This is a genomic window from Pseudomonas sp. YJ42 (genome assembly GCF_047225135.1).
Taxonomy (GTDB): domain Bacteria; phylum Pseudomonadota; class Gammaproteobacteria; order Pseudomonadales; family Pseudomonadaceae; genus Stutzerimonas; species Stutzerimonas stutzeri_E.
The window spans coordinates 4291472-4402378 of the sequence record NZ_CP178378.1; the positions used below are offsets into that span (position 1 = coordinate 4291472).

Here is a 110907-nt window from a genome sequence, read left to right on the forward strand (position 1 = left end):
TCCGATAACCATGCCGAACGGTTTCATCGGCGTGAACGGTACACCCACCGATTGTGTTCATCTGGGTATCAACGGACTGCTGGACGAAGCGCCCGATATGGTGGTTTCCGGCATCAACATGGGTGCCAATCTGGGCGACGACGTGCTGTATTCCGGCACCGTGGCAGCGGCCATCGAGGGGCGCTTCACCGGCCAACCCGCGTTCGCGTTTTCGTTGGTGTCCCGGCTGCCCGACAACCTGCCGACCGCCGCCTATGTCGCGCGCAAGCTAGTCGAGCACCAACAGACGCTCGATCTGCCGCCGCGTACCGTGCTCAGCGTCAACGTGCCTAACCTGCCGCTCGATCACATCCGTGGCATCCAGCTGACCCGGCTCGGCCATCGTCGCCGCGCCAAGCCTCCGGTCAAGCAGGCGAACCCGCGAGGTAAGGACGGCTATTGGATTTCGGTCGCCGGTGACGTCGAAGACGGCGGACCGGGTACCGATTTCCATGCGGTGATGCAGGGCTACGTTTCGATCACCCCGCTACAGCTCGACCGGACCTTCCACGAGGCGTTCAAGGGACTCGATAACTGGCTGGAGGGTGTACTGTGAACCACCGCGGACCAGACAACCTGCTGCGCCACGGCACGGGCATGACCTCGCAACGCACCCGTGACCGCCTGATTCAACGGCTTTACGAGGAAGGCCTATCGGACGCGCGCGTTCTCGAAGTCATCCGACGCACACCGCGCCATCTTTTCGTCGATGAAGCCCTGTCCCATCGCGCCTATGAAGATACCGCGCTGCCCATCGGCCACAACCAGACGATTTCGCAGCCATTCATGGTCGCCCGCATGAGTGAACTGTTGCTGGCCAACGGACCACTGGACAAGGTACTGGAGATCGGCACCGGTTCCGGTTACCAGACAGCCGTGTTGGCGCAACTGGTCGAGCGGGTTTTCTCAGTCGAGCGCATCCAGGCGCTGCAAGATCGGGCAAAAGAGCGTCTGGTCGAACTCAAGTTGCGCAACGTGGTCTTTCGCTGGGGTGATGGTTGGGAAGGCTGGCCTGCATTGGCGCCCTACAACGGCATCATCGTTACCGCGGCGGCAGCCGATGTGCCACAGGCCCTGCTCGATCAACTGGCTCCCGGCGGGCGGCTGGTGATACCGGTCGGGGTTGGCGAAGTCCAGCAATTGATGCTGATCATTCGAGAGGAAGACGGTTTTTCCCGCCACCTGCTGGACACCGTGCGCTTCGTGCCGCTGCTCAATGGACCTGTAGTTTGATCTCAGCGGAAGGAAGCATGAAAAACGCGTTGATGTTGTACGCCAAGGGCATGGCCATGGGCGCGGCGGATGTGGTTCCGGGCGTGTCGGGCGGAACAGTAGCCTTCATCACAGGTATCTACGACGAATTGCTGCGTTCCATCGGTGCTGTGCCCAATGCGCTCGGCCCATTGCTGCGTGGTCGCATCAGCGAAGCGTGGCGTATCGCCAACGCGAGTTTTCTGCTGGTGCTGTTCGCCGGCATCCTAACCAGCGTGCTCAGCTTGGCCAAGCTGATCACCTATCTGCTGGAGCATCATCCGATTCCGGTCTGGTCGTTTTTCTTCGGTCTGATTCTGGTTTCGGTGCATCTGGTCAGCAAAGAAATCCAAAGACGCAGCGTGTCACGTCTGGTCAGCCTGTGCGCAGGGATCGGCTTTGCCTACTGGATTACCGTCGCGGCACCCATGCAATGGAGCGCGAGCAGCATCAGTCTGTTCTTTGCCGGCGCCATCGCCATTTGCGCGATGATCCTGCCAGGTATTTCCGGTAGCTTCATCCTGGTACTACTTGGGCTATACCCAGTCATTCTAGGGGCCGTCAAGGCTTTGGACCTGGGAGTCATGCTGACCTTCGCGGCGGGATGTCTTGTCGGCCTGCTGAGTTTCGCCCGCTTGCTGAGCTGGGTGTTGTTGCGTTGGCGGGATCTCACCCTGGCGTTCCTGACCGGGTTGATGCTCGGCTCGCTGAACAAGGTATGGCCGTGGAAGGAAACCTTGACCTGGCGCCTGGATTCCCATGGTCAGCGGGTGCCACTAGTCGAGCAGAACTTGCTGCCCGGTACTTATGGCGAGCTGACCGGACAGGATCCGCAGCTGTTGCTGGCCGTACTGTTGGCGGTGGCTGGCGTTGCCCTCGTGCTCGGACTCGAGTGGTTCGCCGGACGGCGTCAGCCACTGGCGGAAACGGTCTGAACAGTCTTGTCGATCAAAGGGAGCGAGCAGTGAAGCTCACAGCCACCATGCGGTGGATAAGCACTTCGTCCATCCGTTGCGCACTTGCCGCCATCGTGGCGGCTACCTTGCTTGCCGGGTGTGCCAGCTCACCTTCGGGTGGCGTGCATGTCGTGGATCGTAATAGTCGCGATCGTGTGACCAGTGGCCAGTATGTCGTCCAGCGCGGCGATACACTGTGGTCGATCGCCTTTCGCTTTGGCTGGGATTGGCGCGATCTGGCACGGGTCAACGGCATCAGTCCGCCTCATGTCATTTATCCGGGACAGACGATTCGTTTCAGTGGGCAGGCACCACGGACCGTAGCCACCCGTCCGGCTCCTCCTGCGCCAAGTTCTAAGCCTGTGGTGGTCGCGACACCGGTCCCGACGCCACCGCCTTTGACCCGGCCCAGCGTGCCGGCGCCCAAAACGCCCGTGGCGACCACACCGGTCACTCCTGTAACCCGCTCCGCAAGTGGCTGGGCCTGGCCTGCGGGCGGTACTGTAATAGGCCGGTTTTCCTCAAACGGCAGTTTGAATAAAGGCATTGATATCGCCGGGGAATTAGGACAGCCTGTTTTAGCTGCTTCTGATGGGGCTGTTGTGTACGCCGGTAGTGGTTTACGGGGTTACGGCGAACTTGTGATCATCAAGCACAGCGATACCTATGTAAGTGCCTACGGTCATAACCGCAGGCTGCTGGTTCAGGAGGGTCAACAAGTCAAGGCTGGGCAAAGAATTGCCGAGATGGGATCGACTGGAACCGACCGGGTGAAGCTGCATTTCGAGATTCGCCGCCAAGGCAAACCCGTAGATCCTCTGCAATACCTACCCAAGCGCTGATTTGTATTATTTTCCTGTTCCGGCACTAGGAGGGGCTTGAGCGTTACCAGGGAGTGCGTGTCGCCCGAGCCTGTTGTCGAACTCAGAACAGGAAAACAATAATGGCTCTCAAAAAAGAAGTGCCGGAGTTTGACGTAGACGATGCCGTTCTACTCATGGAACCTTCCGCGGAGGTCGAACCGATCGGTGACCTGCCTCGCGTCGGTTCAGCTGGCACCCGATCCAAGACCGCAACTGTCAAGCAACACAAGTTCATCGATTACACCCGGGCGCTCGACGCCACTCAGCTGTACCTCAACGAAATCGGATTTTCTCCTCTCCTGACTCCCGAACAGGAAGTGCATTACGCACGCCTCGCGCAAAAGGGCGATCCGGCGGGGCGCAAGCGCATGATCGAAAGCAATCTGCGATTGGTGGTGAAGATTGCTCGGCGCTACGTGAACCGGGGGTTGTCATTGCTGGATCTGGTCGAGGAGGGCAACCTTGGGCTGATTCGGGCTGTCGAGAAATTCGATCCCGAGCGTGGTTTCCGTTTCTCCACCTACGCCACTTGGTGGATTCGACAGACCATCGAGCGGGCGATCATGAACCAGACCCGCACCATTCGCCTGCCGATACATGTGGTCAAGGAACTGAACGTCTATCTGCGCGCCGCCCGTGAGCTGACCCAGAAGCTCGATCACGAACCCAGCCCGGAGGAGATCGCCAATCTGCTCGAAAAGCCGGTTGCAGAGGTTAAACGGATGCTGGGGCTCAATGAACGTGTGACTTCGGTGGATGTATCGCTAGGGCCAGACACGGACAAGACGTTGCTTGACACACTGACCGACGACCGGCCGAGTGATCCTTGCGATCTGCTGCTCGACGATGACCTGTCAGAGAGCATCGACCAGTGGTTGTCCGATCTGACCGAGAAGCAGCGTGAAGTGGTAATCCGCCGCTTCGGTTTGCGTGGTCATGAGAGCTGCACTTTAGAGGAAGTTGGCCAGGAAATCGGCTTGACCCGTGAGCGGGTACGGCAGATCCAGGTCGAGGCACTCAAACGCTTGCGTGAAATTCTCGAGCGTAACGGCCTTTCGAGCGAATCCCTGTTCCGTTAACGCCCCCGTACTACCCCTTGCCGAGCGGCAAGGGGTGCATTCTTCTCACCCCTCACCCCTCACCCCTCACTCCTCACTCCTCACCCGTTATGGACACTTTGCCATGGCGCTTTTGAATGCGGAGGTGGAGGCGAGTCAATCGATAGGGTTAACCCTCGCTCCGCCGTCTTTCCGTTGAAGCTTCTCGGTATGTAAGCATTCGCTTACAAGATGTGTAAGCAATGCCCGAAAAAGCATCCAAGACGATCGCCTTTGAGAAAATTTAAACAGCTATGTGTATGATTCATAAAGAATTTTACAACTAGTAAAATAAAGACCCAATTGCCATCATGCATTTTTCCGAGTTGCTGTTGTCGTCCAAAGCCTTAATATCGCACCCGTACTTAAGGACAAGTACAGCCGGCAAGGATGTCGGTCTGGAACAGCCGCTGGATGCGGTTTCATCAGGACGATGAGTAGGAAAAAAGGGAAGTAGGGAAGGAGGCGGGCGGGGCTTAAACCCCGCCCCTTTTTTTTGCCTACGATTTGGCGGTGCCGGTTTGTCGAACGACTGGTCTCTTGAGAGGCCTAACGTGGGTGACACAACTCAGAGGAATTCACCATGAACGGCAACGACCCGAACGAACCTACCCAGCCCGGGCAAGACCAGGAAGACCAGATCAAACGCCGCCCAGACGAGGCTGATGAAGATCACCTGGACGAAGCACTGGAAGAAACCTTTCCAGCAAGCGATCCCATCTCCCCATAGGCTAGAACCGCCAGGGATTGCCCTTTCAGTTTCTCTCCTCAGCCAGTCGCTGAATTAGCGCGGGGAGCACCTGTTCGCGCAGCAGTGGGGCGAGATGTTCCTGTTGCTGTGCCTGCAGTTCAAGCCAGTCCAGTGCCTCGATCTCGGCCTGAACCCGTACCTTGTCTACCAGCCGACCGACGAAGACATCGGCCTGCACCCAGTGATCCGGCTCGTTGGCTGCACGCGCCTGGAAGTGGCCCAGCGACCGCAGCTGCGACGCTTCTATTGCTAGATCCAACTCCTCTCGAAGCTCACGTTTGAGTGCCTGCAACGGAATCTCCCTAGGTTCGATCTTGCCGCCAGGCAACATGAATAGGCGAGTGCCGCGTTTGCGTACGACCAGTACTCGACCGCTGTCATCGAGCAGACAGGCCGTAGCAATTTTCAGAACAGTGGAGGTCATGCGATCTCTCTCGTTATCGTGCCATAGGGCCATGAGCGTCTTGTTTCGGTTGTAACGATGTAGGCGGGAGGCTAATGCCTCGGGCAGTGTCGTGGCTTCGCTGAAGCCCAGATGTTGATAAAACGCCATTAGCTTGGGTTCACAGAACAGCCAGACAGGGCCTCCGCACTCGGCCAAGACCCGGGTCACTAAGCGTTTCGCCAGACCTTGGTCGCGCCGGCTGGGCGCGACCAGTAACCCAGTCAGCCAGTGGCCGTCATCCACGGGACTCAGGCATAGCCCTGCGACAATATCCGGATGCCCCGCAACCCAACAGCGGGCGCGGGCTGGCACCCGCATGTGGGTGCCGTGGGCTCGGTAGAACTTATTGAGCAGCGGGTGGCAGGCAATTGAAAGCTGACGCAGCTGGAGTTCGGACATGAGTGCTCCCTGACGACGCTGCGCATGGTAACCGATGCTTGCCGTAGGGGGTCTGCCAGCGCTCTACGGCTGGCTGAGGGGGGCGTTCGTTCCGTTCATCCGAAGTATGCAATTTTTCGCCGTTGCGCAGGTTCTTAAGCGAACAGCCCTCCAACAAGGACATAACAATATGTTGGATCTAGCGATAGTGGCGGCCTTCATTCTCTATGGTCTGGGTTCTGGCTTGCGCGCACGGGGTAAGGCGTCCCAAAGCCTCGACGAATATTTCCTTGCGGGTCGAACGATTAAAGGCTGGAAGGCGGGATTTTCCATGGCCGCGACCCAGTTCGCGGCCGATACGCCTCTGCTGGTAACCGGCCTGGTTGCTACCGCCGGCGTCTTTGCCCTTTGGCGCCTTTGGATCTACGGCCTCGCATTCCTGCTAATGGCATTCGTGTTTGCGGTGTGCTGGCGACGTGCCGGCGTATTGACCGATGCCGAGCTGACCCGCGTGCGATATAGCGGCAAGGGCGTCACGCCGCTGCGCCTGCTCAAGGCGATCTACTACGGTACGGTAATCAACTGCGTGGTGCTGGCGATGGTATTGGTAGCAGCCATCCGCATCGCCGAGGTATTTCTGCCTTGGCATCTTTGGCTGCCGGCAGGGCTCTACGAGCCCATTGTGAGTTTCGTTTCCAGTGCCGGGATTCAGCTTGGCGAGAGCATCACCGGACTGAGCCCGGCGATGATGAGCGCCAATAACCTGATATCTATTCTCCTGATTCTCTCGTTCACCGCCATGTATTCGATTACCGGTGGATTGCGGGCCGTGGTCCAGACGGATGTGATGCAGTTCAGCTTGGCCATGATAGGCACGTTGCTATATGCCTGGTTCGTCGTTGATGCTGCTGGTGGCCTAGGTGGGCTGACGGATCGCATTGTCGAGCTTTATGGCGCCGATCAGGCCAGCAAGATGTTGTCCTTCGCACCGCCCGCCGATGCAGGCGAGGCACTAATGCCGTTTTTGGTGATTGTCGGACTGCAATGGTTTTTTCAGATGAATTCCGACGGCACCGGCTATCTCGCGCAGCGAAGCATGGCGTGTCCGACTGACCGCGATGCGCGCATTGCCGGCCTGGTGTTCACCTGGTTGCAGATTTTTCTGCGCAGCCTGTTCTGGATGGCTATTGCGATCGGCCTGTTGGTGCTCTATCCGTTCACGCCGGGAGAAATGGCCGGCGACGGTTTCACCGCAGGGCGTGAAGCGCTTTTCGTGCAGGGTATCGAAGACCTGCTGCCGCCGGGTGTGCGCGGCTTGATGTTGGTTGGCCTGCTGGCTGCACTGGCCTCCACCGTCGATACGCATCTCAACTGGGGCGCCTCCTACTGGAGCAACGACGTTTATGGCGGTGTGTTTGCACCACATGTGCTGAAACGCAAGCCACGGGACCGCGAATTGGTGATCGTGGCGCGGTTGTCCAACGTGCTGATTCTGATCATCGCGATGATTATCATGGCGAATCTGGGCTCGATCCAGACTGCCTGGTTCATTTCGCTATTGTTCGGGGCGGGTATGGGGTCGGTATTGGTGCTGCGATGGCTCTGGGAGCGTATCAATCTCTATTCGGAACTGACCGCAATGGGCGTTTCGCTGATCACTGCGCCTTTGCTGCTTTACTATCTGGGTACTGATCCGGAGCGCGAGTGGGTGCGCCTCGGCATCATGGCGCTGGTCACCACGACCGCAGCCATCCTGGTCACCTTCGTCACGCCTGCGACTGACGATGCAACGCTCAAGCGCTTCTATCGCCGGGTGCGCCCGTTTGGTTTCTGGCAGCACGCGGCAATGCTCAACGGCGTAGCCGCAGCGGTGTCGGTCAAGGCGCTTGGTACGCGGCTATCAGCCGTTGCGATCACGGCAATTTCGCTATTCTCCTTATTGGTCGGTGTGGGTCGCTTGATGTTTCCTTCACCGGAGAGCAGTGCTTTGCTCGGCTGGGTATGTGTGGCGCTAGGCCTGTTGCTGATACCGGTATGGCTGCGTATTGCCATGGGGCGACAGTTCGACAGCGATCCGGAAGATGAACCATTGCCAGACGATTCGACGCAAGGTATTAGCGCTCGGGTTGACTAATATTGCCGTATGGTTTGCGTTATTAATCGTTTCGTTAGTTTCTGATTTGCTGTTTCGTTTGATGTGTGGAAGAGCACTTGGAACGGTCAGGTCGGTGTGGTTTTATAACTAGCGAAACGGATAATCGAAAATAAATATCGTTAATAATCAATAAATTGATAGACATACCTAAAATAAAGTGAACAGTTCATACATGCCCATGTCACTAACTATGCGCATCGCGCAATTGCGTATTCCGCCATAGCTAGAACAAGAGGTGTTGTCATGAACCGACTTTTCAAAACTTCCCTCCTGGTAGCCGCCATGTTTCCAGCGCTCGCCGTTGCCGCTCCGGTGGCAGGTGATCGCGAAGTTACCTTAAGCGGCGCGGGCAGTAGTGATAAGGACTTCGACGATACAGTGTTCTCCGTACAGGGTAGTTGGGGTACTTATCTGGATGAGGCTTCCATGTGGGGCATCCGGCAAACCGTAAATGCACGAGACTCAGAGGGAGAAAGTGTCCAGTTCGACGGCTCGACCCGTGTGTTTTACGACTATCACTTTGGCAGTGGCAAGACTCGTCCGTTTATCGGTGTGAGTGCCGGCGGCATCTACGGCGAAGAGGTTGACGAGACGTTCATGGGCGGGCCAGAGCTTGGCATCAAGTATTGGGTGCAGGATAAGACCTTCGTCACCGCAATGGCTGAATATCAATTCCTGTTCAAAAGTGGGAGCGATGCGCGCGATCGTTACGATGATGGCGCGTTCTTCTACAGCGTTGGTATTGGTTATAACTACTGAGGCCGACGAGTGCGATGCCCCTGTGGCATCGCACTCAGCCGTTCCATTACCTGCCTGGCGAGCGGTTTGATCAGTTCTCCGTCAGCATCTTCAAAAAGTTTTGCAAGGCCAATCCAGGTTCATCATCTTCCGAGGTGATCATTCGGATACCCCATTGGCTGAGAATTTCTTCCTGCACCGGATTGGGCTTGTGCGAGAAAACATATGAGATCGGTCGGACTCCAACAGTCTCATGCTCATTCCACATTTTCGATAGTTTGTAGAACAACAATCGGATATTGGTATCGGAGAGGCTGTAGCCGATAAACAGAACGGCTTTACTCAAGGTGTCGGCGCGTAATTTGATATCGAGTGGTGTTTCGAACTGCAACCGTTCGTAATAGCTTGTCTCATCCAGCACGATCGAGTCGTCATCATCGAAGTCGCCGTGAAACTTTACGATTTGCCGGACGCCGTCGCGGGCCTTTACCAAGTCACTTGCATTGGCGATCTTGATGTAACCGACGCCATGCGCATCGTGGGCGTTCTCGAGCCAGCGGTCGTAATTGGTTGTGTATATGGCCGGAAATCGGCCCTGAACGATCAGGCGGTGAATCTCAGAGTTGCGAATCTCGATGTTCTTATGCCATTCACGGTCCATCCAGCTGCGCAGCGGGCCGATGTTGCCTTTCTTGATCCGATAATATTCGGCGAGCGAGAGGAAGTTTCCATAGGTATCGAAAACGTCCGGGTCGTAATCAAGCTGTTGAGCGATTTCGTCTATCAGCTTTCGCCATGGCGGCAGCCCGATATTCGCTGATACGCCGGAACCTACGAAAAGGATCAGACGGTTATTCCGATACGCCTCCAACAGCTTCTGCATCGACTACCTCTCAGATCCCACGCAAATGAGTGATAAAGGCTTCCAATGCCTGCTTGCGCATGGACAAGTCGTTATGCACGCCACCCAATTCGGCGAAGGTGCAGGAATAGCCGTCCGGAACGAACACGTTGTCCCACTCGAAGCCTTCTTCTCCCGCCGGCTCACGGGAAATCCTGCCAGCGACCTCGCCCTTGAAAAAGTGCCGCTTGCGGCCGTCGCAGTAGCCGATCAGGGTGCGTGCCACCGCTGAGGGATCCTCCAGATTACCGATCAGTTCAGAGAAGCGCACCGCATGCAAACGGTCCCAGAACGTTTGGGTCAGCCCACCGGGAAAACCATTCAGGCTATTGATGAACAGACCGGAATGCTCTACGAAAACCGGCTTGCCTATCAGCTTGAAGGCTTGCAGCAGCTTATCGCTGACCAGCAGGTTCAGATCCTCGGTCTGCGTTTCAACGATGCGTACCGGAAAGTTGATGATCTCGACGCCGTTCTGCCTAAGAAACTCTCCTGTCTCGCGAATTTTCTGCTCGTTGACCGAAGCAAAGCGGATCTTCATGTCAGTTACCTGGCTGCGTTATGCGGAATCCGGATGCCGCAGGACGTGCGTCTTGCCCCACACAGGTATGACGCAGCGATATGCCCAGGGTTCGGCCTTCAGCCCGTCGGGTCGCTTGGGTATAGGCGGTGACTACTACGGATGCACTGGGCAACCTCGCCGCCCGGCTTGGAGAATGCGCTCTGCCGGCACTCGTAACTGCACCAGCAGATAGTCGGCAAAGTCCGCTGAATAGCCCTGCCTGGCAATGGCCTGGGCCATGCATTCGAGCCAGGCATCACGCTCGATTTCGCCTACCGTCCAACGCGTATGGAATTGCGGGATGCTGATGCTGCCGAATTTCTCCGCGTAACGGCGCGGCCCTCCCAGCCAGCCGCTGAGAAACGCCGCCAGCCGTTCGCGTGAATTGCTCAGGTCCTGCGGGTACAGGCGACGCACGCAATTGGCTGCTTCGGTTTCGTCCATGATTCGATAGAAATCGGCAACCAGCCTCTCGATGCCGGCCTCGCCGCCAGCGGCCTGGAATGAGGCGTCACCGACGCCAAACGGAACGATTGTATTCATAAGCTGACCTTGAAATGGAGGCTTTACCGCCGGGGATTGATCCAGAGCAATGGATGCGATTCCAGCAGTCAGATCCTGTTGGGTGTTGGTCTATGCTGTTTTCATTACTTGATGGAGGCCCACTATGCGCAACATTCTTCTAGCTTACGACGGTTCGGACAACGCCAAACGAGCACTGCAGTACATCATCGATTTCGCCACCGATGCGCCTAAGTCGCTCCAGGTGCATGTCTTGAATGTGCAGCAGGAGCCGGTGCTCTATGGTGAGTTCGTCACGGCGGATACGGTTGAAGAGCTGAACAAGAGTTTTCTCGACAAGTCGCGCCGTACCCTGACAGAAGCCGCTGCGGCGTTGCAGACGGCCGGGATCGCGCATCAGACCCACGCGATTCTGGGCAACGTGGCCGAGCAGGTGAACGATGCGGTGGAGCGGTTCGGATGCGACACCGTGGTGATGGGTACACGCGGCCTGGGCAGTTTTACCGGCATGCTGATGGGTTCGGTTGCCAACCGCGTGGTTCATGAGGTCTCGGTGCCGGTACTGCTGGTGAAGTGACCGGCGTTGAGATGCCGGATTGGGATCAGTCCGGTTTTTTCTTGAGTAGATCGCCCAGATTGGCGAAGGCCTTGAAGGTTTCCTTCGGACCCAGGTCGCTGCCCGGCCTGGCTTCGGCGTGATACTGATTGTCCGTATAGCGTGAGTGCTCGTTGTCGTGGCAATACAGGCAGAGCAGTTCCCAGTTCGAGCCATCTTCTGGGTTGTTGTCGTGGTTATGGTCCTTGTGGTGGACCGTCAACTCGCTCAGCCGCTTGCCGGAGAACTCCCTGGCACAGCGACCGCAGACCCAGGGGTACATCTTCAGTGCCTTTTCGCGATAGCCCTGTTCGCGTTGGGCGTAGGGCGTGTTCGGTTTGTTCGTGCTCATCGTTCGCTTCGTCCTGATTTGTTCCGCACCGGATCGCCTGTCACCCCGCTAGACCGACGTAGACATTCTGTACGTCATCATGGGCGTCGATAGCGTTGAGAAAGGCTTCGACTTCCTCAAGCTGAGCGTCGGTCAAGGTCGTGACCGGGTTCTTCGGACGATAGCCGAGCTGCGCCGATTGCACATTGAAGCCGTGTTCGGGCAGGGCGCGGCAGACCACATCCATATCGGCGACATCACTGATGAACAGCGTGGCACCGTCTTCGGCCGCTTCGAAATCCTGCGCGCCGGCTTCGATGGCGGCCAGCTCCGGATCGGCGTCCGCGGAGGCCGGTGCCGCTTCGATCATGCCGCAATGATCGAAGTCCCAGGCCACCGAGCCGGACGCGCCGAGCTGACCCTTGCGAAACAGCACGCGGATCTCGGCCACGGTGCGGTTGACGTTGTCGGTCAGGCACTCAACGATTAGCGGCACCTGATGTGGGGCGAAACCTTCATAGGTGGTGCGTTCGTAGTGGACGCTTTCGCCGAGCAGCCCTGCGCCTTTCTTGATCGCACGTTCCAGCGTTTCGCGCGGCATCGAGGCCTTCTTTGCCTGCTCGACCACCAGACGCAGGCGAGGATTCATGTCCGGGTCGGCGCCACTGCGCGCGGCAATCATGATTTCCTTCGACAGCTTGCCGAAGGTGCGACCCTTCGCGTTAGCTGCTGCTTCCTTATGTTTCGCTTTCCACTGTGCGCCCATGGTTACTCTCGTGATGTGTACGGATTGATGGTTTCGCCGTCAGGTATCAATTCTAGCCCTTGCAGGGCATGCAGGCACGGCCTGCGCGCAGTCTTCAAATGCCGTGGCATTCGGTTACCGGGGGCCACCGGATGGTGCCGACTGTATGGTCAATTTGCGCGCTTGCTGTATGTGTGCACGCGCATCGTGCTAAGGCTTTAATGAGGTCTTTGCCTGCGGAGAAGCTTGCCATGTCGCCCAAGGACCTGCTGCTGGCCCTGGTCGTGATCATCGTCTGGGGCATGAACTTCGTGGTGATCAAGATCGGCCTGGACGATATCCCGCCGATGTTGCTCGGGGCGCTGCGTTTCATGCTCGCAGCGTTTCCCGCCATTCTGTTCATCAAGCGACCGCAGATGCCGCTGCGCTGGTTGCTCGCCTACGGCGCGACCATATCGCTGGGGCAGTTCGCCTTCTTGTTCTCGGCCATGAAGGTCGGCATGCCGGCTGGGCTGGCTTCGCTGGTGCTGCAATCGCAAGCGTTCTTCACGCTGTTCTTCGCGGCATTGTTTCTCGGCGAGCGGCTGCGCGCCACCAACCTGATCGGACTGATGATCGCCGCAGGCGGCCTGGTGTTGATCGGTATGCAAGGCGACCGCAGCATGACCCTGGCGGGGTTCGTGCTGACCATCTGTGCGGCGTCGATGTGGGCGCTGGGCAACATCGTCACGCGCAAGGTCGGCAAGGTGAATCTGGTGGGGCTGGTGGTGTGGGGCAGCCTCATTCCCCCGATTCCGTTTTTCTTCCTGTCCTGGCTGCTGGAAGGTCCACAGGTGATAGAAAGCGCGCTGCGCGGGTTCGGGTTGAGCTCCATGCTGGTGCTGATTTACCTGGCCTTCGGCGCGACTATTCTTGGCTATAGCTTGTGGAGCCGGTTGCTGTCGCGATACCCGGCCAACACCGTGGCGCCGTTCTCGCTGCTGGTGCCGGTCGTCGGGCTGACCTCGGCGGCGCTGTTGCTGGACGAGCATCTGGGCCTGTTGCAGGCCATCGGCGCGTTACTGGTGATGCTGGGCCTGATGATCAACGTGGGCGGGGGCTGGCTGGCAGGCCGTCTGCGCACTGCATTCGGTGGCTCGCCGGCCTGACAGTAAAATGCCCCGCACCGGGAGCCGGGCGGGGCATTTTGGGGTCGATCAGCGGGCCGCGTGACTGCCTAGCAGAGGTGTCGCGCCGTTAGCTTTCTCTCGCTTGGCCAAACGCTTTTCCTGTGCGGTCTTCAGCGGCTTCTTTTTCGCATTCTTCTTTGTGTCCATACCTTTGCTCATGGTGTCGCCTCGCGGATAGATGGCTGGGTTGCGCGTCCCTGCATCGGTCTGCTCTGTGGTCTTTACACCTCGAAGAAATATGGAGAGGGGATCGAGACTACGCCTGATTGGTGGGGCTGGATAGCGACACTTTCTGTGCCGCGACCAGCCCCCTGCAGAGCAGGTGTCATCAGACCTTGAACCGACTTATCAACGTCTGAAGTTCGTTGCCCAGATGAGCCAGTTCGGCGGTGGAAGTGGCGGTTTCCTGGGCCGCTTCGGCGGACCGGTCGGCCACGTCGCGCACGCTGAGTACGCTGCGGTTGATCTCTTCGGCAACCGAGCTCTGCTGTTCGGCCGCCGTGGCGATCTGCAGGTTCATCGCCTGGATGACCGATACCGTCTCGGTGATTGACTGCAGCTCGTGGCCGACTTCCCTGGCCAGCGCGACGGTTTCCACGGCGAGGCGACTGCTGCTGTCCATCATGCCGGAAGCGTTACGTGCCCCTTTCTGCAACTTGCCGATGAGTTCTTCGATCTGCGCAGTCGACTGCTGCGTGCGCTGCGCCAGGCTGCGAACTTCGTCTGCGACCACGGCAAAGCCTCGGCCGGCCTCACCGGCGCGCGCGGCCTCGATGGCGGCATTGAGTGCCAGCAAGTTGGTTTGCTCGGCGATACCGTTGATGACGGTCAGCACGGTACTGATGCCATCGGTCTCTTGATTCAGTCGGGTCATCGCCGCGGCCGATAAATTGACCTCGCTGGATAGATGGTCGATCTGCGACAGCGCACGTTGCACCACGGCATTTCCCTTGGTTGCTTGCTCGTCCGCGCGCTTGGCTGCCCCTGATGCTTCTTCGGCATTGCGTGCCACTTCCTGCACCGTGGCGGTCATTTCATGCATGGCCGTGGCGACCTGATCGGTTTCCTGCCGCTGGCTGTTTACGCCCGCGCTGGTCTGCTCGGTCACGGTCGACAGTTGTTCGGAGGCGGTCGCCAGCTGCGTAGTGATGCCACCGATATGGCCGATCAACTGCTGCAGATTACGGCGTGTCTTGCTCATGGCCTCGAGCAGTCGGCCAAATTCGTCGTTACGATTCTCGATCTCCTGCCCGGTCATGTCGCCGGAGCCGATGCGCTCGGCGAGACGTACGGCCTGATCGAGTGGTCGAGTGATCTGGCGAACCATCAGCGCACTGATCAGCACACCGAACACAATAGCGAGCACGGTAATGGCCATCACTTGGAGCTTTTTCATGCGCGCATCTTCTGCGCGCATCTGCGTCTGGTTAGAGATGATCCCCTGAGCATGATCGTAAAGCGTGGCGAAAATCGCCTCCATGTCCTGGCGCGCCTGATGCTGTCGAGCAACGATCGGCGGTAGTTTTTTAACCAGTTCGACATATTCGTTGGCGCTCGCTTTGAGCGTTTTCAGACTTTCGGCTTGAGGACCGATCAGCTCGTCCTCCAGTGGCGCGATGGCAGCGTTAAGCGCTTTGAATTGCTCGTTCAGTGTCTGTAGCGCCGATTCGGACTCCTCCATCAGATAGCCTCGGACGGTGAAGCGCAGCAGGCGGTTCTGTTTCGACAATTCGGTGGTGAGCAGCGCGATGTTCGCGATATCGCCGCTCGGGTGCAGGACCGGGTTGCCGTGCACCCCGTTCCAACGACGTTCCAGATCGGCGATCAGCTTGTCGGTGGTGTTGCCGGTGTCGACCCAATTGGCCCGGGTCTGTTTCTTCAGATCACGCAACGCCGCCAGCTTGGAGAAGGCCTCTTGGTAACGGATTGCTTCGTTGGCAATGCTTTCCAAGTACCGCCGATCTTGCGGTTCGGAAAAGTCGGCTCTTTTCTGCTCGACCAGCTGGGTGATCTTCGCTACCGCGTCGGCTACGCGAGTGGCATAGATGGCATCGCCGCGTTCTTCGAAGCGCACCTGGGCATAGCGAATTTCATTGGCTTCGTTGAGCAGGCTTTCAGCGGTTTGCGCTTTGTCGCTACGTGAAATCAGTGCGTCCATGCTGAATACGCCGATGGTGGCGACGCAGATGGTCAGCAGCAGAACCGCGGCGAAGCCTAGAGCCAGCTTGGTGCTGACCTTGAGATTCTTCATTGTTATTTTTCCTCAGGCGGGCAGGTTGCCAATGGCAAAGTCGTATTATGACATCGGCTATTTTCACCTAAACTTAAACATGTTGTCAGACAACATTTTCGCCAGTATCGACTGTGCCCTGTTCTGTCGCTGCGGGAGCTGCCGCCGCCGGTACGCTCCGCCGGACGGCTGTGTTGACGTCTGATCGCTTGGTAAAGCTGACGGGCCGCGCTAGGCTCGCGGTTCCCACCTAAAGAACGAGCCTAGCCATGCCGGAGCCGGTGAATTTCAAGCACAAGATCTCCCGCCAGCGGCCCTACGGTCGGGTGGAATCGGGTCTGAAGGCGTCCGATGGCGATCTGTCGTTGGTGATCGATCAGCTTGAAAGCGACCGCGGACGCATCATCAACTCCGCTGCGGTGCGCAGGCTGCAACAAAAAACCCAGGTCTTTCCGCTGGAACGCAATGCGGCGGTGCGCAGCCGACTGACGCACTCGTTGGAAGTCCAGCAGACGGGACGTTTCATCGTCCGCACGCTGTACAAACAGCTCGGCAGCAAGGCTGGCGAGTATGGTCTCGATGGGCTCGAGGGGGCGCTGGAAAGCCTGGTGGAGATGGCTTGCCTGATGCACGATATCGGCAATCCACCCTTTGGGCACTTCGGTGAATTCGCTATCAGCGAATGGTTTGGCGGCAAGCTGGAAGGGCTGTTCGATGTAGCCGTCCCGGCGGAGCGGGGCGATGCAGCGCTACGCGCCCGGATGCTCGCCGACCTCAAGCAGTTCGAAGGCAACGCCCAGGCAATTCGACTCGTGGTCAGCCTGTTGCGGTTGAACCTCACCTATACCCAGACGGCCGGTTTGCTCAAATATGTCCGAGCGGCCTATGCGCCCAAGCCGGGGAAGGGCACGCCTGGCGCCTACCTGCACAAGAAGCCGGGCTTCTATCTATCCGAGGAACCGTTCATAAGCGATCTGCGAGCGTCGCTGGAACTGCAATCAGGCAGCCGTCATCCGATTGCGTACATCATGGAGGCGGCAGACGACATCGCCTATTGCCTGGCGGACATCGAGGACTCTGTGGAGAAGGGTATTTTCACTATCGAACAGCTGTCGCAACTGCTGTTGGCCAAGTTCGTCGAGCACGGTTCGCCAGACGAGCCGATCGCGACAACCGGGCGCAGTTTCCGCAGCATAGTCACCTACGCTCAGTCGCGTGCCGAGAAAGAGCCGATCAACAAGGTCGGCGAGTTTTTCATCTGGCTGCGAGTGAACATGGTCCATCCGCTCGTGCAGCATGCGGCTCAGCAGTTCATCGAGCATATCGAGGAGGTGTATCACGGCACTTTGGACCGTGCCCTGCTCGAAGACGCCAGCCTGGCCAACGCCATCGTGCAAACCTTCAAGGACGTGGCGATGGAGCGGGTCTTTTGCCATCGAGAGGTGGAGACCCTGCAGCTCCAGGGCTATCGAATCCTTCAAGGGTTGCTGGATACCTATGCACCATTGCTGCGCGTGGCCCCGGCAACCTTCCAGGCCCTGACCGAAAGCGGATGCCGCAGCGAGCCGCACCTGCAAATGCTCGCGCGGCGCTTGCCCAGTCAGCTGATCAAGGCTTATCACGAGGCGCTAAACGCGCATCCCACAGGTTCGCCGGATCAGCCGTTGTGGGAGTTCTATTATCGTTGCCGCATGCTGCAGGATTTCGTCAGCGGCATGACCGATCAACTCGCGCAGGACGAATTTCGCACCCTCTCCGCGCTCTAGTCCCACTTGCGCTGCGCAGTAAGCGCGCCTTCCTCTTGGATTTCTGCACTCGCACGCGACGCTGCTATGACCGGCCTGCGCCATATCGGCTCACAGAAGGCGTTTCGCTGGTACGGGGCTTGCAGTTGTTTGGTGCGCCTTTACTCCCGTCGCACCCAAATAGCGCGCGGTAAGGCGCAGCTTCAATGAGCGAGTCTCATAAATCGTTGAATAATAGAAAAAGATGCCCGAATTCAATGAGCCCTAGAGATCGCTTAACGGAGATGGTGGCGAGTTGCTAATCAGCTTGTGACGCATCATGGTGCGTGCGGCTGGGAAGGCTTGCTGTTTTGGTGCGTTTCACTCGGCAGGAATGCAGTTAATGGAAAACCCGAGTAGTGCGGTGGAGGTGCTGGTTCACGGCGCCAATACTCTTTTTATCCTCATGGGCGCCGTCATGGTGCTAGCCATGCACGCCGGCTTTGCCTTTCTCGAAGTCGGCACCGTGCGCCTGAAGAATCAGGTCAATGCCCTATCGAAAATCATTGCCGATTTTGCCGTGTCGACCCTGGCGTACTTCTTCATCGGTTATTGGATCGCCTATGGCGTGACCTTCATGGAGCCGGCCGACCAATTAGTCGTCGATAATGGCTATTCGCTGGTGAAGTTCTTCTTTCTTCTGACCTTTGCCGCCGCGATACCGGCGATCATTTCGGGCGGCATCGCCGAACGGGCTCGGTTCGGGCCGCAGCTGTGCGCGACGCTGCTGATCGTTGCGTTCATTTATCCGTTCTTCGAGGGGCTGATGTGGAACGGCAACTTCGGTCTGCAAAGCTGGCTGGAAGCACGTTTCGGCGCGCCGTTTCACGATTTCGCCGGCTCGGTGGTGGTGCATGGCATGGGCGGCTGGTTGGCGCTCGGCGCGGTCACTCTGCTAGGCCGGCGCAACGGCCGCTATCGCGATGGTCGACTGGTAGCCTTTGCGCCGTCCAATATTCCGTTCCTGGCGTTGGGCTCGTGGATTCTCATCGTCGGCTGGTTCGGCTTCAACGTAATGAGCGCGCAGACGCTCGAAGGCGTCAGCGGGTTGGTAGCGATCAATTCACTGATGGCGATGGTCGGTGGGACTGCGGCGGCGTGGGTCATCGGTCGCAACGATCCAGGCTTCCTGCATAACGGTCCTCTGGCCGGGCTGGTGGCGGTCTGTGCCGGGTCCGACGTGATGCACCCGGTCGGGGCGCTGATCACTGGGGTGGTCGCTGGGGTCTTGTTCGTATGGACCTTCACCGCAGCGCAGAACAAGTGGAAGATCGACGATGTGCTCGGCGTTTGGCCGTTGCACGGTTTGTGTGGTGTCTGGGGCGGGCTGGCCTGTGGTGTCTTCGGTCGACAGGCGTTGGGCGGGCTGGGCGGTGTCAGTATGGCCAGTCAATTACTGGGCTCGGCGTTGGGCGTGCTGGTTGCATTGGCTGGAGGGTTCCTCGTGTACGGCCTCCTCAGGGCGATCGTTGGGATACGCCTGAGCCAGGAAGAGGAGTACAACGGCGCAGATCTGTCCATTCACCGGATCGGCGCGCTGAGTCACGACTAACACCGCTGATCGAACGCCATGCAGCTGGCGCCGAGATGAGTCACCCTGACGCTCACGCATACCCAAGGGGCTTTCGGCGCTCTGGTTTCCTCGAACGAGCCGATTTGACTCAGCCTTTCGGGGTATCTGCCACCCCATAAGCTCGCATGAACAAGGCAACGCAGTCCCGTACGTGCTTATCCGCTTCGGCGGTATCGGGCAGCTCCGCGTAGCCAATCAGCAGACGGAAATGCGCGGCGCCCTTGATCAACGAGCAGAAGTGCTCGGCGGCGCGCATGGGGTCGTCCGTGTTCAACATGCCGCGCTGGTTGGCCTGGGTCAGTAGCTGCTCCAGATCCAATAGCAAGCGCTGCGGCCCTGCATCGAAGAACATCCGTGACAGAGCGGAATTCTGCGGCGCCATGGCGACCATGAGACGGTGCAGGCCAATGGATTCAGGGCTGTTGACCAACTCATGGAAGGCACGACCGATATCCAGCAGCACCTGCCTGATCGAGCAATCTTCCTCGAGCATGAACAGCTTGCGCGGCAAGCGCGTCTCGCAGGTGGTCTTCACCGCTTCGCCGAACAACGCCTCCTTGTCCTTGAAGTGGCTGTACAGGGTGAGCTTGGAGACGCCCGCTTCTGCGGCGATAGCGTCCATGCTGCTGCCCTCGTAGCCGTTACTGAGAAACAGCACCTGAGCGGCAGCGAGGATGGCTTCGCGTTTGGCGAGATCCTTCGGGCGGCCCGGGCCAGAGGGTACGGATGGGTTTTCTGTCATATCGGCTTTTTAATACTAGACTGGTGAGTTCGGTATTTTTACTATACCGGCCAGTATAAGTATTAAAACCCGCCTTGCGACAGAGAGAGATTCAACGTGTTCCGACATGCCTTGCCTTTCCTCGGTGTCATTGGTTTCGCCTTGCTGGCCGGATGCGGCAACGGCGAGCCCGAGCCGCTCTCGGCAAGACCGGTGATGGTGATTCAGCCGCAACCGGCCAGCGAAGCGTTCGAGAGCTATCCGGGCGAAGTGCACGCACGTTATGAGCCTGAACTGGCATTCCGAATCGCCGGCAAGGTGACCGAACGCATGGTCGAGGCGGGCGAGCGAGTGCGCAAGGACCAGCCTTTGGCCAAGCTCGATCCGCAGGACGTACGGCTGCAACTCGAGGGAATCCGTGCTCAGGTCGCGGCTGCGGAAGCCAACTTACGGGTCGCGCGAGCCGAACGTGAGCGCTACAAGACGCTGATGGATCGACAACTGGTCAGCCGTTCGCAATTCGACTCCTCCGAAAATGCCTATCGCTCGGCCCTGGCGCGCCTGCAGCAGGCCCGGGCAGAGTTCGATGTGGCGAACAATCAGGTCGACTACGCCATTCTGCGAGCCACTCACGAGGGCGTGATCGCGCAACGCCGGATCGAGGTCGGCCAAGTGGTCGCTGCCGGCCAGACGGCATTCGTGCTGGCCGCCGATGGCGAGCGCGAAGTGGCGATTAACCTGCCGGAGCAGGCTCTGGATCGTTATTCGGTCGGCCAGGCGGTTTCGGTGGAGATCTGGTCGCATCCGGGCAAGCACTACCCGGGCCGTATTCGCGAACTGTCACCGGCTGCCGACCAGCAGTCGCGTACCTACTCCGCACGTGTCGCGTTCGCGGATGCCGATGTACCCGCCGAGCTTGGTCAAAGCGCTCTGGTGTCAATCCATAGCAACGGCGAGGTGCCTCTTGCCGTGCCGCTTTCGGCTGTCACCGCCGAGCAGGGCAAGGCCTATGTCTGGCGAGTCAAGGATGACGCTACGCTGGAGCGGGTCACGGTGCAGACCGGTGCCTTCAGCGAAACGTCGGTGCCGATCCTCGGAGGCTTGCAAGCCGACGACTGGGTCGTGTTGGCCGGCGTGCAGATGCTCCACGAGAATCAGCCGGTGAGGGCGGTCGATCGAGACAACCGGCCGATCACACTGGCGGCTCAGGAGTGACGGGGATGCGCTTCAATCTTTCCGCTTGGGCGCTGGGCAATCGCCAGATCGTCATCTATCTGATGCTGTTGCTGGCAGTCGTAGGGGCGCTGTCGTACAGCAAACTCGGCCAGAGCGAAGATCCACCGTTCACTTTCAAGGCGATGGTCATCCAGACTCAGTGGCCCGGTGCGACCGCTGAGGAAGTTTCCCGCCAGGTCACTGAACGCATCGAGAAGAAACTGATGGAGACCGGCGAGTACGAGCGCATCGTCTCCTTCTCGCGGCCGGGCGAGTCCAATGTGACTTTCATGGCGCGTGATTCGCTGCGTTCCGAGCAGATCCCCGATCTCTGGTACCAGATCCGCAAGAAGGTTGGCGACATCCGCCATACGTTGCCGGCCGGCGTGCAGGGGCCGTTCTTCAATGACGAATTCGGCACCACCTTCGGCAACATCTACGCGCTGACCGGCAAAGGCTTCGACTATGCGGTGCTCAAGGATTACGCCGATCGCATCCAGCTGCAGCTGCAACGTGTGAAGAACGTCGGCAAGGTCGAGTTGATCGGCCTGCAAGACGAGAAAATCTGGATCGAACTGTCGAACGTCAAGCTGGCCACTCTCGGCCTTCCGCTGGAAGCGGTCAGGCAGGCACTGGAGGCCCAAAACACCGTCATGTCCGCCGGCTTCGTCGAAACCCCCAGCGATCGCGTTCAACTGCGCGTCACCGGTAACTTCGAGACGGTCAAGGAGATTCGAGACTTCCCTATCAGAGTCGCCGGTAGCACCTTCCGCATTGGTGACGTCGCGGACGTCTACCGCGGCTTCAACGATCCGCCGGCACCGCGCATGCGTTTCATGGCTGAGCCGGCGATTGGCCTCGCCGTCTCGATGAAACCCGGTGGCGACATTCTCATGTTGGGCGAGGCGCTGGAGGGCGGGTTTGCCCGGCTGCAGCAGGAACTGCCAGCCGGCATGGAGCTACGCAAGGTTTCCGACCAGCCAGCTGCCGTGAAGACCAGTGTCGGTGAGTTCGTGCGGGTGCTGATCGAGGCGCTGGCGATCGTGTTGCTGGTGAGTTTCTTTTCGCTCGGTGTACGCACAGGCCTGGTGGTCGCGCTGTCGATACCGCTGGTTCTGGCGATGACCTTCGCCGCCATGCAGTACCTCGACATCGGTCTACACAAGATTTCCCTGGGCGCGCTGGTTCTGGCGCTCGGGTTGCTGGTGGATGATGCGATCATCGCGGTCGAGATGATGGCCATCAAGATGGAACAGGGCTTCGATCGGCTCAAGGCCGCAAGTTACGCCTGGACCAGCACAGCCTTTCCGATGTTGACCGGTACCTTGATCACCGCGGCTGGCTTTCTGCCGATTGCCACGGCTCAATCGAGCACGGGTGAGTACACCCGCTCGATCTTCCAGGTGGTGACCATCGCTTTGGTGGCGTCCTGGATAGCGGCGGTGGTATTCGTCCCGCTATTGGGCGCGAAGCTGTTGCCGGATCTGGCCAAGCGCTATGCGGAGAAGCACGGTGGTGGCGAGGGCGGGCACGACCCCTATTCGACACCGGTCTATCAGCGGGTGCGGCGGGTCATCCGATTCTGCGTACAGCGACGCAAAACGGTGATCGTGCTGACCCTGCTGCTCTTCGTCGGTGCGATCGGCCTGTTCCGCGTGGTTCCGCAACAGTTCTTCCCTGCGTCGGGTCGTTTGGAGCTGATGGTCGACCTCAAGTTGACCGAAGGTGCTTCGCTCAAGGCCACCGAAGCCGAAGTGCACCGTCTCGAAGACATGCTCAAGGACCGCGCAGGGATCGATAATTACGTCGCCTATGTCGGCAATGGCTCGCCGCGTTTTTACCTGCCGCTCGATCAGCAATTACCTGCTACCAGCTTTGCCCAGATCGTGGTACTGGCGAAAAGCATCGAGGATCGCGAGGCCCTTCGCAGCTGGCTGATCGAGCGGCTGCGTGAGGATTTCCCAACCTTGCGCGGTCGCATCAGTCGTCTGGAAAACGGCCCTCCGGTAGGTTACCCGGTGCAGTTCCGAGTGACCGGCGAGCACATCGATGTGGTGCGCAAACTGGCGCGCCAGGTCGCGGCCAAGGTGCGTGAGAACCCCTACGTTGCCAACGTACACCTAGACTGGCAGGAGCCGAGCAAGGTGGTCTGGCTCAATGTTGATCAGGATCGTGCGCGCGCCCTCGGGGTGAGTACGGTCGAGCTGTCCAATTTCCTCAGGCGTACCTTCACTGGAACCACCGCCGGCCAGTTCCGCGAGGACAATGAGCTGATCGAGATCCAGCTACGCGGTACTGCGCGTGAACGTGAGACGCTCTCGATGCTACCGAGCCTGGCGATTCCCACTGACAGCGGGCGCAGCGTGCCGTTGTCGCAGGTCGCTACCTTGGAGTACGGCTTCGAGGAGGGCGTGATCTGGCATCGCAATCGTTTGCCGACGGTGACGGTGCGTGCCGATATCTACGGCGATCAGCAGCCGGCTTCGCTGGTGCAGCAGATCCAGCCGACGCTGAGCGAGATTCGCGACGCGCTACCCAGCGGCTACCTGCTCGAGGTAGGCGGCACCGTAGAGGACTCCAGTCGCGGCCAGGCTTCGGTCAATGCGGGTATGCCGTTGTTCGTGATTGTCGTGATCAGCCTGCTGATGCTTCAGCTCAAGAGCTTCTCGCGTTCGGCCATGGTGTTCCTCACCGCACCGCTGGGGCTGATCGGCGTGACCCTGTTCCTGCTGCTGTTCGGCAAGCCGTTCGGTTTCGTCGCCATGCTCGGCACCATCGCGCTGTCCGGAATGATCATGCGTAACTCGGTGATTCTGGTGGATCAGATCGAGCAGGATATCGGTGCCGGACAGGATCGTTTCAATGCCATTATCGACGCCACCGTACGCCGCTTCCGCCCTATCGTGCTGACTGCGCTGGCCTCGGTATTGGCAATGATTCCGCTGTCACGCAGCGTATTCTTCGGGCCGATGGCGGTGGCCATCATGGGTGGCTTGATTGTTGCGACTGCATTGACCCTGCTGTTCCTGCCAGCGCTCTACGCCGCTTGGTTCCGCGTCAAGGAAGAGCCTCAGGGGTAAGGTAGCCCTGCCTTAGATGCCGGCGGCCTGCAACAACTGCTCGGCCGCCGCTCTGGCCACCAGCGCCTGATCGCGTGGTCCCTCGATGTGCGCCATGCTCAGCGCACCTTCGATCAGAAATTGCAGTTGCCGTGCGAGTTGCTCCGGCTGCGGCGCGTCGAGCGCCTCCAGCAGACTGCGCAAGTGCATCTGAAACTCTGCCTTGTAAGCGGCCGAGCGCTGGTGAATCGGGTGTTCGCGGTCGTGATATTCGGCTGCGGCATTGATGAACAGACAGCCGCAGAATGCGCTCGGGCTGTGAATCATATTGTTCAACCCTTCGAACACCCCGAGCAGTGCCTTGCGGGGTGGCAGCCTGTCGCGCGCTTCGCGCAGGCGCTCGAACATTGGCTGCTGGCGCGCGTCGAGCACCGCCAGGATCAGCTCTTCCTTCGACTTGAAGTGCTTGTACAGCGTCATCTTGGCCACCCCCGACTCACTGAGAATCCGGTCGATTCCCGTGGCGTGGTAGCCCTCTGTGTAGAACAGCCGCTCGGCGGTGCTGAGCAGTAGGTCGCGCTTGTTCGTTGCCATGCAGGTCTCCTCGGGTGGCCATTATGCGGGAGTGGGTCTGTTCGCTCCAATTGCCAATCACGTGACATTTTACGCTTGCAGTGTACAGACAGGTCTGTCTATTATCCAGTCGTGCCTTACCAATCCTGGTCCCATGGAGCGACACGATGAAACTCTACGATCTGACTTTGTCCGGTAACTGCTACAAGGCGCGCCTGTTTATTAGCCTGATCGGCCAGTCGGCCGAGCTGGTGCCGGTGAATCTGCTGGAGGGCGAGCACAAGCAGGCTCCATTTCTCGCCCTCAATCCGCGCGGGCAGGTGCCGGTTCTGGAAGACGGCGATGACCGAGTGGTTGATTCACAGGCGATCCTCGTCTACCTGGCGCGCCGTTACGCCGACGAGGCCTGGTATTCACAGGACGCGCTGATCCAGGCGCGCATCGTGGGCTGGCTGAGTTTCGCGGCGAACGAGATGCATCATGGTCCGGCCACTGCTCGGGTAGGGCGGCTGTTTCGTCGGCCGATCGACGAAACGCTGACCGCCGCCCGTGCACTCGCCGCTATGCAGATCGTCGAACAGCAGCTCACCGAGCATGCCTGGTTGGCCGAAACCTCCGCGCCAACCATCGCCGATATCGCGGTGTATCCCTATGCCGCGCTGGCGGGTGAGGGCGGCATCGATCTCGTCCCGTATCCGGCAATACGTACCTGGTGTTCGCGCATTCGTGAGCTGCCGGGGTACATCGGCATGCCCGGTCTGGAATAGGGGATACCGCTATGAGCAGTCCCTTCCACGTCGGCGAGCAATCCGTTCAGACCCGCGCCGGCGTTCGCGAAAAAGCCGAGCAGATAGGCAGCCGGATGATCCGCTCGTTCATGCCGGACCAGCATCGGGAATTTTTCGCGCAGCTGCCGGCTGTGCTGGTGGCGGCAGTGGACAGCGATGGGCAGCCTCATGCATCGGTGCTCTGGGGCGCGGCCGGGTTCGCCTGGTCGCCGCATCCCGCCTTGCTTTGTGTCGGTGCCCGGCCGCAAATCGACGATCCGATCGCATCCTTGCTGCAGCCGCGTGCCGCGGTGGGGTTGCTCGGACTCGAGTGGCCGACACGCCGGCGCAACCGGATGAACGGGCGAATCGTCGAGAGCGACGAGCGGGGCTTCAGCGTTGCGGTCGCGCAATCGTTCGGCAATTGCCCGAAATACATACAGGCGCGTGATTGGCAGTCGACCCCACGTCTGCCGGGGTTAATGCTCGAAGGTCTCGGCCTGGATGAACAATGGCTGGGCCTGGTGCAGGCGGCGGACACCCTGTTCATCGCCACTCAGAGTTCGGATTCTCGGGGCGGTGGAGTAGATATCTCGCATCGTGGCGGCCCGACCGGTTTCGTCGAGATCGGCCAGGACGGTCGGCTCTGGATGCCGGACTACAGCGGCAATCGGCTGTTCAACACGCTTGGCAATTTGCAGCTCGAGCCGCGCTGTGGACTGCTGTTGATCGATTTCAGCAGCGGCGATCTGTTGCATGTACAGGCTCGTGCCGAGCTGATCTGGCCTGAACAATACCCAGCGTTGGGTATCAAGGCACCGCCTGGCGCGGAGCGCATGCTGGCATTGACGCCGGGGCGCTGGACGCTGAGGCGTTCGCGCCTGCCGCTGGCATTCACTGCACCCCAACGCTCACCCTTTCTTCCCGATGCAGGAGCGTGAGCCATGTGCCTGAGAATGGTTGGCTTGTCGTTGATATTGCTGTCTGGAATCGTGAACGCCGCGGAGCTGCGCTTTAGCCTGGTGCGTACCGCGCAGACCACGACCAGTAGCGAATACGCCTGGCGGGACGGCGGCTGGGTAGAACCACCGCCGGTCAACCACATTGCCGTGTTGATCGAGCACCGGGGTAGTCGATTGCTGTTCGGCACTGGGCTGGGTCGGCAGATCGACCAGCAATTGGACAGCGAAATACCCTGGCGGGAAAAGCGCTACAGTGCTGTACAGCCGGTGCGCGAGCAGCTCGATCGTGATCATCTGGTGGTTGACCGGGTCGTGCTGGGCTGTGCTCGTTGGGAGTACGCCTCGGGGTTGGCTGATTTCGCTGATCTGCCGGTGCTGGCGAGCTCCGAAAGCATTCATTACGCCCGTCACGCGACGCCGCCTGCGGTCCTTCCGACGCAATTTGCCCATGGCGTCAGGTGGCAGCCGCTGCACTTCGATCAGCGGCCGTTCTATGGGTTCGAGGAAAGCCTGGACCTGTTTGGCGACGAACGGCTGGTGCTGGTGAAACTGCCTGGACATGGCGCCCTGGGGTTGTTTCTTACTCTGGATGATGGACGGCGTTTCTTCTTCCGCGGGGACGCAGCGCTTGCTGAAAGCGACCCGAAGCCACTGCCTGCCGAGGTTGCGCAAATGCAGGACGTCCAACGGCAGGAGCAGCTCGGATTTTATCCGCGCTGGATAGAATGAATGGGCGTCGCCGGCCGTGCTGATTTCGCCTTCAGGCCGTGGGTTTGAGCCTCTCCGTTCGTCTGCTTGAGCACGCCGAACGAAGCGCCGCCAGCTAAGCTTAAGCCTGTGATTTCTCTAGGAAGCCAGGCCGAAAAGATGGGCGCAGTATGGCGGACCGATACGTCCCGGACGGGTGGCAGCAAACGCGCGTCATCCACCAGCAAACCGGGTAGAACACCTTCGCACGGAAGCCGTTTGGCGCGCCGCATGAGTCTGTTGCTGGGCGTTTCATTACTGGCCGGCGGTGGCTATGCCGCCTGGCATGAGATGCATACCTCGAAGCTGCAGGCGCTCTGGTTGAGCCGCTACGCGGAAAATCTGGACTATCGGGTCGAGCCCGGTGCGAGTACCAATATTCACTTTCCGGACGCAGGCCCATTCGACAGACGGTTGGGCTATTCGGCTTTGCCTGTATTCATCGAAAGATTGAGCGAGCGTGGGTTCGATATCCAACAGCAGGTGCGCTTCTCTCCCGCTTTGCAGCGTTACGCCAGCAATGGCTTTTTTGTGCCTTATCCGGAGAAATCCCAGGCCGGATTGACCATTGACGATTGCCGCGGCGAACCGCTGTATGCCAACAGCTACCCGCACCAGTATTACGAATCTTTCGAAGACGTGCCGCCAGTCATCGCGATGAGCCTGTTGTTCATCGAGGACCGCGGCTTGCTCAATGAGGGGCGGCCACGCGCCAATCCTGCTGTGGATTGGCCGCGTTTCACCATGGCCGCGGTGAGTCAGGTCGAGAAGAAGCTTGGCTTGTCGGTCCAGGCGGCTGGCGGCAGTACCCTGGCGACTCAGGTGGAAAAGTACCGCCATTCACCTGAAGGCCGTACCGGTGACGCCGAGGAAAAGATTCGGCAGATGATCTCCGCTAGCGTACGCACCTATCGCGAAGGCCAGCAGACCATGGCGACGAGGAAGCGCATCGTCCGCGATTATCTGAACAGCGTGCCACTCTCCGCGGCCTACGGGCACGGCGAAGTTCACGGTATCGCTGACGGTTTGCGCCTCTGGTATGGCGCGGACTTCGCCGAGGTCAACCGTCTGCTCGATTCGCGCCGTAACGCCGATTCCAGCTACGAAGCCCAAGGACTGGCGCTGCGCCAGGTGCTTTCGTTATTGATTGCCCAGCGGCGGCCGTCCTATTACCTGGGGGCGGGACGCGATGACCTGGCCGAGCTTACCGACAGCCATATCCGTCTCTTGGCCAATGGTGGCGTGATCGGTACACGGTTGCGCAATGCGGCGTTGCAGCAGAAGGTCGTGTTCCGCGACCTTCGAGTCGAACCGGGTATTCGTGAGGTGCCGCAAAGCAAAGGCATCACGGCGGCGCGCATGCGCCTGAGCAGCCTGCTCGGCGTTTCGCTGTACCAGTTGGATCGTCTGGACCTGGCCGCGACCACGCCGTTGCATGGTGAATTGCAGACACAGGTCAGTGAGTACCTGCATCGCTTGGCGCAGCCGGAGTTCGCCGGTGAAGTCGGCCTATTCGGCGAGCGCATGCTGTCGCCGGAGCGAACCGCTGACGTGCGTTACAGCTTTACCCTGTTCGAACGAGGCGAGCAGGGGTTTCGTGTGCGCGTGCAGACCGACAACACCAACCAGCCCTTCGATATCAACGAGGGCAGCAAGCTGGAGTTGGGTTCGACAGCCAAGTTGCGGGTGCTGACGACCTATCTCGAAGTCATCGCCGAGCTGCATGACCGTTACGCACAGAGCAAGGTCAGCGAACTGCGCCAGGCCGAGGCGGTCGATCCGCTGACGCGTTGGGCGCTCGGCTATCTGATCCAGCACGAGGATCGGAACCTGCCCGCGATGCTCGATGCGGCGCTGGAACGACGCTATTCGGCGAGCCCGAACGAGCGCTTTTTTACCGGGGCCGGAATGCACCGTTTCGGCAACTTCCGCCATGAGGACGACGGTCGCCTGCCGACCATGCGCGAGGCGTTGCAGGAATCGATCAACTTGCCATTCGTGCGTCTGATGCGGGATCTGGTCAGCTACAGCACCTATCAGACGTCCAACGGGGCCGAGCTGCTGAAAAGCGACGACAACCCGGAGCGGCGCGAGTATCTGAGGCGCTTTGCCGATCGCGAGGGCTCGGTGTTCTTGCAGCGGTTTTGGAAGAAATACCGCGGCAAGACCGCCGATGAGCGCATCGAAGCGCTTCTCGACGGCATGCGACCCACGCCGCCGCGTCTTGCCGCCGTGCATCGCTATCTGATGCCGGACGCCGACCGCTCGACGTTCGACCGCTTCCTCAAGAAGAACCTGCCGAACGTCGAGGTCAGCGACAAGTCGCTCGACTCGCTGTATACCCGTTACGGTCCGGGAGCCTACAGCCTGCCGGATCAGGGCTATATCGCCCGCGTGCATCCGCTGGATTTGTGGCTGCTGGGCTATCTGATCAAGCATCCCGACGCAGACATTTCGGAGGTGATTGCCGCCAGTACCGCCGAGCGCCAGGAAGTCTACGGTTGGCTGTTCCGCAGTCGTCACAAGAGTGCTCGCGACAGCCGTATCCGGATCATGCTGGAAGTGGAAGCCTTCACCGATATCCATCGCCGTTGGCAGCGCCTGGGTTATCCCTTCGATCATCTGGTGCCCTCGCTGGCCACGGCGTTGGGCAGCTCCGGCGATCGTCCGGCGGCACTGGCGGAACTGATGGGCATCATCGTCAACGATGGCGTACGGCTGCCCAGCGTGCGCATCGACAGCCTGCATTTCGCCAGCGACACGCCGTACGAGACCCGTTTCGGAATTAAGCCGGACGCAGGCGCTCGGGTGCTGCACAGCGAAGTGGCGGCGGCCTTGCGCGAGGCGTTGGCCAGCGTGGTCGAAGGCGGGACGGCGCGGCGTTTGCGTGGCAGTTTCGTGCAGGCTGATGGCGAGCCGTTGCGGGTCGGCGGTAAGACCGGAACGGGCGATAACCGCATTCAGACGGTCGGTTCCGGTGGGCGGCTGATCAGTTCGCTGGCGTTGAATCGCACGGCTACCTTCGTCTTCTTCCTTGGCCCGAATCACTTCGGCACCTTGACCGCCTATGTTCCCGGACGTGGTGCAGACAGCTTCCGCTTCACCTCTGCGCTACCGGTGCAGGTACTCAAAGGCATGGCGCCGATTCTTCAGCCGTACCTGCAGGTAGGGGCTCAGACGCAGTGTCAGCCGCCCGCCGGGCCGATCCAGCCCACGTTGACGGCCGGGATGGTATCGCGGCGCTGATTCATCGCTAGCTCTCGCGCAGTGTCAAGGATTGCCGGGCGCACCCCGCTCGGCGAGACTTGCCTGACAGCGCGTCCGGTGGCGGATGCGCGCAGGGATGAGGGCCGAGCATGAAACTGCCGATTTACCAGGTCGATGCATTCACCGATGAGCTGTTCAAAGGCAACTCCGCGGCAGTGGTGCCGCTGGAACAATGGTTGAGCGATGCGCAAATGCAGTCGATCGCCGTCGAGAATAATCTGTCGGAGACCGCCTTTCTGGTTCGTGAGCCGGACGGTGCGTTTCGCATTCGCTGGTTCTCACCCCTTACCGAAATCGATTTCTGCGGCCACGCGACCCTGGCCAGCGCCTTCGTGCTGCTCGGCCAAGGTATGGCAAAGGCGCCGCTGACCTTTCGTGCCGCTGCGGTGGGCGATGTCAGCGTTGCGCAGTTGGATGATGGCCGGCTGGAAATGAACTTCCCTAACCGCGAACCTGAGCGCGTCGATAGCCCACCGGCTGCCTTGGTCGAGGGGCTGGGCGTACCGCCGTACGCGGTCTTGCGAAACGGACAGGCCTGGTTCGCGGTATATGAGGATGAGGACCAGGTGCGTCAATTGACACCCAATCTCGCCCCGCTCAAGTCACTCGCGCCGTTGGATGTGGTGATCACCGCGCCAGGGCGTGAGCAAGATTTCGTCTCCCGGTATTTCTGGCCGGCCAACGGTGGCGATGAAGATCCGGTCACGGGCTCGATCCATGCCGGCCTCGCACCCTATTGGGCCGGGCGGCTGGGCAAATCGTCGCTGGTCGCGTTGCAAGCCTCGCGTCGCAGTGGCCTGCTGTACTGCCGGATCGAAGGGGAGCGGGTATTCGTGGCCGGGCGAGCGGTGCAGTACCTGCAAGGCACGATTGAAATCTAGCATTAAGGTATTTGCCGTCGAGGCATTCTCAGAACGACTTGATCATTCGTCCTAGCAATTCCATGGCCTTCTCGCTGCGTGCATCCCAGGGATGGCCATGGTTCAGTCGTGCGCAGTTCCTGAAGCGCTGTGTGGCTGAGAAGATCGGCCCGGGAGCCAGGCTGATGCCCTGGGCGAGCGCGAGCTGCAGCAGTTGCAGTGAGTCGACCTGCTCGGGAAATTCGAACCACAGAAAATAACCACCGCTGGGCCGGGTAACGCGTGTGCTGGCGGGAAAGTGTCGTGCGGCGGAGGCGAGCATCTCCCCCTGTTGGCGCTCCAGGGCATGGCGCAACTTGCGCAGATGCCGGTCATAGCCGCCGTGCTGCAAGTAGTCGGCAATGGCCGCTTGCGCCGGTACCGAGGGCGAGAGGGTGGTCATCAGTTTCAGCCGGCTGATTTGCTCTGCGTATCGGCCGCCTGCCACCCAGCCGATCCGGTAGCCCGGCGCGAGGCTCTTGGAAAACGAGCCGCAATGCATCACCAATCCTTCATGGTCGTGGCTTTTCACCGGTTTCGGCGGCTCGCGGGTGAAATACAGCTCGGCGTAGACATCGTCCTCGATCAACGGCACCTGATGATGCTGCAGCAGCTGATAGAGGCGCTGCTTTTTCTCCGTGCCCATGCTCGCGCCGAGCGGATTTTGCAGGCTACTCATGAACCAGCAGGCCTTGATCGGCAGATTGGTCAGGCTGCTTTCCAGCGCGTCCAGATCGATGCCGTCGCGAGGATGCACCGGAATTTCCACGGCTTTGAGCTTGAGCCGCTCCAGTACCTGCAAGGTGGCATAAAAGGCCGGCGCCTCAATGGCGACCAGATCGCCGGGGCCGGTGACGACCTGCAGGCAGAGGTTCAGTGCCTCCATGGCCCCGGTGGTGATCACCAGTTCGTCCATCGGCAGCATCACCCCGCTGACCATGTAGCGCAGGGCGATCTGCCGACGCAGATCGGAATTGCCGCTGGTCATTTCCGCCACCACCTCGCGAGCCGGCATCTCGCGTACGGTCTGCGCCATGGAGCGCGCCAGACGTTGCAGTGGGAACAGCTCGGGGCTGGGAAAGGCCGAACCGAAGGGCACGGTGTCGGGGTCGCGAAGCGAGGCCAGTACGGAGAACACTAGCTCGCTGACACCGACCTCCGTGGCTTCGCTCTGACGCGGGCTGATTTCGGGTTCGTGTAGCGGGCGCTTGATGTGCTCGCGAACGAAATAACCGGAGCGTGCCCGGGCCTGGATCAGGCCGCGATCCTCGAGCAGATAGTAAGCCTGGAATACGGTCGAAGGGCTGATACCGCAGGTACGGCTGGCATGACGCACCGAGGGCACCTTTTCCCCTGGCGTCAGCACCCCGGTCCGGATCAGCTCGGCGATTTCGTCGGCGAATTTCTCGTAGCGCTTCATCTTGTCCTGACTCACCCGTGGCGATGCTGGCTGACGATGTGGCCGAGTATCGCAGCTTGGGCCGTGTGGAGCTGTCATGGCCGTTTTACGGAACCCTGGGCGCGATGAAGGTGCTCGGCGCCGTTACCCGGCTTGCTGGCTCGCTGGCGTCGCTAACGGCGAAGTGCAGCTCACGGTGTGTGCTTTCTTCATTGTCGACCAGCGCCACGCTGACCGGCAGATCAACGATCTCCCCAGGTGCCAGGCTGACCTCGCGCGGGCCATGCAGCTCAAAAGGGCCTTCGCCGAGGGTGATCAGGTAGTCACGGCGTTGTTGGGTCTTGTTGATAACCTTGAGGCTGTACATGTTCTCAATCTGGCCTTGCATGTTTTCCCGATACAACGTGCGGTCCTTGGTCACGTCCAGCGAGAGCATTGGCCGCGCATCCAATGCCCAGACGAACGTTCCAACCATCAGCATCAAGGCGACGGCATAGCCGACCAGGCGCGGTCGTAGCAAGTGAGTTTTGCCACCTTCCAGGGCACGTTCGGAGGTATAGCGGACCAGGCCTCGAGCGTAGCCCATCTTGTCCATCACGCTGTCGCAGGCGTCGATGCAAGCGCCACAGCTGATGCAGTCGAGTTGCAGGCCGTCGCGGATGTCGATGCCGGTGGGGCAGACCTGCACGCACAAGGTGCAGTCGATGCAGTCGCCGAGGCCTTTGGCACGCGGGTCGCTGTCCTTGCGCCGCGCGCCGCGATGCTCACCGCGTGCGGCATCGTAGCACACCACCAGCGTGTCAGCGTCGAACATCACGCTCTGGAAACGCGAATAAGGGCACATGTGCAGGCACACTTTCTCGCGCAGCCAACCGGCATTGATATAGGTGGCGGCAGTGAAGAAGAACAACCAGAAGCCGGTGGTCGCGCTCAGTTGCAGGCTGAACAGGCCGCCCACCAGCTCGCGTACCGGAGTGAAGTAGCCGATGAAAGCAATTGCCGTGGCCAGACTCACCGCCAGCCAGACCGCGTGCTTGGCGCTGCGCCGCAAGAGCTTGCTGAGCGACCAGGGCGCGGCATCCAGTTTGATGCGCTGGCTGCGATCACCCTCGGTGATTTTCTCGGCCCACATGAACACCCAGGTCCAGATGCTCTGTGGGCAGGCGTAGCCACACCAGACGCGGCCGGCCAGCACGGTGATGAAGAACAGGCCGAATGCCGCGATGATCAGCAAGCCTGACAGCAGGATGAAATCCTGTGGCCAGAAGGTGGCTCCGAAGATATGAAACTGTTGTTTGCCCAGATCCCAGAGCACTGCCTGGCGTCCATCCCAGGTTAGCCATTGGGTGCCGAAATAGAGCAGAAACAGCAGTCCGCTGCCGACCAGGCGCAGATTGCGGAACAGGCCGCTGAAGCTGCGGGTGTGGATCGGGCCGCCCGCTTGTGCAGGCGTCAGGCGTATGGGCTTGCGCGGATCAACGGAGTCGATGATCGCGGCGGGGATTCGTTCGGTCATTGTGTCGCCCCTATCAGGCTAATCAGGCGGCGCTGATGATCGGACGCACATCGGGTGCATAACAGGCTCAGGTCGGGCGGAAAAATACGGATCAGATGATGAATCGATTCGAAGAATGACAGGCTTCGCGCGCCCTGTGTCGAGCGGAGAACCCCGCCATGAAGGGCGCAGGGACGCTGGAAACGCCGGTGAGTAAAAAGAATGAGCGGAGCCTGCGACCTCAGGTCACAGTGCGCACTGTGCCGCTGATCCGGCTTTTTCAAACCGATCTGCACCTGTTTCGTCGAGGCGCGGCCGGGTGATAGTCCAAACGGCGTTGCGAAAGCGTGCCGTGCGCCGCCGTTCCCGGCATCATCCCCGTTTCCCTTCTGTTGTTCATCGAGGACCCCAATGATTCTCAAAGGCCTGACCTGGCTGGTCGTACTGCAGCTGCTTGGCAGCGTCATCCACCTTTCGTTGTTGCCGGCGCTGCCCGGCCCGATCATCGGCATGGTGCTGCTGTTTTGCGTACTGCTTCTGCGACGGGGTATTCCGGAACCCTTGGAGAAAACCGCCGCGCTGTTGCTGCAGTACCTGCCATTACTGCTTATCGTGCCGGCGGCGGGAATCATGACCAGCAGCGATGCTCTGCTTGCCGACCTGCCCGCCATCGCGGCCGGGCTGGTTCTGTCGCTCGCGGTGACCGTGCCGTTCTGCGGCTGGCTGATGCAGGTGCTGATCAGGCGTATGGATAGCCGTCAGGAGGATCAGGCATGAGCGATGTCGACTGGCGCGGCGTCTGGGTAATGACGCTGGAGCACCCCCTGTTTTCCGTGGGGCTGACCCTCATCGCGTTCCAACTGGCGCTTGCGCTTTACCGGCGCAGTGGTTGGCTGGTGCTGCAGCCGGTCATGGTCGGCATGCTGCTGGTGGTCGGCACGCTCTATCTGTGCGGAATCGACTATGCGAGCTACCGGGCCGATGCCTCGATGATTGCCGTGCTGGTCGGCCCTGCGACTGTGGCGCTGGCGGTGCCGTTGTACCGGCATATACGGCGTATCCAGCAATTGTTCTGGCCGATCCTTATCACTTTGGTCAGCGGTGGAGTACTGGGCGTGGTCCTGACACTGATGATCGCCGGGGCGTTGGGAGCGGACTTCTCCGTACTGATGAGTTTGTCGCCCAAGGCCGCAACCATGCCGATCGCCATGCTGGTGGCCGAGCAGATTGGCGGCCTGGCTTCGCTAGCCGCGGTATTCGTGATGCTCACCGGTGTGATCGGAACGGCGCTGGCGCCGCTGCTGCTGGGCTGGGCCGGCGTCGATCACCCGGCGGCCCGTGGGTTGAGTTACGGCATCAATGCCCACGCCATTGGCACGGCGCGGGCGCTGGAAGAGGGTGACGAGTGCGGGGCGTTCGCCGCGTTGGGGATGAGCCTGCTGGGTATTCTTATCGCGCTGTTTCTGCCGCTGGCGCTCGGCTGAGCCTGCTGGCACCTCGGGCCCGTAACCCGATCGGTACTGCAGGTCTGTTGCAATGCTCCGTTGCGAACGCGCCGCCTGCGCCTAGGCTTAAGACTTTTCTGCAGGAGCGGTCCGATGTTCGAGCACTTCCAGCGCGGCGAATGCGACGTCAACGGTGTGAGGATCAACTATCGCAAGGGCGGCTCAGGTCCGCCGTTGCTGCTGCTGCACGGTTACCCGCAAACCCATGTTATTTGGCATGAGGTCGCTGACGAGCTGGCTGCGCGATTCACCGTGGTGGCTGCCGACATGCGAGGCTATGGCGACAGCAGCAAGCCCGACGGCGGCGAATATCACATTGCCTACAGCAAGCGCGAGATGGCCCGCGACCAAGTCGAGCTGATGGGCAAGCTGGGTTTTGAGCGCTTCGACATTCTGGCTCATGACCGCGGTGCGAGGGTCAGCCACCGTCTGGCGATGGACCATCCACAAGCGGTTCGGCGACTGATCCTGCTCGACATCGCACCGACCCTGGCGATGTACAGTCAGACCGACGAAACCTTTGCTCGGGCTTACTGGCACTGGTTCTTTCTGATTCGTCCAGCACCGTTGCCGGAAACGTTGCTCGAGGCTGATCCCGAACTGATCCTGCGCAGCGCCGTGGCCACCCGTGCCGACCATGTCCATCCATTCAGCGCGGCCTACGCCGAATATCTGCGCTGCATGAAGCTGCCCGGCACCATTCACGCCTTTTGCGAAGATTATCGGGCCAGCGCTGGCATCGATCTCGAGCATGACCGCGAGGACCGCGCCGCCGGCCGAATGATCCAGGCACCGTTGCTGGTGCTCTGGGGTTCGAGGGGCGTCATCCAGCGCTGTTTCGATCCGCTGAAGGAGTGGCGGGCAGTGGCGGTGGATGTAGAGGGCAGGGCGTTGCCGGCCGGTCATTACCTTCCAGAAGAAGTGCCTGAGTTGCTGCTGGAGGACGTACTGGGGTTTCTTGCCTGACGTCCCGCGGCGGTTATATCCGATTTATCGATTGATTCGTGCGGAATAATCTACCCAAGCACGCAGCAATCCAATGGAAGATCGGCTTGTTTACTGGCGCGTCATGTCGCCCCGGGTCGATGTGCGTCTGTGCCGCGACACTTTCCATCGGACAGGTTGCCGAATACCGGGGCGCGGCTGGCAGGCGTGTCTGGAAGACGACCCAGTCATGCTGAGCGTCCGGTAAGACGCAAAGAACCGGAACACCAACCAGGAAGAGGAAATACAGATGGCGAAGATTCTTGTGCTCTATCACTCGATGTACGGCCACATCGAAACCATGGCCAACGCCGTCGCCGAAGGCGCACGCCGCGTCGAGGGTGTCGAGGTGACCATCAAGCGCGTGCCGGAGACCATGCCGGCGGACGCCTTCAAGAACGCCGGCGGCAAGGTCGATCAGGCCGCGCCGGTCGCCAGCCCGGCCGAACTGCCCGATTACGATGCCATCATCTTCGGCACGCCAACCCGCTTCGGCAACATGTCCGGGCAGATGCGCAACTTCCTCGACCAGACCGGGGGCCTCTGGGCCAAGGGCGCGCTGCATGGCAAGGTGGCCAGCGTATTCACCTCCACCGGGACCGGTGGCGGGCAGGAGATGACCATCACCTCGACCTGGACCACGCTGGCGCACCACGGGATGATCATCGTGCCGACAGGCTACGGCATCGGCGAGTTCTTCGACATCTCCGCAGTCAACGGCGGCACGCCTTACGGGGCTTCGACCATCGCCGGCGGCGACGGCTCGCGTCAGCCGTCCCAGAAGGAGCTGACCATCGCCCGTTATCAGGGCGAGCTGGTCGCTCAGACCGCGGTCAAGCTGAAAGGCTGATCGCACGGCGCGGCGCCGGGCGATTCGGGACCGCCTGGCGCCGCTTCGATTTGTGGCGATTCATTCCGCGTTCAGCAGCAATCCATACATCAGTTCATCGACATAGCGGTCGTCACAGGCGCGTTTGTATGCCGCCCGCTGGACGCCTTCGAGAACGAATCCAATGCGTTCATAGAAGGCGATGGCGCGCGGATTGTCGGCTTCCACCGTGAGCTCTACGCGAGTGATGCCGGCTTTGCGCAGGTGGGCGAGGGCATCGCCCATCATCGCGCCGGCGATGCCGCTGCCCTGTGCTTCCGGTGCCACCGCCAGGGTTCCCAGATAAGCGACGTGCGCCGCGCGGCCAACGTGCCGTTGTGCTTTGTAGAACCCCTGCACCTGGCCAACCGCCTCGTAGACATAGAAACAGCCACTTTCGAACAATGGCTCGAAAACTTTGCCGAAATCCTCCCGAGGCATCGGGTCGAAGCCCAGAAACGGCACCACCGCTTCGTGCATGTAGATGTCATAGACCCGATCGAAATCGGTGGGGATTGCCAGTCGTCGCATCGTCGATATTCCTTGCGCTAGGGTAGCGGCGCGAACAGTGCTTCGATATCACTCGGCTCCAACTGCCAGTCACCACGATAGCCGGCATCCAGCACTCCGGCTGCCAGGTCGGCCTTGTGTTGCTGCAACTGCTGGATCTTTTCTTCCACCGTGGCGCGCGCAATCAGCTTGTAGACGAACACAGGCTTGTCCTGGCCGATACGATGGGCGCGGTCGGTGGCCTGGTTTTCCGCCGCGGGATTCCACCAGGGATCGTAATGGATCACGGTGTCGGCGGCGGTCAGGTTCAGCCCTGTGCCGCCGGCCTTGAGGCTGATCAGAAACAGGGGTACTTCGCCGCTCTGGAAGCGCCGCACCGGCGCGCGCCGGTCTTTGGTGTCGCCGGTGATCTGAACGTAGTCGATGGCGCGGCTGCGGAGCTCTTCTTCGATCAGCGCGAGCATCGAGGTGAACTGTGAAAACAGCAGGATGCGGCGTCCCTCTGCCAACAGCTCGGTGAGCATTTCCATCAGGCTGTCGAGTTTGCCCGAACTGCTTCCGCGGGTCGGCTTGGCGGCGTCGCTCTTGACCAGGCGCAGATCGCAGCATACCTGGCGCAGCTTGAGCAACGCATCGAGAATGACGATCTGGCTGCGTGCCAACCCTTTGCGGTCGATCTCGTCGCGAACCTTGCTGTCCATCGCCAACCGTACGGTTTCATAGAGGTCGCGCTGGGCTGCGTTCAGTTCTACCCAATGCAGGATTTCATTCTTGGCAGGCAGCTCCCGCGCCACCTGTTCCTTGCGCCGTCGCAACAGGAATGGCTTGATCCGTGTCGTGAGGTGCTGCAGCCGATCGGTGTCGCCGTTTTTTTCGATAGGGTTGCGGTAATCGCGGTTGAATCGCTTTGCATCGCCCAGCCAGCCGGGCATGAGGAAGTGGAACAGCGACCATAACTCGCCCAGGTGGTTTTCCAGAGGCGTGCCGGTGAGACAAAGGCGCTGCCGGGCATTCAGGCGTCCGGCAGCCTGGGCGGCTTTGCTGCTGGCGTTCTTGATGTTCTGCGCTTCATCGAGCACCAAGATGTGCAAGGGCAGTTCGACGAGTCGGTCGATATCCCTGGGCAGCAGCGCATAGGTAGTGAACAAAACGTCGTATTCGGCCAGGTGTTCGTAATGCTGCTGGCGTGACGAACCGTGCAGTGTGACCACTTTCAGGGCAGGGGCGAAGCGAGCTGCCTCGTCTTGCCAGTTGGGGATGAGGCTGGTGGGCATGACCACCAGGCAGGGCCGATCGAGGCGGCCTGCCTCTTTTTCCAAAAGAAGATGAGCCAGGGTTTGCAGTGTCTTGCCCAGTCCCATGTCGTCGCCGAGGATGCCGCCGACCTCGAGGCTGCGTAGCGTCTGCATCCAGCGCAGACCCTCCAGCTGATAGGGCCGCAACTGCGCATTCAGACCGGTCGGAGCGCTGACCGCTTGCTGGCGATAGTCGCGCAGACGTTGGGCGAACTCGCGCATCAGCTCGCCGCCATGCCAGTGCGGGGAGAGCGCATCCAGTTGCGCCAGTCGTGCCGCATCGGCGCGTCCCAGACGAAGCGTGTCGGCGCTTGGCTGGTCGTCGCGAAGGTACAGTTCGGCGAGGGTGGCCATGATGGTTTTCAGACGGCCAAATGGCAGCAGCACTTGCAAGGGGCGGTCATCGTCCCCGCGGCGCTTGTCTAGCTGTACGCGAAGGGTTTCGTCGTCGGCGCGCCGAGCCAAGGCCTGCTGGGACAGCAGCGCCGGGTTTCTGCGGATCAGGCCGAGCAGGACCGGCAACAGGCTGATGCGTTCGCCTTCCACGATAATGCCGAGTTCCAGATCGAACCAGCTGTGCTCCGGCGGCTCGTCGACTTCGACGTACCAGGCGTCTACAGGCGTCAGGTCATACGCGAAGCCGGGTTGCATGACGATCCGCCAGCCCTGTTCGCGCAGCTGCGGCAACTGTTGCTGGACGAAATGCAGCCAGGCGGTTTCGCTGGGCAGGTCGTACATCTCCGCCGAATCCTTCGGCAAGGCCAGGCTTTGTCGCAACGACGGACGAAAGCCCAGCTGCTTCAATTGCTGGCGTAGCGCCTGCTCCGCGGCGGGTTGGCGAGCCATGCTGAGCACCCGTTCGCCTTCGGTCTGACGGATGCGCTGCTCGGCTTTGGCGTTGCCGTGCACGCTGGTTTTACCGTAGACGAAACTGAGCCCCGCGCGGTGCTGATGCTCGTTCACCATGCGCCGGCTGCTCGGCTGGTAATTGACCGCATGATGGCTGCCCAGGGCGAGCTGGGCGATGGGCATAACATCGTCAATCCGCTGTTCTTGCGCTTTGGCAGGCGCTGGAAGCTGCGGTGCGATTTCATTGAGCGACAGGCTGAACAAGGCGGCCTTGGCTGACGGAACCGAGGGGGCGGCGAGTAGATGACGGGCCAAGGCCGGCGTCAATCCATGATCGATCAGACCGACTTCGTTTCGCCGTTCGTCGAGGTAGTACAGCGGATCGACGGTGGAGAGTAGTTCCGCTGCGGGGTCGTTCATGTCCAGCGTTGGCTGGAAGGATCCATCGGATTGCTGCGTCCAGTTGAAGCGCGCCTGGCGAGACAGGCCAAACTGCAGCGGTGGACGGGCCCAGTCGAGATACGCACGGCCAGTTTCCAGAATCAGGCGCAGAGCCTCGCCGCCGTTTTCGCCGCTGAGCGTGAATCCGTGGCTGGCACCGCGGCCCAGTGCCAGGAGCGCCGCGATATGCAAATCCAGAGGCTGCATGAAGCGTGGTTGGCGAAAGCTGGCTTCGCGTACGCCGTAATAGGGCTGCCTTTCGCCGAAGGAACCATCCTTTCGCAGTCGTACTTTGTAGACCTCGATGTGAACGCCCGGCGTGACCCGGTAGTGCAGACACCATTGCTCGCCAGCGGTCTGGGGCTCGCCCAGCGCCCGCGGAAGTTGGGATAACCAGTGTTCCACGGTGCCTGGAAGCTGGTCAGGTGGCTCTTCGGCTGCGGGCGATGTTGTGTGGTCGGCCTGATGCTCAAGATAGAGGATGAGCGCCGCCGCATGCTTGCAATTGAGGCCTACCGGACAACTGCAGATGCAGCTGAGCCCGCCGTTGCCCGAAAGCTGCAGTGATTGCCGATATTGATTGTCGCCTGCGCCACGGCAGGTGCCTTCGGCGAATCGTGCATCCTCGCGCAGCAGCCTGACGCGCCGTTCGTGGGCATATTGCATCCCGCGGGCGAGCGCGTTTTCAGAAAATGCCAGCCGCCAGGTCGGCGGCAGATGGGCCAGAAAACTACCGGACATCAATCAGCGCGCCGCCTAGGATTAATTGCACGTGAACTGCATCCTCACCCGTTCGCCGCCAGTCGCTCGAGCAAGGCTTCAAGCGTGTTGAAGCGCTCTTCGGGCCGCTCCATCGGCACCTGGAATTTGAACATGGTGGCGCCTTCGAACTTGTAGCGGTTGGGTTGGCTCTGGATCAGCTTGATCAGCACCATCGGATCGACGCTGGTATCCGCGGCGAACTCGATACGCCCGCCCTGCGGCCCTGCGTCGATCTTGGTGATGCCGAGGCTGGCGGCCTGGAGCTTGAGCAGCGTCAGCCTGACCAGATGCTTGGCCGGTTCGGGCAGCAGGCCGAAGCGATCAATCATTTCGACCTGCAGCTCGCGTAGTCCGTTCTCGTCGGTGGCGTTGGCGATGCGTTTGTAGAGGATCAGGCGCGCGTGGACGTCCGGCAGATAATCCTCGGGGATCAGCGCCGGTACGCGCAGATTGATTTCCGGGCCACCTCCCAGCGGTTGGTCGAGGTTGGGCTGTTCGCCTTTCTGGATCGACTTGACTGCCCGTTCGAGCATTTCCATATAAAGCGTGAATCCGACGGCCTGGATCTGTCCGCTCTGGCCGTCGCCGAGCAGCTCGCCGGCCCCGCGGATTTCCAGGTCGTGGGTGGCGAGGACGAAGCCTGCGCCGAGATCCTGTGCGTTGGCGATGGCTTCCAGGCGCTTTTCCGCGTCGGGGGTCATGGCCTTGCGTGGTGGCGTCAGCAGATAGGCGTAGGCCTGGTGGTGGCTGCGTCCGACGCGTCCGCGCAGCTGATGCAGCTGGGCCAGGCCGAACTTGTCGGCGCGTTCGATGATGATGGTGTTGGCGCTGGGCACGTCGATACCGGTTTCGATGATGGTCGAGGCGATCAGCACGTTGAAGCGTTTGTGGTAGAAATCGCCCATCACCTGTTCGAGCTCGCGCTCGCGCATCTGTCCATGGCCCACGCCGATACGCGCTTCCGGTACCAGCTCGGCGAGGTCGGCGGCGCATTTCTCGATGGTCTTCACGTCGTTGTGCAGGTAGTAGACCTGACCGCCACGCAGCAGCTCGCGTAGCAGTGCTTCCTTGATGACCGAGTTCTGTTGCTCCATGACGAAGGTGCGTACCGACAGGCGGCGCGCTGGCGGCGTGGCGATGATCGACAGGTCGCGCATGCCGGCCACCGCCATGTTCAAGGTGCGCGGAATTGGAGTGGCGGTGAGCGTGAGGATGTCCACTTCGCTGCGCAGGGCCTTGAGCTGTTCTTTCTGGCGCACGCCGAAACGGTGTTCTTCGTCGATGATGACGAGACCCAGATTGGTGAACTTCACGTCGTCCTGCAGCAGTTTGTGGGTGCCGATGAGAATGTCGACCTTGCCTTCGGCCAGCTCTTGCACCGCGCCCTGGATTTCCTTGGCGGACTTGAAACGGCTCATCACCTCGACGCGCACCGGCCAATCGGCGAAGCGGTCGCGGAAGCTGTTGTAGTGCTGCTGGGCGAGTAGGGTGGTGGGCACCAGGACGGCCACCTGACGACCGCTGTGCACCGCAATGAAAGCGGCGCGCATGGCCACTTCGGTCTTGCCGAAGCCGACGTCGCCGCAGATTAGGCGGTCCATGGGCTTGGGCGCCAGCATATCGCTGCGCACGGCCTCGATGGCGGCTTGTTGGTCCGGCGTTTCCTCGAAAGGGAAACCAGCGCTGAATGTTTCGTAATCGAGTTGCGGGTCTTCGAAGGCGTACCCCTCGCGGGCGGCGCGGCGGGCGTAGATATCGAGCAGCTCGGCGGCGACATCGCGAACCTGCTCGGCGGCCTTGCGCTTGGCCTTCTGCCAGGTTTCCGAGCCCAGGCGATGCAACGGCGCCAGCGCATCGTCGCTGCCGGTGTAGCGCGCGATCAGATGCAGGCTGGATACCGGCACGTAGAGCTTGGCTTCCTCGGCGTACTGCAGCATCAAGAACTCGGCGGCCTGACCTTCGATTTCCAGCGTGACCAGTCCCTGATAGCGGCCGACACCATGGTCGATATGGACCACCGGCGCGCCTTCACGCAGCTCGGTAAGGTTCTTGATGACGTTCTCGCCGGCGTCACGACCTTTTTCGCGGCGGCGCCGTTGCATGATCCGTTGGCCGAACAGCGGGCTCTCGGCGATCAATGCCAGCGATGGGTCTTCTAGCAACAGTCCGTCGTCCAGCGGGGCGATGGCGATCGCCAGCCGCTCTCGGCTTTCAACGAACTCCGGCCAGCCAGAGACTTCCTGCGGGCGTAGTTTCAACCGTGCCAGCAGTTCCAGCAGGACCTCGCGGCGCCCAGCCGATTCAGCGGTGAACAACACACGGCCAGGAAATTCGTCGAGGAAGCGGCGCAGCGCCCCCAGCGGCTCGCTGGCCTTGGCGTCTATCGCCAATTCAGGAAAGCGGCTGGCCGGGAAACGCTCGCGTCCGATACCAGTCTCGACATCGTCCTGACTGGCCACTACTCGTGGCCAGGATTTCAGATGGGCGAAGCAGTCTTCGACCGGCATGAACAGCTCGGCGGGCGGCAGCAGAGGCCGCTCGGGATCGACGCGGCGTTCCTCGTAGCGATTGCGTACGTCCTTCCAGAAATGCTCGGCGGCTTGCTCGATTCCGGGCAGCGAGAAGACCTGAGTGTCCTCTGGGAGGTAGTCGAACAACGTCGAGGTTTCGTCGAAGAACAGCGGCAGGTAGTACTCGATGCCCGCTGGTGTGATCCCGGTGGACAGGTCCTGATAGACCGGGCAGCGGCGGAAATCGACATCGAAGCGTTCACGAAACCGCGCGCGGAAACCGGTGACCGACTCCTTTTTCAACGGAAACTCGCGCGCTGGCAGCAGGCGGATCGACTCGACCTTGTCGATCGAGCGCTGATTTTCCGGATCGAAGGTGCGCAACGTTTCGATCTCGTCGTCGAACAGGTCGATGCGATAGGGCAGCGTGCTGCCCATAGGAAACAGATCGATCAGCGCACCACGCACGGCAAACTCGCCATGCTCGTAAACGGTATCGACGCAGCGGTAGCCGGCTGCTTCCAGGCGCATGCGCATCTGTTCGACGTCGAGCTTCTGGCCGACGTCCAGCACCAGGCTGGAGCCAAGCAGAAAGCGCTTTGGGGCGAGCCTGTGTAGCGCGGTAGTGATGGGGACTACCAGCACGCCGTGGGTCAGCTCGGGAAGCTGATAGAGCGCTGCGATGCGCTGGGAAATGATGTCCTGGTGCGGCGAAAAGACGTCATAGGGCAGTGTTTCCCAGTCGGGAAAATGCAGCACCGGTAGCGTCGGGGCGAAGAACGCGAGTTCTTCCTGCAAGCGTTCGGCGCTTTGGCTGTCGGCAGTGAGGAGAAGGGTGAAACGCTCTGCGTTGCTGGCTGCTTCGGCAATGGCCAGGCTCAGCGCGGCTCCGGGAAGGTTGCCCCAGGTTTGCTTGCCGCTGGCGGCAGGCATGGGCGGAAGGCGCAATACGGACACGAGTGGGCGTGGCTCCGGTCAAAAAATGGACCGCGCGGATTGTAACTATCTGCGCGGGACGCTGTCAGTGTTTCCGCTGCACAGATTGCCGGCGCTAGGGTGCGCCGGCATAATGTAGCCCCTTTTCTCAGCCCCTACATGTTGGAAGGAACTGCCCGTGACTCAGAAGCCCGACCAGTGTCTTGGTGAATGGATTGATCGAGAAGCCCTCGCCGAAGCGATGATTCCGCTGATTGGTCAGCTGTATCGTAACAACAACGTGGTGACTTCCATCTATGGCCGTGGCCTGATCAATCGCTCGGTCATCGCGCTGCTCAAGGCGCATCGATTCGCACGTCACCGTCAGGCTGACGAAGCCGAACTCTGCGTGCATGAGACGCACCAGATCCTTACCACTATGAGCGACATGAATCTGGGTGCCGCTTCGGTCGACCTGGGCAAAGTCGTTGCCAAGTACAAGGCCGAAGGCAATGGCCGAACCCTCGATCAGTTCGTGCGTGACGAACTGGCCGAAGTGGCTGGCAAGCGCAATACCTCGGGCGTACACAAAGGCACGGACGTCGTGCTTTATGGTTTCGGTCGTATCGGCCGCCTGCTGGCGCGCATCCTCATCGAGAAGACCGGCGGTGGCGACGGCCTGCGCCTGCGGGCGATCGTCGTACGCAAGGGCGCCGAGAACGACCTGGTCAAACGCGCCAGTCTGCTGCGTCGTGATTCGGTACATGGTCCGTTCGACGGCACCATCCACATCGATGCGGAAAACAACACCATCACAGCTAACGGCAACCTGATTCAGGTGATCTACTCGAACGACCCGTCCTCGGTGGATTACACCCAGTACGGCATCGAGAACGCGCTGCTGGTCGACAACACCGGCAAGTGGCGTGATGCCGAAGGCCTCAGCCAGCATCTCAAGTGCCCTGGTGTTGCGCGCGTCGTTCTGACCGCGCCTGGCAAGGGCGAGCTGAAGAACATCGTGCATGGCATTAACCATGGCGATATCACCGCTGATGACAAGATCGTATCGGCAGCCTCCTGTACCACCAACGCCATCGTGCCAGTGCTCAAGGCGGTTAACGATCAGTACGGCATCGTCAATGGTCATGTGGAGACCGTGCACTCCTACACCAACGACCAGAACCTGATCGATAACTTCCACAAGGGCAGTCGTCGCGGTCGTAGCGCTGCGCTGAACATGGTCATCACCGAGACCGGGGCCGCCACTGCCGCTGCCAAGGCGTTGCCGGTGCTCAAAGGCAAGCTGACGGGCAACGCCATCCGGGTGCCGACGCCGAACGTTTCCATGGCCATTCTCAATCTGAACCTGGAAAAGGCCACTACCCGCGAAGAGATCAACGAGTACCTGCGTCAGATGGCCATGCATTCGGATCTGCAAAAGCAGATCGACTTCGTCAATTCGCAGGAAGTGGTTTCGACGGACTTCGTCGGTTCGCGTCATGCAGGCGTGGTGGATGCCGAAGCGACCATCTGCAGCGACAACCGTGTCGTTCTGTATGTGTGGTACGACAACGAGTTCGGCTATAGCTGCCAGGTAGTCCGCGTGATGGAAGATATGGCTGGCGTGAACCCGCCAGCCTTCCCGCGCTAACGCATCGGGTGCAAAGAAACGGGAGCTTCGGCTCCCGTTTTTCATTTCGTCGGGAAATATGCGGAGTTGTTCGGCCCGGAATGGGCAGCGTCAATAGTTGGTTACGGCGAATCGCTTGTCTCTAGTCAAAAAATTGAAAGACCCTGGGTGGTCAGTCACGGCTTGCGACCTCTATAATCGGGCGGATTTCTACCTGGGCCCGCGGCATAGCGTCGCGCTGATAACTTATCAGCGCGCGCCGTGCAATTCGACTTTAGTGAAGTCGCGGCGCTCGTAAAAAAAGCCTTTTAAATCAGTGGTTAGCGAACCGATGATCAATATAAAACGTGGGCTTGATTTGCCCATTGCAGGTGCGCCGGCGCAGCGTATCGAGGCTGGAAGGCCCGTGCGAAGCGTTGCCGTCGTAGGGTTTGATTACCCTGGCATGAAGCCGACCATGGAGGTCCAGGTCGGTGATCGGGTCAAGTTGGGGCAAGTCTTGTTCTCCGACAAGAAGACACCAGGGGTGGTTTTCACCGCGCCGGGTGCTGGCACCGTCAGCGCCATCCACCGCGGCGAAAAGCGCGTCCTTCAGTCGGTGGTCGTTGATCTCGACGGAGCGGAAGAGGTGATGTTCAGCCAGTACGCTTCCGCTGAACTCGAAGGGCTAAGCGATGCCCAGGTTCGCGAGAATCTGCAGCAGTCAGGTCTTTGGACCGCGCTGCGTACGCGCCCTTACAGCAAAGTCCCGGCCATCGATGCGGTACCCAGCTCCATTTTCGTCACAGCGATGGATACCCATCCGCTGGCGGCGGACCCTACCATCATCATCGCTGAGCGTGCCGCTGACTTCGAAGCGGGCCTGAAGGTGCTCGGCAATCTAGGCAAGCTGTTCCTGTGCAAAGCCGAGGGCGCCTCGCTACCAGGCGAGCAGCTCGCCAAGGTGAAAATCGAGAGTTTCGCCGGACCTCATCCGGCGGGTTTGGCCGGTACGCACATCCATTTTCTCGATCCGGTCAGCGCCAGCAAAAGTGTCTGGACCATCGGCTACCAGGACGTGATCGCCGTTGGCGCGCTGTTCACCAGTGGCCGTCTGTCGGTCGAGCGCGTGGTGTCACTTGCCGGTCCCGTGGTGGAAAATCCGCGTCTGGTACGTACTCGTCTAGGCGCCAGCCTCGACGAGCTGACGGCCGGTGAGCTGCAGCCGGGCGCCAATCGCGTCGTTTCCGGTTCGGTATTGGGTGGTCGTACGGCGCATGGCGCCTTCGCCTACCTGGGCCGGTATCACCAGCAGGTTTCCTGCCTGCGTGAGGGCAAAGAGCGCGAGATGTTGCATTACCTGCGTGCCGGTAGCGACAAGCACTCGATCCTCAATATCTACATCTCCAAGCTGATGGGCGGTAAGAAGTTCGCCTTCTCTACATCCACCAATGGCAGTCCCCGCGCCATGGTGCCAGTCGGTAACTACGAGGAGGTCATGCCGCTTGACGTGTTGCCGACTCAATTGCTGCGTTCCTTGATCGTTGGCGACACCGAAGTTGCGCAGAAGCTTGGCTGCCTCGAGCTGGATGAAGAGGATCTGGCGCTGTGCACCTACGTCTGTGCCGGCAAATACGAATACGGCCCGATCCTGCGGGACAACCTGACTCGCATTGAGAAGGAGGGGTAAGGAATGGGCATTCGCGAATTCCTCGACAAGATCGAGCACAATTTCGAGAAGGGCGGCAAGTACGAGAAGTGGTATGCACTCTACGAAGCCGCAGACACCTTCCTTTATCGTCCCGGTAGCGTAACCAAGACCACCGCTCACGTGCGTGACGGTATCGACCTCAAGCGGATGATGATCACGGTCTGGCTGTGCACTTTCCCGGCGATGTTTTTCGGCATGTGGAATACCGGCTACCAGGCCAACCTGATCTACGCACAGAGCCCGGATCTGCTTGCTTCGCAAGAAGGTTGGCGACTGGCGTTGGTCAGCGCGCTGGCCGGCTTCGATCCGAACAGCCTGTGGGATAACTTCATCCAGGGCGCGGCCTACTTCATCCCTGTCTACGCGGTGACCTTCATCGTGGGCGGTTTCTGGGAAGTATTGTTCGCCTCGATCCGCAAGCACGAGGTCAACGAAGGATTCTTCGTCACATCGGTGCTGTTTGCCCTGATTCTGCCGCCCAGCATTCCGCTGTGGCAGGTCGCGCTGGGTATCAGCTTCGGTATTGTGATCGGCAAGGAAATCTTCGGCGGTACCGGCAAGAACTTCCTCAACCCTGCGCTCACCGGCCGTGCCTTCCTGTTCTTCGCCTACCCGGCCCAGATGTCCGGTGATGCCGTATGGACAGCAGTGGATGGATTCTCCAGCGCAACGGCGCTCAGCCTGAGCTTTGCCGGCGGTATGGAGAATGTGATCGGCAGCGGTATCACTTGGATGGATGCCTTCATCGGTACCATTCACGGCTCGATCGGCGAAACCAGTACGCTGGCCATCTTCATTGGTGGAGCTGTGCTGTTGATGACCAAGATCGCATCCTGGCGGATCGTCAGCGGCGTGATGGTGGGCATGATTGCACTGAGCTATCTGTTCAACCTGATCGGCTCGGACAGCAATCCGATGTTCGCCATGCCCTGGTACTGGCACATGGTGGTGGGCGGTTTCGCCTTCGGCCTGATTTTCATGGCGACCGACCCGGTTTCTGCGTCGATGACCAATACGGGCAAATGGGTCTTCGGCATTCTTATTGGCCTGATGGTGGTCTTGATCCGGGTGGTGAACCCGGCATTTCCGGAGGGCATGATGCTGGCGATTCTGTTCGCCAACCTGTGCGCACCGTTGATTGACCACTTTGTCGTTCAGGCCAACATCAAGCGGAGGCTGGCACGTAATGTCTAGTCAAAAAGAATCCACCGTTCGCACACTGGTCGTGGCCTTGTTGGTCTGCCTGGTCTGCTCGGTGTTCGTTGCGGGTGCGGCCGTGGCGCTTCGCCCGACGCAGCTGGAAAATCGTCAGCTGGATAAGCAGCGCAGCATCCTGGCGATTGCCGGTCTGGGTGAGCCAGGCATGTCTGGCAACCAGGTGAAGGCCCTCTACAAGGAGCGTATCGTCGCGAAGCTGGTCAACCTGGAAACAGGCGAGTACAGCGATGAGTTCGATCCGAACACTTTCGATCCGCTGGTTGCAGCCAAGGACCCGGAGCTTTCGCAAGCGCTCTCGGGTGATGAGGATATCGCTTCGATCAAGCGTCGCGAGCGCTACAGCGTCGTTTACACCGTCGAGGAGAATGGCGAGGTCGCTACGCTGATCATGCCGGTCCGTGGCTACGGGCTGTGGTCGACGCTGTACGGCTTCATCGCCGTCAAGGGCGATCTCAACACCGTCGAAGGGCTGGGCTTCTATCAGCATGGCGAGACTCCCGGTCTCGGCGGCGAGGTGGACAATCCCAAATGGCGTGGCCTGTGGCAGGGCAAAGAGCTGTTCAGCGAGAACGGCAAGCTGGCCATCCAGGTCGTCAAAGGCGGCGTCGATCCGCAAAGTCCGCGAGCCGACCATCAGGTCGACGCGCTGGCTGGCGCGACCCTGACCAGCAACGGGGTGAACAACCTGCTGCACTTCTGGCTGGGCGAGAACGGATTCGGTCCATTTATCGCTAACCTGCGCGCTGGGGAGGCTTGACCATGTCGCAACCTACTATCAAAGAAGTCCTGTTCAATCCGGTCTTTAATAACAACCCCATCGGCTTGCAGATTCTTGGAATCTGTTCGGCGCTGGCAGTCACCTCCAACCTTAAGACCGCGCTGGTCATGTCCGTTGCACTGACGCTGGTGGTGGCGTTTTCCAATCTGTTCATCTCGATGATTCGCAGCCAGATTCCAGGCTCGATCCGCATGATCGTGCAGATGGTGATCATCGCCTCACTGGTGATTCTGGTTGATCAGGTGCTCAAGGCCTACGCCTTTTCCCTGTCCAAACAGCTATCGGTATTCGTCGGTCTGATCATCACCAACTGCATCGTGATGGGACGCGCCGAAGCATTCGCCATGCAGAACCCGCCCATGCTGTCGTTCTTCGATGGCCTAGGCAACGGGCTCGGCTACAGCGCCATGTTGATTGCCCTCGGCATCATTCGCGAGCTGTTCGGTGCTGGCAAGCTGATGGGCTACACCATTCTTCCGGTCGTCAACGACGGTGGCTGGTACCTGCCCAACGGCATGATGCTACTTCCGCCTTCGGCGTTTTTCCTGATCGGCCTGTTCATCTGGGGTATCCGCGCCTGGAAGAAAGAGCAGGTCGAGAAGCCGTCCTTTAAGATGGCGCCGCAAGTCTCGAACAAGGAGGCTTACTGATGGAGCATTACCTCAGCCTGTTTGTCCGCGCTGTGTTCATCGAAAACATGGCGCTGGCGTTCTTCCTCGGCATGTGTACCTTCATCGCGATCTCGAAGAAGGTGGAAACGGCGATCGGTTTGGGTATCGCGGTCATCGTGGTCCAGACCATCACCGTTCCGGCCAACAATCTGATCTACACCTACCTGCTCAAGGCGGGTGCGCTGTCCTGGGCCGGTTTGCCTGAGGTCGATCTGAGCTTCCTTGGGCTGCTCAGCTACATCGGCGTGATCGCAGCCATCGTTCAGATTCTCGAGATGACCCTCGATAAGTACGTGCCCAGCCTCTACAACGCGCTGGGTGTGTTCTTGCCGCTGATCACCGTGAACTGCGCCATCATGGGCGGCACGCTGTTCATGGTCGAACGTGATTACAACCTGGCGGAAAGTACTGTCTATGGCGTCGGCTCGGGTCTGTCCTGGGCGCTGGCCATCGCGTTGCTGGCCGGTATTCGCGAGAAGCTCAAATACAGCGATGTGCCGGATGGTCTGCAGGGCCTGGGTATCACCTTCATCACCATCGGACTGATGTCGCTGGGCTTCATGTCTTTCTCTGGCGTACAGCTGTAAGGACGGGATGAACTGATGAGTTACGAAATTTTCCTCGCCATCGGTATGTTTACCGCCATCGTGCTTGCGCTGGTGGTAATCATCCTCGCGGCGCGCGCCAAGCTGGTTTCCAGTGGCGATGTGAGCATCGAGATCAACGGCGAACGCACCATTACCGTCCCTGCGGGCGGCAAGCTGCTGCAAACCCTGGCTGCTAACAACATCTTTCTTTCGTCCGCTTGCGGCGGTGGCGGTACCTGCGCGCAGTGCAAGTGCATCGTCGAGAGCGGCGGCGGCGAGATGCTGCCCACTGAAGAGTCGCATTTCACCCGTCGTGAAGCGGGCGAAGGCTGGCGCCTGTCCTGCCAGACTCCGGTCAAGGCGGACATGAAGATCGAAGTGCCAGAAGAAGTGTTCGGTGTGAAAAAGTGGGAATGCACCGTGCTGTCCAACCCGAACGTGGCGACCTTCATCAAGGAGCTGACCCTGAAGCTGCCGGAAGGCGAAAATGTCGACTTCCGTGCCGGTGGTTACGTGCAGCTGGAATGTCCGCCGCATGAGGTTCGGTACAAGGACTTCGATATTCAGGAGGAATATCGCGGTGACTGGGACAAGTTCAACCAGTGGAAATATGTGTCGAAGGTTGATGAAACCGTGATTCGCGCCTATTCCATGGCGAACTACCCGGAAGAGGTCGGTCTGGTTAAGTTCAACATCCGTATTGCGTCGCCGCCACCAGGCAAAGACGATCTGCCACCAGGCAAGATGTCTTCCTGGGTGTTCAGCTTGAAGCCGGGAGACAAGGTTACCGTTTACGGTCCGTTCGGTGAGTTCTTCGCCAAGGATACCGACGCCGAGATGGTCTTCATCGGTGGTGGCGCGGGCATGGCTCCGATGCGTTCGCACATTTTCGACCAGCTCAAGCGCCTGAAGTCCAAGCGCAAGATGAGCTTCTGGTACGGCGCACGTTCCATGCGTGAAGCGTTCTATGTCGAAGAGTATGACCAGCTGCAGGCCGAGAATGACAACTTCGAGTGGCATCTGGCATTGTCCGATCCGCAGCCTGAAGACAACTGGAATGGCCCGACCGGCTTCATTCACAACGTGTTGTACGAGAACTATCTGAAGGACCACCCGGCGCCTGAGGATTGCGAGTTCTACATGTGCGGCCCGCCAATGATGAACGCCTCGGTGATCAAGATGCTTACCGATCTCGGCGTCGAACCGGAGAACATTCTGCTCGACGACTTCGGCGGCTAGCATGGCCCATGCGTTCTTTCGGCCCGTCATCGTTGCCGCCCTGGCGGCGGCCCTGACGGGCTGTCTGTTTCAGGACAAGGTGGAAAGCTTCGGTGGCCCGACCATGGGCAGCACCTACACGGTCAAGTACGTGGCGGGGCGCGAGGCAGCCGACAAGGAGCAGCTACAGCGCGAGACCGAGTCGATACTCGCCGAGATCGACAGGCAACTGTCGACCTACCGGGCCGATTCGGATATCGAAATGTTCAATGCTTTGCCTGCAGGCGAATGCACGAACATGCCCGACGGCGTGCGCGAGCTGATCCTGGCGGGGCAGCAGCTTTCAGACGAAAGCGACGGTGCGCTGGATCTGACCATCGAACCGCTACTTAACCTCTGGGGATTTGGTCCGCAGGGGCGAGGCGAGCGGGTGCCGTCTGCTGAAGAAATTGCCACGGCTCGGCAAAATGTCGGCCAGCATTATGTCCGGGTAGAGGGCGAGCAGCTTTGCAAGGACAGGGCTGTCCAAGTCGACTTCAACAGTATTGCCGCCGGCTACGCGGTTGATCAGGTCGCGGCAGCGCTCGAGGCATCAGGCGTCAACAGTTATCTGGTAGAGATCACCGGGGAGCTCAAGGCGCGGGGCCGCAAGCCGGATGGGTCGCCCTGGCGCGTCGCTATCGAAGCGCCACGGGATAACGAGCGGGTTGCGCAACGAATCATCGAACTGGATGGCTTTGCCGTTTCTACCTCCGGTGATTACCGCAACTATTTCGAGCGTGACGGCAAACGTTATTCACACACGCTCGATCCGCAAACCGGCGCCCCTATCGTTCACCATCTGGCGGCTGTGACGGTGGTCGATCCCTCGACATTAAGGGCTGACGGATTGTCTACTGTGCTCATGGTAATGGGTCCCGAGCGGGGAATGGCGTATGCGACAGAGCGAAATATCGCAGCGTTTTTCGTCATCCGCGAAGGACAGGAATTCGTAAGCAGAAGCACCGGGGCCTTCGATGAGTTATTCGGTGCGGGAGCAGAGTAATGACTTGGTTAATCGTTTTTCTCGTCATGCTGTTGGTCGTGTTCGGCATGTCCATCGGCGTGATCATGGGGCGTAAGCCCATCGCCGGTTCCTGCGGGGGCATCGCCAATCTTGGCATCGAAAAAGAGTGCTCGATCTGCGGCGGTAGCCGCGAGAAGTGCGAAGAAGTAACTGCGCAGGCGAGCCAGGGTGAAAAAGCAGATCTCGCGTACGACGCGACCAAACGCTGACCCCGGCTGTGGCGTGGTCGGCTGCGTTGGCCGCCGACCCGAGTCTTGCATGCTGCAGCGCCGATGCCGCTTGGATTTATCGGCGTAAGGTCCAGGGCGGTACGCCAGCAATGGCGATTCGCCCAGACCAACCGAATTTGTTAACGGCGGCAGGGCTGCCTGCTGCGTGTTCAGGGGTGAATATGGCTGTCTACAATTACGATGTGGTGGTATTGGGCTCGGGCCCTGCCGGCGAAGGCGCTGCAATGAACGCGGTCAAGGCTGGACGTAAGGTAGCCGTGGTCGATAGCAGGCCGCATGTGGGCGGCAACTCCACTCATCTGGGTACCATCCCGTCCAAAGCGCTGCGCCATTCGGTGCGCCAGATCATGCAGTACAACACCAACCCGTTGTTCCGCCAGATCGGTGAGCCGCGCTGGTTTTCGTTTCCCGATGTACTGAAGAGCGCCGAAAGCGTAATCGCCAAGCAGGTCACCTCGCGTACTGGCTATTACGCTCGCAACCGTATCGACATTTTCTTCGGCACTGCGAGTTTTGCCGACGAGCAGACCGTCGAAGTGGTCAGTGCCAACGGCATGGTTGAAACGCTGGTGGCCAATCAATTCATCATTGCGACCGGCTCGCGCCCTTATCGCCCTGCCGACGTCGATTTCTCGCATCCTCGCATATATGACAGCGATACCATTCTGACCCTGAGCCATACGCCACGCCGCTTGATCATCTACGGAGCCGGGGTGATCGGTTCGGAGTACGCGTCGATTTTCAGCGGTCTCGGCGTGCTGGTCGACCTGATCGACAACCGAGATCAGTTGCTCAGCTTCCTCGATGACGAGATCTCCGATGCGCTCAGCTATCACCTGCGCAACAACAACGTATTGATTCGTCATAAAGAAGAGTACGAGCGTGTCGAAGGAGTCGACAACGGCGTCATCCTGCATCTGAAATCGGGCAAGAAGATCAAGGCGGACGCCTTTCTCTGGTGTAACGGGCGGACCGGTAACACCGACAAGCTCGCCCTGGAAAACATCGGTCTCAAGGTCAATAGCCGCGGGCAGATCAAGGTGGACGAGCATTACCGTACCGATGTCGGCAATATCTACGCAGCGGGCGATGTGATTGGTTGGCCATCGCTGGCCAGTGCGGCCTATGACCAAGGCCGTTCGGCTGCCGGGAGCATCGTCGAAAACGACAGCTGGCGCTTCGTCGACGATGTGCCGACCGGTATCTACACGATTCCGGAGATCAGTTCGATCGGCAAGAACGAGCGCGAACTCACGGAGGCGAAGGTTCCCTACGAAGTGGGCAAAGCGTTCTTCAAGGGAATGGCACGAGCGCAGATTTCAGCCGAGCCAGTAGGTATGCTGAAAATCCTTTTCCATCGAGAAACGCTGGCGGTGCTCGGCGTGCATTGCTTCGGCTATCAGGCATCGGAAATCGTGCACATCGGTCAGGCGATCATGAACCAGCCGGGTGAGGCGAATACGCTCAAGTATTTCATCAATACCACCTTCAACTACCCAACCATGGCCGAAGCCTATCGCGTCGCTGCGTTTGACGGGCTAAACCGGCTTTTTTGAGCGGCTCCGACCGGTGGCCTGAGCCGGTTGGAGAAGATACCCGGAACTGGCGCTGGCCGAATCGGGAAAGCTTTTGAGGGCAGGAACGAGGACCGCCGGGCATGGCGGTCCTCTTCAGTTCATGTGTTGCGCAGCGTGGTGACGGCGAGGCCAGGGTAATCGGTGATTAGGCTGTCGACGCCGAAATCCGCGAGCCGACGCATCAGCGCCGGTTCGTTCACTGTCCATACCGAAACGTGCAGCCCTTGCTGGCGGGCTTTGGCTATCCGCTCGGGCGTGCACAACGTCCACTTAAGCGCCAGCAGCTCGCAGCCGTATTGCTTGGCCACTTTCAAGGGGTCGAGCCAGGCGTATTCGGCGACCAGTCCGCACGATATTTCCGGGGTCAGGCGCTTCAGGGCCCGCAACACTTCCCGTGATCCGGATGTGACGGTGATCCGATCAAGCAGGCCATAACGCTCGGCCAGCTCTTTGATTGCGAGCACCGAGCGCGCGGCGCGAACCCTCGATGCGCTTTTGACTTCCAGTTGCCAGTGCTCGAAATCGCATTTCTCGAACAATTCCGACAAGCGCGGGATAGGGCAGGGTTGTTTCCAGCCTGGTCCGCCACTGCGCGCGTCGTAACGAATCAGGTCTTCAGCGTCGTGCTCGACGACCTTGCCGCGTCGTCCCGTGGTGCGTTTGAGTGTCGGGTCATGGATGACCATCAATTCGCCGTCTTTGGACAAATGAAGATCCAGCTCGCAGCGGCGCACGCCATGGGCGAGGCATCGCTGGAAGCCGACCAAGGTGTTTTCCGGAGCTTCACCTTTTGCGCCACGATGGCCATAGATCAATGTCACGGTTGTTTATCTCGCTGTGCTGGAGTGAGACGTTGGTGGTGCAAAACACTGTCGATCACCCGGTTATCTTCGAAGTAAACCGAAAACTCACGATAATCCCAGCGCGTGATAGGCGGTTGACCAACAGCAGGATGCTCTTCATCGGCAAGACCGAAGCGCTCGAGTACCTGGTTCTTGGCGTCGCCGCGATTGGGCAAAGGCTGTTGGGTTTGACCTTGTTGGCCGATTGGAATGCGGATGACGTCGGCCTGTGCCGGGATGCAGAGAGCAAATGTCAGAAGCGGGATAAGCAATCGATGCATGTTCAGGTTCCTTGCAGACTTTCACGAGCCAGGCGTCGTTCCGTCGCCTGTTTCTGCAGGATATGCCGCGCGAGCAGTTGCCGTTGTGCATCAGTCAACGCTTCGAAGGACGTGCCGATTGCAAAGCGCCCGTCGTCGAGGGCCTGGCAGCTCGCGACGCGGGCGCGTAACAACATGCCCAGACATTGCGGCATCAACACCAGCTTGAGCGTCCAGAGCGTGTCTTCGCCGAGCGGCTGGTCATTGACGAAACTGATGCCGCCTTCCGAGAGCACAACCTCGCGTGCTGCCCCCAGGTCTTTTATCAGGTCCTGTGCCAATGCTTGGCCCAAGAGGTCGATGCGCTTGTTCTGCACCTTCAGATAGTTGGCTAGCGTGCGATTCCCCTCTGCGATCTGGCGCAGCAGGTACTGTGCTTCGAAATCGAGCTGGTGCAGTTCACCAAGCAAGTCGAACAGCCGCACCGAGCCGCTACCGGAGACTGTTTCGGCGTGTTCCGGCGGCAGGATTTCCAGTGCGATCATGTCCTCGATACGATAGTATTCGCGGCGATCTTCGGTGTCTTCTGTGGGCATGTCGATCCCCGGGCTGCAGTGATGGCTTGAGTGTATCAGGCCGCCTGGCAACGTCATTCAGCTTGTTATTTCCTGCCAGCGAAAGCGAACTCATCGATTTATGTTCAGACCGCTGTCCGTGTATATCGGGGCGCGCTACACACGCGCCAGACGTCGCAGCCTCTTCGTCTCCTTCATATCCTTCACATCCATGATCGGGCTCGCGCTCGGCGTGCTGGTGATGATCGTCGTGTTGTCGGTGATGAACGGTTTCGACCAAGAAATGCGCAGTCGCGTGCTGGGCATGGTCCCGCACGCCACGATCGAAAGCGCGACGCCGATCAACGACTGGCAAGCCTTGGGGCAGCGGCTCGCGCAGCATCCGCAGGTCGCAGCGGTAGCGCCGTTCATTCAGATGCAGGGCTTGCTGACCCACCGCGGCCAGGTTACCAAGACTCTCGTCAATGCCGTGGACCCAGTGGTCGAACCGGACGTATCCATCGTTGGCCAGTTCTTTCGAGAGGGCACGCTAGAAGATCTGGTGCCTGGAGAGTTCGGCATCGTTATTGGTGACAAGGCGGCCGAAAAACTCGGTGTTGGTGTCGGCGACAAGATCACCTTCGTCGCCCCTGAAGTGACGGTCACCCCAGCGGGTGTTTTCCCGCGCATGAAGCGCTTCACGGTACGCGGCATCTTCCATGTAGGCGCGGGTGAGATCGACGGTTACGTGGCGATGGCTAATATTTCCGACCTCGCACGGCTGCATCGCTGGAAGCCCGATCAGGTCCAAGGGCTGCGTTTGCGTTTCGTCGATTTGTTCGAGGCTCCGCGTATTGCATGGGAATTGGCGGGCCAGTTGGGTGACGACTTCTATTCGCGCGATTGGACCCGCACCCATGGCAATCTCTATCAGGCGATCCGTATGGAAAAGGCCATGATCGGGCTGCTGCTGCTGCTGATCGTCGCGGTGGCCGCCTTCAATATCATTTCCACACTGGTCATGGTCGTGACCGACAAGCGCGGAGACATCGCCATCCTGCGTACCCTTGGCGCGACGCCCCGGCAGATCATGGCGATTTTCATGGTTCAGGGCACGGTCATCGGCGTCGTCGGTACTCTGGTAGGCGCCTTGCTCGGTATTTTCGCAGCACTGAACGTTAGCGGTTGGATCGCTGCGCTGGAGCGCCTGATCGGACACAAGTTTCTCAGCGCTGATGTGTACTTCATCGATTATCTCCCGTCTCGACTGTTGGCCGCCGACGTGATCCAAGTCTGCGTCGCAGCGCTCGTCCTGAGTTTTTTTGCCACCCTATACCCGGCGTGGCGTGCCGCCCGTACCCAACCGGCCGAGGCGCTACGATATGAGTGAGCTGGTTATGAATGAAAGGTCATCCAACGATCGTGCGGTATTGAGTTGCCGCAACCTGGGCAAACGCTACGAGCAGGGCCCGGAGTCGGTCAGTGTGCTGTCCGGCCTGCAACTGGAGTTGTTTCCGGGGCAGAGGGTTGCCATCGTCGGCAGTTCGGGCTCGGGTAAAAGTACGCTGCTGAACCTACTTGGTGGTCTTGATACACCGAGCGAAGGAAGCGTCTGGCTGGCCGGCGAGGAGCTTTCAGCCCTTAGCGAAAAGGATCGTGGGCTGTTGCGTAATCGCGCGCTGGGCTTCGTCTACCAGTTTCACCACTTGTTGCCCGAATTCACCGCTCTGGAGAACGTCTGCATGCCATTGCTGATCGGCAAGGCGCCGATCGTCGATGCACGGGCACGTGCGACGGAACTGTTGCGGCGTGTGGGGCTCGGCCACCGGTTGGCGCACAAGCCGTCGGAGCTGTCCGGGGGCGAACGTCAACGCGTGGCGATTGCTCGTGCATTGGCCAACCGCCCGGCGCTGGTCCTGCTCGATGAGCCTACCGGTAACCTCGATCACCATACCGCCCAAGGTATTCAGGATCTGATGCTGGAGTTGAGCAGCTCGTTGCGCACTGCGTTTCTCGTCGTTACTCACGATCCGCAACTCGCCGGGCAAATGGACCACATTCTGCGCCTGGAAGACGGCCGGTTGGTGGCCGGGTAATGTTCAGGCCGCTCAGCATCTTCATTGGCAGCCGCTATACGCGGGCCAAGCGTCGCAACCATTTCATCTCCTTCATTTCCTTGACCTCCATGATCGGACTTTCGTTGGGCGTGCTGGCGATGATCATGGTGCTTTCCGTCATGAACGGATTTCAGCGGGAGATGAGCAACCGCATTCTGGGAATGGTTCCGCACGTCGTGATCGCCGGTGACGGACATCCTGTGGCTGACTGGCAATCGCTGGCCGGGCAGCTCCGGTCGCATCCCGAAGTGCTCGGCGCCGCGCCAATCACTCAGCTGGAGGGCATGCTTTCATTCAAGGGCTCGATGCAGCCGATCGAGATTAAGGGCATCGATCCGCAGGCCGAAGGTAAGGTATCGATACTTGGTTCGAAGATGGTCGCCGGCAGGCTCGACGATCTCAAACCGGGCGAGTCCGGCGTAATTCTCGGGCTGATGACCGCGCGGCGATTCGGTTTGAAACTGGGCGACAAGCTCACCCTCATTGTCCCTGAGCTCAGTGACGCGCCTGGCAGCATCACGCCTCGCATGCAGCGATTGAATGTCGTCGGGGTATTCAAGGTGGGCGCCGAACTGGACGGCAGCCTGGCCATGATTCATCGGACCGATGCGGCGCGGATTCTTCGCTGGCAACCGGACCAGGTCGAAGGTGTCAGGCTCAGACTGGCAGATCTGTATCGCGCTCCGGAGGTTGGGCACGACCTCGTTGCCAGGCTTGGTGCCGGTTACCGCAGCGAGGATTGGTCGCTCACACAGGGCAGTCTGTTCAGCGCCATGAAGATGGAAAAGACCATGATCGGGCTGCTGCTTCTGCTGATCGTGGCGGTTGCCGCTTTCAACATTATCGCCACCTTGATCATGGTGGTGGCCGATAAGCGTGCCGATATCGCGATTTTGCGTACCCTGGGGGCGACGCCTCGTCAGATCATGACGATTTTCATGGTGCAGGGCAGCATCATTGGCCTGACCGGCACGCTGATAGGTACCGTCCTAGGTGTGTTGGGCGCGCTCAACGTCAGTACGCTGGTGGGATGGTTGGAGCGGGTGTCGGGGCAACACATCTTCAGCTCCGACGTCTACTTCATCAACACCTTGCCATCAGAGCTGCGTCTGGAGGATGTGCTGTTGGTGACGCTAGCCGCATTGATCCTGAGCTTCTTGGCGACACTCTATCCCGCTTGGCGTGCAGCGCAGACTCAGCCCGCAGAAGCGCTGCGCTATGAGTAGGTGTGCGTGTCAGCGGCGGTCCAGTTGGCGCTTGCGCCAACTGCGGCTGACCCACCAGCGCCAATAGGCCTGAGTCGCAATGTAACCGAGCACGGCCAAGACGAGGCCGACCACCAGAGAGCCTAGATACAAGGGCTCCCAGTGACTGCTGAGCATCTTCTGCACCCATGCGAGGGTCAGCTCCATTGGCATCGGCGAAACCGGGGTATCCATCAGCCAGGCGCCGACCTTGTAGTTGCAATAAAAAACCGGAGGCATGGTCAATGGGTTGGTCAGCCAGACCAGCCCTACGGCTATTGGCAGGTTGGCCCTGGCTGGAACCGCACATAGCGCGGCGGCCAACATCTGCATGGGCATCGGAATCATGGCCCAGAACAGGCCAATGGCTATCGCTCTGGAAACCGAATGCCGGTTGAGGTGGAGCAGGTTTGGATCGTGAGTCAGGGTGCCGAGAAATCGCAAAGATTTGTGGGTCTTTATGCGATCGGGGTGCGGCATGTAGCGTTTGAAAAAACGACGCGGCATGAAGATTCTCTGGCGGGCTGAAGCGCGCCCGATTATGCCTGAAACGAGACCCGGCGCTGAGATGAGTTTGTGACATGGATTCTACACTGTGGCGGCCGACAGGATGTCGGTGATGCCACAGTGACTCGGTAGCCGTCTTCTACGGATGTGCTGATCGCTGGAAGGGAATCCAGGAGATGTTTCATGCGTACAGCCTTGCTGGCACTGGCGGCAGGCCTTTTATTGCTGCGCTTTCTACCGCAACTGCCACCTTTTGGGTCGCTGCCGTTCATGTTCGTGACGGGACTGGTCTTGTTGCCGTTTCGTTGGCGAGCGCTTGGCTGTTTTCTTTGCGGTCTCGCATGGGCCTGCCTGAGTGCTCATTGGGCGTTAAGCGACCGCCTCCCGACCGAACTCGACGGTCGTACCTTCTGGCTTGAAGGGCAGGTGACTGGACTGCCGGATGTTCGTGACGGTGTGGTGCGCTTCGAACTGGTTGATGTCTCATCCCGACATGCCGGCTTACCCTCGCGGATGCGCCTGGCCTGGTACGGTGGACCGATGATCCAGGCGGGAGAGCGATGGAGGCTCGCCGCCAAGCTCAAAAGGCCACGTGGCCTGGTCAATCCCCATCCATTCGATTACGAGGCCTGGCTTCTTGCACGTCGGATCGGTGCCAGCGGCACGATCAAAGCAGGCGAGCGGGTGGCGTTTTCAGAGGGGAACCTGGCGTGGCGCGATCGGTTGCGCCAACGCTTGATGGCGGTTGACGCCCAAGGACGCTCGGGTGCAATTGCAGCGCTGGTGGTTGGCGATGACAGTGGTTTGTCCAAGTCAGACTGGCGCATCCTGCAGGACACCGGAACCGTGCATTTGATGGTGATCTCGGGACAGCATGTGGGGATGCTGGCCGGTCTGCTCTATAGCCTGGTTGCGCTATTGGCGCGTTGGGGCATCTGGCCGCGGCGGATCGACTGGCTGCCTTGTGCCTGCGGTCTGGCGCTGTTCGGAGCACTCGCATACGGTTGGTTGGCGGGCTTCGAAGTCCCGGTTCAGCGGGCTTCGGTGATGGTCGCGCTGGTGCTGTTGTGGCGCTTGCGGTTTCGACATCTCGGTGTCTGGTTACCGCTGCTCGTCGCGCTCGATGGCGTCTTGCTAATCGATCCATTGGTTAGTTTGCAATCGGGATTCTGGTTGTCTTTCCTGGCCGTGGCGCTGCTCGCATTGGTCTTCCGTGGCCGACTGGGCAGCTGGGACTGGTGGCGGGCGTTGAGCCGTGCCCAGTGGTGCATGGCGCTCGGCCTGTTGCCGGCATTGCTTGCGCTGGGCTTGCCGGTGAGCCTGAGCAGTCCAATCGCCAATCTTTTTGCGGTGCCACTGGTCAGCATGCTGATCGTGCCGCTGTCTCTGATGGGGGTTTCGCTGCTGTGGTTGGCGGGCGTTGGTGAGTCGTTGCTATGGTTGGCGGGTGGCCTGTTGGCGTTCCTTTTCGATACGCTGCAATGGCTTGCCGGTTGGCAGGCTGCATGGCTACCGGCATCGTTGCCGATATGGGCCTGGGTGCTGGTCGCGCTGGGGACGCTGCTATTTTTGTTGCCGGCCGGGGTGCCATTTCGAGCGTTGGGACTGTTGCTTCTCGCGCCGTTGCTATTTCCGCCAGTAAACAAACCCGCAGCGGGACAGGCGGAAATTTGGGTGCTTGATGTCGGTCAGGGGCTGGCCGTGCTGGTGCGCACCCGGGAACATGCACTTCTATATGACGCGGGACCGCGCTATGGCGACTTCGATATTGGCGAGCGGGTGGTGTTTCCGTCGTTGAGAACGCTGGGATTGACCGATCTCGACCTGATGCTCCTCAGTCACGCTGACAGCGATCATGCCGGTGGCGCCATGGCTATCAAGAGGCTGATGCCGTTGGCGCGAGTGCTCAGCGGTGAGCCGGAAAGACTGCCTGCTTCGCTGGGTGCCGAGGCGTGCCGCTCTGGAGAGCACTGGGAATGGGAGCAGGTCCGCTTTACGCTTTGGCGATGGTCACAAGCCCAGGATGGAAACCAGTCGTCGTGCGTGCTGCTGGTCGAAGCCGGCGGTGAACGCCTGCTATTGACCGGAGATATCGATACGCTGGCCGAACAGGCGCTGCTGGCGAGCAAACTGCCGCTGGGCGTGCGGTGGTTGCTGGTGCCGCATCACGGTAGTCGCAGCTCATCTTCAACCGCATTTATCCAGGCAGCCGGTGCCGAAGGCGCGCTTGTCTCGCGCAGCCTGCACAACGCCTTCGGCCATCCGCATCCGGATGTCGTGCAACGTTTGCGGGCATCGGGCGCCCGGATTTTCGATACGGCTGAACTGGGTGCTCTGCAGATCCGTCTCGGCCGTTTCGAGCCCATTCGAGGATTGCGCGCCGAACGGCGATTCTGGCGGGAAAAATGAGAACCGTGGCCGTCGGCGGTCCGTCGGTCCTATGCTAGAGTGGCGCCACTTTTTCGAGGGGGATTCATCTCGTGTGGGAGCTGGTTAAAGCGGGCGGCTGGATAATGCTGCCAATCATTCTATGTTCCGTCGCCGCGGCTGGCATCATCATCGAAAGACTATGGACGCTACGACCCAGTCGCGTGACTCCGTCGCACCTCCTCGGTCAGGTGTGGAAGTGGATCAAGGACAAGAAGCTCAGCAACCAGAAACTTAAAGAGCTGCGCGCGGATTCGCCACTCGGCGAGATCCTAGCTGCGGGCCTGGCCAATTCCAAACATGGCCGGGAGATCATGAAGGAGTGTATCGAGGAGGCTGCGGCGCGTGTCGTCCATGACCTCGAGCGCTACCTCAATGCGTTGGGTACCATTGCCGGCATCGCGCCATTGCTCGGCCTGCTAGGCACCGTGCTCGGAATGATCGAGATCTTCAGTGCCTTCATGGGATCAGGCATGGCCAATGCACCCTTGCTCGCTGCGGGTATCTCCAAGGCATTGATCACCACGGCGGCTGGCCTGATGGTCGGTATCCCGGCCTTGTTTTTTCACCGTTTCCTGCTGCGCCGCGTCGAAGAACTGGTGGTTGGAATGGAGCAGGAGGCGATCAAGCTGGTCGAGGTCGTACAGGGCGACCGCGACGTCGATCTGGGTGAGGGCAAGGCGTGAAGTTTCGACGTAAGGCGCGAGAAAACGTCGACATCGGCTTGGCTCCGCTGATCGATGTGGTGTTCATCTTGTTGCTGTTCTTTGTGGTGACCACGACCTTTACCCGCGAAACACAGCTTAAGGTGGATTTGCCTGAAGCGGCCAGTGGTACGCCGCCCCAGGATGCCGAGAAAAAGCAGCTGGAAGTGGTCATCGATGTCGATGGCAGCTTTACCCTGAACGGCAAGACGTTGATCAAGCATGACCTGAGTACGTTAATGGCAGCTCTCAGCAAGGAGTCTGGCGGTGACACCAGCCTGCCGATGATCATCAGCGCTGATGGCAAGACCCCGCATCAGGCCGTCATCACAGCCATGGATGCAGCCGGAAAGCTTGGGTTTGCGCAGCTTCGTATCACCACCGTCGAGGCCCAGCCGGAGCCCTGATGTCCTTTGCCGACCGTCTGCAGCGAGCCTGGTACGAAGGGCACCCGGCCCTGGCGTTGCTCGCGCCACTGGAGGCGCTCTACCGGCGTGTGGTCGTCGCCAAGCGAAAGAAGTTCATCAGCGGTGCGACAGATCGTTACCGCGCTCCGGTGCCTGTGGTGGTGGTGGGTAATATCACCGTTGGCGGAACCGGCAAGACTCCACTGATTCTATGGCTCATCGAACATTGCCGTCGCCGCGGCCTGAAGGTGGGGGTGGTCAGCCGTGGCTACGGCGCCACACCACCGTCGTATCCCTGGCGAGTGATGCCCAACCACTCGGCGGCCGAAGCGGGTGACGAGCCGCTTTTAATCGCGCAGCGAACCGGCGTTCCGGTCATGATCGATCCGGATCGATCACGCGCCGTTCGCGGACTGCTCGAGTGCGAGCCACTCGATCTCATTCTTTCCGACGACGGCTTGCAGCACTACCGGCTGGCTCGCGACCTTGAACTGGTACTCATCGATGCTGCGCGTGGCCTGGGCAATCTTCGCTGTCTTCCTGCCGGCCCGCTGCGTGAACCGCTCGAACGGCTGGAGTCGGTCGACGCGGTGCTTTTCAATGGAGCACTGACCGACAGTCCGTCCGGTTTCGGCTTCGCCTTGCGGCCATCCCGATTGATCGAGCTGGCAAGCAATCAGGCTTGGTCGCTTGATCATTTCCCTCCAGGCCAGCAGCTGCACGCGGTCGCCGGGATCGGTAATCCACAGCGTTTCTTCAGTACGCTCGAGGCGCTACACTGGCGACCGATTCCGCATCCCTTCGCCGACCACGCCCGTTATAGCCTGGAGCAGCTGAGTTTCAGCCCCGAGCTACCCTTGGTGATGACGGAGAAGGATGCGGTCAAATGCCGGGCATTCGCGCCGCCGGGCTGGTGTTATCTGCAGGTGCAGGCCGAGCCATCGGCGGCGTTCGTGACCTGGTTCGATACACAGCTGGGCCGATTGCTACCTGAACACCCCTAAGCCGCTCGATCTGCCAGGTGCGGTCGGCTGCATCCAAGGACTGCGCATGGATACCAAACTGCTCGATATTCTCGCCTGCCCGCTCTGCAAGGGCCCGCTGAAGCTCACCGACGACAAGTCCGAACTGATCTGCAAAGCCGACGGCATGGCGTTTCCGGTGCGAGACGGGATTCCGGTGATGCTGGAAAGCGAAGCCCGCACCTTGGAAGTGGACGAGCGCCTAGACAAATGAGCAGCCCTTACACGGTCGTGATCCCGGCGCGTTATGCGTCCACCCGTCTGCCTGGCAAGCCGCTGCAAGACATCGCAGGCAAGCCGATGATTCGTCACGTCTGGGAGCAAGCTTGCAAGAGCGGTGCGCAGCGAGTGGTGGTGGCTACCGATGACAAGCGGATTCTCGAGGCTTGCCAAGACTTCGGGGCGGAGGTGTTGCTGACACGTATCGATCACAATTCGGGCACAGATCGCCTCGCCGAAGTGGCGAATAAGCTGGGCCTCGAGACTGATGCGATCGTCGTCAATGTGCAGGGCGATGAGCCGTTGATTCCTCCTGCGGTAATCGATCAGGTCGCGCGCAACCTCGACGCACATCCGGAAGCGGCCATCGCCACGCTTGCCGAGCCGATGAGCGACGCGCAGTCGTTGTTCAATCCCAACGTAGTGAAGGTACTTAGCGATATCAATGGCTTGGCGTTGACCTTCAGTCGTGCGCCGTTGCCATGGGCGCGGGATGACTTCGCCCGTGACCGGGACGCGTTTCCGGCTGAGGTTCCCTATCGCCGACATATCGGCATCTATGCCTACAGGGCCGGATTCCTGGCCGACTTCGTCGCCTGGGGGCCTTGCTGGTTGGAAAACACTGAGTGCCTCGAGCAGTTGCGCGCGCTTTGGCATGGCAAACGCATTCACGTCGCCGATGCGATCGAGGCGCCTCCGGCTGGCGTCGACACCGCAGAAGATCTCGAGCGTGTCCGCAAGCAGCTCGGAGCCTGAGCATGAACGTCCTATTCGTCTGCATGGGCAACATCTGCCGATCGCCCACCGCTGAGGCGGTGTTTCGCAAGCACGTGCAGGACGTTCGGCTGGAAGGTCGCATTTCCATCGATTCTGCTGGAACCGGTGGTTGGCACGTCGGTAAAGGGCCGGACCCGCGGTCCTGCCAGGCGGCCGCCAGGCGAGGCTATGACCTCAGCACGCTACGAGCGAGACAGGTGGCGGTCGAGGACTTCCAGCGCTTCGATCTGATCCTGGCAATGGATCACGAGAATCTGGAGCGACTGCAGGCGCTACGGCCCTCGAACTCGCGCGGTGAGCTGGACCTGTTCCTGCGCCGATACAACCTGGGCGAAGATGCTGTGCCTGATCCGTATTTTGGTGGCCAGGACGGTTTCGAGCAGGTGCTTGACCTGATCGAAAGGGCATCCGTCGCCCTGCTTAACGAGGTCAGGGAGCGTCTGTGACCCTTATCATCGAACAGAACCGCTCGCTCAAGGCCTTCAATACGATGGCTGTCGAGGCGAGCGCGGCACGCTTTACCGAGGCTCATAACGACCAGGAGGTAGTCGAGGCGCTCGCCGAGGCTCGCCGTCTTGGTGCCCCGCTGTGGGTTCTCGGTGGTGGCAGCAACCTGGTGCTTACTGCGGATGTGGATGCGCTGGTGCTGCGCATGGCCAGTCGGGGCGTGCGGGTGCTCAATGACGACGGTGAGCAGGTGGTGATCGAGGCGGCGGCGGGGGAGTCATGGCATCCTTTCGTGCTGCACAGCCTGGAGCTCGGTTTGTCCGGCCTGGAAAACCTCAGCCTGATCCCCGGTACCGTCGGCGCTGCACCGATTCAGAACGTTGGTGCATATGGCGTCGAAATCAAAGACGTGTTCGCTGGGCTGACCGCGCTGGACCGTGAAACTGGAGGTCTCGTTGAATTCGATCTGCAAGCGTGCCAGTTCGGCTACCGTGACAGCTTGTTCAAGCGCGAGGCCGGGCGCTACGTCATTCTGCGGGTGCGCTTTTTGCTGCAGCGAACGGCAAATCTGAAGCTTGAATACGGGCCTCTGCGCCAATGGTTGCAACAGCACGATATCCGCCATCCGACGCCAATGGATGTAAGTCGTGCGGTCTGTGCCATTCGCAGCGAGAAGCTGCCCGACCCCCGAGTTCTAGGCAATGCAGGCAGTTTCTTCAAGAATCCTTTGGTCCCTCAGTCGATCGCAGCTGCATTGCGGGCGCGATACCCCGATCTGGTGGCGTTTGCGCAAGGCGATGAGCAGGTCAAGCTTGCCGCCGGCTGGTTGATCGAGCGAGCGGGCTGGAAAGGCTATCGGGACGGTGACGCGGGTGTGCATCGGTTGCAGGCATTGGTGCTCGTCAATTATGGTCAGGCCACCGGTCGGCAGATTCTGGATCTGGCTCGGCGCATCCAGGCGGATATTGCCGAACGCTTTGGCGTGCAGCTGGAAATAGAGCCCAACGTCATCTGATACGGAGTTCGTTCGGCCGCTCTACTCGTTGGTATGGCGGGCGGCTTGCGTCTGATCGCTTTCGGTTGTGCCGTGTCGAGGATTACCGGCGTATCCATTTCCTGTAGGTTCCAGTGACGGGCACATGGACACAAAAAAGGGATGCCGAAGCATCCCTTTTTTTACTGCTGTGCCTGTCAGTTCTGGCGCTTATCGGCGTCATCCTGCTCGGTGGCTTCGTCGGCCACCTCAGGGGCAGCTTCCGTGGTGGGCTTGATCGGTTCCTCGAGCAGAACAGCTTCTGTGACGGCCTGTTCGGCTTCTGGTTCGGCCGTTTGTGGCTGCGCCGGTTCGATGGTCTGCTCTTCCTTGCTGCTGGCTGAATCGGCGACTGGTTGTTCGGCCGATGCAATATTAACCGCCTCGCTGACAACGATTTCAGGGCTTGCCAGTTCCGCTGGTGTCTGTGCTTCGGCTGAAGCTTTCGCTTCGGCGGCCTTCGCTTCGGCTTCGGCTGCTTCCTTGGCCTGGCGCTCCTGCTCGAGGCGGCGACGACGTACTTCGCGCGGGTCGTTGGGTGCGCGGCCGGTCGCTGTCAGAACTGGAGCTACCGGTTCGACGGGCGCTGCCGCTGGCTGTTCGGCAACCGGTTCGACCGGTGCTTGCGCGATCTCAGGCTCGATTGCCGAAAGTTCTGGTTGGCTAGCTTCCGGCTGCGGGGCAGCGGCTGGTGCGGCTTCTGCGATAGTCGGTGTCGTGGTGTCGCCTGTTGGCGCTGCGTTGACTTCTTCTGCGGGCTTCGCCGTTTCGGTCGTGCTAGCCGTTTCGGCATTGGCTGACGCTGGCGTTTCCGACGTCGCCTCGGCCTGGATCGCCGCTGGTGCTGTGTCGGTGTCGGCCGTGTTCGCCGCTAGGGCGGCTGCCGTCGCGGCAATGGCAACCTGCTCGGATTTCACCGGTGCATTGCTTTCACTGACTTCGGCAACGTTGTTCTCGGACTCTTCGCCAATCTCGTTGCCGTTGGCATCACGCTGACGATCACGGCGGTTGCTGCGACGACGCTGACCGCGGGAACGACGACGCGGACGATCTCCGCCTTCGGTCGACTCTTGTTCATCCTGCGTGGCTTCTGCGGTGTCATTTTGCTGCAGTTCGTCCGTGCTCGCGGCTTGCTCTGCGCGAGGCTTACGCTCTTCGCGAGGCGGGCGCGGTTTACGCTCGGTGATTTCCTCACTGGCAGCCCCCACTGGAGCGGTCTGGACTGGCTCATCCAGCGGTGCACGCAATTCGCGCTTGCGCTCTTCGCGGGGTTGGCGATCCTCGCGTGGCGTGCGTTCGCGACGCGGCTGTGGCTGCGCCGGGCTGTCGTTGGCCTCGATCGGCTCGCGAGGTTCACGGGCTTCGCGTGGCTTACGCTCCTCGCGTGGAGGACGAGGCTGGCGCTCTTCGCGGGGCTGACGCTCTTCACGTGGGGCGCGCTCTTCGCGCGGAGCACGTTCCTCGCGCGGCTTGCGTTCTTCGTCGCGATTGCTGCGTGAATCACGGCGACGGTTCTGCTGGCGGCCACTGCGACGCTCGTCGTTGCGCTGCGGACGGCTGCTGGTGGCGGGCTTCTGCTTGACTTCAGCGGCCGGGGCTTCCTGCTTGCCGGCGAAGAGACCGACCAGCGATTTGACCAGCCCTTTGAACAGGCTCGGCTCCTGGGCGGCAGGCGCGGCGGCTTCTACTGGCGTGGCGGCCGGCGCCGGTGCGGGCGCCGTCCGTGGAGGGGCGGTTTTCACTGCCGCTTCCTGACGAACCAGGGTGCGTGTCGAGCTGACCGGTTGGGCTTCTTCGACCTCGGTCGGGCTCATCTCGTAGCTGGCCTGGCCCGCAATGATTTCCGGGCTGTCATCGCGAAGACGCTGCACTTCGAAGTGCGGCGTTTCCAGATGATCGTCCGGCAGGATGAAGATTCGCGCGCGGGTGCGCAGTTCGATCTTGGTGATGGCGTTGCGCTTCTCGTTGAGCAGGAATGCGGCGACCTGGAAGGGGACGCGGGCGCGAACCTCTGCCGTGCGATCTTTTAGCGCCTCTTCCTCGATCAGGCGAAGGATCGCCAGCGACAGCGACTCGACGTCACGAATGATGCCTTGGCCGTTACAGCGGGGGCAGACGATGCCACTGGTCTCGCCGAGCGACGGACGCAGGCGCTGACGAGACATTTCCAGCAGGCCGAAGCGCGAGATACGTCCAACCTGGATACGGGCGCGATCGGCCTCGAGCGCTTCGCGAACCTTTTCTTCCACGGCGCGCTGGTTCTTCGCCGGGGTCATGTCGATGAAGTCGATGACAATCAGGCCCCCGATATCGCGCAGACGCAGCTGGCGAGCGATTTCCTCAGCGGCTTCCAGGTTGGTCTGCAGCGCGGTTTCCTCGATATCACCGCCCTTGGTGGCGCGCGCCGAGTTGATGTCGATGGACACCAGAGCTTCGGTCGGGTCGATGACGATGGATCCGCCGGACGGCAGCTTTACTTCGCGCTGGAAGGCGGTTTCGATCTGGCTTTCGATCTGGAAACGGTTGAACAGCGGCACGCTGTCTTCGTACAGCTTGATCTTGCTGGCGTACTGCGGCATGACTTGCTGGATGAAGGACAGGGCTTCGTCCTGGGCTTCGACGCTATCGATCAGAACTTCGCCGATATCCTGGCGCAGATAGTCGCGGATGGCGCGGATGATAACGTTGGATTCCTGATAGATCAGGAAAGGGGCGGGGCGATCCTGGGAAGCTTCCTTGACCGCGCTCCAGAGCTGCAGCAGGTAGTCCAGATCCCATTGCATTTCTTCACTGGAACGGCCGAGCCCGGCGGTGCGGACGATCAAACCCATATCGGCAGGGACATCGAGGCCATTCAGCGCTTCACGGAGTTCGTTGCGCTCCTCGCCTTCGATGCGGCGAGAGATGCCGCCGGCGCGTGGGTTATTCGGCATCAGAACAAGGTAGCGGCCGGCCAGACTAATGAAAGTCGTCAGGGCTGCGCCCTTGTTGCCACGCTCTTCTTTTTCGACCTGGACAATAACTTCCTGGCCTTCGCTCAGGACTTCTTTGATGTTGACACGGCCTTCGGGGGCCTTCTTGAAGTACTCGCGGGAGATTTCTTTGAGGGGAAGAAAGCCGTGGCGGTCGGCGCCAAAATCCACGAAAGCGGCTTCGAGGCTGGGCTCGACGCGCGTGATCTTGCCTTTGTAGATGTTGGCTTTCTTCTGTTCACGGGCACCGGATTCGATATCGAGATCGAACAGGCGCTGGCCGTCGACCAGTGCGACACGCAACTCCTCGGGTTGAGTTGCGTTAATTAGCATTCTTTTCATGTAGTACCGTCGGTTTCCAGGGCAGCGGAAACGGCGTTCGGCACACACGACTCTCGCGGTCGGTGTCAGGTGAGTCAGGAATGGTTGTAAGGCACTCCAGTGTCCAGCGATGTAAGGCCAGTTGGGCCGGCGTCGCGACGACGTCTCCTGCTTGCTGTCGGAACAGAAGCAATGGTTCGGGAGGAGGAATCAGCAATCGGTAGCGGACGGAATGAAGCGTCTATGAAAGCCTTTGCTACGCAATCCGATGGCTGTACATCTCCACCCAACACTCATACTTTGAAAATCGGGTGCCGCTCGCAGAATCCGGGCGGGTTATCGATTATCGCGCTTCCCCGTCGGGGTTACGCATCATGTCTTCAAGGCTTGTTTCGGGGCTTCACCGCTACTTGAGGGAAGCTCCGTCGGACGGCCTCACGTCCTCGAACATTTGCTGGGTCAGGAATGGCGGTTTCGCTGGCATTCATTGACCTGGCCACTTTTGGTGGCGTTCGGGACTATAACAGCAATGTTTAAGTGCTTCAAATCCATGAAAATTGATATCATCCGGCGATGACCAATACCCCCTCTCAGACCTCCGGCGTGCAAATGCTCGAGGTCGTGCCGGAGCTTGCCGGCCAACGCATCGACAACTTTCTTCGTACTCAGCTCAAGGGCGTACCCAAGACGCTGATATACCGCATTTTGCGCAAAGGCGAAGTGCGCGTGAATAAAGGGCGAATAAAGCCTGAATACAAGCTGCGGGCCGGCGATATAGTCCGGGTGCCGCCGCTTCGATTGCCCGAGCGGGACGAGGCGGTCCCGGTGGCGCAAGGGCTTCTCGAGCGACTGGAAGCGGCCATCGTTTATGAAGACAAGGCGCTTATTGTGCTGAACAAGCCTGCCGGCATTGCTGTGCACGGCGGCAGTGGGCTCAGCTTTGGCGTCATCGAGGCGCTGCGTCAACTGCGTCCCGATGCGAAGGAGTTGGAGCTGGTGCATCGCCTGGATCGAGATACGTCCGGGCTGCTGATGGTCGCGAAGAAGCGCAGCATGCTACGTCACCTGCATCAGGAGTTGCGTGGCGATGGTGTCGATAAGCGTTACATGGCGCTGGTGCGGGGGCGCTGGGAGACCGGCAGAAAGCAGGTGAACGCGCCGCTCATGAAGAATACGCTGCGCTCGGGCGAGCGGATGGTCGAGGTCACTGAAGAGGGCAAAGATGCGCTGACGCTCTTCCGCGTGCTACGTCGTTTCGGCGATTTTGCCACGCTGGTCGAGGCCAAGCCGGTAACAGGGCGTACCCACCAGATTCGTGTCCATGCGCTTTACGCGGGGCACGGAATTGCGGGCGACAACAAGTATGGCGACGAAGAGTTTTCGAAGGTCATTCGTGATCTGGGCGGCAAGCGATTGTTTCTTCATGCCTATGCGTTGAAAGTGCCCTTGCCTGACGGTGGCGAACTGAGTCTGGAAGCGCCTGTCGACGACGTTTGGGCGCGGACGCTGGAGAGGCTTGGTGAGTAGATACGAGCTTCTGATCTTCGATTGGGACGGCACCCTGATGGACTCGATCGGGCGTATTGTCGAATCCATCTCTGTCGCCGCAGCCCGTTGCGGCCTACCGCCCCTCGATGAGGCGGCTATCAAGGGGATCATCGGGCTGGGTTTGCCCGAAGCCATTGCGGTGCTGTATCCACATGTCACGGATGCGCGGACGGCTGAGGCGTTTCGTCGTGCCTATGCCGACCATTACCTCATGCTGGAGGCCGAACCATCGAAGCTTTACCCCGGAGTTGCGCTGGCGCTGCAGCAGTTTCGCGACCAGGGGCATCTGCTCGCCGTGGCGACCGGAAAAGGAAGGCGCGGGCTGGATAGGGTGTTGGACGGGCAGGGTTGGAGCGATTTCTTCGATGTGACCCGTTGTGCGGATGAAACCGCGAGCAAACCTGATCCATTAATGATTCATGAGATTTTGGCACAGTGCCGGGTCAGCCCCGAGCGGGCCTTGATGGTTGGGGACTCGGTATTCGATCTCGAGATGGCCCGGCGAGCTGGGGTAGATAGTGTTGCGGTGTCCTACGGTGCGCAGCCGATCGAGGTGCTGCGCGCATGTTCGCCGCTCATGGCCATTAATTGTTTTTCGGAGCTTGGCGATTGGCTGCGCTCCGCAAGTACAGCAGAGGTAGTTGCGAATGTCGGATGAATGGAAAGCACCTGTGAGCGAGCAGCAGGAAGATCGCAGAAGTTGGAAGTTGCTGGAAAAGACCTTGCTCGCCGGTGTCCAGGAGCAGCGGCGGGCTAGGCGGTGGGGGATATTCTTCAAGCTATTGACCTTCGTCTATCTCTTCGGAGCGCTGCTGATGTTCTCGCCTTTGTTGGAGATCGGCGACAGCAGGAGCGCGAGCGGCAGCCACACGGCGGTCATCAACGTTCGCGGCATGATCGCCGACGAAGAGTCAGCGAGTGCGGACAATGTCGTCGGGGCGCTACGCGCGGCCTTCGAAGATCCCAAAACCAAGGGCGTCGTTCTACGAATCAATAGCCCGGGCGGCAGTCCCGTACAGTCGGGTTACATTTACGACGAGATTCGGCGTTTGCGTGGCGAGCACCCCGACATCAAAGTCTATGCGGTGATCGCCGATCTGGGTGCCTCGGGCGCTTACTATATTGCCAGTGCCGCAGACGAGATCTATGCCGACAAGTCGAGCCTGGTCGGTTCAATTGGAGTGACGGCGGCGACTTTCGGGTTTGTCGAAACGATGGACAAACTGGGGGTCGAGCGCCGGGTTTACACATCGGGCGAACATAAGGCGTTTCTCGACCCATTCCAGCCGGAGAAGCCGGAGGAAACCAAATTTTGGCGCGACGTGCTCGGCACCACTCATCGCCAGTTCATAGACAGCGTCAAGCAAGGACGTGGTGATCGGCTGCAGGTCGCCGATCATCCCGAGCTGTTTTCCGGGCTCATTTGGTCCGGCGAGCAGGCGCTTGAGCTCGGACTCATTGATGGTCTGGGTAATACCAGCTACGTGGCGCGCGAAGTGATTGGCGAAGAGGAATTGGTGGATTTCACCGTGAAGGATTCCGCGCTGGATCGCTTCACCAAGAAGCTTGGTGCAAGCGTCGGTGCCCAGTTGGCGCTGTGGGTGGGATTCCAAGGGCCGCAGCTGCGCTAGTTCTCCTAGGTTGAGGGGTCAGGGAACTTTGACTCCGACGTTATTCAGCATGTCGACCAGTCGGATCAGTGGCAATCCGATCAGGCTGGTGACATCCGATCCTTCCGTGGCGCGGAACAGGCTGATACCCAAACCTTCGGCCTTGAAGCTGCCTGCACAATCGTAGGGCTGCTCGGCGTGCAGATAACGTTCGATCTGGTGGTCATCGAGGTCTCGGAAATGGACGATGAAGCTGACGCAATCGATCTGGGTGCTTGCGGTTCGACTGTCCAGTAGCGCCAATGCAGTCAGGAAATGTACGCTTTTGCCACTGCAGGCTTGTAGCTGCTGCTTCGCTCGCTCGAATGTTCGGGGTTTGCCCAGGATGCTCTTCTCTAACACAGCGACCTGATCCGAGCCGATGATCAGGTGGTCCTGATGGGTCGGCGCCAGTGCTTGCGCCTTTTCGTAAGCCAGCCGACGCACCAGTTGCTCCGGCAGCTCTTCAGGATGCGCGGTCTCATCTATTTCCGGGGCGCTGCAATCGAAGGTCAGCTGCAATCGCGAGAGCAGTTCGCGTCGATAGGGAGAGCTGGATGCGAGAAGCAGGCGGCGCATTTTCCTTCCTTTTATATAGAGGTCCGATCGTCGGTCGGCGGACCTCAATTGTGCGGCTGAATTCCTTTGACAGTCGAGAGGCGCATCCCTAGAATGCCGCGCTTATGTTGAAAGGACCAATACCTCCGCACGTAGATCCGCGCAAGCTTGCTGACCGAGCGGCTAACCTGAAGGGTGAGCTGCAATTGTCTGGGCTGAAGCGGCTCGTCGATCCTCTTGAGGATGACAAGGGTGTGGTGCGCGCCAGTTTTGATTTTGGGCGCGACGAGCAGCGCACTGTGGTCATTCACAGTGAGCTTGATGTTGAGGTCACCATGATTTGCCAGCGTTGTCTGGAGCCGGTTGTTCTACCTATTCACAGCGAGTGCGATTATGCCGTGGTGAATGAAGGTTCGAGCAGCCAGCACCTGCCTAAGGGCTATGACGTGCTGGAAGTGGGAGAGGATCCTCTGGATCTGCTGGCGCTGGTTGAAGAGGAGCTTCTGCTCGCTCTTCCGATTGTTCCACTCCATGACCAAGAAGTTTGCCAGCCGCCGGCTGGGCCTGATGAGCCCGAGCCGAGTGAGGACGAGGTATCGCGGTCCAACCCGTTCAGCGTACTGGCTCAGTTAAAGCGTGACCCAAACGTTTAGGAGTTGATCCCAATGGCTGTTCAGCAGAACAAAAAATCCCGTTCCGCCCGTGACATGCGTCGCTCGCACGACGCGCTCGAGCCGAACGCCCTGTCCGTGGAAAAGAGCACCGGTGAAGTTCACCTGCGCCACCATGTTTCCCCGGAAGGTTTCTACCGTGGTCGTAAAGTGATCGACAAGGGCGCTGACGAGTAAGTCTTGTCTGCTCCGATCATAGCGATCGATGCAATGGGTGGGGACTTCGGTCCCCACTGCATTGTTCCGGCCAGTCTCCACTGTCTGGCTGAAGTCCCCTCGCTGCACCTGGCCTTGGTTGGCCCATCCTCCATTCTTGAAGAGATCATCGCTCGACGTCCGGGTGTGGATCGCGCGCGTCTGACGATTGTCGATGCCGACGAAGTGATCGGCATGGACGAGCGTCCGACGCAGGCATTGCGCAGCAAGCCACGCTCGTCCATGCGCGTTGCGCTGGAATTGGTGCGCGACGGTCAGGCTCAAGCGTGTGTCAGCGCTGGGAATACTGGCGCGTTGATGGCGCTCGCCCGTCATGTATTGAAGACATTGCCCGGGGTCGACCGACCCGCCATGATGACCGCGATTCCTACGATTGAGGGCGCCTGTCTATTGCTTGATCTCGGTGCAAATGTGGACTGTACTGCCGAGCAGCTCTATCAATTCGCAGTGATGGGATCGGTTGCTGCGCAGAGCCTTGGTATCGAGCAGCCACGCGTTTCGTTGCTTAATGTTGGCACCGAAGAGATCAAGGGAAACCAGCAGGTCAAAGCGGCAGCTGCGCTGCTGCAGCAGGCGGGCGACATCAATTATCGGGGCTTCGTCGAGGGTGACGGACTGTTTCGCGGTGAAACTGACGTAGCGGTGTGTGATGGCTTCGTTGGCAATATCTTGCTCAAGTCCAGCGAGGGGCTGGCGCATCTGGTTGCCTTGCGCGTCGAAGCGCTTTTTCGCCGTTCACTGATTTCTCGTCTGGTAGGGGCGCTGGCTCTGCCGCTGTTGCGTCAGTTGCGGGCCGATCTGCGCCCGGCGCAGTACAACGGTGCCAGCTTTCTAGGGCTTCAGGGCATCGTCGTGAAAAGTCATGGTAGCGCCGGTGCTGAGGGCTTCCGGTCGGCTATCCTGCGCGCAACCCAGGACGTGGAGCACAATCTGCCGGAGCGATTGCACAGTCGGCTCGAGCATTTGCTCGTGACCAATCGGTCGGTAAAAGGCGCTGCTGATGTGACCACGTCCAACGGCTCGCCATCCAACTGACAATCCGGTGCGTCCCCGTGGCGTATTCTTCTGACGAACAACCACAAGAGAGCCGTTTCATGTCCGCATCACTTGCATTCGTCTTCCCAGGGCAGGGCTCCCAGTCCCTCGGCATGCTTGCCGAGCACGGGGCCCAGCAATCCCTGGTCATCGATACCTTCGCTGAAGCTTCGTCCGTGCTGGGGTACGACCTCTGGGCGCTTTCCCAGCAAGGTCCAGAGGCGCAGTTGAACCAGACCGATAAGACTCAGCCGGCGATCCTGACTGCTTCGATTGCGCTGTGGCGCCTGTGGCTGGCTGAAGGCGGAACGACCCCAGCGTTCGTCGCAGGCCATAGCCTGGGCGAATATTCTGCTTTGGTCGCTGCAGGCAGCCTGCCATTCGTTGATGCGGTGAAGCTGGTCGAGCTGCGTGGCCAGCTCATGCAGCAAGCCGTTCCTGCTGGTTCCGGCGGTATGGCAGCGATCCTCGGGCTGGATGACGCCGATGTGCTGGCGGCCTGTAGCGAAGCGGCGCAGGGCGAGGTGGTCAGTGCCGTCAATTTCAATGCGCCTGGTCAGGTGGTAATTGCTGGCAGCGCTGCGGCCGTTGAGCGTGCTATCGAGATTTGTAAGGCCAAGGGCGCAAAGCGCGCCATGCCGCTGCCGGTCAGCGTGCCGTCGCATTGTGCCCTGATGCGCCCTGCAGCGGAGCGTTTCGCCGATTCCGTCACTGCGGCCGCCTGGCAGGCGCCTCAGATTCCGTTGGTCCAGAATGTCAGCGCGGCGATCGTATCCGATCTCGATACGCTCAAGCATGATCTTCTAGCTCAACTCTACAGCCCGGTTCGCTGGGTCGAGACCATTGTTGCGTTGAACGCGCAGGGCGTGACCGACCTGGTCGAATGTGGCCCGGGCAAGGTACTGTCCGGTCTCAACAAGCGCTGCGTCAAGGGCATCAATACCTACAATCTAGAAACGCCAGAAGCTTTCGCTGCCACTCGTAGCGCACTGGTCTGAACAAGGAGATATTTATGAGTCTGCAAGGCAAGGTCGCCCTGGTGACAGGTGCCAGCCGCGGTATCGGTCAGGCCATCGCGCTGGAGCTCGGTCGCCAGGGCGCCATCGTGATTGGCACGGCGACTTCTTCGTCGGGCGCCGAGCGCATCGCCGAAACGCTCAAGGAAAACGGCATCGAAGGTGCTGGATTGGTGCTGGATGTTACCAGCGATGAGTCCGTCGCGACGACGCTGGAGCATATTCAGCAGCACCTCGGCCAGCCGGCTATTCTCGTGAATAACGCGGGCATCACGCGCGATAACCTGATGCTGCGGATGAAAGACGATGAATGGCATGATGTGATCAATACCAATCTCAGCAGCCTGTACCGTCTGACCAAAGGTGTCCTGCGTGGCATGACCAAGGCGCGCTGGGGGCGAATTATCAGCATCGGTTCCGTGGTAGGTGCCATGGGCAACGCTGGGCAGGTAAACTACGCCGCAGCCAAAGCCGGACTTGAAGGTTTCAGCCGAGCACTGGCCCGTGAGGTCGGTTCGCGCGGTATCACGGTCAATGCCGTGGCGCCGGGCTTCATTGATACTGACATGACGCGAGAGCTTCCCGAAGCTCAGCGTGACGCATTGCTAGGGCAGATCCCATTGGGGCGTCTTGGGCAAGCGGAAGAGATTGCTAAGGTCGTCGCCTTCCTAGCTTCTGACGGCGCCGCCTATGTCACCGGTGCTACGGTACCGGTGAATGGCGGTATGTACATGAGCTAATGTGACGCCCAATGCATGTATGCAGTCATAACGGCTGGTTAGTTCGTTATAAAACTGCGGTTTGTTTATAGACAGATGGTTGAAAGCCGGCTCATGCTTGCCCGCTTTCAGCTTGAAATGCGGAAAACGCTTTCTATACACTACCGCGCAGACCAGCTGCCTGATTTTTCCATAGGAGTGAAAACAAGGTATGAGCACCATCGAAGAACGCGTCAAGAAAATCGTTGCCGAGCAACTTGGCGTCAAAGAAGAGGAAGTTACCAACAGCGCTTCCTTCGTCGAAGACCTGGGTGCCGACTCCCTTGACACCGTTGAGCTGGTGATGGCTCTGGAAGAGGAATTCGAGACTGAAATCCCGGACGAGCAGGCCGAGAAAATCACCACTGTTCAAGAAGCTATCGATTACATCAACGCGCACGCGCAGTAAGTTGTAATCCTGCTTCGAACCAGTAAGCCGCACTGCCTTGAACGGGCAGTGCGGCTTTTGTTTGAGTTAGTTGTATTCAGCTGGTCGTGCCCCTGCGCGCGAGTCTGATGGCTGGTTCTTGCTCGTTGGCGTGCTGGCGGAGCAGAGCAGGTCGAATAAACGTAAGGAGAATTGCTGTGTCGCGTAGACGCGTCGTAGTCACCGGGATGGGCATGCTATCGCCGCTGGGTAACGATGTGCCAAGCAGCTGGCAGGGGATTCTCGCCGGCCGCAGTGGCATCGGCCTGATAGAACATATGGATCTTTCCGCCTACTCCACGCGCTTTGGCGGATCGGTCAAGAATTTTGACGTCGAGCAATATCTGCCAGCGAAAGAAGCTCGCAAACTCGATCTTTTCATCCAATACGGTTTAGCGGCCAGTTTTCAAGCGGTGCGCGATTCCGGGCTGGAAATCACCGACGCTAATCGCGAACGCATCGGTGTCGCGATGGGGTCGGGTATTGGCGGCCTGACCAATATCGAAAACAGCTGCAAGGCATTGATCGAACAAGGACCACGGCGTATTTCGCCTTTTTTTGTGCCGGGTTCGATCATCAACATGGTGTCCGGCTTTCTATCGATCCACCTGGGACTGCAAGGTCCGAACTATGCCATCGCTACGGCATGCACCACAGGAACGCATTGCATCGGCATGGCGGCGCGCAATATCGCCTATGGCGAGGCGGACGTGATGGTCGCGGGTGGTTCGGAAATGGCAGCCAGTGGTCTCGGCATCGGCGGATTCGCTGCTGCTCGTGCATTGTCCACCCGCAATGACGATCCGGCTGCAGCTAGCCGTCCGTGGGACAAGGGCCGGGACGGCTTTGTTTTGTCGGACGGCGCTGGCGCGCTGGTTCTGGAAGAGCTGGAGCACGCCAAAGCGCGTGGCGCGAAAATTTATGCCGAACTGATCGGTTTCGGTATGAGCGCCGATGCCTTTCACATGACCTCGCCGCCGGATGATGGTGCGGGTGCGGCTCGCTGCATTCGCAGCGCAATTGTGGACGCCAAGCTCGATGCGGCACAGGTGGACTATATCAATGCGCACGGCACCTCCACGCCTGCCGGCGACAAGGCGGAGGCCGCTGCGATAAAGACAGTGTTCGGCAGTCACGCCTACGAGCTGTCGGTCAGCTCGACGAAATCGATGGTTGGCCACTTGCTGGGTGCCGCCGGCGCTGTCGAGGCGATATTCAGCGTGCTTGCCATTCGCGATCAGGTGGCTCCGCCAACGATCAACCTCGATGAGCCCGATGAAGGATGCGATCTGGACTTCGTGCCGCACGAAGCTAAACCCAGGACAATTGATGTCGCCGTTTCCAATTCCTTTGGTTTTGGCGGCACCAACGGCTCACTGGTTTTCCGTCGGTTCGTCGAGTGACATTGAGTTGGGTGGACGGACGGCCCGCTGAAGGGCTGCCCGTTCATGATCGGGGGCTTGCGTACGGCGATGGTCTGTTCGAGACCATCAAGGTAGTCAGCGGTTCGCCGCAGCTTCTCGATCGTCATCTGGATCGTCTCGGTCTTGGATGCCAACGTTTCGCTATTCCAGCTGATCTGACAGCTCTTCGCGCACAAATTACCGCCTTCAGCGCGGCGCTTGGTACTGGCGTAGCCAAGCTGATTCTGACCCGTGGTGACGGAAAGCGCGGCTACGGCCCACCGGCTACCTGCCAGCCGCGCACGGTACTGCTGGGCTCGCCACTGCCAGATCATCCCGTCGAGCACCGCGAGCGAGGGGTGCGCTTGTATGCCTGTGCGACTCGCCTCGCTGAGCAGCCAGCTTTGGCCGGGCTGAAACATCTCAATCGGCTGGAACAGGTGTTGGCGCGTGCCGAATGGCAGGATTCCACCTTCGCGGAGGGCTTGATGCGTGATACGTCCGGACGCGTGGTGGAGGCTGTGTTCAGTAACCTCTTCATCGTGGAGTCCGGTGTACTGTTGACGCCATCACTTCACCGTTGTGGTGTGGCTGGTGTGATGCGTGAGGAAATCCTTGAGCGAGCGCGACAGTCGGGGATTCAGAGCAAGATAGATGACGTATCGCTCGGACAGCTGGTCGGTGCGGATGAGGTTTTCGTTTGCAACAGCCTTTATGGCATCTGGCCTGTTCGGCAATTGGGAGCCAGCGTATGGCCGGTGGGTCCGCTCACACGTAAACTTCAATGTCTGGTAGCTGATCTGTCGAGTAATTCGTGATTCGAAAACTGTGTTTTGCGCTCTTGGGCGCCGTGCTGGTCGCCGCGCTGACGCTCGGACTGATTGCCTGGAAACTCTACGCCGCGCTGGATCAGCCTTTGCAACTTGATGAGGCGCAGACGCTGGAAGTCGAATCTGGCGATACGCCCAGTGGCTTGTTTCAGCGCTTGGAGGGAGAAGGCAAGCTGAACGACTCGTTTTGGTTGCGACTGTACTGGCGCCTGAATCTTTCTGGGCAGACATTGCACAGCGGCGAATATCAGCTGCGTCCGGAAATGACCGTCCGCGACATGATAGGGCTATGGCAGCGGGGTGAGGTTGTTCAACACACCCTGACCATTGTCGAGGGGTGGAATTTTCGCCAGGTACGCGCCGCGCTGGAAATGTTGCCTACGATTCAGCAGACGCTGGGCGGTCTGTCGGACGCCGAGATAATGGGGCGACTCGGCCAGGCGGGTTTGCATCCGGAAGGGCGTTTCTTTCCCGACACCTACCGCTTTACCCGCGGCGTTACCGACCTCGAATTGCTTCAAAGGGCCTATTCACGTCTGGAAGCCGTTCTCGCCGAGGAATGGGAGCAGCGCAGTGAAGGCTTGCCTTATCAGGACGCATACCAGGCGCTGATCATGGCATCGATCATCGAAAAGGAAACCGGAGTGCCTTCGGAGCGCGGCGAAATCGCCGGTGTCTTCGTGCGCCGTCTGGAACGGGGTATGCTGCTACAGACTGACCCCACGGTCATCTACGGTATGGGCGAGCGGTATCGCGGACGGATCACCCGCAACGATCTGCGCAGGCCGACTCCCTATAACACCTACACCAACAGCGGGCTGCCGCCGACGCCGATCGCCATGGTCGGTCGCGAGGCCATTCATGCCGCGTTGCATCCGGCCGAAGGAAAAAGCCTTTACTTCGTCGCGCGTGGCGACGGCAGCCATGTGTTCAGCGATTCGCTGGACGAGCACAATCGTGCGGTGCGTGAGTACCAGCTCAAGCGCCGCGCCGACTATCGTTCCAGTCCGCCGCCCCGGCAAGCTCCGGTGCCGATCGAGAATATCCAGTGACAGGACTCTTTATTACCTTGGAAGGGCCTGAAGGCGCGGGCAAAAGCACCAATCGTGAGTACCTCGCGCAGCGCCTTCGTGATCACGGCCTTGACGTCGTGCTGACCCGCGAGCCCGGTGGAACGCCGCTGGCCGAACGGATTCGCGAGCTGTTGTTGACGCCTGCGGATGAACCCATGGGCAGCGATACGGAACTGTTGTTGATGTTCGCGGCGCGTGCGCAGCACCTTGCCGAGGTGATCCGTCCGGCGCTGAAACGGGGCGCCGTGGTGCTTTGCGACCGTTTCACCGATGCCACCTATGCCTATCAAGGCGGAGGCCGCGGCCTGTCCTTTCAGCGCATCGAGCAGCTTGAGACCTTCGTGCAGGGCGATATGCGTCCGGACCTGACCCTGATTTTCGATCTGCCTGTGGAGATCGGTTTAAGCCGCGCCGCTGCGCGAGGGCGTCTTGATCGGTTCGAGCAGGAGGGGCTGGGCTTCTTCGAGGCCGTGCGCAGCGCTTATCTCGATCGCGCACGCCAGGTTCCACAGCGCTATCGGGTAATCGATGCGGGCCAATCTCTGCCAATGGTGCAGCGAGCGCTGGACGCGCTCTTGCCCGAGCTGTTGGAGCGTGCCCTTGGCTGACGGCATTCTTCCCTGGCAGGCCAGCCTGTGGCAGCTGCTGGCGGGTCGTCAACAGCATGCCCATGCCTATCTCTTGCATGGTCCAGCGGGTATTGGCAAGCGTGCACTGGCCGAACAGTTGATGGCGTTCCTGCTGTGTCAGCAGCCGGCTCCGAGCGGAGCTTGCGGACGCTGCAAGGCTTGCATGCTACTGGCGGCACACACCCATCCCGATCATTACATTCTGGAGCCGGAGGAGGTCGACAAGGCCATCCGTGTCGACCAGGTTCGCCAACTGGTCGGGTTTGTCAGTCAGACCGCGCAGCTCGGGGGACGCAAGGTGGTTCTGCTCGAACCTGCCGAGGCGATGAACCTGAATGCCGCCAATGCGCTTCTCAAGAGTCTCGAAGAGCCTGCGGGCAATACCGTGCTGCTGTTGATCAGTCATCAACCCAGCCGGCTGCTGCCCACGATCAAAAGTCGCTGCGTACAGCAACGTTGTCCGTTGCCTGGTCGTCAGCAAAGTCTGGATTGGCTTTCCGGCAAGCTTCCGGATCTCTTGGCAGTTCAGCGTGAAGAATTGCTGACATTGGCAGCGAACTCTCCGCTCGCAGCGCTTAAGCTTCACGATATCGGCGTCTTGGAGATGCGCGTGCAGGTGATAGAAGGGGTGAAAAAGCTGCTCAAGCGGCAGCAATCCCCCAGTCAGCTGGCCGAGGCCTGGAATCCGCTGTCGCTGATTTTGCTGTTCGACTGGTTCTGTGAGTGGGCGCATCTGATTCTGCGTTTTCAGATGACCGGCGATGAAGCGGGGCTTGGCTCTGCCGATATGCAGAAGGTCATTCAATACCTGGCGCAGAAGACGCCGTCGACCAGGCTGCTGGTGATGCAGGACTGGTTGCTGGCCCACCGGCAAAAAGTATTGGGCAAAGCCAACCTTAACCGTGTCTTGCTTCTCGAAGCGCTCTTGGTGCAGTGGGCAAGTTTGCCCGAGCCAAGCTAGAATCCATCGGAACTGTTGTTAGGAATACCGCATGAGCCTGCCTGCAAACCTTGGTCCGCGTAACGGCATTCTGTCCCTGACCATCAAGGATAAGTCGGTGCTCTATGCGGCATACATGCCGTTCATCAAGCATGGTGGCTTGTTCATTCCTACTAACAAGAGCTACAAGCTCGGTGATGAAGTCTTCATGCTGCTGAGCCTGATGGACGAGCCTGAAAAGATCCCCGTCGCCGGCAAGGTCGTATGGATTACCCCCAAGGGCGCACAGGGAAACCGGGCCGCTGGCGTCGGCGTCCAGTTCAACGAGGGCGATTCGACTGCCCGCAACAAGATTGAAACCTATCTGGCCGGGGCGATGAAGTCCGATCGGCCAACACACACCATGTAAGCCGCAGTTGCGAAGATCGCTTGGCGGCTTTTTGCCTCTAGCGACGCCCACCTGCATCTGGTCGGTCTGCGACCTCTCGGTTGCTTTGCTCTACAATGGCGCGTTTTCTGTTTGGGTAATTCGCCATGTTGGTTGACTCGCATTGCCACCTCGATCGCCTTGATCTTGCCGTGCACGGCGGTTCTCTTGATGCCGCGCTGAATGCTGCGCGTCAGCGTGGCGTCGGGCATTTTCTTTGTATTGGTGTTAGCGTCGAGAATACCGCGGCGGTCAAGGCGCTTGCGCAACGCTATGACGATGTCGACTGTTCGGTAGGCGTGCATCCGTTGGATCTCGAGCCCGGTGCCGAACCTGCACTGGACTGGCTGCTGCAAGAGCTGGATGGGCCAGGCGTGGTGGCGATTGGCGAAACCGGCCTCGACTATCATTACGAGCCCGAAGCCGCCGAGTTGCAGCAGCAGTCCTTCCGCCTGCACCTGGAGGCCGCTCAAGTCTGCGGCAAACCGGTAATCGTTCACACGCGGGCGGCCCGTGCCGACACGCTGGCGCTGCTTCGCGAAGCGGCACTGCCACAAGCCGGCGTATTGCATTGCTTCACCGAAGATTGGGACATGGCCAAGGCGGCGCTGGATCTGGGCTTCTACATCTCGCTCTCCGGAATCGTGACCTTCCGCAATGCCGATGCGTTGCGAGACGTGGCCCGCCGCGTGCCGACGGATCGCTTGCTGGTCGAGACCGATTCGCCCTACCTGGCGCCGATCCCCTATCGGGGCAAACCGAACCTACCGCAGTACGTGCGCGAGGTCGCCGAGTTTCTGGCACAGTTACGTGGTGTCGATTTCGACGTCTTCGCCGAGCAGACCACGGATAACTTCAAGCGACTCTTCCCGTTGACCCGGGTCAAGGGCTGAGCGAGGTTGCCGCTCGAAGGCGCGTGCCCTTCAAGCCTCGTCGTCCAATGGCGTGTACAATCCGCGCCGCTTCGGTCCGCATGCCTGAACCCCGGCATGCGGATACGAGGGTTCAACTCGGCTCCGTATCACTGTCATGAGCCGGACCGCTTCCTCGTCACAGACCTATCAAGGTGACGCCATGTCCAGCGAGACGCTGCGTACCGGGCCGCTTCAGCGCGGCCTGCAAAATCGCCATATCCAGCTGATCGCGCTCGGAGGCGCCATCGGCACGGGGCTTTTCCTCGGTTCGGCCGGCGTGCTCCGCAGTGCGGGGCCGTCGATGATTCTGGGCTACGCCATTGGCGGGCTGATCGCTTTCCTGATCATGCGTCAGCTTGGCGAGATGATCGTCGAGGAGCCGGTCGCGGGTTCCTTCAGCCATTTCGCCCACAAATACTGGACGCCTTATGCCGGTTTTCTTTCCGGCTGGAATTATTGGGTGCTCTACGTGCTCGTAGGAATGGCCGAACTGACGGCAGTCGGCAAATACGTGCAGTTCTGGTGGCCCGAGGTGCCGACCTGGGCCACCGCGTCGGCCTTTTTCGTGCTGATCAATCTCATCAACCTGGTGAACGTGAAAACGTTCGGCGAGACCGAGTTCTGGTTCGCGATCATCAAGGTTGGCGCCATTGTCGGCATGATCGCGCTGGGTCTGTATTTGCTGCTGAGCGGGGAGGGCGGTAAGCAGGCCAGCTTCAGCAACCTGTGGAGCCATGGTGGATTCTTCCCCAACGGCGTAAGCGGGATGGTCATGGCCCTGGCAATCATCATGTTTTCCTTCGGTGGGCTGGAGTTGGTGGGGATTACCGCCGCTGAAGCATCGGATCCGAAGACCGTCATCCCAAAGGCTATCAACCAAGTCGTCTACCGCATCCTGATCTTCTATATCGGCGCGCTGAGCGTCCTGCTGGCGCTGTACCCCTGGGACACGTTGCTGGAAACCCTGGGATCTGCCGGCGATCCTTACAGCGGTAGTCCTTTCGTGCAGATCTTCTCGTTGATCGGTAGCGACACTGCGGCACATATTCTCAACTTCGTGGTGCTGACCGCGGCCCTCTCGGTCTACAACAGCGGTGTCTATTGCAACAGCCGGATGCTCTACGGTCTGGCTGAGCAGGGCGATGCACCCAGGGTGCTAATGATGGTGAACCGTCGTGGGGTCCCGGTTCTGGCAATCGCGCTCTCTGCTCTCGTGACGATGCTCTGCGTGCTGGTGAATTACCTGTTACCCCAGACGGCCCTTGAGTTGCTCATGTCACTCGTGGTCGCGGCGCTGCTGATCAATTGGGCGATGATCAGCCTCGCACACTTGAAGTTTCGCAGAGCAATGACAGCGCAGCGTATCGATCCCTCGTTCAAGGCTTTCTGGTGCCCTTTCAGCAACTACCTGTGCTTGGCTTTCGTGGCACTGATTGCGGCGATCATGCTCTCGATGCCGGGGCTACGTACCTCGATCATTGCCATCCCGATCTGGGTCCTGTTCATCTGGGTGTGCTTCCGGCTTCGGCTTTCCAGTCGGCGCGCCGCGCCTGGCTGATTGCTAAAGCATGTTGCTATCGCCAGCCAAAAAAAACCCGGCGTCGCGAGGAGCCGGGCCAAGACCATTAGGAGTTTGAGGTCACGTTCCTCGCTCCCTCAGCTGGCCGAGCATTGGGGGGATTGCGCGGCCAGTGCCTGAAGTATTGGCCCGGATCGGCAACTTTGCCGGGCGATTCATGCGCTTTTTAAAACGGATTTGGAATAGTTACGCGCACCTTGATCGCTCACTTTGCAAGCAGGCCGCGAACCACCGTCAATGTCTGCTCGATGACATCAGGGCGCGTGTAGAAATGGGGCGAGAGTCGTATACCACCACCACGAAGGGCACAGACGATCTGCTCGGCCTTGAGCTGCTGGAACAGCGCTGCGTTTTCCCAGCCATTGGCTCTGAAGGTCATGATGCCGGCCTGTCGAAACGGGTCGGTTGGGCTCAACAGCTCGACGCCGGGCATGGCCGCCAGCTCATGCTGCAGGTGATCGATGCGTTCGGCTAGCGCTCGGCTCACCTCGCTCATGCCAATCTCTTCGAGCAACGAAAGGCTGGCATCCAACGCCATGGCACCGAGCATATTCGGGCTGCCACACTCGAAGCGGCGGGCACTGCGGGCTGGCTGCCAGTCGCTGCGGTCGTAGTCGCCTGCGTGTTCGAGCATATGCCAGCCGTATTCGTGGAGCTTCAGTCTGGCGCGCAGATCGCTGCGGCAGTAAAAGACGCCGAGGCCCTCTGGTCCCAATAGCCATTTATGCCCATCGGCCATCGCGAAGGCGCACCGGTATTGCTGGACGTCGAAAGCGAGTGCGCCGAGCTGTTGGATCGCATCGATGCACAACAACACACCGCGCTGCTCGCAGCCTTCGCCTAGGCGGGGCAGATCGAGCCGTAGGCCGCTGGCGTACTGTACGGCGCTGATTGCCATGAGGCGTACCTTGGGTCCGCAGGCAGCCAGGAGCGCGGCTTCCGGATCGTCGCCCTTGAGGCTGACTTGTATCACTTCCACGCCCTGAGGTTGCAAAGCCTCCCAGACGACCCGGTTGGACGGAAACTCTTCGTCACTGATGACGATCTGGTCGCCGGCGCCCCAGTCCAGGCCAAAGGCTACGAATGACAGCGCTTCCGACGTGTTCTTGACCAGCGCGATATCGGCCGATGTCGGTGCGTTGAGCATCCTGGCCAGGCGATCACGTAATTGGCTTTCGACTGCCAGCCATTGGGGATAGTCCCGTGCGCCGAGCGCCATGTTTTGTTGTGCAAAGGCAGTCACGGCTTCAGTTGCCCGTCGAGGCCAGGGTGCGACAGCGGCGTGATTCAGGTATCGCAAACCTTCGATTTGAGGGAATTCGTCATTCAACGTACTCATAAGAGATGTTCCGTGCATTTTCTGACTAGATGGGCATAATCATCTGCTTCGATTTCAAGCCGCAGCCTCTTATGCAAAATGAACCCCGGAAGGTCCGCGAATTTCGCCGTCGCGAGCAAGAGATTCTTGATACAGCGCTCCAGCTGTTCCTTGATCAAGGAGAAGACAGTGTCACCGTCGAGATGATCGCCGACAGGGTGGGCATCGGCAAAGGCACCATTTACAAGCATTTCAAATCCAAGGCCGAAATCTATCTGCGGCTCATGCTCGACTACGAGCGGGACCTGAATGAGCTGCTGCATTCACCGAGCCTTGATCAGGACAAGGAGGCGCTGTCTCGCGCCTATTTCGAATTCCGCATGCGTGACCCCCAGCGCTATCGGTTGTTCGATCGCCTCGAAGAGAAGGTCGTCAAGGGCAATCAGGTCCCGGACATGGTCGAGGAACTCCACCGGATTCGCGCTTCCAACTTCGATCATCTGACCCAATTGATCAAGGGGCGCATTTCCGAAGGCAAGCTTGAGGACGTGCCTCCCTATTTCCACTATTGCGCGGCCTGGGCGTTGGTGCACGGCGCAGTAGCGCTTTATCACTCGCCGTTCTGGAGCAACGTACTAGAAGATCAGGAAGGTTTCTTTCAGTTCTTGATGGACATTGGCGTTCGCATGGGTAACAAGCGCAAGCGCGACTAGTTCGAATCGCCGGAGACGGGTGGCGGCTTGCGGAACGGGAATCCAGCCAGTAAGCCGTGTCGTTGGCCGATCCTTCGCGCAGTCGAGTGCCGTTGTGGCAGGAAGACGAGCACGCGCTACAGCCGTTTTGCGCGGAGCTGGCTTGTTTGCTGCATTGCTTTGCTATTCGCCGGTTTTCCGTCATTGGCAGGAGCAAAGATGAAAGTATTCAGCCTTATCGTGGCCGTGCTGGTTTTGGGCGGGTGCATGCAGGTCAGTGACATGGCCGAGGGCACTCGCAACCAGCTGCGAGACGTCGGGTTTCTCGATCACAGCGAGACCGTGAGGTCCGCATCATGGCGGCTGCAGCCCGATTCGTTCATCTACATCGCCCAAGGCCACTTCGTCCCGCCCGGCAATGCGTATCCGCGGCCGAACGTGGTAGCTGAGGAGGCGTTCAAGGGGTTTGTCGAATACTTTCCGCTGGTTCGTCGCGCTCCAGAGCCTGCAGGATTGGAAGAGGCATTGAACCAGGCAGCGGCTGTTGGTGCCCATTACTTGCTGTACACGCGATTTGCCGCCGCCGATGACCGCATCGGCAGTTTCGACGAGCTCGATGATCAGCGCGCGCTCGATCGACTTGGGGTCGATACCAGCGTGGTCCAGCTGATGCTGATCGAAACCGGGAATCGGTATCTGGTCGATACGGCGCGAATTCGCAGCCGCGGAGGGCTGCTTAATATCTATGATGCGACACCGCAGGTCTTGTTAGGGTCGCCGTTGCGCGATTATGCCCGACGCCTGACGGGCCTCAGCCGTTAAGGAGCGCACATGAGCGATGCTGGAAAAGCCGCGAATCTGCTGGGGCAGATTCCAAAGACTGAGAACAAGGGCCTGCCACCGGTTCATTTGTGGAACCCGCCCTTCTGCGGCGATCTGGATATGCGAATCGCCCGCGACGGTAGCTGGTTCTACATGGGTACGCCGATCGGAAGACCTGCCATGGTGAAGCTGTTTTCCACGGTCATTCGACGAGACGGCGACGACTACTTTCTAGTGACACCGGTAGAGAAGGTAGGCATCACCGTTGATGACGCACCTTTCGTGGCGGTCGAGTTGGAGGTCGAGGGCAGCGGCGAAGCTCAGGTGCTTCGCTTCGTCACCAATGTCGGCGACGAAACCGAAGCGGGTGCAGAGCATCCGATGCGGGTCGAGCTCGATCCTACCAGCCAGGAGCCGGCCCCCTACGTGCATGTGCGTGCCAATCTCGAAGCGCTGATTCACCGCAATGTCTTCTATCAGTTGGTCGAGTTGGCGGTCCCGCGCGAGATCGATGGCACCAGCTGGCTGGGCGTCTGGAGCCATGGCCAGTTCTTTCCGATTGGTCGCCCCGAATAGTCGGCGTAAGGGGCAGATTTCCGAGAATTTCGCTTCTGTGCGCCCAGTAATTGCCGACGGATCAGCTGTCTGGCGGCGGAGCGGGTAGCACCTGAATGCCACGGTGCAAACCAACATTCAGTCCGTGCGCCAGAGAATCTCCGCTTCGCCACGCTCGCTGACGCTGATCCAGCGATCGGCATTTTCGACTGACTCTTCTTCCTGCCAGCCACCTGGTGCGCAGCGGATTTCCACGCTCAACGCCTGATAAGCGGCGCGTGCGCAGGCGACGTCGTCGTTCCACGGGGTCGCATCGCTTTCCAATAGCAAGCTGTGCCATTTACCGACCGCCTTCGGAAACCAGGTCACCGGGATATCGCCGGCCTTGCACTTGAACGCCTTGCCCTTGGTTTGCCAGGGAGAGCAGGGTCCAACAGCCCGGTTCAGCCATTCAGTCACGGCGTCCTGGCTGGCGTCCCTGAGGTAGATCTCGATGTCCGGTTGACGCATGGATGATGGCCTTGTCGGTGGTGGTTGCAGCCTATTGAGAAATGAACCGGCGTGGCTTGGCTGGCCTCGTAGGATTGGTCGGCTACGGCTCTCTTACGTGCGCGATGCTACCGGTCACGCTGAATCCAGTCGTAGCGTATCGCAACCCGAACCTTGAGCGGTGTGTCGATCACTGCGGCACGGCGCTCGGCGCTGGCGCGCCAGCCGTGCGGTGTCATCGCCAGCAAGTCGGCGCGGGCTTCGGCGCTATCCAGTCGCAACTCGTAGCCGAGGGTTTCACTATGGGCCAGATGCATGCCGCCGGGGATCAGCGACAGGTGCTTCTCGTCATCGTACTCGCGTACTTCGTCATACAGCAGCCCGCGCAGTTCCCAAAGATGTTCACGGGTCGGCCCCATGCGCAGCAACCCGCCGCCGGGCGCTAGCAGGCGCTCAGCTTCGCTCCAATCCAGCGGGCTGAACACGCTGGCGAGCAGGCCGCAGCTGGCGTCAGCCAGCGGCACCCGGGCCATGCTCGCGACCAGCCATTCCAACTGCGGTGCGCGTTTGCAGGCGCGCTTGACCGCCTCGCGGGAAATGTCCAATGCATAACCTTCGGCATCCGGCAGGGCCTGGGCGATCTGAGCGGTGTAGTAGCCCTCGCCGCATCCGATGTCCAGCCAGCGCGACGGCGAGCGTTCGGCCGCCAGCTGCGCCAGACGAGCCGCCAGCGGCGCGTAGTGGCCGCCGTCGAGAAAGCGTCGACGCGCTTCGACCATGGCCTGGTTGTCACCCGGGTCGCGGCTGTTCTTGTGTTGCACCGGCAGCAGGTTCAGGTATCCCTGGCGGGCGCGATCGAAACGGTGATTCGCCGGGCAGGCGACACCATTGTCGACCGTGGTGAGCGCGCCCTGGCAGAGCGGACAGATCAGCATGCGAGCAGGTTGACCAGGGTCTGGTAGTAGATTTCGGTCAGCAGGTCGAGATCGCTGGCGAGGATGTGTTCGTCGACCTGGTGGATGGTCGCGTTGACCGGGCCGAGTTCCACGACCTGGGTGCCGAGCGTGGCGATGAAACGGCCATCGGACGTGCCACCGCTGGTCGATGGCGTGGTCTCGCGGCCAGTGACCTGGCGGATGGCCGCGGCCACGCCATCGAGCAGCTCGCCAGGCTCGGTGAGGAAAGGCAGGCCGGACAGCGCCCAGTCGACCTTCCAGTCCAGGCCATGCTTGTCGAGAATCGCGGCGGTACGTCGCTGCAGTCCCTCAACGGTGGACTCGGTGGAGAAGCGGAAATTGAACACCGCTTCCAGGGTGCCGGGAATGACATTGGTAGCGCCGGTGCCTGAATTCAGATTGGAGATCTGGAAGCTGGTCGGTGGGAAGAAGGCGTTGCCGTCGTCCCAGTGCTCGGCAGCCAGTTCGGCCAATGCTGGCGCGGCGAGATGAATCGGATTCTTCGCCAGGTGGGGATAGGCCACGTGGCCTTGCTGACCGCGCACCGTCAGGGTGCCGCCGAGCGAGCCACGGCGCCCGTTCTTCACCACGTCGCCGACCAGGTTGGTGCTCGAAGGCTCGCCAACAATGCACCAGTCCAGTCGCTGAGCACGCTCACGCAGGCGCTCGACCACGGCCTTGGTGCCGTGATGGGCCGGACCTTCTTCGTCGCTGGTGACGAGGAAGGCGATCTGCCCCTTGTGGTTGGGATAGTCCGCGGTAAAGCGTTCTACTGCGACGATCATCGAAGCCAGGCTGCCCTTCATGTCCGCCGCACCGCGCCCGTGGAGCATGCCTTTCGCGTCGATGCGGGCGGTGAATGGCGGGTTCTGCCAGGCGTGCAATGGGCCGGTGGGCACCACGTCGGTGTGGCCGGCAAAGCACAGCACCGGGCCTTCCTGACCGCGGATCGCCCAGAAATTTTCCACGTCCTCGATGTGCATCGACTCGATCGCGAAGCCGCAGGCCGCGAGACGTTCGCTCATCAGCTGCTGGCAGCCCTCGTCCAGCGGAGTCACCGAAGGCCGGTTGATCAGCTCGCAGGCGAGTTCGAGGGTGGGCGAGAGGGCGGCGGTGGTCATTACGGCTCCGAGGCAGGCGGGAAAAAGAGCGCCATATTAAAGCAAAACCTGGGTTCTGCCGTGCTGTGCGTAGTGCCTTCGGCGGAGCCGACAGGAAAAGGTGTTCTGCCTGTCGCTTGGTGCCGGGCCTGAGGCAGCGTGATGCACGGCCCTGTGTCAGCCGGAGCGAAGGAACATATAATCGCCCGAGTCTTTTTCGGGGTATCGACATGTCCATTGACGATCAGCGTTTCGGCGGTATCGCCCGTCTTTACGGCTCCCTAGGCCTCGGGCGGCTGGCGGCAGCGCATGTCGCCGTGGTCGGGATCGGCGGGGTCGGGTCGTGGGCGGCCGAGGCGTTGGCGCGCAGTGGCGTCGGCGAAATCAGCCTGTTTGATCTGGATGATGTCTGCCTCACCAATACCAACCGGCAGGTTCATGCATTGGACGGTGCGGTCGGCAAGCCCAAGGTCGACGAGATGGCGGCGCGAATCAAGGCGATCAATCCGGGCTGCGTGGTGCACGCCGTTGCAGACTTCGTCACCCGAGAGACCATGGCCGAATACATCACCGAGCAGATGGATTGCGTCATCGATTGCATCGACAGCGTGCCGGCCAAAGCCGCGCTGATCGCCTGGTGCAAGCGGCGCAAGATCCAGATCATCGCCACAGGCGGTGCCGGTGGCCAGGTTGACCCTACGCAAATTCAGGTTGCCGACCTGAACAAGACCTTCAACGATCCACTCGCGGCGAAGGTGCGCTCGCTACTGCGGCGCGAATATAACTTCTCACGCACGCCGGGGCGCACCTACAGCGTGCCCTGCGTGTTTTCCACCGAGCAGCTGCGCTATCCGAAACCGGATGGCGGCGTCTGCCAGAGCAAGAGTTTCGTTGGTGAAGGGGTCAAACTCGACTGCGCTGGTGGCTTTGGTGCGGCGATGATGGTTACTGCCAGTTTCGGCATGGTGGCGGCGGCGCGTGCCGTCGACAAGCTGGTCGCCGGCGCCAGGCGGCCGTCGGAGCGAACACGAGGCTGATGACTGGGGTCAGTCACGCTGGTGTGCTATTGGCGCGCCGAGTGTGATCAGCCGCTCGAGGCCAACTCGCGCATTCGCTGCAGCACGGCATTCATTCCATTGGCGCGCGACGGCGACAATTGCCGCGATAGTCCGAGCTGCCCGAACCAGTCGGCGATATCCAGCCGCTGCAGTTCGCTCGCGCGCAGACCGTTCGCGCGCAGCAGCAGGACCGCGAGCAAGCCTCGCAGCAGGCGGGCTTCACTGGTGCCGCGGAAGTGCCAGTGATCGCCGCGCGGCTCGCCGAGCAGCCAAAGCTTACTGTCGCAACCGGTTACGAGATTATCGTCGATGCGCTCGGTGTCGCTGAGCGGTTCGAGGCGATCACCCCATTGCATCAGCAGGCGCGCACGCTGTTCCCAGCCCGCTGCCTGCTGGAAGCTCTGCAGCGCTCCTGTGGCGGCAATGGACAGCTCGCTCATTGCAGGATTTCCATGGCACGGTCCAGGGCGCCGAAGAAGCGCTCGATGTCGGCGCCGTCGTTATACAGCCCGAGCGATACACGAATGGCGCCATCAACCCCGAGCGCCTTCATCAGCGGCTGGGCACAGTGGGTTCCGCTGCGTATGGCGATGCCTTGCTCGGTCAGGAGGTGGGCCAGATCGCCGTGATGCACGCCGTTCACGGTGAAACTGGCGAGCGCCAGCCGAGGTTCGCCCAGCAGCCGCACGCCTTCGCGCACCGCGAGCCCGGCCAGTAGCTTCGTGTGCAGGGCCTGCTCATGGCCGGTCACCGCCGTTGCGTCCAGTTTGGAAAGGTAGTCCAGGGTCGCACCGAGGCCAATGACCGCGCCAATGGGCGGCGTACCGGCCTCGAAGCCTAGCGGTGCGGCGTGGAACTCGGCATGCTGAAAATCAGCGACGCGGACCATCTCGCCACCGAATTGCCAGTGCCGGAGCTTGAGCAATGACTCGCCTCGCCCATAGAGCGCGCCGACGCCTTCGGGTCCGTAAAGCTTATGGCTGGACAGCACGTAGAAGTCGCAAGCCAGCGCTTGCATGTCATGCCGTCCATGCACGACGCCTTGCGCGCCATCGACGATTGTCAACGCCCCCTGAGCCTTCGCCAAGGGCAACAATTCGGCAAGTGGTTGCCAGGCGCCGAGCACGTTTGACAGCTGGCTGACGGCAAGCAAACGGGTCCGCGGGCCGATGAGGCTGGCGGCCCGCTCCAGATCGATCACGCCGCGATCGTCCAGCGGCAACACCCGTAGCTTGGCATTGCGCCGCTTCGCCAGCTGCTGCCAGGGCAGCAGATTGGCGTGATGCTCTAGCGCGCTGACCACGATCTCGTCATCCGTGTCGATCAGCGGTTCCAGGCCATAGGCAAGCAAGTTCAGCGCTTCGGTGGCGCCTCGGGTGAAAACGATTTCGGTCGGGCTGGCCGCATTAAGCCATCGTGCCACCTTGATTCGTGCGTCCTCAAAGGCGCGCGTCGCGCGCTCTGCCGGCTGATGCTGGGCGCGGTGCACATTGGCGGTGCCGCAGGTGTAATAACCCGTCAGCGCGTCGATCAACGCTTGGGGTTTTTGCGCCGTGGCGGCGCTGTCGAGATAAGTCTGGCCCTGGGCTTCGAGAATCGCCAGGGCCGGAAAGTCGGAGCGCCAGGGGGACAAGAGCATAGCGTTAGGCCTGAAGCTGGAGGCTGGAAGCCAAAGCGGTGCGCTGTTGCGTTCAGCTTCCGGCTCTGGCCACCAGCCAAGCGGTCAGTTGTGCGCGTGCAGCGCTTCGTTCAGCTCGATCGCCGATTTGTGAGTCTTGCATTCCACCGCGCCGTTCTGAGAATTGCGGCGGAACAGCAGGTCTGTCTGGCCGGCAAGTTCGCGTGCCTTGACCACCTTGACCAGCGCGCCCTGTTCGTCGAGCAGGTTTACCTTGGTCCCGGCGGTGATATACAGGCCTGCTTCGACAGTGTTGCGGTCGCCGAGCGGAATACCGATGCCGGCGTTGGCGCCGATCAGGCAGCCTTCTCCCACGGAAATGACGATATTGCCGCCACCCGACAGCGTGCCCATGGTCGAGCAGCCGCCGCCCAGGTCCGAGCCCTTGCCTACGAACACGCCCGCTGAGACGCGCCCCTCGATCATGCCTGGGCCTTCGGTGCCGGCGTTGAAGTTGACGAAACCTTCATGCATCACCGTGGTGCCTTCGCCCACATAGGCGCCAAGCCGGATGCGTGCGCTATCGGCGATACGCACGCCGGCCGGCACCACGTAGTCGGTCATCTTGGGGAATTTGTCGACGGAAACGACTTCCAGCAGATAGCCCTTCAGACGCGCTTCCAGCTGACGCTCGGCCAACTCGGCCAGATCCACCGCTCCCTGATTGGTCCAGGCGACGTTGGGCAGCAGCGGGAAGATCCCAGTCAGGTTCACGCCGTGCGGCTTGACCAGGCGATGGGAGAGCAGGTGCAACTTCAGGTAGGCCTCGGGTGTGGACGTCGGTGCAGTGTCGTCGGCGAGCAGCGTGACCACCAATGGGCGCTGACTTTCGGCCAAACGGGTCAGCAGGGCGTGCTGTGCGGTGTCGAGCGGCTTGATCGCATCGGCCAGTTGCGCGGCCTGGGTCGTGCTGATGGCAATCGCCTGGTTGCCGCCTTCATAGCCGAGCAGCGGCGCAATGATGGCAACCAGTTCACCGGCCGGGCGCAGCAGCGGCTGCGCGTAGAAGACTTCCAGCCAGCTGCCCTGACGATTCTGGGTGCCGACGCCGAAGGCCAGGCTGAATAGGGTGTTGCTCATAGGGAAAATCCTTCTTATCAATCGCGGCTCGTCGTGGCGAGCGGTATCAGTTCTTGGCTGCCAGCGCGGCAGCGTAAATGTCCGGCTTGAAGCCGATTAGCGTCTTGTCGCCCAGGTCGAGCACCGGGCGTTTGATCATCGACGGCTGGGCCAGCATCAGCTCGATGGCCTTGGCCTGATCGAGGTCGGCCTTCTGCGTGTCGTCCAGCTTGCGGAAGGTGGTGCCTGCACGGTTGAGTACGATTTGCCAGCCGTGTTCATCGCACCAGGCTTCCAGATGGGCGCGGTCGATCCCGGCGCTCTTGTAGTCATGGAAGTCATAGCTTAGCCCTTGCTGGTCGAGCCAGGTGCGGGCTTTTTTCATGGTGTCGCAGGCTTTGATGCCGTACAGACAGAGTCCTTTGCGTTTCTCGGGCATGACAGCTCCGCGTTCTCCGGCCAAACTGGGCCGCGGATTATGCCACGATGAGGCAAAGCCTGCCGCCCGTTGGGGCACTGCCTGGCAGGGTGCGTTGTCGCTCAGGAGGGCCTTAGCCCGTGGCGCTATCGGCTTGGCTGAGCAATCGTTCGATTGCCTGAGTATCGGTAGGGCGCACCACTCGAGCCAATTCCTCTCCCTGGCGCATCAAAATCAGGGTTGGCCAAAGCTTGACCCGGAAGGAGCGGCCCAGCGGGCGGCCCGGTCCATCCTCGATTTTCAAGTGGCGAATGTCGCGCTCGGCCATGGCTTGGGCGAGCAGAGGCTGCGCCGTACGGCAATGACCGCACCAGCCTGTACCGAACTCGAGCAGAGTGAGACCGTCGAGCGCATCGACCTCGTCGCGGGAAGGGGCGTTGGACATGTAGGTTTCGCTCATTGGCATAGAGGGCTCCCGGTCGTCTGTTTATAGGTGGAGTCGCGGCAGTGCCATGGGTTCAGTGAGTGGGTCACGAAGAAGACGTTCGACCTTTTTCTCCCTCTACGTTGTCCATTGATCACAGTCGCAACGATGAGGTCATGTATGGCACGCAAGCATTTCGAAAACCATGAAGCCATCTCGTCCGCCGTTCCTGCCGATGACGGATTCGAGGCAGTGATAGCCGTGAAACGGCGGGGGACGGAAGAAAACGCCCAGGTATTCAAGGTGGCTAACGGGCGGCGGTATGACCTTGCCTCCGAGGCCGAGACTGCAGCCGAAGCTGCACTGACCAAGGTCACGGAGGTCAGCGACGAAGGTGAACTGATCTGGGAAGAGAACGCAATCTGAAGGAGGATGCCATGAACGAACCCGAAAAACCGGATGTGGACGAGCGTGACAAAAGCGACGAGCCCGTCACTGGGGACATTCCAGAGCACATGAAACCGGAAAATCTGGAAAAACTGCGCGATTACGGCAAGGACAAGATCCCGCCGGGGGTGGCCTGAATCGGTAAGCCGGACGTCGCAACGTCCGGCTTCCAGATCACGACTTGGCGATGAAGGCGCGGATGCGCTCGGCAGCCTCGACGCAATCGGCGAGCGGCGCCACCAGCGCCATGCGTACCCGGCCCGTGCCCGGGCTGAATCCATCCACTTCACGTGACAGATAGGAGCCCGGAACTACGGTCACGTGTTCGCTGGCAAAGAGTTCGCGCGTGAACTGCTGGTCATCGCCAGGCGTCTTAGGCCACAGGTAGAAGCCGCCATCGGGACGCTGCACCTCCATAACGGAGGTGAGGATGTCCAGCACCGCATCGAACTTCTCGCGATACAGCTGACGATTGGCCTGTACATGAGCTTCGTCGTTCCAGGCGGCGATGCTGGCCAGCTGTGTTTGCACCGGCATGGCGCAGCCGTGATAAGTGCGGTAGAGCAGGAACGCCTTGAGGATATCCGCGTCGCCAGCGACGAAACCTGAGCGCAGGCCGGGCAGATTGGAGCGCTTGGACAAGCTGTGGAAGACCACGCAGCGTTTGAAGTCCTCGCGTCCCAGGGCGGCGCAGGCGGTCAACAGCCCTGCCGGCGGGTGTTCTTCGTCGAAGTACAGCTCGCTGTAGCATTCGTCCGCAGCAATAACGAAGTCATATTCGTCGGCCAGAGCGATCAGCCGCTTGAGCGTCTCGAGTGGCACCAGCGCGCCGGTGGGGTTGCCCGGCGAGCAAAGGAAGAGGATCTGAGTGCGTCGCCAAGTTTCTGCCGAGACCGCATCGAAATCAGGGTTGAAACCGTTTTCGGCGGTGCAGGGCAGATAATGCGGCGCGGCGCCGGCCAGAAGCGTTGCGCCTTCATAGATCTGGTAGAACGGATTGGGGCTGATCACCAGCGCATCGGCGCTGCGCTTGACCACGGCCTGGGTGAAGGCGAAGAGCGCTTCGCGAGTACCGTTGACCGGCAGCACGTGGCGCGCCGGGTCGATGCTCCCCGCCGTAACGCCGAAGCGACGCTCGCACCAACGGGCGATCGACTCACGCAGTGCAGCAATCCCAAGGGTGGACGGGTATACCGCGAGTTGGTCCAGATTGGTCGCCAGTGCCTGGGCCACGAAATCGGGCGAAGGATGTTTCGGCTCGCCGATCGACAACGCAATCGGGCGCTTGTCGGCCGGCGGTTGCGCGCCGGCGAGTAACACGCGAAGTTTCTCGAACGGGTAGGGCTGTAGCAGGGACAGGTCGTCATTCATGGTCGGAGTCTTCGAAGCGTAGGGAAGCGCGGCGATGGGCGCTTCGATAGGTTCATTCGTTGCGGGCGCCACCGTAATAGGCGCAGCCACGCAGTGTCTGGTTGTCGAGGCGCAGCTCGGCGGTCAGATGGCTGACGGCACCGGTGGCACCATCGACGCAGCGTTGCGGGGCGACCCAGAGATCGATGCGTTGGCTGTTGGCTTCGCTGCTGAAATTGGTTTGCCCGCCGGGCAACTGCTCCTCCAGATAGGGCACCGCCAACGGCGCCTGGCCGGGCCGCTCGAGCAACAGGCCTTTGGTCGTGATTCGAACGCTCCAGCCCGGTTCGTGACCGCCGGCGCGCAGTGCCAGCTGGTTGAATCCGCTCGCGTCGCAGCCGGGTCCTTCGCTCTGAAGGCGGTAAACCTGGGTCAGCTGCATTTGGCTGCTGCCATCGGCGCGTGAGATCAGCCTGCCACGCACATCGGCGAACAGCGGTCGGCCGCTGTCGGAGAGCAATGCCTGGGCATCGTCAGACAATCCGGTCGTGCCGGTATCGAGCAGCTCGACCTGTCGCTGACCCTGACAGCTACGCAATAGCAGCATCCCTTCGTTGCGCGTGACTTCGCCCTGCAGCCGTTCGACCGCTTGCCGAGATGGCTCGTCGCGCCAGGAAAACGCTTGGCAGCCAGCGAAAATCGGCAGCAGAAGGAGCAGCAGGGAGCGGGGGTAGGTCATGACGGACTCGGCGTAGCAGCGGACGGTAAGGCGCCAGCAGGCTGGCGCGGTGGGGATCAGTTACCCTTCACGGCTTTGCCGTCGACGGTGCCTTCGTCGAGCATGATCTGGTATTCCTTGCCGTCCTTTTCGATCTGGTGCAGGCGGACCAGCAGGTAATCCCAATCGGTGGCGAACCAGAGAATGGTCTGGCGTTTGCTCTGCGTCGGATCGCGCACGCGTTCCACTTTGATTGCGTCGACCTGGCCGGCTTTGGTGCTGACCTTCTCCTCGCCGAGTACGCGGAAGTCATAGGTTTCGATTTCATCGCCGTCGACCACCTGGTAACTCATGCTCTTTTCGCCCGCCGCCACGGCGTGTTGAAGCGCGATCTGGTAGGTGGACTTGTCCAGCAGGCCGCGGTTGAGCGGCAGCTTGACCGGGTCGCCGCGATCTTCGCCGACAACCTGTTTGGCGGCCCAATCGAAATCATGCTTGATGGTCTTGCCCTTGCCGAGCCCGCTGCGCTTCAGGCGATACTTCTGCGGCAAGAAGCTTTCGCCCTCGACCTTGAACGTGCTGCGTTCATTGAAACTGGCTACCAGCATGGAAGCCTCGAAATCCAGTTCCCAGATGTCACCCTCGCGCTTTTCCAAGCTGCGCTGGGCGGTGCCGCTGACAGGAACTTGCTTCCAGTCTGCGGTATAGCTGGCGGAGAAGGGCTTGAGCTCCAGGGCCTGAACTGGCAAAGCCAGTACGGCAAGAGCAAGCAGCAAGACGCGACGCATAAGATCTCCTAGATTCGTAACAGATGGCCGGTAGTCGGCAGTGGGGCGCCATCCAGCATCGCGCCTTGCTCGGTAAGGCGCAAGCGGCCTTCGGCAAACCAGCGAACGGCCAGTGGGTAGATGATGTGCTCCGCCGCATGCACCCGATCGGTCAACTGGCCGATGCTTTCGCCGTCTTCGATGGTGAGTGTGGCCTGTACGGCAACCGGCCCGCCATCGAGCTCTTCGGTGACGAAATGCACGCTGCAGCCGTGCTCGCGATCGCCGGCTTCGAGTGCGCGGCGATGGGTATCCAGCCCCTTGTACTTCGGCAGTAGGGACGGATGAATGTTAAGCAGCCGGCCCTGGTAGTGACGGACGAAGCCAGGGGTGAGAATGCGCATGAAACCGGCCAACACCACGAGCTGTGGCTTGTGCCCATCGATGACGTGCATCAGAGCCGCATCGAAGGCTTCGCGGTCGGCAAAGTCCTTGTGCTGCACCACGTGGGTGACAATACCGACAGCTTGTGCACGCTGGAGGCCGAACGCTTCGGCGCGATTCGAAACAACCGCACGGATGCGCACCGGATTGTTTTCGCCCAGGCTATCGATCAGAGCCTGCAAGTTGCTGCCAGACCCTGAAATCAGCACCACGACGTCGCAGGGTGCGCTCATCAATGACTTTTCAGGTTGTTCAGTACGACGCGGTCTGCGGCTTCGTCAGCCGATGCGATCCGGCCGATCACCCAAGGGCTTTCGCCAGCGCTGCGCAAGTTGTCGAGAACGGTCTCGACCTGCTCCTGAGCGACGCAGATGACCATGCCGACTCCGCAATTCAGCACGCGGTGCATTTCATGCTCCTCGACGTTGCCTTGCTGTTGCAGCCAGTCGAAAACCGCAGGACGTTGCCAGCTGCCGACGTCGATAACGGCCTGGCTGCCTTCGGGTAGCACGCGCGGAATGTTGTCCAGCAGGCCGCCGCCGGTGATGTGCGCCATGGCCTTGACCGCACCGGTGTCCTTGATCAGCTTGAGCAATGGCTTGACGTAGATGCGGGTCGGCGCCATCAGCAGCTCGGTGAGCGGCTTGCCATCGAGTTGGGTGTTCTCGATGTCGGCTCCGGCTACTTCGATGATCTTGCGGATCAGCGAATAGCCATTGGAATGCGGGCCCGAAGAAGGCAGTGCAATCAGAGCATCGCCGGCAGTCACTGTCGAGCCGTCGATAATTTCGCTTTTCTCTACTACGCCGACGCAGAAACCGGCTAGGTCGTAGTCTTCGCCTTCATACATGCCGGGCATTTCGGCCGTCTCGCCACCTACCAGCGAACAGCCGGCCAGCTCGCAGCCGGCGCCGATACCGGTAACCACGGTGGCGGCGATGTCGACGTTGAGTTTGCCCGTAGCGTAGTAATCGAGGAAGAACAATGGTTCGGCACCACAAACCACCAGATCGTTGACGCACATGGCCACCAGGTCCTGACCAATGCTGTCGTGCTGGTTCAGGTTCAGGGCCAGGCGCAGCTTGGTACCCACGCCATCTGTACCGGATACCAGCACCGGCTGCTTGTAGCCAGCGGGTATTTCGCAGAGCGCGCCGAAGCCGCCCAGGCCGCCCATGACTTCAGGACGCGCGGTGCGCTTGGCCACACCCTTGATGCGTTCGACCAGCGCCTCGCCTGCATCGATGTCGACACCGGCGTCCTTGTAGCTGATGGAGGGTTGCTTGCTCATAATCCGGACCTGTGAGGAGAGTGCGGGGCGACCGGTGGGACGAGACGATTGTCTCAACGTGGCGAAGGCGCCGGACCGGTCTGCGGAAAGCGCGCGATTTTATCAGGCTTGCCGCAGAGCGGCCATCCCGGACGCAGTTGCGTCGGGCAAGTTCGCACAAACTGCCTGGTTTTTTTAGCCGCATGCGCAACAGCCAAGTGCGGCGGTTGCCCCGATTCAGGCGCCTGTTTAAGGTATAACGCTTGATTCATCGTGGCCGGTCGTCATCGCGACCGACCGGCTCCCCACGACTGGCCAGCCAGCGAGTATTTCCATGCGCCTCATTCCCCGCTTTTTTTTCGCCCTCTGCGGTGTGGCCGCATCCGCCCACGCCATGGCTGCGCCCCTCAGCGATCTTTACAAGGTGCGTGAACCGGTTGCCAGCCAGCAGCCGGCGGAACGTGAAGAGGCGCTGCGCAAGGCATTCGATACCTTGGTCTTGCGCCTCACGGGTAAGGCCGAGGCGGACCAGGCCGCCGTTGCGCAGTTACGCAAAGATCCGCAACAGCTCGTCAGCCGATATGCCTATGAAGACAATGCGGTCGTGGTGAACTTCGACCCGACCACTACCGAGCGTGCGCTGCGGTCCGCCGGGTTGTCGTTGTGGGGGGCTGACCGCCCCAGCATTCTCACCTGGTGGCTGGGAACGTCGCCAGAAGGCTCGCAGCTCGTCGGCGATGCGCAGGAAGGTTCGTCCGAACTGCGCGCGGCCGCCCAGCATCGCGGCTTGCCGTTACGTCTGCCACTGGCCGATCTGAGTGAGCAGCTCGCAGCCACCACCGAGGCCGTCTCGGCGAAAGAACCACAGGCGCTCCGCGAAGCCTCGGAACGCTACGATGCCGATGGGCTGCTGGCGGTGGTGGCGAAACAGTCCGGTGAAGCCTGGGAAGCCAACTGGCGGCTCTGGCTCGGTGACCAGCAGACGCAAGGCAAGGCGAGCGGTGACAGCCAGGCTGCAGTGGCCGATGAGGTGATGCTGGCAGTCAGCACGTTCCTGGCGCCGCAGTATCGGGTGGCGCCAGGGGAGACGTCGGAGATCACGCTCGAGGTGCTGGGCGCCGATGTCGATCGGTTTGCCGAGCTGGATCGCCTGCTCGAACCTTTCGGTGCGCGCTTGCAGCGAGTCGAAAGCGACCGGTTGGTGTATCGCCTCAACGCCAGCCCGGAGCAATTGCGGGCGCAGTTGGCATTGGCGCGGCTGCATGAGGTCCCTGCCGATGAAGCCGCTGCACCGCCGCTTGGCGCCGACGTGCCGGCTGGCGAGGTCGGCGCACAGCCGATCGACGCCGAAGCACCGCTCGAGGAGCCGGTTCAGCCTGCTGCCGAGCAAATCCCACCGGCAGAGCAGGGCGAGGTGCTGCGCTACCGCTGGTAGCAGTATGAGCGGGCCGCCATGCCCGATACAACCGGAGCGGGCGCTGCAATTGGCGGCGCCCGCCGGCTACGAACCTCCTCTTTCGCCTGCAGTGGCCGTGCGGCCTCGAATCAACCGGAGCAAGGCGTCTTGACCATGACGATCACTCATACCAACCGCTGGCTATGGCTGGCGGCGTTATTACTGCTTGGCTGGCTGATCTATCAGCTTTCACCCATTCTTTCGCCGTTTCTAGTCGGCATTCTGCTGGCCTACCTGGGTGATCCGCTGGTCGATCGGCTGGAGCGCTGGAAACTGTCCCGCACCTGGGGCGTGATACTGGTGTTCGCGTTGTTCAGTCTGCTGTGTCTGGTGCTACTGCTGGTACTGGTGCCGATGCTGGGTAAGCAGTTGATGCATCTTTATCAATTGGCACCGTTGGGACTCGACTGGTTGCAGATGACGGCACTGCCCTGGATGCAGATGCAGTTCGGCCTCGATGAGGACTTTTGGCGCTTCGACCAGATCAAGAGCGCTTTTTCCGCCAATCTCGGCAGCACCAAAGATGTGGTAGCGGTCATTCTGAGTCAGGCCACGGCCTCCAGTATCGCCTTGCTGGCCTGGTTGGCGAACCTGCTATTGGTACCTGTGGTGTGCTTCTATCTGTTGCGCGACTGGGATTTGATCATGGCCAAGCTTCGGTCGTTACTGCCGCGGCGGCGCGAAGAAACCGTCATGGTGCTAATGCGCGAATGCCACGAGGTGATCGGTGCCTTTCTGCGAGGTCAATTGCTGGTGATGCTGGCGCTTGCCGTGGTCTATTCCGTCGGACTCATGCTGGTCGGCGTAGAGCTGGGGTTGTTGATCGGCGTGCTGGCTGGTCTCGCCAGCATCGTGCCGTACATGGGATTCGTGGTCGGTATCGGTGCGGCCCTGATCGCCGTACTGTTCCAGTTCGGTCTCGAGCCCTATCCATTGCTGGGCGTCGCGGCGGTGTTCACGGTCGGGCAGATGCTCGAAGGCATGTTGCTGACGCCGTTATTGGTTGGGGATCGGATCGGTTTGCATCCGGTAGCGGTGATCTTCGCGGTGCTGGCTGGCGGGCAGCTGTTCGGGTTCACCGGTGTGCTGTTGGCGTTGCCTGTGGCTGCGGTGATCATGGTTCTGCTGCGTCACGTGCATGATCTCTATAAACTCTCGGACCTTTACGCCGAGCCGCCGGTCGAGCCGCCCCGCCAACCATGAAACCCATTCAACTGCCCTTGGGCATCCGTCTTCGTGACGATGCCACCTTCGCCAACTTCTACCCGGGCGCCAATGCCGCTGCGCTGGGCTACGTCGAACGGGTCTGTTCGCCGGAAACCGGCTGGTCCGACGAGTTGGTCTACCTCTGGGGCAGTACTGGGGTCGGGCGCAGCCATCTGTTGCAGGCCGCCTGCCTGCGCGTCGAGCAGCGAGGCGAGTTGGCCGTGTATCTGCCGCTTGCCGATGTGGCTGAGTATGGCCCGGCGCTGCTGGATAATCTGGAACAGAGCGAGTTGGTCTGCCTGGATGATCTGGATGCCGTGGCGGGCGATCCGGTGTGGGAGGAAGCTCTGTTTCATCTGTTCAATCGACTACGCGACAGTGGCCGCCGTTTGCTGCTTGCCGCAGATGCCTCTCCGCGAGAAATCGCCGTGCAGCTGGCGGATCTCAAGTCCCGCTTGAGCCTTTCACTGGTATTTCAACTGCAGGAACTGTCGGACGAGGACAAGCTGCGCGCCCTGCAGCTTCGTGCCTCGCGCCGCGGTTTGAATCTGCCGGATGACGTCGGTCGCTTTATCCTCACCCGCGGTGCGCGCAGCATGAGCGCGTTGTTCGAATTACTCGATCGGCTGGACCAGGCCTCGCTGCAGGCGCAGCGCAAGCTGACCATTCCGTTTCTCAAGCAGACGCTCGGCTGGTAAGGGCAGGATGCAGCTGCTTCGTTCGTTCTAGCCGCTGGCGCGGCCGAACGTCGGGCGGGTGCGCTGAAACCTTCTCCGAGAAGTGCGAAGGCCTGGGTAGGGCGGGCTTCGGTCCAGCGAATACCGAACTGGCCACTCCCTCGCACACGACGCCTTCAGCGCCGTTCTCTCATGGCACTGTTGCTGTGCCGCGGGCCCGCCTCAGCTTTCGCCCGAGGCTTTGCGCTCGTACTGATAAGCCCAGCGGGTATAGAGCAGCGCACTGACGAAAAGCGTCAGGCTGATGATTGCCTCCAACCAACCATATATCGCTCGGGCGGGATTGATGGCGGCGAGTACGCCCTGAATGAAGTAGAGATTGACGATGAAGCAAGTCCAGGCATGAGCGCGTGGGCTGCCCGAGATCATGCCTGGGGCGACCAGAAGCAGCGGAATCAGCTGGATGCCGACCACGACCCAAGTGCGCGCACCGTGCAGGTCGGCGAAAACCAGATTCCAGATGGTCAGCAGGACAGCGAGGCCGATGAAGCTGGCCAGGCTTATTGCTCGGCTGAGTTTTACCCGGGGCGTCAGCCATTCCAGGGAGGGGAGTGGTTTAGGCGTTTTAGCCACGGTCATTCTCCAGACGCTTGGCGGTTTGCGCGAGGCGCTGGCCCAGGGCTCGACAGAGGTGGATTTCATGCTCATCCAGCAGACGCTTGCCGTCTGCGCCAGCATGGTGGCTGGGACCGTAGGGGGTGCCGCCGCCGCGGGTCTCGAGCAGGGCGTTTTCGCTGTAGGGCAGGCCGAGCACCAGCATGCCGTGGTGCAGTAGGGGCAGCAGCATGGATAACAAGGTCGACTCCTGGCCGCCGTGCAGGCTCGAGGTCGAGGTGAAAACGCCGGCGGGTTTGCCCACCAGTTCCCCCGTCAACCAGAGCCCGCTGGTGCCGTCGAGAAAGTATTTCAGCGGGGCGGCCATGTTGCCGAAGCGGGTCGGGCTGCCAAGAGCCAATCCGGAACAGTTCTTCAAGTCGTCGAGTGTGGCGTAGACCGCCCCTTGCGCCGGGATCGTCGGTGCCACTGCCTCGCATTCGGTGGATATCGCCGGTACGGTGCGCAACCGCGCCTCGAGGCCACCTTGCTCCACTCCGCGAGCAATCTGTCGCGCCATTTCGGCCGTCGCGCCGTGGCGGCTGTAGTACAGCACCAAGATGTACGGCGCGCTCACGGCAGGATCTCCAGCACTTTCTCCGGTGGCCGGCCGATCACTGCGACATCGCCGGCAACCAGAATCGGCCGCTCGATCAGTCTTGGATGCGCGACCATCGCATCGATGATCTGGGCGTCGGTGAGCGCTGGATCCGTCAGGTTGAGCGCCTTGTATTCCTCTTCACCGCTACGCAGCAGCTGTCGGGGTGCGATGCCCAGACGAGCTAGAATCTGCTTGAGTTCTGTGGCCGAAGGAGGTGTTTCCAGATAGCGGATGACGGTCGGGGTCAGGCCGCGCTGTTCGAGTAGTTCCAGCGCGCCGCGTGATTTCGAGCAGCGTGGATTGTGATAAAGGGTCAGTTCGGTCATTTGTAATTGCTTCGCGCCAGTGTAGGCAGCCATTGTAACCTTCAATATGGCGAGGCCTGAAACGCCAGTCGCAGGTAACTGTCTGCGAAGATGGACTTTCGGTTGTCATAAGCCTGTGAACAAGCGCGTCCGAAAATCGCGATTGGCACCAAGGGGATGGAATGCAGCAACGAGTCAAGGATTTCGTAGAGTTCGGCCGTTTCCTGGTGCAGCGCTTCCTGGCGGATCGCGGCCCACACAGTGCCGCCGCGTTGACCTACACCACGCTATTTGCGGTGGTGCCGATGATGACGGTGACCTTCGCCATGCTGTCTGCCATTCCAGCGTTCCAGGGGGTTGGCGAGCAAATCCAGATGTACATTTTCAGCAACTTCATACCCTCCACGGGCGCAACCATCCAGGAATATCTGGTTGCCTTCACGGATCAAGCAAGGCAGCTCACCTGGTTTGGTGTCGGTTTTCTGATGGCGACGGCACTGATGATGCTCCTGACCATCGAAAAAGCGTTCAACGTGATTTGGCGGGTGCGTCAGCCACGCCGTGGCATCTCGAGCTTTCTTCTGTACTGGGCGATTCTGAGCCTCGGCCCGCTGTTGCTGGGTGCGGGGTTCGCCATGAGCACCTACATCACCTCGCTGTCATTGATCTCCGGCCCGCACGCACTGATCGGTGCACGCACCGTGCTCAAAGCGATGCCACTGGTGCTCAGCATTGCTGCGTTCACCTTGATCTATGCCGCCGTGCCGAATACCCGGGTGCCGCTACGGCACGCCATTGTCGGAGGTAGCTTCACGGCGGTTTTATTCGAGGCGGCCAAGCAGATGTTCGGTTTGTATGTCAGCTATTTCCCCAGCTATCAGCTGATCTACGGAGCCTTCGCCGCGGTGCCGCTGTTCCTGCTCTGGGTTTATCTTTCCTGGATGATCGTGCTGTTCGGTGCGGAGCTGGTATGCGGGATGTCTTCGTCCCAGCAATGGCGGCGTCGCTCGGTCCCGCGCCTGCTGGTCATGCTCGGTTTGCTGCGGGTGCTTTACGAAAGCCAACTGGCTGGACGTGAGGTGCGGCTGCGCGACGCCCATCGAAATGGCTGGCAACTGCCAGAGGACGAGTGGGACGAGATCCTTGAGTTCTTCGAGCGCGAGCAACTCGTCTGCCGGACCGGGTCATCCGGATGGGTGCTATGTCGCGATCTCAACCATTACAGCTTCGATCAATTGTTGCGTTGTAATCCCTGGCCGCTCTCGGGCAGACACGCGTTGCCGGAGCATCTGGACGAGCCATGGTATCCGACGCTGCGGCAGTCGCTGGAGCTGCTGGAGAAGGAGCAGGCCAGCCTGTTCGGTGGTAGTGTCGCGGACTGGCTGCAAGCGCGACGGATATGAACGAGCCGGTGCCCGGCATCGCAAAGGAGCGAAGATGATCAAACGATCCATTGGGCTAGTCAGTGTGCTCATCAGCCTGACGCTGGCTGGCTGCTCAGAAGACTGGGGGCCCGACCAACACGGTGCCGCTGTCACGTCGCAGCAACTCGAAGGCCAGTGGTTGTTGATCAACTATTGGGCCGAATGGTGCGGCCCATGCCGTACCGAGGTTCCCGAGCTGAACGCGCTGGACCAATCGAGAGACGACATCACCGTGCTCGGGGTCAATTTCGACGGGCTTCAGGGGGACGAATTGATCGCTGCGGCTGACGCGCTGGGCATAGGTTTCAGAGTGCTCAGCGTGGACCCTGCCGAGCGACTGGACTTGCCACGCAGTACGGTACTTCCGGTGACCTACATCGTCGACGGCTCTGGAACGGTCCGCGAAAGTCTGGTTGGCGAGCAGACTGCCGAAGGGCTCCAGACTCACCTGAAGCGGCTGGAGCGATAGGTCTAAAGCTTTCAAACAAGGTAGTGCGCTATTTTTTGCTGCAGGCGCCTATCAAGGCTTCACGTACCAGAAGTCTTGCCAGAAGCCGATGACCTTCGCCGGGTAATGCTGTTTGCCGAGGCTGCCGTTGTAGCGAGCCAGAGCGCGATTGATATCACCGTTTTCCTTTTTCAGGTAATAGCTGAGGATCGTGCAGCCGTAGCGCAGATTGGTGGCGTTGTCGGTGAGATTGTCCTGTGGGCGCCCTAGTTCGGCTTTCCAGAATGGCATCACTTGCATCATCCCTTGCGCGCCCACGCTGGAAATGGCGAATCGGTCGAACCGGCTTTCGGCATGGATCAGCGCCAGTACCATGTCAGGTCTCAGCCCCGCCTTGCTAGCTTCCTGATGCACCAGCCGCAAAAGCGTCAGCCGTTCTTGCGGATCGGGGACGTAGCGTTTGAGACGGGTCGACATGTCCAGCAGCCAGACTTCCGCGTCAAACCGATCCTCAAAGCTCTCGGCCTCCAATACGGTGCGCTGCATCAGCTCGCGCAGCTCCGGCTCGGGTGCTTGGCGAACAGCTGCAGAGATCGGCCAGGCAGCCATCAACATCAGCAGCCATAGGCTGGGTAGGGCTTTCACTGGGGAGCGGTCTCAGTCGTCTTCGCCCGGATCGCTGGCCTGGCGACCAGCGTCTTGCATCAGGCTACGGAGAAACTCCTGCTGCAGATCCGGATCGTTGTGGGTCAGTTCGATCAGGCTCTGCTCGAGTTCGCTGGCTTCCTCCTCGAGCCCCAGCTCCGAGAGTCGTTTGACGCGATGGACCCACTGGTTGACGTCGTCGCCTTCGAGATCGTCGAAAATGAGGTCGTGGGCCTCGAGCAGCTTGCCACGCAGGTTGCGACTGACCAGCAACATCGCGTCGGCGCGGGTCGCATCCTGTGGATCTTCGACCTGCAATTGGAGTTTACCGACCTGGCTAATGTCTTGGTCGGTGAATGGGCCATCCAGCAGATTCAACCGCAGTATGCCGTTGCGGTCGGTACTCAGCTCATGGGTCTCGGGGCCTGCAACGACCAATACCGGACGCTCGGCCCAAGGCAGGCTGGAGTACTCGAGCCGAGCATCGCCGCGTTGCTCGTCGAGGCTGGCGAGGTTCTGCTGTGAGCGACCATTGGATTCGACATTGATGAAAGGGTTAAGGCCCGCAAAGCCGTAGCTGATCCAGTCACGAGTAACGCTCTCCGGTAAGTTACCGAGCATGACCACGTTGAGCACATTGGCCCCTATTCCGGCGACCACCGCAACGCTACCCAGTGGGATTTCGTACAGCTCGCGCCATGCCTGGTACGGCGTATAGCGGTCATAGCGGCGGGTTACCTCGAAATCGGTGACCTCGAAGGTCTTCTGGTCGAGCACGCGAACACGCCGCTGTGGCAATTCCAGTAACGGGGCACCCACTTCTATGCGCAGGCTGTGGTCAAGCAGCTTGCGTTCGGTACGGGCTTCGTGTTCGCTGCGTTGGGGCAGATGGTTGGCGCAGCCACCC

Annotated in this window: 111 protein-coding genes and 1 pseudogene (2 of these 112 only partly in view); 72 read left to right on the top strand and 40 right to left on the bottom strand. The window is 60.4% G+C overall.

Translation table 11 applies throughout. The annotated features are described in order from the left end of the window. The 6 genes from surE to ACL0K2_RS19850 form a co-directional block, all read left to right on the top strand. Nucleotides 1-595: the 3' portion of a 5'/3'-nucleotidase SurE gene (surE, locus tag ACL0K2_RS19825; RefSeq protein WP_045161312.1), read on the top strand. Its footprint begins 155 nt before the window's first position; 595 of the gene's 750 nt are visible here — the last part of the coding sequence; its start codon lies beyond the left edge, outside the window; its stop codon occupies nt 593-595. A 41-nt stretch (nt 596-636) separates the two neighbouring features. Beyond that, on the top strand, nt 637-1272 hold the full coding sequence (locus tag ACL0K2_RS19830) for a protein-L-isoaspartate(D-aspartate) O-methyltransferase (RefSeq protein ID WP_045161325.1): 636 nt from the start codon (nt 637-639) through the stop codon (nt 1270-1272). A 17-nt stretch (nt 1273-1289) separates the two neighbouring features. Then, the gene (locus tag ACL0K2_RS19835) at nt 1290-2225 is read left to right on the top strand and encodes a DUF368 domain-containing protein (RefSeq protein WP_045161313.1); all 936 of its coding nucleotides are present in this window, start codon (nt 1290-1292) and stop codon (nt 2223-2225) included. Between the two features lie 47 nt (nt 2226-2272). Continuing rightward, entirely contained in the window at nt 2273-3088 is an 816-nt protein-coding gene (locus ACL0K2_RS19840; RefSeq protein ID WP_275589487.1) for a peptidoglycan DD-metalloendopeptidase family protein, read from the top strand. Nucleotides 3089-3189: 101 nt separating this feature from the next. Then, the gene (gene rpoS / locus ACL0K2_RS19845; protein ID WP_045161315.1) at nt 3190-4188 is read left to right on the top strand and encodes an RNA polymerase sigma factor RpoS; all 999 of its coding nucleotides are present in this window, start codon (nt 3190-3192) and stop codon (nt 4186-4188) included. A gap of 601 nt (nt 4189-4789) precedes the next feature. Next, nucleotides 4790-4936 carry a hypothetical protein gene (locus ACL0K2_RS19850; RefSeq protein WP_155397653.1) on the top strand — a complete coding sequence of 49 codons (147 nt, stop codon included), beginning with the start codon at nt 4790-4792 and terminating at the stop codon, nt 4934-4936. A gap of 25 nt (nt 4937-4961) precedes the next feature. Here ACL0K2_RS19850 and ACL0K2_RS19855 read toward each other — a convergent pair whose 3' ends face one another. Next, nucleotides 4962-5801 carry a GNAT family N-acetyltransferase gene (locus tag ACL0K2_RS19855; RefSeq protein ID WP_413043275.1) on the bottom strand — a complete coding sequence of 280 codons (840 nt, stop codon included), beginning with the start codon at nt 5799-5801 and terminating at the stop codon, nt 4962-4964. A gap of 169 nt (nt 5802-5970) precedes the next feature. Here ACL0K2_RS19855 and ACL0K2_RS19860 point away from each other — a divergent pair, with 169 nt between their 5' ends. Beyond that, nucleotides 5971-7914 (top strand): sodium:solute symporter family protein, encoded by a 1944-nt coding sequence (locus tag ACL0K2_RS19860; protein WP_413043276.1) that lies wholly within the window; start codon nt 5971-5973, stop codon nt 7912-7914. A gap of 264 nt (nt 7915-8178) precedes the next feature. Beyond that, a complete protein-coding gene (locus ACL0K2_RS19865; protein ID WP_045162929.1) occupies nt 8179-8694 on the top strand; it encodes a hypothetical protein in 516 nt (171 codons plus the stop codon). 70 nt (nt 8695-8764) lie between these two features. Here ACL0K2_RS19865 and ACL0K2_RS19870 read toward each other — a convergent pair whose 3' ends face one another. From ACL0K2_RS19870 to ACL0K2_RS19880, 3 genes are all read right to left on the bottom strand, one after another. Continuing rightward, nucleotides 8765-9556 (bottom strand): SIR2 family protein, encoded by a 792-nt coding sequence (locus ACL0K2_RS19870; RefSeq protein ID WP_045162928.1) that lies wholly within the window; start codon nt 9554-9556, stop codon nt 8765-8767. Nucleotides 9557-9566: 10 nt separating this feature from the next. Next, nucleotides 9567-10115 (bottom strand): non-canonical purine NTP pyrophosphatase, encoded by a 549-nt coding sequence (locus ACL0K2_RS19875; protein ID WP_239610686.1) that lies wholly within the window; start codon nt 10113-10115, stop codon nt 9567-9569. A 135-nt stretch (nt 10116-10250) separates the two neighbouring features. Beyond that, a complete protein-coding gene (locus tag ACL0K2_RS19880; protein WP_045162926.1) occupies nt 10251-10679 on the bottom strand; it encodes a group II truncated hemoglobin in 429 nt (142 codons plus the stop codon). Nucleotides 10680-10803: 124 nt separating this feature from the next. On the opposite strand from ACL0K2_RS19880, the gene ACL0K2_RS19885 reads away from it, so the two are divergent. Further along, on the top strand, nt 10804-11235 hold the full coding sequence (locus ACL0K2_RS19885; RefSeq protein ID WP_045162925.1) for a universal stress protein: 432 nt from the start codon (nt 10804-10806) through the stop codon (nt 11233-11235). Between the two features lie 25 nt (nt 11236-11260). On the opposite strand, the gene ACL0K2_RS19890 is transcribed toward ACL0K2_RS19885, so the two are convergent. Together ACL0K2_RS19890 and ACL0K2_RS19895 are read right to left on the bottom strand one after the other, a co-directional pair. Continuing rightward, nucleotides 11261-11605, bottom strand: coding sequence for a YajD family HNH nuclease (locus ACL0K2_RS19890; RefSeq protein ID WP_045162924.1), 345 nt, complete (start codon nt 11603-11605; stop codon nt 11261-11263). Nucleotides 11606-11645: 40 nt separating this feature from the next. Then, nucleotides 11646-12350, bottom strand: coding sequence for a YebC/PmpR family DNA-binding transcriptional regulator (locus tag ACL0K2_RS19895; RefSeq protein ID WP_239610683.1), 705 nt, complete (start codon nt 12348-12350; stop codon nt 11646-11648). Nucleotides 12351-12580: 230 nt separating this feature from the next. On the opposite strand from ACL0K2_RS19895, the gene ACL0K2_RS19900 reads away from it, so the two are divergent. Then, nucleotides 12581-13477: an EamA family transporter gene (locus ACL0K2_RS19900; RefSeq protein WP_239610682.1), complete on the top strand. Its 897-nt coding sequence runs from the start codon at nt 12581-12583 to the stop codon at nt 13475-13477. 349 nt (nt 13478-13826) lie between these two features. On the opposite strand, the gene ACL0K2_RS19905 is transcribed toward ACL0K2_RS19900, so the two are convergent. Both ACL0K2_RS19905 and ACL0K2_RS19910 read right to left on the bottom strand, forming a co-directional pair. Further along, entirely contained in the window at nt 13827-14699 is an 873-nt protein-coding gene (locus ACL0K2_RS19905) for a methyl-accepting chemotaxis protein (RefSeq protein WP_413044496.1), read from the bottom strand. Then, nucleotides 14682-15749: pseudogene (locus tag ACL0K2_RS19910) on the bottom strand (methyl-accepting chemotaxis protein); the annotation flags it as partial. The pseudogene ACL0K2_RS19910 and the gene ACL0K2_RS19905, both read right to left, overlap by 18 nt. 248 nt (nt 15750-15997) lie before the next feature. Between ACL0K2_RS19910 and dgt the strand changes: the two are divergent. Beyond that, nucleotides 15998-17494, top strand: coding sequence for a dGTPase (gene dgt, locus ACL0K2_RS19915; protein ID WP_413043277.1), 1497 nt, complete (start codon nt 15998-16000; stop codon nt 17492-17494). Between the two features lie 361 nt (nt 17495-17855). After that, nucleotides 17856-19064 carry an ammonium transporter gene (locus ACL0K2_RS19920; protein WP_045162919.1) on the top strand — a complete coding sequence of 403 codons (1209 nt, stop codon included), beginning with the start codon at nt 17856-17858 and terminating at the stop codon, nt 19062-19064. A gap of 109 nt (nt 19065-19173) precedes the next feature. Here ACL0K2_RS19920 and ACL0K2_RS19925 read toward each other — a convergent pair whose 3' ends face one another. Then, nucleotides 19174-19827: a TetR/AcrR family transcriptional regulator gene (locus tag ACL0K2_RS19925; protein ID WP_413043278.1), complete on the bottom strand. Its 654-nt coding sequence runs from the start codon at nt 19825-19827 to the stop codon at nt 19174-19176. A gap of 96 nt (nt 19828-19923) precedes the next feature. Here ACL0K2_RS19925 and ACL0K2_RS19930 point away from each other — a divergent pair, with 96 nt between their 5' ends. Then, a complete protein-coding gene (locus ACL0K2_RS19930) occupies nt 19924-21021 on the top strand; it encodes an efflux RND transporter periplasmic adaptor subunit (RefSeq protein WP_413043279.1) in 1098 nt (365 codons plus the stop codon). A gap of 5 nt (nt 21022-21026) precedes the next feature. Then, nucleotides 21027-24101, top strand: coding sequence for an efflux RND transporter permease subunit (locus tag ACL0K2_RS19935; RefSeq protein WP_413043280.1), 3075 nt, complete (start codon nt 21027-21029; stop codon nt 24099-24101). 12 nt (nt 24102-24113) lie between these two features. On the opposite strand, the gene ACL0K2_RS19940 is transcribed toward ACL0K2_RS19935, so the two are convergent. Next, a complete protein-coding gene (locus ACL0K2_RS19940; RefSeq protein WP_239609110.1) occupies nt 24114-24674 on the bottom strand; it encodes a TetR/AcrR family transcriptional regulator in 561 nt (186 codons plus the stop codon). Between the two features lie 146 nt (nt 24675-24820). Here ACL0K2_RS19940 and ACL0K2_RS19945 point away from each other — a divergent pair, with 146 nt between their 5' ends. The 5 genes from ACL0K2_RS19945 (at nt 24821) to ACL0K2_RS19965 (ending at nt 31277) form a co-directional block, all read left to right on the top strand. Further along, entirely contained in the window at nt 24821-25420 is a 600-nt protein-coding gene (locus tag ACL0K2_RS19945; protein WP_413043281.1) for a glutathione S-transferase family protein, read from the top strand. A gap of 11 nt (nt 25421-25431) precedes the next feature. Next, nucleotides 25432-26361, top strand: coding sequence for a pyridoxamine 5'-phosphate oxidase family protein (locus tag ACL0K2_RS19950; RefSeq protein ID WP_413043282.1), 930 nt, complete (start codon nt 25432-25434; stop codon nt 26359-26361). 3 nt (nt 26362-26364) lie between these two features. After that, the gene (locus ACL0K2_RS19955) at nt 26365-27111 is read left to right on the top strand and encodes a Zn-dependent hydrolase (protein WP_239609105.1); all 747 of its coding nucleotides are present in this window, start codon (nt 26365-26367) and stop codon (nt 27109-27111) included. A gap of 249 nt (nt 27112-27360) precedes the next feature. Beyond that, nucleotides 27361-30375, top strand: coding sequence for a transglycosylase domain-containing protein (locus tag ACL0K2_RS19960; RefSeq protein WP_413043283.1), 3015 nt, complete (start codon nt 27361-27363; stop codon nt 30373-30375). 122 nt (nt 30376-30497) lie between these two features. Continuing rightward, nucleotides 30498-31277, top strand: coding sequence for a PhzF family phenazine biosynthesis protein (locus ACL0K2_RS19965; protein WP_230623652.1), 780 nt, complete (start codon nt 30498-30500; stop codon nt 31275-31277). 28 nt (nt 31278-31305) lie between these two features. On the opposite strand, the gene mapR is transcribed toward ACL0K2_RS19965, so the two are convergent. Together mapR and ccoG are read right to left on the bottom strand one after the other, a co-directional pair. Next, entirely contained in the window at nt 31306-32715 is a 1410-nt protein-coding gene (gene mapR, locus ACL0K2_RS19970; protein WP_045162910.1) for a GntR family transcriptional regulator MpaR, read from the bottom strand. An 85-nt stretch (nt 32716-32800) separates the two neighbouring features. Beyond that, the gene (gene ccoG, locus ACL0K2_RS19975; protein WP_413043284.1) at nt 32801-34210 is read right to left on the bottom strand and encodes a cytochrome c oxidase accessory protein CcoG; all 1410 of its coding nucleotides are present in this window, start codon (nt 34208-34210) and stop codon (nt 32801-32803) included. A 390-nt stretch (nt 34211-34600) separates the two neighbouring features. On the opposite strand from ccoG, the gene ACL0K2_RS19980 reads away from it, so the two are divergent. The 4 genes from ACL0K2_RS19980 (at nt 34601) to wrbA (ACL0K2_RS19995) (ending at nt 37528) form a co-directional block, all read left to right on the top strand. Continuing rightward, on the top strand, nt 34601-34966 hold the full coding sequence (locus ACL0K2_RS19980) for a CidA/LrgA family protein (RefSeq protein ID WP_413043285.1): 366 nt from the start codon (nt 34601-34603) through the stop codon (nt 34964-34966). Then, nucleotides 34963-35673: an LrgB family protein gene (locus ACL0K2_RS19985; protein WP_045162907.1), complete on the top strand. Its 711-nt coding sequence runs from the start codon at nt 34963-34965 to the stop codon at nt 35671-35673. The genes ACL0K2_RS19980 and ACL0K2_RS19985 overlap by 4 nt, the downstream gene beginning before the upstream one ends. Nucleotides 35674-35787: 114 nt before the next feature. Beyond that, nucleotides 35788-36660 carry an alpha/beta fold hydrolase gene (locus ACL0K2_RS19990; protein ID WP_413043286.1) on the top strand — a complete coding sequence of 291 codons (873 nt, stop codon included), beginning with the start codon at nt 35788-35790 and terminating at the stop codon, nt 36658-36660. A 268-nt stretch (nt 36661-36928) separates the two neighbouring features. Continuing rightward, entirely contained in the window at nt 36929-37528 is a 600-nt protein-coding gene (gene wrbA, locus ACL0K2_RS19995) for an NAD(P)H:quinone oxidoreductase (RefSeq protein WP_045162905.1), read from the top strand. Between the two features lie 60 nt (nt 37529-37588). Here wrbA (ACL0K2_RS19995) and ACL0K2_RS20000 read toward each other — a convergent pair whose 3' ends face one another. The 3 genes from ACL0K2_RS20000 to mfd are packed head-to-tail and all read right to left on the bottom strand — an operon-like array spanning nt 37589 to nt 44870. After that, nucleotides 37589-38077, bottom strand: a complete 489-nt coding sequence (locus ACL0K2_RS20000) for an N-acetyltransferase family protein (RefSeq protein WP_413043287.1) — start codon at nt 38075-38077, stop codon at nt 37589-37591. Between the two features lie 17 nt (nt 38078-38094). After that, nucleotides 38095-41382, bottom strand: a complete 3288-nt coding sequence (locus ACL0K2_RS20005; protein WP_413043288.1) for an SNF2-related protein — start codon at nt 41380-41382, stop codon at nt 38095-38097. A gap of 44 nt (nt 41383-41426) precedes the next feature. Beyond that, complete coding sequence (gene mfd, locus ACL0K2_RS20010) at nt 41427-44870, bottom strand: transcription-repair coupling factor (RefSeq protein WP_045162903.1); 3444 nt, start codon at nt 44868-44870, stop codon at nt 41427-41429. A gap of 157 nt (nt 44871-45027) precedes the next feature. Between mfd and ACL0K2_RS20015 the strand changes: the two genes are divergently transcribed. From ACL0K2_RS20015 to sthA, 10 genes are all read left to right on the top strand, one after another. Beyond that, nucleotides 45028-46479: a glyceraldehyde-3-phosphate dehydrogenase gene (locus ACL0K2_RS20015; RefSeq protein WP_045162902.1), complete on the top strand. Its 1452-nt coding sequence runs from the start codon at nt 45028-45030 to the stop codon at nt 46477-46479. 310 nt (nt 46480-46789) lie between these two features. Beyond that, a complete protein-coding gene (locus ACL0K2_RS20020) occupies nt 46790-48127 on the top strand; it encodes a Na(+)-translocating NADH-quinone reductase subunit A (protein ID WP_045162901.1) in 1338 nt (445 codons plus the stop codon). 3 nt (nt 48128-48130) lie between these two features. Further along, the gene (locus ACL0K2_RS20025) at nt 48131-49342 is read left to right on the top strand and encodes an NADH:ubiquinone reductase (Na(+)-transporting) subunit B (protein ID WP_045162900.1); all 1212 of its coding nucleotides are present in this window, start codon (nt 48131-48133) and stop codon (nt 49340-49342) included. Beyond that, on the top strand, nt 49335-50123 hold the full coding sequence (locus ACL0K2_RS20030) for a Na(+)-translocating NADH-quinone reductase subunit C (RefSeq protein ID WP_045162899.1): 789 nt from the start codon (nt 49335-49337) through the stop codon (nt 50121-50123). Before ACL0K2_RS20025 ends, ACL0K2_RS20030 begins: the two co-directional genes overlap by 8 nt. Then, complete coding sequence (locus tag ACL0K2_RS20035) at nt 50120-50794, top strand: NADH:ubiquinone reductase (Na(+)-transporting) subunit D (protein ID WP_196298674.1); 675 nt, start codon at nt 50120-50122, stop codon at nt 50792-50794. The genes ACL0K2_RS20030 and ACL0K2_RS20035 overlap by 4 nt, the downstream gene beginning before the upstream one ends. Continuing rightward, nucleotides 50794-51402, top strand: coding sequence for an NADH:ubiquinone reductase (Na(+)-transporting) subunit E (gene nqrE / locus ACL0K2_RS20040; protein ID WP_045162897.1), 609 nt, complete (start codon nt 50794-50796; stop codon nt 51400-51402). Before ACL0K2_RS20035 ends, nqrE begins: the two co-directional genes overlap by 1 nt. Before the next feature lie 12 nt (nt 51403-51414). Next, entirely contained in the window at nt 51415-52641 is a 1227-nt protein-coding gene (gene nqrF / locus ACL0K2_RS20045) for an NADH:ubiquinone reductase (Na(+)-transporting) subunit F (RefSeq protein WP_196298677.1), read from the top strand. Nucleotide 52642: 1 nt separating this feature from the next. After that, entirely contained in the window at nt 52643-53665 is a 1023-nt protein-coding gene (locus ACL0K2_RS20050) for an FAD:protein FMN transferase (RefSeq protein WP_413043289.1), read from the top strand. After that, nucleotides 53665-53895: a (Na+)-NQR maturation NqrM gene (gene nqrM / locus ACL0K2_RS20055; protein ID WP_045162894.1), complete on the top strand. Its 231-nt coding sequence runs from the start codon at nt 53665-53667 to the stop codon at nt 53893-53895. Before ACL0K2_RS20050 ends, nqrM begins: the two co-directional genes overlap by 1 nt. Nucleotides 53896-54077: 182 nt before the next feature. Beyond that, the gene (sthA, locus tag ACL0K2_RS20060) at nt 54078-55472 is read left to right on the top strand and encodes a Si-specific NAD(P)(+) transhydrogenase (RefSeq protein ID WP_045162893.1); all 1395 of its coding nucleotides are present in this window, start codon (nt 54078-54080) and stop codon (nt 55470-55472) included. Between the two features lie 119 nt (nt 55473-55591). On the opposite strand, the gene ACL0K2_RS20065 is transcribed toward sthA, so the two are convergent. Genes ACL0K2_RS20065 through ACL0K2_RS20075 form a run of 3 tightly spaced genes read right to left on the bottom strand, consistent with a single transcriptional unit; the run spans nt 55592 to nt 57191 of the window. Beyond that, nucleotides 55592-56314: a glycerophosphodiester phosphodiesterase gene (locus tag ACL0K2_RS20065; protein ID WP_045162892.1), complete on the bottom strand. Its 723-nt coding sequence runs from the start codon at nt 56312-56314 to the stop codon at nt 55592-55594. After that, nucleotides 56311-56616 carry a phosphodiesterase gene (locus ACL0K2_RS20070; RefSeq protein ID WP_239609086.1) on the bottom strand — a complete coding sequence of 102 codons (306 nt, stop codon included), beginning with the start codon at nt 56614-56616 and terminating at the stop codon, nt 56311-56313. Before ACL0K2_RS20070 ends, ACL0K2_RS20065 begins: the two co-directional genes overlap by 4 nt. Before the next feature lie 2 nt (nt 56617-56618). Beyond that, nucleotides 56619-57191, bottom strand: coding sequence for a PilZ domain-containing protein (locus ACL0K2_RS20075; RefSeq protein ID WP_045162940.1), 573 nt, complete (start codon nt 57189-57191; stop codon nt 56619-56621). A gap of 100 nt (nt 57192-57291) precedes the next feature. Between ACL0K2_RS20075 and ACL0K2_RS20080 the strand changes: the two genes are divergently transcribed. Genes ACL0K2_RS20080 through ACL0K2_RS20090 form a run of 3 tightly spaced genes read left to right on the top strand, consistent with a single transcriptional unit; the run spans nt 57292 to nt 60492 of the window. Beyond that, a complete protein-coding gene (locus ACL0K2_RS20080; protein WP_045162890.1) occupies nt 57292-58539 on the top strand; it encodes a lipoprotein-releasing ABC transporter permease subunit in 1248 nt (415 codons plus the stop codon). A gap of 7 nt (nt 58540-58546) precedes the next feature. Continuing rightward, the gene (lolD, locus tag ACL0K2_RS20085; RefSeq protein WP_413044497.1) at nt 58547-59245 is read left to right on the top strand and encodes a lipoprotein-releasing ABC transporter ATP-binding protein LolD; all 699 of its coding nucleotides are present in this window, start codon (nt 58547-58549) and stop codon (nt 59243-59245) included. Next, entirely contained in the window at nt 59245-60492 is a 1248-nt protein-coding gene (locus ACL0K2_RS20090) for a lipoprotein-releasing ABC transporter permease subunit (RefSeq protein ID WP_413043290.1), read from the top strand. Before lolD ends, ACL0K2_RS20090 begins: the two co-directional genes overlap by 1 nt. A 9-nt stretch (nt 60493-60501) precedes the next feature. On the opposite strand, the gene ACL0K2_RS20095 is transcribed toward ACL0K2_RS20090, so the two are convergent. After that, the gene (locus ACL0K2_RS20095; protein WP_045162888.1) at nt 60502-61017 is read right to left on the bottom strand and encodes a DUF2062 domain-containing protein; all 516 of its coding nucleotides are present in this window, start codon (nt 61015-61017) and stop codon (nt 60502-60504) included. A 183-nt stretch (nt 61018-61200) separates the two neighbouring features. On the opposite strand from ACL0K2_RS20095, the gene ACL0K2_RS20100 reads away from it, so the two are divergent. From ACL0K2_RS20100 to murB, 8 genes are all read left to right on the top strand, one after another. Beyond that, nucleotides 61201-63426 (top strand): DNA internalization-related competence protein ComEC/Rec2, encoded by a 2226-nt coding sequence (locus ACL0K2_RS20100; RefSeq protein WP_413043291.1) that lies wholly within the window; start codon nt 61201-61203, stop codon nt 63424-63426. A 71-nt stretch (nt 63427-63497) separates the two neighbouring features. Next, the gene (locus tag ACL0K2_RS20105; RefSeq protein WP_045162887.1) at nt 63498-64130 is read left to right on the top strand and encodes a MotA/TolQ/ExbB proton channel family protein; all 633 of its coding nucleotides are present in this window, start codon (nt 63498-63500) and stop codon (nt 64128-64130) included. Further along, complete coding sequence (locus tag ACL0K2_RS20110; protein WP_045162886.1) at nt 64127-64555, top strand: ExbD/TolR family protein; 429 nt, start codon at nt 64127-64129, stop codon at nt 64553-64555. Before ACL0K2_RS20105 ends, ACL0K2_RS20110 begins: the two co-directional genes overlap by 4 nt. Continuing rightward, the gene (gene lpxK / locus ACL0K2_RS20115; RefSeq protein ID WP_045162885.1) at nt 64555-65559 is read left to right on the top strand and encodes a tetraacyldisaccharide 4'-kinase; all 1005 of its coding nucleotides are present in this window, start codon (nt 64555-64557) and stop codon (nt 65557-65559) included. Before ACL0K2_RS20110 ends, lpxK begins: the two co-directional genes overlap by 1 nt. Before the next feature lie 46 nt (nt 65560-65605). Beyond that, a complete protein-coding gene (locus ACL0K2_RS20120; protein ID WP_025241005.1) occupies nt 65606-65791 on the top strand; it encodes a Trm112 family protein in 186 nt (61 codons plus the stop codon). After that, a complete protein-coding gene (kdsB, locus tag ACL0K2_RS20125; RefSeq protein WP_045162884.1) occupies nt 65788-66552 on the top strand; it encodes a 3-deoxy-manno-octulosonate cytidylyltransferase in 765 nt (254 codons plus the stop codon). The genes ACL0K2_RS20120 and kdsB overlap by 4 nt, the downstream gene beginning before the upstream one ends. Before the next feature lie 2 nt (nt 66553-66554). Further along, a complete protein-coding gene (locus tag ACL0K2_RS20130) occupies nt 66555-67019 on the top strand; it encodes a low molecular weight protein-tyrosine-phosphatase (protein ID WP_239609077.1) in 465 nt (154 codons plus the stop codon). Continuing rightward, nucleotides 67016-68035, top strand: a complete 1020-nt coding sequence (gene murB, locus ACL0K2_RS20135; RefSeq protein WP_413043292.1) for a UDP-N-acetylmuramate dehydrogenase — start codon at nt 67016-67018, stop codon at nt 68033-68035. Before ACL0K2_RS20130 ends, murB begins: the two co-directional genes overlap by 4 nt. Before the next feature lie 176 nt (nt 68036-68211). Here the strand turns inward: murB and rne are convergent, their stop codons facing one another. Beyond that, the gene (gene rne, locus ACL0K2_RS20140; protein WP_413043293.1) at nt 68212-71367 is read right to left on the bottom strand and encodes a ribonuclease E; all 3156 of its coding nucleotides are present in this window, start codon (nt 71365-71367) and stop codon (nt 68212-68214) included. A 552-nt stretch (nt 71368-71919) separates the two neighbouring features. On the opposite strand from rne, the gene rluC reads away from it, so the two are divergent. The 3 genes from rluC to sppA are packed head-to-tail and all read left to right on the top strand — an operon-like array spanning nt 71920 to nt 74525. After that, on the top strand, nt 71920-72873 hold the full coding sequence (gene rluC / locus ACL0K2_RS20145; RefSeq protein ID WP_413043294.1) for a 23S rRNA pseudouridine(955/2504/2580) synthase RluC: 954 nt from the start codon (nt 71920-71922) through the stop codon (nt 72871-72873). Beyond that, the gene (locus ACL0K2_RS20150; protein WP_045162879.1) at nt 72866-73552 is read left to right on the top strand and encodes an HAD-IA family hydrolase; all 687 of its coding nucleotides are present in this window, start codon (nt 72866-72868) and stop codon (nt 73550-73552) included. The genes rluC and ACL0K2_RS20150 overlap by 8 nt, the downstream gene beginning before the upstream one ends. Beyond that, entirely contained in the window at nt 73542-74525 is a 984-nt protein-coding gene (gene sppA, locus ACL0K2_RS20155) for a signal peptide peptidase SppA (RefSeq protein ID WP_413043295.1), read from the top strand. Before ACL0K2_RS20150 ends, sppA begins: the two co-directional genes overlap by 11 nt. An 18-nt stretch (nt 74526-74543) precedes the next feature. On the opposite strand, the gene ACL0K2_RS20160 is transcribed toward sppA, so the two are convergent. Continuing rightward, a complete protein-coding gene (locus ACL0K2_RS20160; RefSeq protein ID WP_239609850.1) occupies nt 74544-75122 on the bottom strand; it encodes a Maf family protein in 579 nt (192 codons plus the stop codon). Nucleotides 75123-75226: 104 nt separating this feature from the next. Here ACL0K2_RS20160 and ACL0K2_RS20165 point away from each other — a divergent pair, with 104 nt between their 5' ends. The 14 genes from ACL0K2_RS20165 to ACL0K2_RS20230 all read left to right on the top strand — a co-directional run bounded on the left by ACL0K2_RS20165 (nt 75227) and on the right by ACL0K2_RS20230 (nt 86998). Further along, on the top strand, nt 75227-75754 hold the full coding sequence (locus tag ACL0K2_RS20165) for a YceD family protein (protein ID WP_045162876.1): 528 nt from the start codon (nt 75227-75229) through the stop codon (nt 75752-75754). 12 nt (nt 75755-75766) lie between these two features. After that, nucleotides 75767-75949, top strand: coding sequence for a 50S ribosomal protein L32 (gene rpmF, locus ACL0K2_RS20170; RefSeq protein WP_019342480.1), 183 nt, complete (start codon nt 75767-75769; stop codon nt 75947-75949). A gap of 3 nt (nt 75950-75952) precedes the next feature. Beyond that, entirely contained in the window at nt 75953-77023 is a 1071-nt protein-coding gene (gene plsX, locus ACL0K2_RS20175) for a phosphate acyltransferase PlsX (RefSeq protein ID WP_080890630.1), read from the top strand. 59 nt (nt 77024-77082) lie between these two features. After that, nucleotides 77083-78021 carry an ACP S-malonyltransferase gene (fabD, locus tag ACL0K2_RS20180; RefSeq protein ID WP_045162874.1) on the top strand — a complete coding sequence of 313 codons (939 nt, stop codon included), beginning with the start codon at nt 77083-77085 and terminating at the stop codon, nt 78019-78021. A 14-nt stretch (nt 78022-78035) separates the two neighbouring features. After that, nucleotides 78036-78779, top strand: coding sequence for a 3-oxoacyl-ACP reductase FabG (gene fabG, locus ACL0K2_RS20185; RefSeq protein ID WP_045162873.1), 744 nt, complete (start codon nt 78036-78038; stop codon nt 78777-78779). 190 nt (nt 78780-78969) lie between these two features. After that, nucleotides 78970-79206 carry an acyl carrier protein gene (acpP, locus tag ACL0K2_RS20190; RefSeq protein WP_003283670.1) on the top strand — a complete coding sequence of 79 codons (237 nt, stop codon included), beginning with the start codon at nt 78970-78972 and terminating at the stop codon, nt 79204-79206. A gap of 176 nt (nt 79207-79382) precedes the next feature. Continuing rightward, the gene (gene fabF / locus ACL0K2_RS20195; RefSeq protein ID WP_045162872.1) at nt 79383-80627 is read left to right on the top strand and encodes a beta-ketoacyl-ACP synthase II; all 1245 of its coding nucleotides are present in this window, start codon (nt 79383-79385) and stop codon (nt 80625-80627) included. Between the two features lie 2 nt (nt 80628-80629). Beyond that, nucleotides 80630-81445 carry an aminodeoxychorismate lyase gene (gene pabC / locus ACL0K2_RS20200; protein WP_239609845.1) on the top strand — a complete coding sequence of 272 codons (816 nt, stop codon included), beginning with the start codon at nt 80630-80632 and terminating at the stop codon, nt 81443-81445. Further along, the gene (gene mltG / locus ACL0K2_RS20205; RefSeq protein ID WP_045162870.1) at nt 81442-82509 is read left to right on the top strand and encodes an endolytic transglycosylase MltG; all 1068 of its coding nucleotides are present in this window, start codon (nt 81442-81444) and stop codon (nt 82507-82509) included. The genes pabC and mltG overlap by 4 nt, the downstream gene beginning before the upstream one ends. Then, a complete protein-coding gene (tmk, locus tag ACL0K2_RS20210) occupies nt 82506-83138 on the top strand; it encodes a dTMP kinase (RefSeq protein WP_045162869.1) in 633 nt (210 codons plus the stop codon). The genes mltG and tmk overlap by 4 nt, the downstream gene beginning before the upstream one ends. Further along, a complete protein-coding gene (locus tag ACL0K2_RS20215) occupies nt 83131-84120 on the top strand; it encodes a DNA polymerase III subunit delta' (RefSeq protein WP_045162868.1) in 990 nt (329 codons plus the stop codon). The genes tmk and ACL0K2_RS20215 overlap by 8 nt, the downstream gene beginning before the upstream one ends. 31 nt (nt 84121-84151) lie before the next feature. Next, on the top strand, nt 84152-84508 hold the full coding sequence (locus ACL0K2_RS20220; RefSeq protein ID WP_025241024.1) for a PilZ domain-containing protein: 357 nt from the start codon (nt 84152-84154) through the stop codon (nt 84506-84508). Nucleotides 84509-84633: 125 nt separating this feature from the next. Further along, nucleotides 84634-85419, top strand: a complete 786-nt coding sequence (locus tag ACL0K2_RS20225) for a TatD family hydrolase (RefSeq protein WP_045162867.1) — start codon at nt 84634-84636, stop codon at nt 85417-85419. Nucleotides 85420-85600: 181 nt separating this feature from the next. Beyond that, nucleotides 85601-86998 (top strand): amino acid permease, encoded by a 1398-nt coding sequence (locus ACL0K2_RS20230; protein ID WP_045162937.1) that lies wholly within the window; start codon nt 85601-85603, stop codon nt 86996-86998. 226 nt (nt 86999-87224) lie between these two features. Here the strand turns inward: ACL0K2_RS20230 and ACL0K2_RS20235 are convergent, their stop codons facing one another. Then, nucleotides 87225-88358: an aminotransferase class V-fold PLP-dependent enzyme gene (locus tag ACL0K2_RS20235; protein ID WP_413043296.1), complete on the bottom strand. Its 1134-nt coding sequence runs from the start codon at nt 88356-88358 to the stop codon at nt 87225-87227. 71 nt (nt 88359-88429) lie between these two features. On the opposite strand from ACL0K2_RS20235, the gene ACL0K2_RS20240 reads away from it, so the two are divergent. The 3 genes from ACL0K2_RS20240 to ACL0K2_RS20250 all read left to right on the top strand — a co-directional run bounded on the left by ACL0K2_RS20240 (nt 88430) and on the right by ACL0K2_RS20250 (nt 90427). Further along, nucleotides 88430-89050: a TetR/AcrR family transcriptional regulator gene (locus ACL0K2_RS20240; protein ID WP_045162936.1), complete on the top strand. Its 621-nt coding sequence runs from the start codon at nt 88430-88432 to the stop codon at nt 89048-89050. A gap of 198 nt (nt 89051-89248) precedes the next feature. Then, nucleotides 89249-89851, top strand: coding sequence for a DUF4823 domain-containing protein (locus tag ACL0K2_RS20245; protein ID WP_413043297.1), 603 nt, complete (start codon nt 89249-89251; stop codon nt 89849-89851). A gap of 9 nt (nt 89852-89860) precedes the next feature. Next, entirely contained in the window at nt 89861-90427 is a 567-nt protein-coding gene (locus ACL0K2_RS20250; RefSeq protein ID WP_413043298.1) for a DUF1285 domain-containing protein, read from the top strand. Nucleotides 90428-90544: 117 nt separating this feature from the next. Here ACL0K2_RS20250 and ACL0K2_RS20255 read toward each other — a convergent pair whose 3' ends face one another. The 3 genes from ACL0K2_RS20255 to dapE form a co-directional block, all read right to left on the bottom strand. Continuing rightward, nucleotides 90545-90916, bottom strand: a complete 372-nt coding sequence (locus ACL0K2_RS20255; RefSeq protein WP_045162863.1) for a hypothetical protein — start codon at nt 90914-90916, stop codon at nt 90545-90547. Nucleotides 90917-91023: 107 nt separating this feature from the next. Continuing rightward, nucleotides 91024-91830, bottom strand: a complete 807-nt coding sequence (locus tag ACL0K2_RS20260) for a putative RNA methyltransferase (protein ID WP_413043299.1) — start codon at nt 91828-91830, stop codon at nt 91024-91026. Next, nucleotides 91824-92972, bottom strand: a complete 1149-nt coding sequence (gene dapE, locus ACL0K2_RS20265) for a succinyl-diaminopimelate desuccinylase (RefSeq protein WP_413043300.1) — start codon at nt 92970-92972, stop codon at nt 91824-91826. Before dapE ends, ACL0K2_RS20260 begins: the two co-directional genes overlap by 7 nt. 209 nt (nt 92973-93181) lie before the next feature. Between dapE and tcdA the strand changes: the two genes are divergently transcribed. Continuing rightward, nucleotides 93182-93988 (top strand): tRNA cyclic N6-threonylcarbamoyladenosine(37) synthase TcdA, encoded by an 807-nt coding sequence (gene tcdA / locus ACL0K2_RS20270; RefSeq protein WP_239609830.1) that lies wholly within the window; start codon nt 93182-93184, stop codon nt 93986-93988. A gap of 47 nt (nt 93989-94035) precedes the next feature. Here the strand turns inward: tcdA and ACL0K2_RS20275 are convergent, their stop codons facing one another. The 5 genes from ACL0K2_RS20275 to ACL0K2_RS20295 all read right to left on the bottom strand — a co-directional run bounded on the left by ACL0K2_RS20275 (nt 94036) and on the right by ACL0K2_RS20295 (nt 97630). Beyond that, nucleotides 94036-94449, bottom strand: coding sequence for a SufE family protein (locus ACL0K2_RS20275; RefSeq protein ID WP_413043301.1), 414 nt, complete (start codon nt 94447-94449; stop codon nt 94036-94038). Next, complete coding sequence (locus ACL0K2_RS20280; protein WP_239609828.1) at nt 94446-95648, bottom strand: aminotransferase class V-fold PLP-dependent enzyme; 1203 nt, start codon at nt 95646-95648, stop codon at nt 94446-94448. The genes ACL0K2_RS20275 and ACL0K2_RS20280 overlap by 4 nt, the downstream gene beginning before the upstream one ends. Nucleotides 95649-95732: 84 nt before the next feature. Beyond that, nucleotides 95733-96767 carry a 2,3,4,5-tetrahydropyridine-2,6-dicarboxylate N-succinyltransferase gene (gene dapD / locus ACL0K2_RS20285; RefSeq protein WP_045162857.1) on the bottom strand — a complete coding sequence of 345 codons (1035 nt, stop codon included), beginning with the start codon at nt 96765-96767 and terminating at the stop codon, nt 95733-95735. Between the two features lie 46 nt (nt 96768-96813). Further along, nucleotides 96814-97185, bottom strand: coding sequence for an ArsC family reductase (locus ACL0K2_RS20290; protein WP_045162856.1), 372 nt, complete (start codon nt 97183-97185; stop codon nt 96814-96816). A gap of 112 nt (nt 97186-97297) precedes the next feature. After that, nucleotides 97298-97630, bottom strand: coding sequence for a thioredoxin family protein (locus tag ACL0K2_RS20295; RefSeq protein ID WP_045162855.1), 333 nt, complete (start codon nt 97628-97630; stop codon nt 97298-97300). Nucleotides 97631-97768: 138 nt separating this feature from the next. On the opposite strand from ACL0K2_RS20295, the gene ACL0K2_RS20300 reads away from it, so the two are divergent. After that, nucleotides 97769-98014 (top strand): hypothetical protein, encoded by a 246-nt coding sequence (locus tag ACL0K2_RS20300; protein WP_045162854.1) that lies wholly within the window; start codon nt 97769-97771, stop codon nt 98012-98014. A gap of 11 nt (nt 98015-98025) precedes the next feature. Next, on the top strand, nt 98026-98172 hold the full coding sequence (locus ACL0K2_RS20305) for a hypothetical protein (protein WP_239609824.1): 147 nt from the start codon (nt 98026-98028) through the stop codon (nt 98170-98172). A gap of 37 nt (nt 98173-98209) precedes the next feature. Here the strand turns inward: ACL0K2_RS20305 and dapC are convergent, their stop codons facing one another. From dapC to purM, 5 genes are read right to left on the bottom strand one after another with little or no spacing between them, the layout of a single operon-like run. Then, complete coding sequence (gene dapC, locus ACL0K2_RS20310; protein ID WP_045162853.1) at nt 98210-99406, bottom strand: succinyldiaminopimelate transaminase; 1197 nt, start codon at nt 99404-99406, stop codon at nt 98210-98212. A 52-nt stretch (nt 99407-99458) separates the two neighbouring features. Then, nucleotides 99459-100124: a COG3650 family protein gene (locus tag ACL0K2_RS20315; protein WP_239609822.1), complete on the bottom strand. Its 666-nt coding sequence runs from the start codon at nt 100122-100124 to the stop codon at nt 99459-99461. Nucleotides 100125-100180: 56 nt separating this feature from the next. Then, nucleotides 100181-100891: a DUF3108 domain-containing protein gene (locus ACL0K2_RS20320; RefSeq protein WP_045162851.1), complete on the bottom strand. Its 711-nt coding sequence runs from the start codon at nt 100889-100891 to the stop codon at nt 100181-100183. An 8-nt stretch (nt 100892-100899) separates the two neighbouring features. Beyond that, a complete protein-coding gene (gene purN / locus ACL0K2_RS20325; RefSeq protein WP_045162850.1) occupies nt 100900-101547 on the bottom strand; it encodes a phosphoribosylglycinamide formyltransferase in 648 nt (215 codons plus the stop codon). After that, the gene (gene purM / locus ACL0K2_RS20330) at nt 101547-102608 is read right to left on the bottom strand and encodes a phosphoribosylformylglycinamidine cyclo-ligase (RefSeq protein WP_196298676.1); all 1062 of its coding nucleotides are present in this window, start codon (nt 102606-102608) and stop codon (nt 101547-101549) included. Before purM ends, purN begins: the two co-directional genes overlap by 1 nt. 310 nt (nt 102609-102918) lie before the next feature. On the opposite strand from purM, the gene ACL0K2_RS20335 reads away from it, so the two are divergent. From ACL0K2_RS20335 to hda, 3 genes are all read left to right on the top strand, one after another. Continuing rightward, a complete protein-coding gene (locus ACL0K2_RS20335; RefSeq protein ID WP_413043302.1) occupies nt 102919-104019 on the top strand; it encodes a DUF2066 domain-containing protein in 1101 nt (366 codons plus the stop codon). 135 nt (nt 104020-104154) lie between these two features. Then, the gene (locus tag ACL0K2_RS20340; protein ID WP_239609820.1) at nt 104155-105243 is read left to right on the top strand and encodes an AI-2E family transporter; all 1089 of its coding nucleotides are present in this window, start codon (nt 104155-104157) and stop codon (nt 105241-105243) included. Beyond that, nucleotides 105240-105944 carry a DnaA regulatory inactivator Hda gene (gene hda / locus ACL0K2_RS20345; RefSeq protein ID WP_045162846.1) on the top strand — a complete coding sequence of 235 codons (705 nt, stop codon included), beginning with the start codon at nt 105240-105242 and terminating at the stop codon, nt 105942-105944. The genes ACL0K2_RS20340 and hda overlap by 4 nt, the downstream gene beginning before the upstream one ends. Nucleotides 105945-106145: 201 nt before the next feature. On the opposite strand, the gene ACL0K2_RS20350 is transcribed toward hda, so the two are convergent. The 3 genes from ACL0K2_RS20350 to arsC are packed head-to-tail and all read right to left on the bottom strand — an operon-like array spanning nt 106146 to nt 107504. Beyond that, nucleotides 106146-106556, bottom strand: a complete 411-nt coding sequence (locus tag ACL0K2_RS20350; RefSeq protein WP_413043303.1) for a DUF2069 domain-containing protein — start codon at nt 106554-106556, stop codon at nt 106146-106148. Continuing rightward, entirely contained in the window at nt 106549-107154 is a 606-nt protein-coding gene (gene wrbA / locus ACL0K2_RS20355) for an NAD(P)H:quinone oxidoreductase (RefSeq protein WP_045162845.1), read from the bottom strand. Before wrbA (ACL0K2_RS20355) ends, ACL0K2_RS20350 begins: the two co-directional genes overlap by 8 nt. Then, a complete protein-coding gene (gene arsC, locus ACL0K2_RS20360; RefSeq protein WP_045162934.1) occupies nt 107151-107504 on the bottom strand; it encodes an arsenate reductase (glutaredoxin) in 354 nt (117 codons plus the stop codon). The genes wrbA (ACL0K2_RS20355) and arsC overlap by 4 nt, the downstream gene beginning before the upstream one ends. Before the next feature lie 161 nt (nt 107505-107665). Here arsC and ACL0K2_RS20365 point away from each other — a divergent pair, with 161 nt between their 5' ends. Beyond that, nucleotides 107666-108886: a virulence factor BrkB family protein gene (locus tag ACL0K2_RS20365; RefSeq protein ID WP_239609816.1), complete on the top strand. Its 1221-nt coding sequence runs from the start codon at nt 107666-107668 to the stop codon at nt 108884-108886. Nucleotides 108887-108920: 34 nt separating this feature from the next. Further along, nucleotides 108921-109376, top strand: a complete 456-nt coding sequence (locus ACL0K2_RS20370) for a TlpA family protein disulfide reductase (protein WP_239609814.1) — start codon at nt 108921-108923, stop codon at nt 109374-109376. A gap of 51 nt (nt 109377-109427) precedes the next feature. Here the strand turns inward: ACL0K2_RS20370 and ACL0K2_RS20375 are convergent, their stop codons facing one another. Next, nucleotides 109428-109970 (bottom strand): lytic transglycosylase domain-containing protein, encoded by a 543-nt coding sequence (locus ACL0K2_RS20375; protein WP_045162933.1) that lies wholly within the window; start codon nt 109968-109970, stop codon nt 109428-109430. 42 nt (nt 109971-110012) lie between these two features. After that, a protein-coding gene (locus ACL0K2_RS20380) for a hypothetical protein (protein ID WP_045162842.1) crosses the window boundary here: on the bottom strand, nt 110013-110907 show its 3' portion. It continues 53 nt past the right edge of the window; the window shows 895 of its 948 coding nt (coding positions 54-948); its start codon lies beyond the right edge, outside the window — the gene reads right to left on this strand; the stop codon is at nt 110013-110015.

What these genes read in the sequence shown, in the direction of transcription:
- rpmF (WP_019342480.1), top strand. Translation starts at nt 75,767, where the DNA reads ATGGCTGTTCAGCAGAACAAAAAATCCCGTTCCGCCCGTGACATGCGT.
- rne (WP_413043293.1), bottom strand. Translation starts at nt 71,367, where the DNA reads ATGAAAAGAATGCTAATTAACGCAACTCAACCCGAGGAGTTGCGTGTC.
- dapD (WP_045162857.1), bottom strand. Translation starts at nt 96,767, where the DNA reads ATGAGCAACACCCTATTCAGCCTGGCCTTCGGCGTCGGCACCCAGAAT.
- ACL0K2_RS20320 (WP_045162851.1), bottom strand. Translation starts at nt 100,891, where the DNA reads ATGCGTCGCGTCTTGCTGCTTGCTCTTGCCGTACTGGCTTTGCCAGTT.
- ACL0K2_RS19900 (WP_239610682.1), top strand. Translation starts at nt 12,581, where the DNA reads ATGTCGCCCAAGGACCTGCTGCTGGCCCTGGTCGTGATCATCGTCTGG.
- ACL0K2_RS19925 (WP_413043278.1), bottom strand. Translation starts at nt 19,827, where the DNA reads ATGACAGAAAACCCATCCGTACCCTCTGGCCCGGGCCGCCCGAAGGAT.
- ACL0K2_RS20000 (WP_413043287.1), bottom strand. Translation starts at nt 38,077, where the DNA reads ATGCGACGACTGGCAATCCCCACCGATTTCGATCGGGTCTATGACATC.
- fabD (WP_045162874.1), top strand. Translation starts at nt 77,083, where the DNA reads ATGTCCGCATCACTTGCATTCGTCTTCCCAGGGCAGGGCTCCCAGTCC.
- ACL0K2_RS19990 (WP_413043286.1), top strand. Translation starts at nt 35,788, where the DNA reads ATGTTCGAGCACTTCCAGCGCGGCGAATGCGACGTCAACGGTGTGAGG.
- ACL0K2_RS20220 (WP_025241024.1), top strand. Translation starts at nt 84,152, where the DNA reads ATGAGCCTGCCTGCAAACCTTGGTCCGCGTAACGGCATTCTGTCCCTG.
- ACL0K2_RS19835 (WP_045161313.1), top strand. Translation starts at nt 1,290, where the DNA reads ATGAAAAACGCGTTGATGTTGTACGCCAAGGGCATGGCCATGGGCGCG.
- ACL0K2_RS20240 (WP_045162936.1), top strand. Translation starts at nt 88,430, where the DNA reads ATGCAAAATGAACCCCGGAAGGTCCGCGAATTTCGCCGTCGCGAGCAA.
- dapC (WP_045162853.1), bottom strand. Translation starts at nt 99,406, where the DNA reads ATGAATGACGACCTGTCCCTGCTACAGCCCTACCCGTTCGAGAAACTT.
- ACL0K2_RS20230 (WP_045162937.1), top strand. Translation starts at nt 85,601, where the DNA reads ATGTCCAGCGAGACGCTGCGTACCGGGCCGCTTCAGCGCGGCCTGCAA.
- ACL0K2_RS19855 (WP_413043275.1), bottom strand. Translation starts at nt 5,801, where the DNA reads ATGTCCGAACTCCAGCTGCGTCAGCTTTCAATTGCCTGCCACCCGCTG.
- ACL0K2_RS19940 (WP_239609110.1), bottom strand. Translation starts at nt 24,674, where the DNA reads ATGGCAACGAACAAGCGCGACCTACTGCTCAGCACCGCCGAGCGGCTG.
- ACL0K2_RS20130 (WP_239609077.1), top strand. Translation starts at nt 66,555, where the DNA reads ATGAACGTCCTATTCGTCTGCATGGGCAACATCTGCCGATCGCCCACC.
- lolD (WP_413044497.1), top strand. Translation starts at nt 58,547, where the DNA reads ATGAATGAAAGGTCATCCAACGATCGTGCGGTATTGAGTTGCCGCAAC.
- ACL0K2_RS20245 (WP_413043297.1), top strand. Translation starts at nt 89,249, where the DNA reads ATGAAAGTATTCAGCCTTATCGTGGCCGTGCTGGTTTTGGGCGGGTGC.
- fabG (WP_045162873.1), top strand. Translation starts at nt 78,036, where the DNA reads ATGAGTCTGCAAGGCAAGGTCGCCCTGGTGACAGGTGCCAGCCGCGGT.
- ACL0K2_RS19875 (WP_239610686.1), bottom strand. Translation starts at nt 10,115, where the DNA reads ATGAAGATCCGCTTTGCTTCGGTCAACGAGCAGAAAATTCGCGAGACA.
- rpoS (WP_045161315.1), top strand. Translation starts at nt 3,190, where the DNA reads ATGGCTCTCAAAAAAGAAGTGCCGGAGTTTGACGTAGACGATGCCGTT.
- ACL0K2_RS19935 (WP_413043280.1), top strand. Translation starts at nt 21,027, where the DNA reads ATGCGCTTCAATCTTTCCGCTTGGGCGCTGGGCAATCGCCAGATCGTC.
- kdsB (WP_045162884.1), top strand. Translation starts at nt 65,788, where the DNA reads ATGAGCAGCCCTTACACGGTCGTGATCCCGGCGCGTTATGCGTCCACC.
- ACL0K2_RS19920 (WP_045162919.1), top strand. Translation starts at nt 17,856, where the DNA reads ATGGAAAACCCGAGTAGTGCGGTGGAGGTGCTGGTTCACGGCGCCAAT.
- mapR (WP_045162910.1), bottom strand. Translation starts at nt 32,715, where the DNA reads ATGAAGCGCTACGAGAAATTCGCCGACGAAATCGCCGAGCTGATCCGG.
- ACL0K2_RS19830 (WP_045161325.1), top strand. Translation starts at nt 637, where the DNA reads ATGACCTCGCAACGCACCCGTGACCGCCTGATTCAACGGCTTTACGAG.
- dapE (WP_413043300.1), bottom strand. Translation starts at nt 92,972, where the DNA reads ATGACCACCGCCGCCCTCTCGCCCACCCTCGAACTCGCCTGCGAGCTG.
- ACL0K2_RS20250 (WP_413043298.1), top strand. Translation starts at nt 89,861, where the DNA reads ATGAGCGATGCTGGAAAAGCCGCGAATCTGCTGGGGCAGATTCCAAAG.
- nqrM (WP_045162894.1), top strand. Translation starts at nt 53,665, where the DNA reads ATGACTTGGTTAATCGTTTTTCTCGTCATGCTGTTGGTCGTGTTCGGC.
- hda (WP_045162846.1), top strand. Translation starts at nt 105,240, where the DNA reads ATGAAACCCATTCAACTGCCCTTGGGCATCCGTCTTCGTGACGATGCC.
- ACL0K2_RS19905 (WP_413044496.1), bottom strand. Translation starts at nt 14,699, where the DNA reads ATGAGCAAGACACGCCGTAATCTGCAGCAGTTGATCGGCCATATCGGT.
- ACL0K2_RS20160 (WP_239609850.1), bottom strand. Translation starts at nt 75,122, where the DNA reads ATGCGCCGCCTGCTTCTCGCATCCAGCTCTCCCTATCGACGCGAACTG.
- ACL0K2_RS20030 (WP_045162899.1), top strand. Translation starts at nt 49,335, where the DNA reads ATGTCTAGTCAAAAAGAATCCACCGTTCGCACACTGGTCGTGGCCTTG.
- dgt (WP_413043277.1), top strand. Translation starts at nt 15,998, where the DNA reads ATGCCGGAGCCGGTGAATTTCAAGCACAAGATCTCCCGCCAGCGGCCC.
- ACL0K2_RS19860 (WP_413043276.1), top strand. Translation starts at nt 5,971, where the DNA reads ATGTTGGATCTAGCGATAGTGGCGGCCTTCATTCTCTATGGTCTGGGT.
- ACL0K2_RS20365 (WP_239609816.1), top strand. Translation starts at nt 107,666, where the DNA reads ATGCAGCAACGAGTCAAGGATTTCGTAGAGTTCGGCCGTTTCCTGGTG.
- ACL0K2_RS20080 (WP_045162890.1), top strand. Translation starts at nt 57,292, where the DNA reads ATGTTCAGACCGCTGTCCGTGTATATCGGGGCGCGCTACACACGCGCC.
- ACL0K2_RS20370 (WP_239609814.1), top strand. Translation starts at nt 108,921, where the DNA reads ATGATCAAACGATCCATTGGGCTAGTCAGTGTGCTCATCAGCCTGACG.
- ACL0K2_RS19885 (WP_045162925.1), top strand. Translation starts at nt 10,804, where the DNA reads ATGCGCAACATTCTTCTAGCTTACGACGGTTCGGACAACGCCAAACGA.
- ACL0K2_RS20260 (WP_413043299.1), bottom strand. Translation starts at nt 91,830, where the DNA reads ATGCTGATCTGTCCGCTCTGCCAGGGCGCGCTCACCACGGTCGACAAT.
- ACL0K2_RS20235 (WP_413043296.1), bottom strand. Translation starts at nt 88,358, where the DNA reads ATGAGTACGTTGAATGACGAATTCCCTCAAATCGAAGGTTTGCGATAC.
- ACL0K2_RS20275 (WP_413043301.1), bottom strand. Translation starts at nt 94,449, where the DNA reads ATGAGCGAGCTGTCCATTGCCGCCACAGGAGCGCTGCAGAGCTTCCAG.
- ACL0K2_RS20315 (WP_239609822.1), bottom strand. Translation starts at nt 100,124, where the DNA reads ATGACCTACCCCCGCTCCCTGCTGCTCCTTCTGCTGCCGATTTTCGCT.
- ACL0K2_RS20005 (WP_413043288.1), bottom strand. Translation starts at nt 41,382, where the DNA reads ATGTCCGGTAGTTTTCTGGCCCATCTGCCGCCGACCTGGCGGCTGGCA.
- ACL0K2_RS20050 (WP_413043289.1), top strand. Translation starts at nt 52,643, where the DNA reads ATGGCCCATGCGTTCTTTCGGCCCGTCATCGTTGCCGCCCTGGCGGCG.
- ACL0K2_RS19840 (WP_275589487.1), top strand. Translation starts at nt 2,273, where the DNA reads ATGCGGTGGATAAGCACTTCGTCCATCCGTTGCGCACTTGCCGCCATC.
- sppA (WP_413043295.1), top strand. Translation starts at nt 73,542, where the DNA reads ATGTCGGATGAATGGAAAGCACCTGTGAGCGAGCAGCAGGAAGATCGC.
- ACL0K2_RS20095 (WP_045162888.1), bottom strand. Translation starts at nt 61,017, where the DNA reads ATGCCGCGTCGTTTTTTCAAACGCTACATGCCGCACCCCGATCGCATA.
- ACL0K2_RS20290 (WP_045162856.1), bottom strand. Translation starts at nt 97,185, where the DNA reads ATGCCCGAGAAACGCAAAGGACTCTGTCTGTACGGCATCAAAGCCTGC.
- ACL0K2_RS19955 (WP_239609105.1), top strand. Translation starts at nt 26,365, where the DNA reads ATGTGCCTGAGAATGGTTGGCTTGTCGTTGATATTGCTGTCTGGAATC.
- purN (WP_045162850.1), bottom strand. Translation starts at nt 101,547, where the DNA reads ATGAGCGCACCCTGCGACGTCGTGGTGCTGATTTCAGGGTCTGGCAGC.
- ACL0K2_RS20100 (WP_413043291.1), top strand. Translation starts at nt 61,201, where the DNA reads ATGCGTACAGCCTTGCTGGCACTGGCGGCAGGCCTTTTATTGCTGCGC.
- ACL0K2_RS20305 (WP_239609824.1), top strand. Translation starts at nt 98,026, where the DNA reads ATGAACGAACCCGAAAAACCGGATGTGGACGAGCGTGACAAAAGCGAC.
- ACL0K2_RS19985 (WP_045162907.1), top strand. Translation starts at nt 34,963, where the DNA reads ATGAGCGATGTCGACTGGCGCGGCGTCTGGGTAATGACGCTGGAGCAC.
- ACL0K2_RS19850 (WP_155397653.1), top strand. Translation starts at nt 4,790, where the DNA reads ATGAACGGCAACGACCCGAACGAACCTACCCAGCCCGGGCAAGACCAG.
- ACL0K2_RS20090 (WP_413043290.1), top strand. Translation starts at nt 59,245, where the DNA reads ATGTTCAGGCCGCTCAGCATCTTCATTGGCAGCCGCTATACGCGGGCC.
- ACL0K2_RS20225 (WP_045162867.1), top strand. Translation starts at nt 84,634, where the DNA reads ATGTTGGTTGACTCGCATTGCCACCTCGATCGCCTTGATCTTGCCGTG.
- rluC (WP_413043294.1), top strand. Translation starts at nt 71,920, where the DNA reads ATGACCAATACCCCCTCTCAGACCTCCGGCGTGCAAATGCTCGAGGTC.
- ACL0K2_RS19890 (WP_045162924.1), bottom strand. Translation starts at nt 11,605, where the DNA reads ATGAGCACGAACAAACCGAACACGCCCTACGCCCAACGCGAACAGGGC.
- ACL0K2_RS19895 (WP_239610683.1), bottom strand. Translation starts at nt 12,350, where the DNA reads ATGGGCGCACAGTGGAAAGCGAAACATAAGGAAGCAGCAGCTAACGCG.
- ACL0K2_RS20335 (WP_413043302.1), top strand. Translation starts at nt 102,919, where the DNA reads ATGCGCCTCATTCCCCGCTTTTTTTTCGCCCTCTGCGGTGTGGCCGCA.
- ACL0K2_RS20075 (WP_045162940.1), bottom strand. Translation starts at nt 57,191, where the DNA reads ATGCCCACAGAAGACACCGAAGATCGCCGCGAATACTATCGTATCGAG.
- ACL0K2_RS20255 (WP_045162863.1), bottom strand. Translation starts at nt 90,916, where the DNA reads ATGCGTCAACCGGACATCGAGATCTACCTCAGGGACGCCAGCCAGGAC.
- ACL0K2_RS20340 (WP_239609820.1), top strand. Translation starts at nt 104,155, where the DNA reads ATGACGATCACTCATACCAACCGCTGGCTATGGCTGGCGGCGTTATTA.
- ACL0K2_RS20120 (WP_025241005.1), top strand. Translation starts at nt 65,606, where the DNA reads ATGGATACCAAACTGCTCGATATTCTCGCCTGCCCGCTCTGCAAGGGC.
- acpP (WP_003283670.1), top strand. Translation starts at nt 78,970, where the DNA reads ATGAGCACCATCGAAGAACGCGTCAAGAAAATCGTTGCCGAGCAACTT.
- ACL0K2_RS20280 (WP_239609828.1), bottom strand. Translation starts at nt 95,648, where the DNA reads ATGCTCTTGTCCCCCTGGCGCTCCGACTTTCCGGCCCTGGCGATTCTC.
- ACL0K2_RS19945 (WP_413043281.1), top strand. Translation starts at nt 24,821, where the DNA reads ATGAAACTCTACGATCTGACTTTGTCCGGTAACTGCTACAAGGCGCGC.
- ACL0K2_RS20070 (WP_239609086.1), bottom strand. Translation starts at nt 56,616, where the DNA reads ATGCATCGATTGCTTATCCCGCTTCTGACATTTGCTCTCTGCATCCCG.
- ACL0K2_RS20295 (WP_045162855.1), bottom strand. Translation starts at nt 97,630, where the DNA reads ATGCCAATGAGCGAAACCTACATGTCCAACGCCCCTTCCCGCGACGAG.
- wrbA (WP_045162905.1), top strand. Translation starts at nt 36,929, where the DNA reads ATGGCGAAGATTCTTGTGCTCTATCACTCGATGTACGGCCACATCGAA.
- ACL0K2_RS19960 (WP_413043283.1), top strand. Translation starts at nt 27,361, where the DNA reads ATGAGTCTGTTGCTGGGCGTTTCATTACTGGCCGGCGGTGGCTATGCC.
- sthA (WP_045162893.1), top strand. Translation starts at nt 54,078, where the DNA reads ATGGCTGTCTACAATTACGATGTGGTGGTATTGGGCTCGGGCCCTGCC.
- ACL0K2_RS19950 (WP_413043282.1), top strand. Translation starts at nt 25,432, where the DNA reads ATGAGCAGTCCCTTCCACGTCGGCGAGCAATCCGTTCAGACCCGCGCC.
- ACL0K2_RS19980 (WP_413043285.1), top strand. Translation starts at nt 34,601, where the DNA reads ATGATTCTCAAAGGCCTGACCTGGCTGGTCGTACTGCAGCTGCTTGGC.
- ACL0K2_RS20020 (WP_045162901.1), top strand. Translation starts at nt 46,790, where the DNA reads ATGATCAATATAAAACGTGGGCTTGATTTGCCCATTGCAGGTGCGCCG.
- ccoG (WP_413043284.1), bottom strand. Translation starts at nt 34,210, where the DNA reads ATGACCGAACGAATCCCCGCCGCGATCATCGACTCCGTTGATCCGCGC.
- ACL0K2_RS20375 (WP_045162933.1), bottom strand. Translation starts at nt 109,970, where the DNA reads ATGTTGATGGCTGCCTGGCCGATCTCTGCAGCTGTTCGCCAAGCACCC.
- lpxK (WP_045162885.1), top strand. Translation starts at nt 64,555, where the DNA reads ATGTCCTTTGCCGACCGTCTGCAGCGAGCCTGGTACGAAGGGCACCCG.
- ACL0K2_RS20025 (WP_045162900.1), top strand. Translation starts at nt 48,131, where the DNA reads ATGGGCATTCGCGAATTCCTCGACAAGATCGAGCACAATTTCGAGAAG.
- ACL0K2_RS20300 (WP_045162854.1), top strand. Translation starts at nt 97,769, where the DNA reads ATGGCACGCAAGCATTTCGAAAACCATGAAGCCATCTCGTCCGCCGTT.
- ACL0K2_RS20165 (WP_045162876.1), top strand. Translation starts at nt 75,227, where the DNA reads ATGTTGAAAGGACCAATACCTCCGCACGTAGATCCGCGCAAGCTTGCT.
- ACL0K2_RS19870 (WP_045162928.1), bottom strand. Translation starts at nt 9,556, where the DNA reads ATGCAGAAGCTGTTGGAGGCGTATCGGAATAACCGTCTGATCCTTTTC.
- ACL0K2_RS19865 (WP_045162929.1), top strand. Translation starts at nt 8,179, where the DNA reads ATGAACCGACTTTTCAAAACTTCCCTCCTGGTAGCCGCCATGTTTCCA.
- arsC (WP_045162934.1), bottom strand. Translation starts at nt 107,504, where the DNA reads ATGACCGAACTGACCCTTTATCACAATCCACGCTGCTCGAAATCACGC.
- tcdA (WP_239609830.1), top strand. Translation starts at nt 93,182, where the DNA reads ATGTCCATTGACGATCAGCGTTTCGGCGGTATCGCCCGTCTTTACGGC.
- nqrE (WP_045162897.1), top strand. Translation starts at nt 50,794, where the DNA reads ATGGAGCATTACCTCAGCCTGTTTGTCCGCGCTGTGTTCATCGAAAAC.
- ACL0K2_RS19880 (WP_045162926.1), bottom strand. Translation starts at nt 10,679, where the DNA reads ATGAATACAATCGTTCCGTTTGGCGTCGGTGACGCCTCATTCCAGGCC.